Below are 114,048 nucleotides of genomic sequence, written 5' to 3' on the forward strand. Positions count from 1 at the left end.
TACATCGCTGACATGGCAATCGCCTCTTCAACGTTATCGAACTGGATATCCAGACGATGTTTGGAGACGTTGAGGCTTGGGATTTTTTCGGCGCCCAGACAGACGCGCGCCATAGCGGCCACGGTTTCTGACGGATACTGACCGGCGGCGGTTTCCGCTGAGAGCATCACGGCATCGGTACCGTCGAGGACGGCGTTAGCGACGTCCATGACTTCCGCGCGGGTTGGCATCGGGTTAGTAATCATCGACTCCATCATCTGAGTCGCGGTGATGACCGAACGGTTCAGCTGACGAGCGCGGCGAATCAGGGCTTTCTGGATCCCCACCAGCTCCGGGTCGCCGATTTCAACGCCAAGGTCGCCACGGGCAACCATCACCACGTCAGAGGCCAGAATTACGTCGTCCATTGCGTCCTGATCGCAAACCGCTTCCGCACGCTCAACTTTCGCGACGATCTTCGCATCGCAGCCGGCTTCGCGCGCCAGGCGGCGGGCATAGTTCAGGTCTTCGCCACAGCGTGGGAAGGAGACGGCCAGGTAATCAACGCCGATTTTCGCCGCGGTGACGATGTCAGCCTTGTCTTTCTCAGTCAGCGCTTCGGCGGACAGGCCGCCACCCAGTTTGTTGATACCTTTATTGTTTGACAGCGGTCCGCCGACGGTGACTTCGGTGAACACTTTCAGACCCTTAACTTCGATGACTTTCAGCTGTACGCGGCCATCGTCCAGCAGCAGGATATCGCCTGGCACGACATCCGCCGGCAGGCCTTTATAATCAATACCGACTTTCTCTTTGTCGCCTTCGCCTTTGCCCAGCTCTGCATCAAGCAGGAATTTGTCGCCGATATTAAGGAAAATTTTGCCTTCTTTGAAGGTGGATACGCGAATTTTGGGGCCTTGCAGATCGCCGAGGATGGCCACATGACGGCCCAGTTTTGCCGCGATCTGACGGACTTTATCCGCGCGAATCTGATGATCTTCCGGGGTACCGTGAGAGAAGTTCATACGTACCACGTTAGCGCCTGCGGCGATCACCTTTTCAAGGTTGTTATCACGATCGGTTGCCGGGCCTAAGGTCGTTACGATTTTGGTTCTGCGAAGCCTTCTGGACATGTAATACTCCGTTGACTAAAACAACTTTGGTGTTGCGTGAACATGGAATCGGCGGTGCCGGTCAGCAATGTCGCTCTGCCGGAACGTTACCGAAGGTGTAATGGGTCACTACCTAATTATCAAGTTTTATGGGTTGTCGCTGTGTACAGGCAGCTCTTTATCAAAACGCGATTCCTTCAATGCTTCCTTGACCCTCTTCAAGTTATCTCTGAATTTCGCTCCTCGACGGAGGGTAAAACCGGTGGCCAGCACATCTATTACCGTCAGCTGAGCAAGACGTGAAACCATGGGCATATAGATATCCGTATCTTCGGGGACATCAAGCGTAATCGACAAGGTTGCCTCTCGCGCCAGCGGGGTACCCGCCGACGTGATGGCGATGACCATGGCATCGTTTTCACGCGCCAGCTGCGCCAGTTCGACCTGGCTTTTCGTCCGGCCAGTATGTGAGATAATCACGACAACGTCATCATCATTGCAATTCATACAGCTCATGCGTTGCAGGACAATGTCGTCGGAGTAGATAACCGGAACGTTAAAACGGAAAAATTTGTTCATGGCGTCATGCGCGACGGCTGCCGAGGAGCCGAGGCCAAAGAAGGCAATTTTCTTGGCCTGGGTCAGAAGGTCGACGGCACGATTAACCGCTGACATATCGAGAGAGTGGTGGACCTGATCTAAACTGGCCATGGCTGACTCGAAAATCTTCCCCGTATAGGACTCTACGCTGTCGTCTTCATCGACATTGCGGTTAACATAGAGAGTACCGTGTGCCAGGCTTTGTGCCAGGTGAAGTTTAAAATCAGGAAAGCCGCGGGTTTCCAGACTCCGGCAAAAACGGTTAACGGTCGGTTCGCTGACGCCAGCTTCCAGCGCCAGGGCCGCAATGCTTGAATGAATTGCCTGAGCAGGCGTAGCAAGAATGACTTCCGCCACTTTGCGTTCGGATTTGCTAAGGTGTTCCAGCCGGGACTGGATTTTTTCCAGCATGTTCATGGGTAACGGAGCGCTCATCAGTGGAAGCGATTTCATTAATGGATGAAATCATCAGGCGTTTTAGCAAGAATATACCCCTCCGTTACGCTAAGCGGGGAGGAATGACGTTAAAAAATGTTGTTTTTTTTCATTACATGATCAGAGTCGTATTTTATTAACTTAAAACCGGTCGAAAGAACGAACAAGTTTAGCCGTTTGCCCAAATAGTCGCCGGAACTTTTCTCCGCGTGCGGTTTAGCGTCGGGAATGGCGGCCTGAGGGTTTCGGGAAGTTCGTAAACACAGTACAGTGCAGTGTAAGAAAATTACAAATATAGCCTGGCATAAGCACCAGACTATCAACTGAGGAGAATGACATGGCGGTAACGCAAACGGCCCAGGCATGCGATCTGGTCATTTTCGGCGCGAAGGGTGACCTGGCGCGTCGTAAATTGTTGCCTTCCCTGTATCAGCTCGAAAAAGCTGGCCAGATCAACCCTGAGACCCGGATCATCGGGGTCGGACGTGCTGACTGGGATAAAGATGCTTACACCAAAGTCGTCCGTGAAGCGCTTGAAACCTTCATGAAGGAAAAGATTGATGAAGGTTTGTGGGAAACCCTGAGCGGACGTCTGGATTTTTGTAACCTCGATGTGAACGATACCAAAGCGTTTTCCCGTTTGGGCAAAATGCTGGATCAGGAAAACCGCGTCACCATCAACTACTTTGCCATGCCGCCGAGCACTTTTGGCGCCATTTGCAAAGGCCTCGGCCAGGCGAAACTGAACGCCAAACCTGCGCGCGTGGTGATGGAGAAACCGCTGGGTACCTCTCTGGATACCTCCCGCGAGATCAACGATCAGGTCGGCGAATTCTTCGAAGAGTGCCAGGTTTACCGTATCGACCATTACCTCGGCAAAGAAACGGTGCTCAACCTGCTGGCGCTGCGCTTTGCGAACTCCCTGTTTGTCAATAACTGGGACTGCCGCACGATCGACCACGTTGAAATCACCGTAGCGGAAGAAGTGGGTATCGAAGGTCGCTGGGGTTACTTCGATCAGGCCGGGCAAATGCGCGACATGATCCAGAACCATCTGCTGCAGATCCTGTGCATGATCGCGATGTCGCCGCCGTCAGACCTCAGTGCCGACAGTATTCGTGACGAAAAAGTAAAAGTGCTGAAGTCGCTGCGCCGTATCGACCGCTCCAACGTGCGTGAGAAAACGGTCCGCGGCCAGTACACCGCCGGCTTCGCCCAGGGTAAAAAAGTCCCGGGCTACCTCGAAGAAGAGGGGGCGAACAAATCCAGCAATACCGAGACCTTTGTGGCTATCCGCGTCGATATCGATAACTGGCGCTGGGCCGGCGTGCCGTTCTACCTGCGTACCGGTAAACGCCTGCCGACCAAATGTTCTGAAGTGGTGGTGTATTTCAAAACCCCGGAGCTGAACCTGTTTAAAGAGAACTGGCAGGAGCTGCCGCAGAACAAGCTGACGATTCGTCTGCAGCCGGATGAGGGCGTGGATATTCAGGTCCTCAACAAAGTGCCGGGCCTTGACCACAAACACAATCTGCAGATAACCAAGCTGGATCTGAGCTATTCGGAGACCTTCAACCAGACTCACCTGGCGGATGCCTATGAACGTCTGCTGCTGGAAACCATGCGCGGTATCCAGGCGCTGTTCGTGCGTCGTGATGAAGTCGAAGAGGCGTGGAAGTGGGTTGACTCCATTACTGAAGCCTGGGCTGCCGACCGCGATGCGCCGAAGCCCTATCAGGCAGGTACCTGGGGGCCGGTCGCCTCTGTGGCGATGATCACCCGCGACGGTCGTTCCTGGAACGAATTTGAATAGTTTGCGGGTTATCCGGAGGAGTTATTTTACCGGTAACATGATCTGACGCAGCAAGTCGCATAATTTTTGCTCTTTTAAGCCCCGGGAGGATTCACCCCCGGGGCTTTTTTTATTACACTGCGGATAGATATTTTGCCGCTGAGCTGCAGTGTTGGTGCCTTTCACCTTCTAAGAAGTTGCTAAAATGCTGTGGCCGGACAGATAAAAATTCAGGAGCCTTTATGAATTCGACAATGTTACGGGTAACAAATCGCATTATCGAACGGTCGCGCGATACCCGCACCGCCTACCTCGCACGGATTAACCAGGCGAAGACCGATACCGTCCATCGCGCGCAGCTGGCGTGCGGTAATCTCGCCCACGGCTTTGCTGCCTGTCAGTCGGACGATAAAGCCTCGCTGAAAAGCATGTTGCGTAACAATATCGCCATTATTACCTCTTACAACGACATGCTGTCCGCCCACCAGCCCTATGAGTATTACCCGGATATCATTCGCAAAGCGCTGCATTCGGTAAATGCGGTAGGCCAGGTCGCGGGGGGCGTTCCGGCGATGTGCGATGGTGTCACCCAAGGTCAGGACGGGATGGAACTCTCCCTCCTGAGCCGCGAAGTGATTGCAATGTCGGCCGCTATCGGCCTGTCGCATAACATGTTCGACGGCGCGCTGTATCTGGGCGTATGTGACAAAATCGTCCCCGGACTGACGATGGCCGCGCTCTCCTTTGGCCACCTGCCGTCAGTCTTCGTACCGTCTGGCCCGATGGCCAGCGGCCTGCCAAATAAAGAAAAAGTGCGCATCCGCCAGCTGTATGCTGAGGGTAAAGTCGATCGTATGGCGCTGCTGGAGTCTGAAGCGGCGTCCTACCACGCCCCGGGTACCTGCACATTTTACGGTACGGCGAACACCAACCAGATGGTGGTGGAGTTTATGGGCATGCAGCTTCCGGGCTCGTCGTTTGTGCATCCGGATGCCGAACTGCGCCAGGCGCTGACCGCCGCCGCCGCACGCCAGGTGACGCGCATGACCGGTAACGGTAATGAATGGATGCCGTTAGGCAAAATGTTTGATGAGAAAGTGGTGGTCAACGGGATCGTGGCGCTGCTGGCAACCGGTGGTTCGACCAACCATACGATGCACCTGGTGGCGATGGCTCGCGCGGCGGGCATTATCATTAACTGGGATGATTTCTCCGATCTCTCCGACGTTGTGCCGCTGCTGGCGCGCCTTTACCCGAACGGTCCGGCGGATATAAACCACTTCCAGGCCGCGGGCGGCGTACCGGTGCTGGTCCGTGAGCTGCTGAAAGGCGGCCTGCTGCACGAAGAGGTCAACACCGTAGCCGGTTTTGGTCTCTCGCGTTACACCATGGAACCCTGGCTGAATAACGGCGAACTGGACTGGCGTGAAGGGGCGACGGCGCCATTAGACGATCAGGTTATTGCAACTTTCGACAAGCCATTCTCTCGCCATGGCGGGACGAAAGTGCTGAGCGGCAACCTCGGGCGTGCGGTGATGAAAACCTCGGCCGTACCGGTTGAGAACCAGATCATTGAAGCGCCGGCGGTGGTGTTTGAAAGCCAGCACGACGTTTTGCCTGCTTTCGAGGCCGGAATGCTGGACAAGGATTGCGTGGTAGTTGTTCGCCACCAGGGGCCAAAAGCGAACGGCATGCCAGAATTACATAAACTTATGCCGCCACTTGGTGTATTATTGGACCGCCGTTTCAAAATTGCGCTGGTTACCGATGGTCGACTCTCTGGCGCATCCGGCAAGGTTCCGTCAGCAATCCACGTTACGCCGGAAGCGTATGATGGCGGGCTGCTGGCAAAAGTACGTGATGGCGATATCATCCGCGTCAACGGGCAGACGGGCGAACTGACGCTGCTGGTGGATGACGCTGAACTGGCTGCACGCCAGCCGCATGTTCCTGACCTCAGCAGTTCGCGCGTCGGGAGCGGCCGGGAAATGTTCGCAGCGCTGCGTGAAAAACTCTCCGGAGCCGAACAGGGCGCAACCTGCATCACTTTTTAAGACGATACAATTTGTAGATCTGGCGAGAGAGAAACTCTGATGAAAAACTGGAAAACAACTGCAGAAGCAATCCTCACCAACGGCCCGGTTGTCCCGGTGATCGTGGTGAAAAAGCTGGAACACGCTGTGCCGATGGCCAAAGCGCTGGTTGCCGGCGGCGTACGCGTACTGGAAGTCACGCTGCGTACCGCATGCGCGCTTGATGCGATTCGCGCGATTGCGAAAGAAGTGCCGGAGGCGATTGTCGGCGCAGGTACCGTAACAAACGTTGAGCAGCTGAAAGCCGTCACCGAAGCTGGCGCGCAGTTCGCTATCAGCCCGGGTCTGACCGAGTCCCTGCTGAAAGCGGCGACTGAAGAAGGGACCATCCCGCTGATCCCGGGGATCAGCACCGTGTCCGAACTGATGCTGGGCATGCAGTATGGCCTGAAAGAGTTCAAATTCTTCCCGGCAGAAGCTAACGGCGGCGTGAAAGCGCTGCAGGCGATTGGCGGTCCGTTCGCCCATATCCGTTTCTGCCCGACTGGCGGCATCTCTCCGGCGAACTACCGCGACTACCTGGCACTGAACAGCGTGCTGTGCATCGGTGGTTCCTGGCTGGTTCCGGCGGATGCGCTGGAAGCGGGCGATTACGACCGTATTACCAAAATTGCTCGCGAAGCGGTGGAAGGCGCGAAGTAATTTTCACGCCCTGATAACGAGCGAAATCCAGACCCGGTAGCGCTGAGGCGACCGGGTTTTTTTATCCCTGAACCAGCACGGCCGACGCGGCGGCTTTCGCGCGCGCCACCGCCTCCTCGACGCTATCGGCGACGGCCAGCGTGACGCCCAGTCGACGAGAACCGTCAATCTCCGGCTTACCGAACAGGCGCAGCTGCAGTCCCGCCCCTACCGCGCCCTGGATATTGCTAAAGGTGACGTTCTGGCTGGTGAGCTGTGGCAGAATGACCGCGGAGGCCGCCGGGCCATACTGGCGAATCGCGCCAACCGGCAGACCGAGGAAGGCGCGAACGTGCAGAGCAAATTCCGAGAGGTCCTGGGAAATCAGCGTCACCATCCCGGTGTCGTGTGGGCGAGGGGAGACTTCACTGAAAATCACCTCATCGCCGCAGACGAACAGCTCTACGCCAAACAGACCGTAGCCGCCAAGCGCCAGCACGACTTTGCTGGCAATTTCCTGGGCGCGGGCCAACGCCAGCTCGCTCATCTGCTGCGGCTGCCAGGATTCGCGATAATCGCCATCCTCCTGGCGATGGCCGACCGGGGCGCAGAAATGGACGCCATCGACCGCGCTGACGGTAAGCAGGGTAATTTCAAAATCGAAATTCACCACCCCCTCGACGATAACCCGACCGGCGCCCGCGCGGCCACCTTGTTGCGCATAGCGCCAGGCCTCAGCCAGCTGATCAGCGTGACGAATAAAGCTCTGACCTTTGCCAGAAGAGCTCATGACCGGCTTCACAATGCAGGGAAGGCCAATCTCCGCGACGGCTTCGCGAAAGGCCGCTTCGCTGTCGGCAAAGCGGTATGCCGAGGTGGGAAGCTGCAGCTCCTCCGCAGCCAGGCGGCGAATACCTTCGCGATTCATGGTCAGTTTCGCCGCGCGAGCGGTGGGAACGACTTTCTGCCCGGCCTGCTCCAGCTCCACCAGCGTATCCGTAGCGATAGCTTCAATTTCCGGTACGATAAAGTCAGGTTTTTCTTCCGCAATCAGCGCGCGCAGCGTTTCACCATGCAGCATGTTGATGACGTGCGAACGGTGCGCCACTTGCATTGCCGGCGCGTCGGGGTAGCGGTCGACTGCGATGGTCTCAATACCCAGCCGTTGGCACTCAATGGCGACTTCTTTACCCAGTTCGCCGGAACCTAACAACATCACCCGTGTCGCTGCCGGACGCAGCGCTGTGCCTAATAACGTCATGACTCTTTTCCACAGTAAAAAAACATGCGCCACATTATAAACGAAAACGTTTGCGTCTGTCTTTATGACCGTTGGTTGAGTCCTGGGTGAAAATTTGCTATACTGTATAAAAATACAGTATAAAGAGGCTGCACAATGGCGGTTGAAATTAAATATGTGGTGATCCGCGAAGGTGAGGAAAAGATGTCGTTTACCAGCAAAAAAGAGGCCGATGCTTACGACAAAATGCTCGATCTTGCCGAGGTCCTCAACGACTGGCTGGTAGAGTGCCCGCTGACGCTGGATGAAACCCAGCGTGATGAAATGGCAATGTGGCTGGCGGAACGCAAAGAGACATTGCACCACATTCTGAGGTCAGGAAAACGCCCGGAAGCAGAAGACGGGGCAACCGGACAGGCTTCTCAGGATGAGAGCTCCGCGGCTGAAATCTCAGAGGCCGTAGCCGAGGGGGCAAGCGAACAACCCGCGGCAACCGCGCCGGCAAAATCGCGCAAGGTAAAGGCCGCCTGAGTCCGGCCGAATTTGCGCATCTTTAGCTGCTCATAACATTTCCTGACATCTCGTCGTTTAGGCTGATGACATCGCTTAATAAGCAACGAGGGAAATCATGGCTAACTGGCTTAATCAACTCCAGTCCCTGCTGGGCCAGCAGGGACCGTCTTCCTCATCAGGCGAGCGGCCGGATGGTAAAAGCTTCCTTCTGCCCGGGGCGCTGGGCGGCCTGGCGGGGCTGCTGGTGGCCAGTAAATCATCGCGCAAGCTGCTGGCCAAATATGGCACCAGCGCACTGCTGGTTGGCGGCGGGGCGGTGGCGGGAAGCGTGCTGTGGAACAAGTATCAGCAGAAAATGCGGGAAAATTCTCCTGCGCAATCTGTCGCTTCACCGGGGCAAGCCACCGGGGCGTCAACCTCGCCAGCCTCCGGGCTTGATGCCCGCAGCGAACGGCTCATTCTGGCGCTGGTGTTTGCCGCTAAAAGCGACGGGCACATTGATGACAGCGAGCGGGCAAACATTGAAGAGCAGCTGCGCGCGGCCGGTATTGCCGTGCAGGGGCGCGTTCTGATCGATCGCGCGCTGTCCCAGCCTCTCGATCCGCAGTGTCTGGCGCAGGGCCTCAACAGCGAGCAAGAGGCGCTGGAGATCTATTACATCAGCTGTGCGGCGATCGATATCGACCATTTTATGGAGCGTAGCTATCTCAACGCTCTGGGCGAAGCCTTAGGCCTCCCGCCAGAAGTGCGTGCCGACATCGAACAGGATATTCAGGCACAAAAACAGGCGCTTTCTACCTAAATCAGCAGGTTTTGCTTGCAACGTGGGCCACTTTTGCCACCCTTATACACACGCCATCCTTCAAGCCGCTTCTTGAATGATTTTGTGTATGAAATACAGGATGCAGAAGACCAAAAGATGCCACCAAAAGCAAAACGAATCCCCCACGCCATGACCCTTCATGGCGATACCCGTATCGATAATTACTTCTGGCTGCGCGACGATGAGCGTTCGCGGCCGGAAGTGCTTGATTATCTTCGCGAGGAAAATGAGTACGGCCGGCAGGTCATGGCGACTCAACGTAGCCTGCAGGAGCGGGTGCTAAAAGAGATTATTGACCGTATCCCGCCGCGCGAAGTCTCCGCGCCCTACAGCAAAAATGGCTACCGCTATCGTCAGGTATATGAGCCGGGCTGTGAATACGCTATTTATCAGCGTCAGTCGGTGCTGAAAGAGGAGTGGGATGAATGGGAGGTGCTGCTCGATAGCAACCAGCGCGCGGCGCAGAGTGAATTCTATACTCTCGGTGGGCTGGGCATTTCGCCGGATAACATGATCATGGCGCTGGCGGAGGATTATCTCTCCCGTCGGCAGTATGGCCTGCGTTTGTGCAATCTGCAAAATGGCGAATGGTATCCTGAAGTGCTGGAAAACGTCTCCCCGGAATTTGCCTGGAGCAATGATTCGCAAACGCTGTGGTATGTCCGCAAGCACCCGACTACGCTGCTGCCTTACCAGGTCTGGCGGCATACCGTGGGCGCTTCGCCGCGTTCCGATGTGCTGGTCTACGAGGAGAAGGATGAAACCTTCTACGTCAGCCTCCATACGACCACCTCCCGGCAATTCGCCGTGATCTATCTTGCCAGCGCGACAACCAGTGAAGTGCGGCTGCTGAATACCGAAATGCCGGATGCGGAACCGGTGTGTTTCCTGCCGCGACGTAAAGATCACGAGTACAGTCTCGATCATTACCAGCATGCTTTTTATCTTCGCTCCAACCGCGAGGGGAAAAACTTTGGTCTCTATCGTACCCATGAACGCGACGAACAGCAGTGGGAGACGCTGATTGCGCCACGCCAGGATGTGATGCTCGAGGGATTCACCCTGTTTACAGACTGGTTGGTGGTTGAAGAGCGCCAGCGCGGGTTAACCAGCCTGCGCCAGATTAACCGCAAGACCCGGGAAGCGGTTGGCATTGCCTTTGATGACCCGGCCTACGTGACCTGGCTTGCCTATAATCCGGAGCCGGAAACTTCGCGCTTACGCTACGGATACTCATCCATGACCACGCCGGATACGCTCTTTGAGCTGGATATGGATACCGGTGAGCGGCGGGTACTGAAACAGCAGGAAGTGAAAGGGTTTGAGGCCAGCCATTATCGCAGTGAACATCTGTGGATTAAGGCTCGGGATGGTGTGGAGGTTCCTGTTTCGCTGGTTTATCGGCGTGAGCATTTCCGCAAGGGCGTCAGCCCGCTGCTGGTCTATGCCTACGGGTCGTACGGCGCCAGCGAAGATGCTGATTTCAGCGCCAGCCGGTTGAGCCTGCTCGATCGTGGTTTCGTGTTTGCGATCGCCCACGTTCGCGGCGGCGGTGAATTAGGGCAGCAGTGGTACGAAGACGGCAAGTTCCTGTGTAAAAAGAATACCTTTAATGATTATCTTGATGTCTGCGATGCGCTGCTGGCGCAGGGATATGGCGATCCTCGCCTGTGCTACGGCATGGGCGGCAGCGCGGGCGGCATGTTAATGGGCGTCGCTATTAATGAGCGGCCGGAGCTGTTTCACGGCGTAGTGGCTCAGGTTCCGTTTGTCGATGTCCTGACCACCATGCTCGACGAGTCGATTCCGCTGACGACCGGGGAATTTGAAGAGTGGGGAAATCCGCAGGACGAAGAGTACTATCGCTATATGAAGAGCTACAGTCCTTACGATGGCGTCACGGCGCAGGCCTATCCCCATCTGCTGGTTACCACCGGGCTGCACGATTCCCAGGTGCAATACTGGGAACCGGCAAAATGGGTGGCCAGGCTGCGCGAGCTGAAAACGGACGATAACCTGTTACTGCTGTGCACCGATATGGATTCAGGGCACGGCGGTAAGTCGGGGCGTTTTAAAAGCTATGAAGGGGTTGCGCTGGAGTATGCCTTTCTGATTGGCCTGGCGCAGGGGACGTTACCCGGCCAGGCGGACGTTTAGCGTCGCTACTCCCCGAGATAGTGCTTGAGCGTTAAGCGCAGCTCGGGGCTCATCCGATCCAGGTTATTGAACAGCCAGCGTAAATAGCCCGGGTCGTTTTCTGCGATTTCGGCCACCGCCTTGCCGCGATATTTACCGAAGGTAAAGGTGGTCAGCAGCGCCGGACGACCGGTAATGGTCGCCATCTCCTCAGGCTGCCAGCCGGAAACGTTGATAATATCGAGAAGCAGCGCGGCGGTGATATAGCAGTCGTACAGCGCGCGGTGTTGATGCAGTCCGGCAGGCGTTGCGACACTGAGCTTACGCGATTTATACAGCCCCATATTGCTGTATTTAATGCCTGGCCACAGACGGCGGGCCATCTTCATGGTGCAGATCCACTCCCCGTGCATTTCCGGTAACACCCGGCGATCGAAGCTGGCGTTGTGGGCGACATACCACCGGCTGCCGATGTAATGCGGCAGAACCTCTTCAATCCACGGCTTGTCGGCGACCATCTCTTCGGTGATACGGTGAATTGCCATGGCCTGGGGGCTGATAGGTCGGTCGGGACGAACCAGATGACTCATGGGATTGGTTATCTGACCATCGACAATATCAACAGAGGCGATTTCCACAATGCCTCCCTGCAGTCCGCAGGTTTCCGTATCGATTACGCGTAGCATGGCTCACTCCGGCCCAAAGAAACCAGCGTAAATGAATGCGCAGCGCTTGCCAACCGGGACGTCCGTAAGGGACGAGAATTATTTCGCTTTGGGTTCATAGGGCAGGCGCGACAGCGAAACAGACGCCAGTCGATGGGCTATCAGGCGTTCACGGAACCAGTCACGCAGGTGTGACGGTTGCTCCCGCTCCACTAAATCGGCGACAACGGGCATATTGTAGCGTTCTTTAAAGGCGACACCGGCCGCGGCAAGGTCGACGTTCACTTTGTCCATCTCGTCCTGCGAAATTTTGGCCAGATTTTTTTCCATATGGTTTCTCCTTCATGATGCTGAAAACCGATCGGGCGCGACGTCGGACCGGGACGCATCGCTCGACTATGCCATTATACAGGGTTATTCTCTGTGCTACATACATAACGAAAAGGAATGACGATGATGCGTACCATCGCCGGGCGCGCGCTGCGCGCCTCTGCTTTTTTCGCCGGTTTCCTCGTCAGCACCGCGGCCTTTGCCCATGCGCATCTTCAACAGCAAACGCCAGCCGCAGATTCGACTGTCGCCGCCTCTCCCGAATCACTGACCTTGAGCTTTTCTGAAGGCATCGAAACGGCCTTTAGCGCCGTGACCCTGACCGGCCCGCAGCAGAAAGCCGTTGCGACCGGTAAGCTTACCCGCAGCGACAGCAATAAAGCCCAGCTGATTGTTCCGCTGACGCAGCCGCTGGCGGCGGGGGAGTATACCGTTGACTGGCACGTGGTCTCCGTTGATGGCCACAAAACCAAAGGGCAATATCACTTTACCGTGAAATAACGCATGCTCACGGGAATCTATATCGGTCTGCGCTTCGTCCACTTTCTCTCGCTGATGGTGGCGTTTGGCTGCGTGCTGTACGGCGCGTGGTGGGCGCCGCTGACGCTGCGGCGTTTGCTGATGCAGCGTTTCTTCCCGCTACTGCGCCACCTTCTGCTGCTCAGCGCGGTTTCTGCGCTGCTGATGCTGATGGTACAGGGCGGTCTGATGGGGAATGGTTGGGCGGATCTCTGGCAGCCTGCTATCTGGCAAGCCGTTGCCGGTACTCGCTTTGGCAGCGTCTGGGTCTGGCAGATTCTGCTGGCGTGGATTGCGCTGGCGATCGCGTGGCTCAAACCTCGTCGTCCGGCGCGTCTGCTGCTGGTGCTGCTGTGCGCGCAGATCTTGCTGATGGCGGGCGTTGGCCATGCGGCAATGAGCGAGGGGGGACGGGGCGTGGTGCAGCGGACTAACCATGCTGTGCATCTGTTCTGTGTCGCCGGCTGGTTTGGCGGGCTGCTGCCGTTCATCTACTGCCTGCGCCTCGCGCGCGGGCGCTGGCGTCAGGCCGCTATCGGCACCATGATGCGCTTTTCTCGCTACGGACATCTGGCGGTTGCGGGCGCGATCGCCAGCGGCGTGATAAATGCGCTGCTGATCCAGGGCGGATTATTCCGTGATTCGCTGTGGGGAGAGATGCTATTGATCAAATGTGCCCTGGTCGCAGGGATGGTAGCAATTGCGCTGGTGAACAGGTATGTTCTGGTGCCACGTATGTCGGTGAACGGAACGCGAGCGGAGCAGCTCATTTTGCGCACCACGCAGGTTGAAATGGCGCTCGGAGCATTGGCGCTGCTGGCCGTCAGCCTGTTTGCGACCTGGGAACCTTACTGAATTAACTGGCTAAATCATGAAAAAAACTCTTTTAACTATGTTGTTACTGGCAAGCTCTGGCGTCGCGCTGGCAGCACCGCAGATTATCACCGTTAGCCGCTTCGAAGTGGGGAAAGATAATTGGGCGTTCAATCGCGAAGAGGTGATGTTGACCTGTCGCCCGGGGAATGCGCTGTTTGCCATTAACCCCAGCACGCTGGTGCAGTATCCGTTGAATGATGTTGCTGAGCAGCAGGTGAAAGCGGGGAAAACCAGCGCTCAGCCGATCTCAGTGATCCTGGTCGACGATCCGCAACATCCGGGACAAAAAATGAGCCTCGCGCCATTTATTGAGCGCGCGCAGAAGCTTTGTTGATACCCGAACCTATCTTACTGTATTAACATATAAAAAACCGCCTGCATTCCTTTCAGGAAGCGGCGGTTTTTTGTTGGCACCGGCCATTTTGTCAGGAATTATTCGACCACTTTTGTTGCGGACTGGAAAACCTGACGCGGTAAACTATTCTTATAAGGCAAGGCGACTTAGCCTGCATTAATGCCAACTTTTAGCGCACGGCTCTCTCCCAAGAGCCATTTCCCTGGACCGAATACAGGAATCGTGTTCGGTCTCTTTTTATCTGAAGCTTATCAACTCGTTACATAAAAAGACCGGAAATCATCCCTCATTTCCCGTTACGGTCTTTTTCCCTTATACCACAACAAAAAACGCCTTAACATTCTCTTTACAGAAAATCTGAGCCGGATACTGCGGGTCAAGGTCAGGGCGATGGCGCGCCGCGCGCCCGCAGACAAGGTCCTCATCGCCGCGGGATATCCATGCCCTGAAGATACGCGGGCATATTATTTTAGTGCGATCTATTTGGCCGCGCGTTGCCAGGAAATGAAGGGCTGCCGGGATGAAGATGGAGTAATAAAAACAACGTATTATTCAGGCGCGACGATTGACGGATACAGCTGGGATTCAAGGTAGCAGACCAGGGTCCAAATCTCACCGCTGAAAATAAACCAAAGCGCACCGAGCAGAATTATTATCACGATAACCAGAAGGGCAATTTCACTCTTACTCATAACTTCACTGGCTACCAGAAAGGAAACGATGAAGAGATGATAGTAACGAAACCACAGGATAAGATGCAAACGCCGTGATTTAAAAACGGCGTTTGTTTGATATGGACAGGCGTTAATCTGTCAGGGTTGGGGAGTCAGCTGCGCGACCTGCGCGATCAGGTCGTCCAGCAGCTGGAAGCGGCGGCGGTATTCCGCCCGCTTTTTACTGGCGATGGCATCCAGCGATTTCCTTTCCATCTGTCGCGGCAAGCGCCAGCGCCAGGCGCCATCGGCTACGCCATCAATAGACTGCCAGAACTCATCATAGCTGGCGTGGAAATGGCGCCCCTTGCTGAGACGATAGCGCAGCGCGCGGAAAACGTGGCCATTATCGCTTACGCCATAAATGGCCTGAATGTGGCTTCTGGCGGCCAACGCCCAGATAAACTCGATCAGCAGGCGTTTAGGAAACAGACCATGGCAGGCGCGGGTAGCGAGTTTAATCACTTCATGCGGCACGTTACGTCGCGGCCCCTGCAGCCCGCCGATAACCAGCTGCCATTGCTCCTGCTGGCGCACGACGCTGAAGGTGGCGCTGGCCAGCAGCGTCTGGTTACCATCGCGCAACCACAATGTGGTTTCGCCTTCGCGCTCGGCTTTACCCGCGGAGGAGGCCGAGAGAGTGAAGCGGGCTTCATCTTTACCCTGCAATTCCAGCAGGATCGTCTCTTTAGCGGCGGTCATGGCAGCAGCCAGCTGCGTGCCTGACAGTGAGTCGATGAACTGATAGTGGCTGATAATCGCCTGGGCGCGTTGGCTGGCGTTTAACCCACGCGTCAGATACTGGCGGTGAACTTTACCCGGCAGGGTAACCTGTGCGGCAAGCAACTGATTAAAGTCAGGACGCACGGAAAGATTATCCAGCATTGCGCGAGTGGGCGTATAAAATAAGGCCGTACGCAATAAAAATTTCAGCCGGTAATTACGCTTTTGCCAAATCGGAGCGGGAATAAGTCTGCCCATCACCAGATCGGCAATAAGATTTGTGCGGGGCTGTTGTGCGAAGGCTGAGTGCAGGCTATTGTCCGTCACGATAAAATACCTCGTTGTTATTTAGCCTCTATTTTAAGGGCTTGGTGAGGCGAGATTAATATCCTGGCGGACTATATTTCTGTTTCGTTTATATTTGATTGAGGTGGGTATCTTTGGGGTGGTGAAGAGAGAATTAACTATAATTGTATCAGGGGGGCAAAATATGTATCAGCGTATTGAGGGTTCGGCCTGGCGCAATATCTGGCTGGTTGGCGATCTCCACGGCTGCTTTGCCGTATTGATGAGCCATCTCCGGCAGATAAAATTCGACCCATACCAGGATCTTCTCATCTCCGTGGGCGATTTGATCGATCGCGGGCCGCAAAGCGCGAAATGTCTCGCGCTTCTCGACTGCCGCTGGTTCTGTGCGGTGCGAGGTAACCATGAACAGATGGCGCTGGATGCGCAAGAGAGCGGGGCGTTGACGCTATGGGTCATGAACGGAGGCCACTGGTATCAGGAGAGCACGCGCGGCGAGCGGCTGCAGATTGACGAACGCCTGGATCGCTGTCGCCAGCTGCCGCTGATTGTGGAGCTCAGCGCCGGATCGCTGCGCCATATTGTGGCCCATGCCGACTACCCGGCGGCGACCTATCGTTGGCAGCAGCCGGTGGATGAACAGCAGGTGCTCTGGAGCAGACAGCGCCTGATGGACCATCTGGCTGGTCGACATGGCGCGATAGGCGGAGCGGACCACTTCTGGTTTGGCCACACGCCGTTGAAGCAACGTTATGATAGCGATAATCAACATTATATTGATACGGGGGCGGTATTCGGCGGTGCACTCACCCTGGTGCAACTGCAGTAAGCCGCTTAAAAATCGCTGTATTCGCTGGCAGGCTGCCAGAAACCATCAATAAAATCTTCAACCGGAAAACAGCCGCCCTGGCGTATCCGCTGATCGTTCATCGCCACAAGGCACCGTCGTTCGTTATCGTAAACGTCGACGACAATATCTTCGCAACCACCGTCCAGGTAACAAATAAACAAAACTAAGGCGAACATCCTGGCCTCATGTTTGGGTTTGTTAATCAGTATAGGGTAGCTCATAAACGGGGGGAATAAATAACCCGTCTCAGGCGACGGGTTCTTTTTGAATCAGGCAACGCGCATGATCCAGGCATCGGATTGTTGATCGTAGTGCTTACGGTAGAGGACGGAATGTTGACCATCAAGAATGGCAGGGACGCTGGTTTCCGCATCCCAGCCATCCAGCTGCATGCATAAGTCCGGATCGGATTTGCAAGGAATGCTTAACGTTCGCTCTCCCTGCTGTTCACCGTGCAGCTCGGCGTCGTCTATCTCAAACGCGCCGATTCGAATGCTGGTTTTACTCATAAATTCACCCCGTTGGTCTGCTGAGTTGTGGTACGACCAGTTAGGCCGTCATTTTTCAGCGTAGACAACGGGGGACAAACCGCCAGTAAAAAAATGCGGTTTTTTTGCAGTCGATCACGCCTTACCGGCAAATAGTTTACCGTCGCGAACCAGCTCACGCGGGTAGCTGTTTTTCAAACGGGAGCCGACTTTTTTCGCCAGGCCCAGCGTTGCCCCCTGGAACGTGACGATAACTTCATCCTGCTGCGGCGTCGTTTCAGGGTAGACGTCGCGGCCACGATACCACTCTTCCGCTTCATCCTGCGTCAGTTCAAAAGGAGCATCCGGGACGGCGAGCGCAATGACCGCTTCGTGCTGCCAGCGAAAGCCTTTGTTATGGGTTTCCGCCAGGCGAATGCCAATCCGCGAAAAACGGACCTGGCCGATAAATGATTCCAGCGCTTGCGGGAACAGCCAAATCTCTTTATCACGCTGCCAGAGCGTATGATGGTCATCCCAGTGCAGTCCGACGGCGGCCGCGGCGGCGGAAATCGCTGCGGCTTCCCGGCTTTTAAGCGGCGTAAAAGGAAATTTTCCGACTTTGTAACCCGGCGCCGGTCGCGCCTCGATCGCTGCGGTTTTCTTGAGGCGGGCAACAAAAAAACCTTCGCAGTCAAAAATCTGCGGAAAGACGTGGAGAAATCCCTCTGCGGTTAAGGCCTCCGTAGCCTGCGGGAACAGCGTGCCGAGCGGTAGCACCTCGACCGCCTGCGGATAGCGGGCTAACAGCCACTGCACGACCTCTTCGTTCTCTTCCCGGTTCAGGGTGCAGGTCGAGTACACCAGCGTGCCGCCGGGGCGCAGCGCGTGAAATGCGCTGTCGATGAGCTCCCGCTGAGTTTCGGCGATCTGCTGATTACTCTCAGGCGACCAGTTTTTCAACGCATCGGGATCTTTGCGCACCACCCCCTCGCCGGAGCAGGGGGCATCCAGCAGGATGGCGTCAAAGCGTTCCGGCAGCGCGGCGCCAAACACCCGACCATCGAAGTGGGTCAAGGCGACGTTGCTGATGCCGCAACGGCTGATATTGGCATGCAGGACTTTAACCCGACTGGCGGAAAACTCGTTGGCGAGAATCCCGCCCTTATTTCCCATGCGCGCAGCAATCTGTGTGGTTTTGGAACCAGGGGCGGCGGCCACATCCATGACCCGCTGCGGCATGTCGCCATCGGCAAACAGCGCCGCAACCGGCAGCATAGAACTGGCTTCCTGGATGTAAAACAGGCCGCTGAGATGTTCGGCGGTGCTGCCCAGCGGCAGGGAGTCCTCATCATCGCGTTCGATCCAAAAGCCCTCTTCGCACCACGGGATCGGCGTCAGCTGCCAGCCATAGGGCGCCACCTGCTGCAGAAAGTCGGCGACGGAAATTTTCAGCGTATTCACGCGCAGGCTGCGGCGTAACGGGCGCTGGCAGGCCGCGATAAAGGCATCGAAAGAGAGATGCGTGGGCATCGCGTCACGCATTTGAGCGAGGAATTGGTCAGGAAAATAGACTGCGTTTTGAGCCACTGGTGCGCACCACAAGAAAAAAGGGTGCGCAGTTTATCATAAACGCTCCGGCGGGGGACACCGGAGCGTTTTGCTTACTGTGGCAGGGCCGTGCCCCATTCCCGCCACTCTTTCGGTTCGCTTTCCAGCAGCAGGAAGTGTTTACCATCCTGTGCCTTCGGCGCCAGCGGCGTGCCCGGCGGCGTGGCAAAGGAGATACCGCCGCGAATGAACTGGTTAAAGGTCCCGGTTTTCACGACGCCGCCAATCAGGCCAAAGTCGAGGTTATAGCCGGAAGAGAGCCAGAAGACCGAATTGTTACGCACCAGATACTGATAGCGTTTGCTGATACGCAATTTGACCATCACGCGATCCGACATCGAGCCCAGCGTCAAGCCGGTCACCGTACCGACTTCCAGGCCGCGGAACAGTACCGGCGTTCCGATATCCAGCGAACCGGCTTCCGGCACTTCGACAACGATGCTCAGACCGTCAATGTAGCGGGAGTCGCTAATTGTCGTTTCCTGAATTTCGAAATCACGGCGTGGCGTGCCGCGGCCGGGTTCAACGTTGATGTAGGGCTGGAAAATGGTATCCAGGTGTTCGACGCCCGCCGCAGAAATCTGCGGGGTGATCACCGAGAAACGGGTCCCGCTGCGGGCGAAGGTCTCGACGTACTCCGGGTAAAGCACGGCTTTCGCCTGGACTTCGTTTTTTGCGGTAATCAGATTCAGGGACTGGATCTGGCCGATATTAATGCCCAGGTAGCGAATCGGCATCCCTTCGGAAATTTTACCGGCATCAAAGGCATGCAGCGTAATCTGGCCACCGACTGCCCGGGCAGCGGTTTCAGAAGCATAGAGAATGCGTTTGTTGCCAATTCGCGCGCCGGCGCTACTGCCGCTGAGATCGTCAAAGCTGATTGCGCCTTTCAATGCCCGTGACAGCGGTGATGCCTGCACGGTCAGACCATTGCCATCGAGCTGGACTTTGGCGCCGCCCTCGGCCCAGAAGACGCTATTGTTGGTCAACAGATTGCGATATTCCGGCTTAATATGCAGATCGATATCAAATGCGTTGCGGCGGGGTTTAACCGAAATGATCTCGCCGACGGCAAACTTACGATACAGCACCACCGAGCCTTCCTGAACATCCGGCAGGGTCTCTGCCGTCAGGCTCAGAGTGGTGGTGGGCACTTCGCTGAGGCTGTTTTCTTCCGCCTTCTCCATATTGGCATACAGCGGATAGCTGGCCTGTATTGCCCCTTTCTCGCCAGGGATAATACGAATACCGCCTTCGACCCACTCGCTGGCGCTGGCGCCCAGCACTTTGATGCCATCAAAACCCACTTTCACGTCAAGACGGCTGTTAACGACAAATTTGCTGTCGCCGCGCACCAGGTCGCGATACTCAGGGGTAATGGCCACCTGGAAGGTGACGCCTTTAGCGGTCAGCTTGCGCTCCAGAACCTGACCCACTTTCACGCCGTGCAGCACCAGCGGCTGCCCGGCATCAATGCCGTAACTCTCCGCTGCCGTGAGCGTCACCGTCGCCACATCCGGTTCATCGAGCAGGGATTTGTCAGCCGGGAGCACCACAAAGTGATTTCGCGTCTCCCCCTCTCCGGGCACCAGTTCGAACGTATTCCCGGTCAACAGGGCGCTGAGGCTGGGGTTATCCAGCGAGATTTTCGGCTTTTTCATCTGAATAAGCGTCTTATCTCTGAGCAGGGTGACCACGCTTGGGTCAACCGTCATCTCACCGGTCACTTTACTGCCGGGATTGAGGTTGAGTTTGGTCAGCTGCCCGACTTCCAGCCCCTGGTACATCAGCGGGGTGGAGCCGGCTTTCAGGCCTTCGCCGTCAGGCAGCTCCAGCGTGACCAGAACCCCGCGCTGGCTATGAGCCAAATCTTCGTACAGACCAAACTCATCGTTTTGTTGCGCGGCCTGAGAATCGGCAGGGGAGTCAAAGGCAATAGCGCCATTGACCAGCGCGGAGAGGCTTTCCAGCTGGACTTTCGCGCCGCCGAGGCCGACATCGGCCTTAACGCCTGATACATTCCAGAAGCGGCTGCCTTTTTTCACCAGGTTTGTAAAGCGGCGTTCAATCAGCACATCGATAGTGACGCCCTGATTGTTATCATTGAGCGCAAAATCGTAAACCCGACCCACCGGAATTTTGCGGAAGTAGACCAGCGATCCGCTGGTGAGCGAACCGAGGTCCGGCGCCTGCAGATGAATCATCAGCTCGCCGTTGTTGATATGGTATTTCGGCTGGGTATCGAGAGCGACGAAATGGTCCTGCGGCTCCCCTTTACCCGGCATCATGCCGATGTAGTTACCGCCAACCAGCGCATCAAGACCGGATACGCCGGCCAGCGAGGCTTTCGGAGTAACCAGCCAGAACTGGGTATCTTTGCGCAGAGCGTCTTTCATATCGCCCTTCACACTGGCAGAGACTTCGATTTTGCTCAGGTCTTTGCTCAGCGAGATATTCTCGACGGTGCCCACCTCGACCCCTTGATAGCGGATAGGCGTGCGCCCCGGGACAATCCCGTTGGCCGACTGGAAGTCGATGGTGATGGTCGTCCCGCGATCGTTATAGCTGGTCCAGATCAGCCAGCTGGCGATCAGCAGGGCTATTACCGGCAGCAGCCAGAATGGCGAGATGCGACGTTTAGTTTTAATTCTGGCTTCAGTCGGTGAAGCGGGCGTTTCCTGACTCATGTGCGTCCCAAAGTAAGCGGCTGTCCAGCCATTCAACAGCAAGGATAGTTAATATTACCGCGGCGCCGAAATATACCGCAGCAGGCCCCATCGTGAAAGCGAGGAGTTGGTCGCGATTAATCAGTGACATGGTTAATGAGATAACAAAAAGATCCAACATTGACCAACGGCCGATCCAGGTAATCAGCCGCAGCAGGATGATGCGGGTACGCAGCCCCTGTTCGCACTTGAATTGTATGCTCACTAATAGCGTAAACAAGACAATAACTTTGGTAAATGGCACCAGAATACTGGCGATAAACACCACGCCGGCAATCGCCACATTGCTATTGGCCAACGACATAATCCCCGACAGAATCGTATCATCCTGTCGTGCGCCGTTGACGTAAATAATGGAGATCGGCAGCAGGTTTGCGGGAAGCAGGAACACCACCGACGCAATCAGCCCGGCCCAGCTTCGCTGCAGACTCTGCGGCCGTCGATGGTGGAGCGGCGTATGGCAGCGTCGGCAGCGTCCGCGGGCATCGCGAAAGCCGGTGTAATGACAGCCGGTGCAAACCTGTAGCGCCGGGTCGGCCCGAAACGCTGGACGCTGGGGATAAAATCGCTCCCATAGCTCTTCAACGTTCATATGAATGATCGTCAGAATGCTGAGCAGGGTGAGCGAGATAAAGGCCACAAGCCCGACGCCCGGCTGCAGGAAGGCGTAATCCTGTACTTTGATGGAGGCCACGCCGATACCGACCAGATAGATATCCAGCATCACCCACTCTTTGAGTTTTTCCAGCATCAGCAGCACCGGGCGTAAATTCATCCCCAGAACGTTCCCCAGCCAGAGATAGGCGATCGAGATGACCAGCAGCGCCGGTGCGCCAATCGCACAAAACAGCACCATCGCGGCAGTAAGCGGATCGCCCTGACCGGTCATTTGCCAGATCCCTTGGATTACGTTCGCATCGATACGTACGCCGAGCAGATGCAGACGCAGTAAGGGTTCGGTCCACGCAAAGGGCATCAGGAGCATCATGGTAATGGCCATACTACCCAGTCGCGAAAGAGACCAGTCGCGGCCATCACGCACTTTCGCATTGCAGCGCGGGCACCAGGCACTTTGATAACGCTTAAGCACCGGCAAACGAAAAAGAACGTCACACTGCGGGCAGCGGTGATAATGTGCCTGAGGGAGCGGACGGCTGACCGCATGCACGACCATCTTTTTTGCCGGTGTTATCGGTTGTGTTTTTAGTGGCATTTATTACGTACAGGAATGAATGTATCTCACTATCTTAACCCAGGATTGAATTCATCTTGAGCCTGAACGCATTTAATGCTTATTTTATTAGGCAATGCGTGTTTCGCAGTAAGACAACTAAGTGACCAGATAATGAACAAAACAGAATTTTACGCGGATTTGAACCGTGATTTTCAGGCTTTAATGGCAGGTGAAACCAGTTTTTTGGCGATGATCTCTAATACCAGCGCGCTGCTGTTTGAGCGCCTGACCGAGGTTAACTGGGCAGGTTTCTATCTGCTTGAAGGGGACACGCTGGTTTTAGGACCATTCCAGGGCAAACTGGCCTGCGTACGGATTCCGGTTGGGCGAGGCGTATGCGGTGCGGCCGTTGCGCAAAATCGCGTTCAGCGGGTGGAAGATGTTCATGCCTTCGATGGACATATCGCGTGTGATGCCGCCAGCAATTCGGAAATCGTCTTTCCGCTGCAGGTGAACAATCAGATTATTGGCGTTCTGGATATCGACAGCACCGCCTTCTCCCGCTTCACCGCTGAGGATGAGCAGGGGCTGGCTGAACTGGTCGCGCATCTGGAAAAACTCATTTCTGCGACTGACTATCAAAAAATATTCGCCCACGTCGCAGGATAATCAACGGATAACGTAGCATTTAGCGATGGCGTCATTATAATGACGCCTGTTCATGCCTGCGGCTTGTTGGCTACGTCCGTTGTAATCAGGAAATTTCATGGAAAATCAACCTAAGTTGAATAGCAGTAAAGAAGTTATCGCGTTTCTGGCCGAACGTTTCCCTCAGTGCTTCAGCGCTGAAGGTGAAGCTCGCCCCCTGAAAGTCGGTATTTTTCAGGATCTCGTGGAGCGTGTTGGGGGGGAGATGAATCTCAGCAAAACCCAACTTCGTGCCGCTTTACGTCTTTATACTTCGAGCTGGCGCTATCTGTACGGCGTTAAGCCAGGCGCAGTTCGCGTTGACCTTGACGGCAACCCGTGCGGCGAACTGGAAGAGCAGCATGTTGCTCACGCTCGTCAGCAGCTCGAAGAAGCAAAAGCTCGCGTTCAGGCGCAGCGCGCAAGCCAGCAGGCTAAAAAGCGCGAAGCCGCCGCCGCTGCGGGTCAGCAGGAAGACGGTGCTCGTCGTGAGCGTAAGCCACGTCCTCAGGTTCGTCGCAAAGAAGGCACCGAACAGCGTAAGCCGCGTCCAGCCGTTGCAAAAGCACCGCGTGAAGAGCGTCATACCCCTGTATCAGATCTGACCGCGTTAAGCGTTGGCCAGGCTCTGAAGGTGAAAGCAGGCAACAACGCAATGGACGCCACCGTTCTGGAAATCACCAAAGATGGCGTTCGTGTACAGCTGACTTCTGGTATGTCAATGATTGTACGCGCAGAACACCTGGTGTTCTGAAACGGAGGCCGGGCCAGGCATGAACACATTCTTTAAGCTCACCGCGCTTGCGGGCCTGCTAGCAATAGCAGGCCATGCGTTCGCCGTGGACGATATTACTCGAGTCGATCAAATTCCCGTGCTGAAAGAAGAGCCGCAGCACGCGACGGTGAGTGAGCGCGTTACCTCGCGCTTTACCCGTTCTCACTACCGGCAATTTGATCTCGACAACGCCTTCTCGGCAAAAATTTTCGACCGCTATCTGAATCTGCTGGACTACAGCCACAATGTGCTGTTGGCCAGCGATATCGCTCAGTTCTCGGCGAAGAAGAATCAAATCGGCGATGAGCTGCGTACCGGAAAGCTGGACGTTTTTTACGACCTGTATAACCTGGCACAGAAGCGTCGTTTTGAGCGCTATCAGTATGCATTGAAGGTGCTGGAACGTCCGATGGACTTTACCGGCAACGACAACTTCAACCTTGACCGCAGCAAAGCCCCCTGGCCGAAAGACGAAGCCGAGCTCAACGCGCTGTGGGATGCCAAGGTTAAGTTTGACCAGCTGAGCCTCAAGCTTACTGGCAAAGATGACAAAGAAATTCGCGATACCTTAACGCGTCGCTACAAATTCGCCATTCGTCGCCTGGCGCAGTCCAACAGCGAAGATGTGTTCTCGATGGTGATGACCGCTTTTGCTCGCGAGATTGACCCGCACACCAACTATCTGTCCCCGCGCAATACCGAACAGTTCAATACCGAAATGAGCCTGTCGTTAGAGGGCATCGGCGCGGTACTGCAGATGGATGACGACTATACGGTCATCAATTCGCTGGTAGCCGGTGGTCCGGCGGCGAAGAGCAAATCGATCGCCGTCGGCGATCGTATCGTCGGCGTCGGCCAGTCCGGTAAAGGCATGGTTGACGTTATCGGCTGGCGTCTGGATGACGTTGTTGCGCTGATTAAAGGGCCGAAGGGCAGCAAAGTGCGCCTCGAAGTTCTGCCTGCTGGTAAGGGCGCGAAAACCCGCATCGTCACGCTAACCCGAGAGCGTATTCGTCTCGAAGACCGCGCGGTGAAGATGTCGGTGAAAACCGTCGGCAAAGAGAAAGTCGGCGTGCTGGATATCCCGGGCTTCTACGTTGGCCTGACGGACGACGTCAAGGTGCAGCTGCAGAAGCTGGAGAAACAGAACGTCAGCAGCATTGTTATCGACCTGCGCAGCAATGGCGGCGGGGCGCTGACCGAAGCAGTTTCACTCTCCGGTCTGTTTATCCCGTCTGGCCCGGTGGTTCAGGTCCGTGACAACAACGGCAAAGTGCGTGAAGACAGCGATACCGATGGCGTGGTGTACTATAAAGGCCCGCTGGTGGTGTTGGTCGATCGTTTCAGTGCTTCGGCCTCTGAAATCTTCGCTGCCGCCATGCAGGATTACGGTCGCGGCTTAATTGTTGGCGAGCCGACCTTTGGTAAAGGCACCGTTCAGCAGTATCGCTCGCTGAACCGGATTTACGATCAGATGCTGCGCCCTGACTGGCCGGCGCTGGGCTCTGTACAGTACACCATTCAGAAGTTCTACCGCATTAACGGCGGCAGTACCCAACGTAAAGGTGTCACGCCGGATATCATGATGCCGACCGGTAGCGAAGATCGTGAAACCGGTGAGCAGTATGAAGATAACGCGCTGCCGTGGGATAGCGTCAATGCGGCGACCTACGTGAAATCCGGTGATTTGAAACCGTTCGATCCGCAGCTGCTGAAGCTGCATAATGAGCGCATCGCCAAAGATCCCGAGTTCCAGTACATCATGAAGGACATCGCTCGCTATAACGCAATGAAAGATAAGCGTTATATCGTTTCTCTCAACTACGCTCAGCGTGAAAAAGAGAACGAAGAAGACGATGCGACGCGCCTGGCACGGATTAACGATCGTCTGAAGCGCGAAGGTAAACCGCCGCTGAAGAAACTGGACGATCTGCCGAAGGACTACCAGGAGCCGGATCCGTATCTTGATGAGACGGTCCACATTGCGGTAGACCTTGCGCATCTTGAGAAAGAGATGCCCGCGGTAGAACCGCCGGTCAGCAAATAAGCACCCAACGGGCACAATGATTGTGCCCGTTTTTCTTTCCGTCATCTTCCCGACCGTCCTCTCTTAGACATACAAAATGTCAACAACTTACGCAGATGTCAGTTCGCTGTGACAAAATGTAAAGTTGTGTTTTTCTCGTGACTTAGCGGGGCCTGATCGTTGAAAATTGGCGTTCTACCCATACGATATGGGTAATCGCATAGTGCGTTTTGTTAAATCGAGGTTAAAAGAAAATTATGATGCGAATCGCGCTTTTCCTGTTGACCAACCTGGCGGTGATGGTGGTATTCGGGCTGGTGTTAAGCCTGACGGGAATTCAGTCAAGCAGCATGACCGGGTTACTGATCATGGCGCTGCTTTTTGGTTTTGGTGGATCGATCGTTTCGCTGATGATGTCGAAATGGATGGCACTGAAATCCGTGGGTGGGGAAGTGATTGAGCAGCCGCGCAATGAAACAGAACGCTGGCTGATGAACACCGTCGCACAGCAGGCGCAGCAGGCGGGTATTGGCATGCCGCAGGTCGCCATCTACCATGCGCCGGATATCAACGCGTTTGCCACCGGCGCCCGCCGCGATGCTTCTCTGGTCGCCGTGAGCACCGGGCTGCTGCAAAACATGAGTCGTGACGAAGCCGAAGCGGTCATCGCCCACGAAATCAGCCACATCGCCAACGGTGACATGGTCACTATGACGCTGATTCAGGGGGTGGTGAACACCTTCGTTATCTTTATCTCGCGTGTTATCGCGCAGATTGCCGCCGGCTTCCTGGGCGGAAACCGGGATGACAGTGAAAGCAGCAACGGTAACCCGCTGATTTACTTTGCCGTAGCGACCGTGCTGGAACTGGTGTTCGGTATTCTGGCCAGCATTATTACCATGTGGTTCTCGCGCTATCGTGAATTCCACGCCGATGCCGGGTCTGCCAGACTGGTTGGGCGTGAGAAAATGATTGCCGCGCTGCAGCGCCTGAAAACCAGCTATGAACCGCAGGAAGCCAGCAGCATGATGGCGTTCTGCATTAACGGTAAGGCGAAGTCAATGAGCGAACTGTTCATGACTCACCCGCCGCTGGATAAGCGTATTGAAGCGCTGCGCAGTGGCGAATACCTGAAGTAACGTTGTTGCAGAATAGCTAAAAAATCCGCGGCCCCCGGGCTGCGGATTTTTTTTGGGCTGAAGCCTGAGGAGAGCGGCTATTGTCCCGGACGGGGCTGGGTTACGCGAAGCCCGCTGACGGTTGCGGCAATCACCGCCAGCCCACCGGCCAGCAGCAGTGCGCTGTGGGTGCCGCCGTTGCCCTGCAGGTTAAGTAGCAGGGCAACCAGCGCCGCACCGGTACTTTGACCGAGCAGTCGCGCGGTCCCCAGCATTCCGCTGGCGCCGCCGCTGCGCTGGGCCGGTGCGGAAGAGACAATGGTATGGTTGTTCGGCGACTGGAACAGGCCAAAACCGGCGCCGCACAGCGCCATGCGCCAGATAATATCCAGATCGGAAGGCGAGGAGGGCAACAGCGCGAGGCCAAACAGGCCGCAGGCCATCACCAGCAGACCGATTGCCCCCAGTAATCCCGCGTGCACTTTCTCAATCATATAACCCGCCAGCGGCGCCATCACCATGGTAGCCAGAGGCCACGGCGTCAGCAGTAAGCCGGTTTCGACTTCGCTACGGCCCATCACCGACTGCAGGAAGAAGGGCAGGGAAACCAGCGCCAGCATTTGCGCGCAGAACGAGCAAACAGAGGTACAGATAGACAGGGAAAACAGCGGGATGCGCAGCAGGTCAATCGGCAACAGCGGTACCGGCATCTGCAGCTGGCGGCGCACAAAGAAGAAACCGATAACCAGCATCGCGGCCACTTCTGCAAGCACGAGTCGTCCCGACTGACCCTGGGCAAAACCGCCGAGAGCGGTGATCAACAGGCCAAACGTCAGCGCATTCATTATGGCGCTGGGAAGATCGAAACGGGTGATTTTGCTCCGGCCAACGTTCGCCGGCAGGTAACGCATGGCGAGGATAAGCGAAACAATCCCGAGCGGAATATTAATAAAAAACAGCCATTGCCAGGAGGCCACCGAGAGAATCGCTGCCGCAATAGTGGGGCCAGCGGCCGATGAAACCGCCACCACGAAGGAGTTAATCCCCATCCCGCGTCCGAGAAAACGCTGCGGGAAAATAAGCCGGATCAGCGCCGTATTGACGCTCATCAGGGCGGCGCCGCCAAGGCCCTGCGCGACGCGGGCAAGGGTCAGCATCTCCAGACTATGGGAAAGTGCGCAGGCGAGCGAGGTCAGAGTAAACAGCGCAAGGCCGATTTTATAGATACGCCGATAGCCAAACATATCGCCGAGAAAAGAGAGCGGCAGAAGGGCAATCACGATAGCTATCTGGTAGGCGTTGACAATCCAGATTGACGCCGCCGGCGAGGCGTTTAAATCGGTGGCAATAGTCGGCAGGGCCACGTTAGCGATTGCGCCGTCGAGTACCGCCATGGCTAACCCTAAAACGATGGTCAGAATTGCGCCGTAGCGCTGCGGCAAAGGCAGGCCATCGGAAATGTTTTTATCCATGTTGAATGTATGTCTTTAGGGTAATTATTCTCTGAGTAATGATTTTAGCATTGATTATTCGGCTGTATGTCGCAGATTTGTAACGAATGAGCAGAAGAACGATTGCGGGGGGCGCGATGCGAATTTATAATAAAAACCGGTTCTGATTTTTATAAAACAGTTACGATGAGGTGATAAATGGCAGTTGCAGATTTGGATAAGCAGCCAGATTCTGTCTCTTCGGTATTGAAAGTTTTTGGCATTCTGCAGGCGCTTGGTGAAGAGCGTGAAATTGGCATAACCGAACTGTCCCAGCGCGTCATGATGTCAAAAAGCACCGTTTATCGCTTTTTGCAAACCATGAAATCGCTGGGCTATGTGGCGCAGGAAGGTGAATCCGAGAAATACTCCCTGACGCTCAAGCTGTTCGAACTGGGCGCGCGTGCGCTACAGAATGTCGATCTGGTCCGCAGTGCCGATATCCAGATGCGTGAACTTTCGCGGCTGACGAAAGAGACGATCCACCTGGGGGCGCTGGATGAAGACAGCATCGTCTATATCCACAAAATCGACTCGATGTACAACCTGCGGATGTACTCACGAATCGGTCGCCGCAACCCGTTGTACAGTACCGCTATCGGTAAAGTGCTGCTGGCGTGGCGCGATCGCGCTGAAGTTGAGCAAATTCTTGAAGGCGTCGAATACAAACGTAGCACCGAGCGGACCATTACCAGTACGGAAGCGCTGCTTGGCGTCCTGGATCAGGTTCGTCAGCAGGGCTACGGTGAAGATAATGAAGAACAGGAAGAGGGACTGCGCTGCATCGGCGTACCGGTTTTCGACCGCTTTGGCGTGGTGATTGCAGGTCTGAGTATCTCTTTCCCGACTCTGCGTTTCTCGGAAGAGCGTCTGAGTGAATACGTGGAGATGCTGCACACGGCGGCGCGTAAGATTTCTGAACAGATGGGCTATAACGACTATCCATTCTGATCCGAAGGGCAGCCTGGTCAGTTAAGCGACAGCGGGAATACGTTTCCCGCTGTCGCTTTTACGCATTAACCTTTGTCGATAACGGTTTCGCTTTTGCGTAAAATCGGGCAGTCGGTAACACCGATAATACCGCTATCAGAATGAACGTATTGTGCGGTACTGGTGCCGCGAGCGGTCAGATATTTACACTGAAGCCCCAGTCCCGCAGCATTCTCATTGCTGCCAATAAGAATGCCATAGCCGCTCAATAATATCCCAATCCATACGATAGCCAGTACTACAATGGAACGAATGATTAATCGCATTGTTGCCTCATGGTTTACATTATCCCTGCGCCTATTTTGACAGCTACACGTATTGAAACAAGTCTATGATTCCTAAACTTGTCTTTCGTATTACAGTTAGCCACGGTTTAAGATGCTCATGTTATCCTGGAAACATCTGATACTGATGCGGAGAATGGAGTGAAAAAAGTACGCTGGGTTTTGCTGATAGTCATCATAGCGGGCTGTTTGTTGCTGTGGACTCAGATGCTTAACGTAATGTGCGATCAAGATGTACAGTTTTTCAGCGGCATCTGCACAATCAACAAGTTTATCCCCTGGTAAGACATTTTTATGACGACCGATTTCCTTCTGCTGCGCGAGTGGTAGAATGGACGCCTTCTCTTTGAGGTGGTGAAATGAGTGAGTTACTGAATCCTGGGATCTTAAATCTGGCATCGCTGGCACTGTCCGTTGTGCTGCTGCTTGTCGGTTTGTTGTTATGGTTTTTTGTTAATCGCGCAAGTTCGCGCACCAATCAGCAGATTGAACTGCTGCAGGCGTTACTGGACCAGCAAAAGCGGCAAAATGCGCTGCTGCGCCGTCTCTGTGAAGCCAATGAGCCTGAGAAAGAAGAGGTTACTAAGACTTCGGCGGGAGAGAAAGACGATGACGACTTTATCCGTCTCGTCGCCGAACGGTAACTGACTGACAGGTGTGCACCGCGTCGGTGTGCACCTGGATCACGGAGAGGCTATAACTTTTTCTTATCCTTCCCGATCGTTTTGTTACACTTCCTCGCGCCCTGAGTGTGTTCCCGCTCCCAATTCTGGCTATTGACGCCATTGATTTTTTAGTTAATCAAATTAAATAATAACAATCTGTTTTAATTGTCTGATGAAAAAATATCGTCATTAATGCTTCATGTTTAAATTGTATTATAAATAATATTTATAACGTGAGCGGGTGACGATTTTATATCTTTACCTCCGCAGAATTTAAGCGAAATTTCAACTATAGATATGACCTTTTATACGCATCATTATGCACCGCTCCTGACGGTGCTTGCTGAAAATGTGGTGTTTGAATAGCCAGGTACCTGGACGAACCGAAGTTGTTGAGCTATGGTAAAAAAGTTGCAATCATGGGGTTGGCTATATTGCGAATCCTGCGGTAGCAGCGAGGGCAACCCTGGGCGGCAAAGACGCATAAATGTGCAGGCGATCAAATGATTACCTTATAATTTGTGCGAAGGATCGAGACACGTTTAAAAATGGCTTGCCATTATTTACGTTGTATGTGATAACACCTTTCGGGTTAAACGAGGTACAGTTCTGTTTATGTGTGGCATTTTCAGTAAAGAAGTCCTGAGTAAACACGTTGTCGTTGAATACCGCTTCTCTGCCGAACCTTATATTAGTGCCTCATGCAGTAATGTGTCAGTTTTATCTATGTAAGCGCCTGTGGGCGAAGAAAACAGTCTAAGGAATTTTGCAAATGGCAAAGATTAAAGGTCAAGTTAAGTGGTTCAACGAGTCTAAAGGTTTTGGTTTCATTACTCCGGCTGATGGCAGCAAAGATGTGTTCGTACACTTCTCCGCTATCCAGGGTAATGGCTTCAAAACTCTGGCTGAAGGCCAGAACGTTGAGTTCGAAATTCAGGACGGCCAGAAAGGTCCGGCAGCAGTTAACGTTACTGCTATCTGATTTAAGACCACTCATCTTGTAAGAAAAGCCTCGCCTCTGCGGGGCTTTTTAGTCTTTATTGCAAAACATTTCCATTTTTCCCCCTCCGTCGCGCTTTGTTGCAAAACAACATCCTTATTCGCATAGTTTCGCATCCTGTTGTGCCGATTTTCTGTTAAATCAGAGGGTTGCAATATAATGCTGGAGCTACGGTGCTAAAGTACAAAAATAAGTCAGTTGCTCATTTCACCCCTCTTCGTTTTGGGCTGTTGTGCGTGGCAATTCTCGGGTGTCTCGGAATACTGTTGGGGCGGGTAGCCTGGCTGCAAATCGTTTCTCCAGATAACCTGGTGAAACAAGAAGATATGCGTTCGTTGCGCGAAGAACCCATCGATGTACAGCGTGGAACCATCAGCGACCGCGAGAACCGCCCGCTGGCGGTCAGCGTGCCGGTGAGCGCTATCTGGGCCGACCCGCAAACCATTATGCAAAAGGGCGGCGTCGGCTATGGCCCGCGCTGGCAGGCGATGGCGGAGGCGCTGCACCTCAATCTGAGCGAACTGGCCAAACGCGTTGAGAGCCATCCGCATATGCGGTTCATCTATCTGGCCCGTCAGGTTAACCCGGAGCAGGCCGAATGGATCGACAAACTGCACCTGCCAGGGATCAACCTGCGCGATGAGTCGCGCCGCTTCTATCCCGCGGGGCACGTGGCGGCTAACCTGTTGGGGTTTACTAATATCGATAACCAGGGCATTGAGGGGATTGAGAAAAGCTTTAATGCCCAGCTTACCGGAAAGCCGGGGCGCCGGCTGGTGCGTAAAGATCGTCATGGCCACGTGATTGAAAATATCACCGAGATGCCGGCGGTGCCTGCGCATAATATTCAGCTGAGTATCGACGAACGTCTGCAGACGGTGACTGAAGATGCGCTGGATAACGCCGTGAACTGGAATAAGGCGGAATCAGGGGCGGCGGTACTGATTAAGATTGATACCGGCGAGATACTGGCGATGGCCAGCTATCCGGACTTCAATCCCAATAATCGTGACAACGCCAGGCTCGATGATTTTCGCAACCGCGCCATCAGTGACACCTTTGAGCCAGGCTCGACGGTAAAACCGCTGGTAGTGATGACGGCGTTACAGCAGGGGATTGTGCAGCCGGACAGCGTAGTGGATACCCATCCCTTTGTGCTTGATGGTCACCGCATTCGTGACGTTGGCTATTATCCCGAACTGTCATTGACCGGCATTTTGCAAAAATCCAGCGATACCGGCGTTTCGCATCTGTCGCTGGCCATGCCGGTTCAACACCTGATCGATACCTATAAAGCGTTCGGTTTTGGCGACCCGACCGGGCTGGGGCTGACCGGTGAAAGCGCCGGACTGATGCCGCAACGGCGCTATTGGGGTCAGCTGGACCGCGCGACCTTTGCCTTCGGATATGGTCTGATGGTGACTCCGCTGCAGCTGGCGCACGTTTATGCCACTATCGGCGGCTTCGGTATCGAACGACCGCTCTCGATTACCCGTATCGACCCGCCGGTTATCGGCACGCGGGTTATGCCAGAACCGATAGTGCATGAAGTGGAGCATATGATGGAGAGCGTGGCGTTGCCGGGCGGCGGCGGAACCAAAGCGGCGGTGCGCGATTATCGCATTGCGGTGAAAACCGGGACCGCGAAAAAAATCGGTCCTGACGGTAAATATATCGATAAATATGTGGCGTATACCGCAGGCGTGGCGCCCGCCAGTCGTCCGCAGTTTGCGCTGGTGGTGGTGATTAACGATCCCAGCAATGGTGCCTATTATGGTGGGGCGGTTTCTGCACCGGTCTTTAGCCAGATCATGGGAGATGTGCTGCGGCTGGAAAATGTGATGCCGGACGGTATGCCACAAGGTTCGGAAAATCTGATTGTGATGCATAGCAGGGATGCCGTTCCGCCGGCGTTGTAACAGTGGTCTGAAAGGGCGAATAGCGCTACACTTTCGCCCTTTCAGCGACACCGGAGTTGTCATGTCATACAGTTGCCCACTTTGCCACGCGCCGCTTTCCCGCCGCGATAATAGCTATATCTGCCCGCAGCGGCACCAGTTCGATCTGGCGAAAGAGGGGTATGTCAATTTACTGCCGGTGCAGTTTAAGCGGTCTCGCGATCCGGGCGATAGCGCGGAGATGATGCAGGCGCGGCGGGCGTTTCTCGACGCGGGCCACTATCAACCTCTGCGTGATGCCATTAGCGACTTTCTGTCCGTCGCTGCCCCTGAGCGCCTGCTTGATATCGGCTGCGGGGAAGGGTATTACACCCATGCGTTTGCCGCCATCGCCGCTCATTGTTGGGGGCTGGACGTCTCAAAGTCGGCCATTCGCGCGGCGGCCAGACGCTATCCGCAGGTTAACTTTTGCGTCGCATCGAGCCAGCGTCTGCCGTTCGACGACGCCAGCCTGGATGCGGTGGTGCGAATTTATGCCCCTTGTAATGCGCAGGAGCTGGCGCGGGTGGTCAGACCCGGCGGCTGGGTCATTACCGCCACGCCGGGGCCGCGTCATTTGCTGGAGCTGAAAGGGTTGATTTACGATGAGGTGCGTCTGCATGAGCAAAATCATGAACAGATGGCCGGTTTTACATTAAGCCAGCAGCAGCAGCTGGCCTATCCGATGCAGCTGACCGGGGCCGAGGCTGAAGCGCTGCTGCAGATGACGCCATTCGCGTGGCGGGCGAAGCCAGCGGTGCGTGAAACGCTGCGCGCGCAGGCGACTTTCCGCTGCCAGACCGATTTTATGATTCACTGCTGGCAGCGTGAGGCCTGAGAACTAACCGGCGAAATGGCTCCAGAGAATCTGGGCGCCGATACCCATCAGGACAATACCACCAAGAATTTCGGCTCGTTTGCCCAGCAGCGGGCCGATAAACCGTCCGACCATTATCCCCAGCGTCGACATCACCAGCGTTGCGCAGCCGATAGCCAGCGCGGTGGCGATAATATTTACCTGCAGGAATGCCAGGCCGACGCCGACGGCCATCGCATCGAGACTGGTGGCGAAAGCGGTGGTGACCAGCAGCCAGAAACCATGGCGACGAGGCGCTTCACACGCCTCATCTTCGGTTGTACGAAAACCTTCGATGACCATACGTCCGCCGAGAAAGACCAGCAGCACGAACGCGATCCAGTGATTCCACTCCAGCACGAACTGGCTGGCGAGCATCCCCATCCCCCAGCCGACAAGCGGGGTGAGCGTTTCGATGGCGCCGAAAATTAACCCGGTGCGCAGCGCTTCGGAGAACTTAGGTTTGTGTAAGGTGGCGCCTTTACCGATAGAGGCCGCGAAGGCGTCCATGGACATGCCAAAGGCAAGAAGAATCGTAGCGGAGATGTTCATGATTGCGTCCTGACCGGGGAAAATCCATATGACACATCACAGCCCCCAGTAGATATACGCAGCCCGCGATTCAGGTATGCGTACAGCGGTGATGTGTCTATGGTCTCGCCTGATTGAACACCTTCTTCAACCCGTACGTGCCACGTTTTGCAACGAGTATGTTGACACGCACATTTCCTGGCAGGCAGGAAACCGGCTACTCCCCAACGACGGGCGCAACCTTAACATATTTTTAGAATATAAAACAATAACAGGATTTATTTATTTCGATAACCAAATGATAACGATTTTCATTTGAATTTATGGGTAAATAATTCGTTAATAAATATAAGTAAAGTGCGCAGACGGAATATAGCCATGGCTATATATCCATCTGCCAGAAATCGCTGAAATATAGCGTTGGCTATATTAGTAACTTACTGAGTTGAAACGAGAAGTTTGTATATCTTTTCCAGATCGTCGATGTTTCGTACACGAATAAGCAGGCGCCGCTGTTCTAATTGCATCACCAGTACGCCATCTTCCGATAAATTCATCGCTTTAATTCGCTTATATTCAATCCAGATATTGGCGAAGAAAAAACCAGTTGGTTTGAAGATGATTTTCGGCGTCCGGATCCAGAACAGAAACAACCCCATTAACGCCAGCGCAGATAATAACCATGTGGTGATTAGCGCACCGTGACTGATGATATTGTTATAAATCAGAATGGCGATCAGGCCGACGAAGATGATCCCGTCAACGCGACTGCGGCGGAGCAGGGGGATGGCCAGGAGTAACGGGCCGTTGCGACGGGGCATAATAAACTGGTCATAAATGGCAAACGCCAGCAGAACAACAATAAACAGAATCAGCACCAGATCCGTGATTGTCATCTATCCTCCAGTGAAAAAAAAGCCGGGGGCAAGCCCCCGGCGGACAACAGGATTATTACAGGCCCAGCAGGCCGATAGCGTAGCCGACGATACCGATGACGAAGAAGCCGACGATAATCCACAGGGCGTTAACTTTCTTACGCAGCAGCCACATACAGGCGAAAGTCAGCAGCAGAGGCACCAGGCCCGGCATCAGCTGGTCAAGGATAGTCTGTACGGTCGTTACGTGAACCTGACCATCTGAACCGGTGATTTTTGACACCACCAGCGGAATGTTCACATGCGTCCACTTGTTAACCAACGCCCCCATGACAAACAGGCCGAGAATTGACGCCCCCTCGGTCAGTTTCTGCAGGAAGCCGCCGCCCATATCCTTAACGATATCGACACCTTTGCTGTAACCGTATGCCACGCCGTAGTAACGGGTCAGCAGACGGACGGCGTTGAACAGAATAAAGAACAACAGCGGGCCTAACAGGCTGCCGCTCATCGCGATACCGGCGCCCAATGCCGCAAATACCGGACGCACGGTACCCCAGAAGATCGGGTCGCCGACGCCAGCCAGCGGCCCCATCAGACCGACTTTGATACCGTTGATGGCACCATCATCGATCTCGGCACCGTTTGCACGCTGCTCTTCCATCGCCAGCGTTACGCCCAGAACGGGCGCTGCGACGTACGGGTGAGTGTTAAAGAACTCCAGGTGACGCTTAATTGCCTGCTTACGCGCATCGTTGTTCTCCGGATACAGGCGACGAATAGCCGGTACCATAGAGAAGCAGAAGCCCAGCGCCTGCATACGTTCGAAGTTCCATGACCCCTGGAACAGGTTAGAACGAATGAACACGCCACGAATGTCACTCGGAGTGAGTTTTTTCTCGGTGGTATTTTTAGTCATATCAACCATTTCGCTCACCTGTTAGTCCAGTTCGTTATCGAGATCGTTATTACCAGCAGCCTGCGCTGGCGCACCCGCTACGCGGTTGTATTTCGGGCTCAGCTGGATGTAGAGGATAGCCATTACCGCGCCAATCACCCCCAGCGCAACCAGGTTGAAGTTAGTGAACGCAGCGGTGACGAAGCCAAGGTAGAAGAACGGCATCAGGTAGCCTGCGCGCATCATGTTGATGACCATCGCGTAACCAACGACCACGATCATGCCGCCGGCGATGTTCAGACCGCTGGTGACCACTTCAGGAATCGCATTCAGCATGCCCTGAACTTCGCTGGTTCCGACGGAGATAGCCACGATGACCGCCGGGATAGCGATACGCATAGCCTGCAGGAACAACGAAGAGACGTGGAGCCACGAAATCGCCGTCAGGTTGCCATTTTCCGCCGCTTTATCCGCCGCGTGCTGGAAGGCTACGGTAATGGTACGCACGATGATGGTCAGAACCTGGCCTGCTGCTGCCAGCGGGATAGCCAGTGCGATACCGGCGCCGATACCCTGATGACCGGCAATAACCAGAACGGTAGAAATGATGGATGCCAGCGCGGCATCCGGCGCAACCGCCGCACCGATGTTCATCCAGCCCAGGGCGATCATTTCCAGGGTACCACCGATGATGATACCGGTTTTCATATCGCCGAGAACGGCACCGATCAACGTACACGCGACCAGAGGACGGTGGAACTGAAATTCATCAAGTACCGACTCCATACCCGCAATACACGCGACGATGAACACCAGCACAATCTGAAGAAGGGTAATCTCCATTGTACTTCTCCTGTTGATTAAGTCTTAAGTTGAAAACTGGGGCGCGACCCGCAAGGTTATTTCGTTACCTTGCCAATCAGGTCCATCATTTTCAGTTTCTGGTCGGTGGAAACTTTGCGGACTTCCAGCTCGATACCGCGGGCATTTAGCTTTTTAAATGCTTCAATATCTTTTTCATCGACCGAAACGGCGTTGTTCACCTGCGTTTTACCCTGACGGAAAGCCATACCACCAATATTGACGGTGGTGATTTTCACGCCGCCTTCAACGACACGTTCGACGTCGGTAGGGTTGGTAAACAGCAGCATGACGCGATCGCCTGCGTATTTCGGGTTGTTGTAGACGCGAATCATCTTCGCAACGTCGACAACGTGGGCCGTCACGCCCGGAGGAGCAACCTGAGTCAGTAACGTTTTGCGCACGGTATCCGCCGCCACTTCATCACTCACGACAATAATACGGGTAACGTTGGTTTCTTTGGTCCAGCGGGTGGCCACCTGACCATGAATGAGACGGTCATCAATACGCGCCAGGCCGATGACCATGTAGTCGTTCGGACCCATTGGTTTTGCCGGGGCTGCCGCTTTGGCTGCTGCCTTAACCGGCGCCGGAGCGACTTTTTCCACCGCTTTCGCTTTCAGCGCCTTCACGCCTTCGCGACCGGTTTCTACCGCCAGAGCCACCAGCTCGTCGAACGACGGATCGTCGTCGCGCGCCATCAGCGTTTCGACCAGCATCGGAATGTTGACGCCAGCAATCACTTCGTAATGTTCTTTATCGACGACAATGCGGCTGGCGGCATTAAATGGACTACCTCCCCACGTATCGACGAGAAATAACACGCCCTTAGTTGTGTCCAGCTTTGCCAGCTGTGCGTTGTATTTCTCAATTAGCGTTTCGGCATTTTCACCGGGAACGAAATCGATCCAGCCAACGTTTTCCTGCTCGCCCAACAGCATTTCTGCGGTTTTCAGCAGTTGTTCTGCAGCCCAACCATGTGTGCCTATTACAATAGCAATCGTCACTTGCTACCTCCTTTATTATCGTGAATGCATCATCTGTGGTGATACATCCTGAATCACTCTTGCGAACAAAATCGATTCAGTGAGGGTGTAAGATCTAAAATAATTACTACCGCGAATTATTTTAGATAGTGAAAAAATAATTAATGTGATGAAGATCCGTTAATCACGCATCTGCGATTAATAATTTCGCAGCGCAAAAAATAGGCTTACCTATTGCAAAGACTGGTAAAATTTTTTCCAATCTTCCTCCATTTTTTGCTATGTTTAGCTTCCGTTTAATTACTCAGGAGTATAGGGCATAGCCCGCTGTATGGACCCTCATCGACGTCTTTTCACCTTCTGGCATTTTTCTGCCACCGCTACCTGCTACGCTTTTTTACCAGCAACGATTGTCTCTGCCGTGCGTGACATCGCGATGACTCCGTCTGTCGTGAACTGGAGCAACTCATGGAATTCTTAATGGATCCCTCTATCTGGGTCGGTTTATTGACGCTGGTCGTCCTTGAAATCGTCCTCGGTATCGACAACCTGGTCTTTATCGCTATCCTCGCGGATAAACTGCCGCCGAAACAGCGTGACAAAGCGCGGCTGATCGGTCTGTCGCTGGCGCTGTTTATGCGTCTGGGGCTGCTGTCAGTCATCTCGTGGATGGTGACCTTAACCAAACCGCTGTTCAGCATTGCGGATTTCTCTTTTTCCGGGCGCGATCTCATCATGCTGCTCGGGGGGATATTCCTGCTGTTTAAAGCGACGACGGAACTGCATGAACGGCTGGAGAACCGCCAGCACGATGCCGGTCATGGTAAAGGTTATGCCAGTTTCTGGGTGGTGGTGTTACAAATCGTCGTGCTGGATGCGGTCTTCTCGCTGGATGCAGTCATTACCGCCGTCGGGATGGTCAACCATCTGCCGGTGATGATGGCCGCGGTGGTCATTGCGATGATGGTGATGCTGCTGGCCTCGAAGCCGCTGACCCGCTTCGTGAACCAGCATCCGACGGTCGTGGTGCTCTGTCTGAGCTTCCTGCTGATGATCGGCCTGAGCCTGGTGGCTGAAGGCTTCGGTTTCCATATTCCGAAAGGGTACCTGTACGCCGCTATCGGCTTCTCGATCACCATTGAGTTCTTCAACCAGGTGGCACGACGCAACTTTATTCGTCACCAGTCGACGCTGCCGTTACGCGCACGCACGGCTGACGCTATCCTGCGCATGATGGGCGGGCGCAAACAGCACGCCGTGAGCCACGATGGCGAGAGCCCGGCGCCGGTTCCGGTGCCGGAAGGGGCGTTTGCGGAAGAAGAGCGCTATATGATTAACGGCGTCCTGACCCTGGCACAGCGTTCATTGCGCAGCATCATGACGCCGCGCGGTGAAATCAGCTGGGTGAATGCGGAACAAAGCGAAGAAGAAATTCGCCGTCAGCTGCTCTCTTCGCCGCACAGTCTGTTCCCGGTATGCCGGGGCGAACTGGATGAAATCATTGGTATCGTACGGGCCAAAGAGATGCTGGTGGCGCTGGAGGCCGGTGAGAACGTCGCCGCATTAGCCTCGGCTTCGCCGGCGATTGTGGTCCCGGAAACGCTGGATCCTATCAATCTGCTGGGGGTGCTGCGTCGCGCTCGCGGTAGCTTCGTCATCGTGACCAACGAGTTTGGCGTGGTGCAGGGGCTGGTGACGCCGCTGGATGTCCTTGAAGCCATCGCCGGGGAGTTCCCAGATGCCGATGAGACGCCGGAAATCGTCGCGGATGGCGACGGTTGGCTGATTAAAGGATCAACCGATCTGCATGCCTTACAGCAGGCGGTCGGGCTCGATGACATCGTCGATGAAGATGAGGATATTGCGACGGTAGCCGGACTGGTCATTGCCGTGAACGGCCATATACCGCGTACCGGCGATATTGTTGAGCGGGCGCCGCTGCAGTTTACCGTCCTCGAAGCGAACGACTATCGTGTCGATCTGGTGCGCGTAGTCAAAACGGTGCATGACAGCCAGGAAGAAGAATAATCCTCCGGTGTCGTCAAACTGATCGGCCGGTCTCCGCTGGAGGCCGGCCGGTTTTATTATCTGCCATCGCCTCGACCTGACGTCGGGCCGCCAGCCACTGCGGAAAGTCTTCAACCGGCATCGGCCTGGCATAGTAAAATCCCTGCAGGATATCAACGCCGTGGCGCCGCAAATCTTCGTCCTGCTGCCGGGTCTCCACACCTTCTGCCACCGTCACAATATTCAGCCGGTGCGCCAGCGCAATAATAATATCCGTTACCGTCGCATTCACGCTGTCGATACCGATAGCGCTGGTAAAGGATTTATCAATTTTCAGCACGTCAGGCCGCAGTTTTTCCAGCCAGGAGAGCGAGCTGTTGCCGGTGCCAAAGTCATCGATAGCCAGGTGCACGCCTCTGAAATGCAGATGTTCCGCCATGTGGTGATCGCCGTCCTGAAGCACGTCCCGCTCGGTGAGTTCAACCACCAGCTGCTGCACCGGGTAGGCGCTGAACCAGAGTTTATGCAGATCGCGCAGCAGTTCACCCTCGGCAAAATGGCGAGCGGCGACATTAATCGAAATGTGAAAATGTTTATCGTGGGGGAATAGCGAAAGCTGGCGTGCGGTTTCCGCAATGACATAGCGGGTGAGGGGAATGATCAGGTTGTAGCCTTCGGCGATAGGAATGAACACATCCGGCGATATGTTTCCCCGTCGCGGATTGTTCCAGCGGAGTAAAATCTCGACGCCGGTACATTTTCCCGAATGCAGATCCTTCAACGGTTGGCACCACAGCTTGAATTCGCGGGCGGCGATGCCGAGGCTGATTTCCCGGGAAAAACTCATCCTGCCTGCGGTAGCCAGCCAGGCTATTCCGGTCATCAGTAGACTCAGGATCAGCGCCAGCGGCAGTTCGCCCGGCAGTTCGTGGAGGGCGATAGCGGAAGCGCCGGGACCGCTGACGTTGATGGCAAACGGGAACTGGGTCGAATGTTGACGGTATATCACAGACTCGCCGGGAAGCACCGGATGAGCAACCACCCCGGTCCCGCTGATAAAGTTGCGGGGGCCGACGCTCAGTCCAATACCGGTAATCAACGATGATTTTGCGTTGAGAATTAACTCTCCCAGCAGCTCAATATTGATGATCATCATCACGCCGTCGGCGCTATTGAACGCCGAGGGATACCATTGAATTAAGATGGGCGAGCCGACCAGCAGCGTGTTATCGGTTGAAAAAGCCAGCAGCTCCCGCTGGACTGGCAGGTCGGGTTGCAGCTGATGAATAGAGACGTTGCGATCGCCAAAGATGCTGGAGCAGTAGAGAATATTCGACTTAACCAGCACGATCGAACGCACGGTCTGTAGCGAGGCCGCCAGTTTGCGCAGCGGCAGACGCACATCCTCGCAGGGTTTCCCCACCAGCTGAAGCAGCGAAAGGTGTTGTTCCGATAACGGGCGTAAAATTTTATCCATCGCCACCACCATTTTATTGGTGGTCATCTGGACACGCTGCTGATTTAAACTACGCTGCGAAATAAATCGGATCGCCAACGTGGTCGTCAACGTCAGGAGCGCAACAATCAAACAAATGACAATCCGCTTACGACGGTATGTCGAAATGACCTTTTGTGCATTTTGCATGCGCGACACCCTGTCGACTCTTTGTGTGGAGTAGAATAACAACCGCCATTCAGCAAGTGTAGTGGGTGTAAATAAATAACCGAGAAAAATGCGCCCGGAAGGGCGCATTTGATGGGGAGAGTTTAGTCACACTGAACTTTGATTGCCAGACCACCGCGAGAGGTTTCGCGATACTTGGCGTTCATGTCTTTACCGGTCTCATACATGGTCTCAATAACTTTATCGAGAGAGACGCGCGGTTCGCTGGTGCGACGCATGGCCATACGCGCGGCGTTGATCGCCTTCACGGATGCAATCGCGTTACGTTCGATGCACGGAACCTGTACCTGGCCGGCAACCGGGTCGCAGGTGAGGCCCAGGTTATGCTCCATCCCGATTTCTGCCGCGACACAAACCTGTTCCGGGCTGGCGCCAAGAAGTTCGGCAAGACCGGCTGCCGCCATGGAGCAGGCCACGCCAACTTCACCCTGACAGCCGACTTCCGCGCCAGAAATAGAGGCGTTCATCTTGTACAGGGTGCCAACGGCGCCGGAGGCCATAAAGTAGCGAATATAAATATCCGGGCTGACCGATTCGATAAAATGATCGTAGTAGGCGAGTACCGCCGGTACGATTCCGCAGGCGCCGTTTGTGGGGGCCGTCACCACGCGTCCGCCGGCAGCGTTCTCTTCGTTTACGGCCAGGGCGAACATATTCACCCAGTCAACGACGTTCATCGGGTCGTTTGACAGCTTATCGCTGGCTACCAGCAGACGACGCAGCGCAGAGGCGCGACGAGGAACTCGCAGCGGGCCAGGCAGCACGCCTTCGGTATTCATCCCGCGATCGATACAGGCGCGCATGGTCTGCCAGACGTGAGCAAAATAGTCTTCAATCTCTTTTTTGCTGTGGAGAGCCAGTTCGTTTTGCATCACCATGCCGGAGAGCGACAGCCCGGTCTCTTTGCAATAGGCCAGCATCTCCTGCGCCGATTTGTACGGGTAAGGCACGCACAGTTCGTTGGCACTTTCTTTACCGAAGTGCTCTTCGTCGACGATAAAACCGCCGCCAATAGAGTAGTACGTTTTGCTGTAGATCTCTTTGTCGCCCGCCCAGGCATGAATCGTCATGCCGTTCTCGTGCAGCGGCAGGTTGTCGCTACGAAAGCGCATGCCGTCATCCGCCGGGAAGTCAACTTCATGCTGCCCTTGTGCCAGCAGCAGACGCCCGCGGGTTTCAACGTCGCGGATAAATGCCGGTATCGCGTCAATATCGACCGTATCGGGCTGATTACCCGCCAGTCCCATAATGATGGCGATATCCGTATGGTGGCCTTTGCCGGTTAATGAAAGTGAGCCGTAGACATCGACTGCCACGCGGGTCACTTCATTAAGCAATCCCTTTTCGACCAGGTCATCGACGAACTGTTTACCGGCCTTCATCGGGCCTACAGTATGGGAAGATGAGGGACCAATCCCCACCTTGAACATGTCGAATATACTAATCACGATAATACTCCTGACAGGGTTACCGCAGCGGCGGTAACGATGTGATAACTGCGCATAGTGTAAGAGGGAACCGCACCATCAGCTTAACTATTCACATGAATTAAACTAATGGATAACGGTGAATTTACTAATGGTGAGAGCGCATTCTCATTTTGAGTATATACCCGAAACAGATACCCCGACGACGGGGATCGCGACGGGTCCGAAGCGAGGAAGGCGGCCGGAATTTCAGCCGCGTCAGGCATGATGAAGAAAACTAAGGTTTAGTCCCGATTTGCAGCGCCAGTTCGCGAATAATACCGGCGGTCATTCCCCAGACGAAATAGTGCTGATACCACGACAGCCAGACGCGATGCGAGTTACCGCGGCGGTGAATATCCAGCGGGTGGTAGCGTCCCAGACGCAGCGCTTCAGCGAGCGGCATCTCGAACACCGCAGCGACCTCATCCTGACTGGCGTGATAGTGGAGATTCGGCGGAATGATGCCGACCACCGGCGTGACCTGGAAACCGGTCACGCTGTCTACCGGCGGCAGCACGCCGATAATCTCGACCGACCCGGGGGGAATGGCGACCTCTTCCTGCGCTTCGCGCAGCGCGGCGGCAATCAGCGTGGCATCGGTGGCATCCACGGCGCCGCCGGGGAAGGCAACCTGACCGGCGTGTTTACGTAGCCGCGGCGAGCGTTGGGTTAACAGCAGTCCCGGCTGCGGACGACGAACGATAGGCACCAGCACCGCAGCCTGGCGCTGATTCAGCGCATTGCGCGAGGGCTGCGGGCGCAGTAATTGAAAACGCGAAAGAAAGTCGTCCAGCTCAAGGGCGCCATCCGCCATGTTCTAGCTCTCCAGTTGTTGCAAAATACGATTAACTTTATCAAACGTTTCCTGATATTCGGCCGCTTCTTCGCTGTCCGCCACGATGCCGCCGCCGGCGGAACAGTACAGTTGACCGTGCCAGGCCGTCAGCGTACGAATAGTAATACTGGTATCCATATTGCCACACAGGCTCAGATAGCCGATACTGCCGCACCACGCATTGCGGCGCTGCGGTTCGAGCTCATCGATGATCTGCATCGCCCGCACTTTGGGCGCGCCGGTAATCGACCCGCCGGGGAAGGCCGCACGCAGCAGGTCGCTGGCATGCAGATGAGCCGGCAACCGGGCGGTAATGGTGCTCACCAGGTGGTGCACCGCCGGGAACGGCTCAACCACAAACAGCTCCGGAACCCGTACGCTACCGGCTTCGGCAACCCGACCGATGTCATTACGCATCAGATCGACAATCATCAAATTCTCCGCCCGATCTTTAGGCGAGCTGGCCAGCTTCTCCGCCTGACGGGCGTCCTGCTGCGGATCGGCCAGACGCGGCAGCGTACCCTTAATCGGGCGGGTCTGAATTTCGCCCTGGCGAAGCTGGATAAAGCGTTCCGGCGAAAGGCTGAGTACGGCGCCGTCCTGCAGACGAATAAAGGCGCTGAACGGCGCGCGATTGACGCGGTTCAACTGGCAAAATGCCTGCCACTCATCGCCGCGATAGCTGGCCTGAAAGCGCTGAGCCAGGTTGACCTGATAGCAGTCGCCGCTGTGCAGCCAGGTCTGAATCTGACGAAATTTTTCTCCGTACTGTTCGCGGCTCATATTGGAGCGCCAGGCGGACGTCAGCGCAAACGGGGTCGTTGGCGCGGCGGACTGCGCCTCCAGCCAACGCAGGCGGGCGTGCGGATCGCCATAGCTGAGCAGCGACACTTCGCGGCGCTGGTGATCGACAATCAGCGCCCAGTCATAAATACCGACGGCCATATCCGGCAGCGCGATATCCGCGACGGCGTGCGCGGGCAGAGATTCAAAACGGCGTCCTAAATCATAGCCGAATAACCCCAGCGCGCCGCCGAGGAACGGCAGATGAGGATGCGCCTGGGGCTTTAATCCGCAGCGATCCAGCTGCGTCTGCAGCAGCGTCAGGGGATCGGCCGTTGAGCTGCTCTGCGTCTGACCGTCATCCACCGCGGTTATTTCACCGCGGGTCAGCAGCGTCGTGAGCGGATCGGCGACGATAATGTCAAAACGGTTATGCGGATGGTCAGCAAAACCAGAATGCAGCAGCATCGCCCACGGGGTTGTGCTTAAAGGAGTAAAGTAACGCTCGGCAGCATCCGGGTGCCATGGCAGGGTAATAATAGCGGGGGACAACATCTTCCTCGATCCTAATCGTCACCGTCCTCTGGAAAATCAGGCGGGCGGCATGAAATAATTACGCCACACAATGTAGCAGGAGTGAGTCATGTTTGCAGGTTTACCTTCGCTGAGCCACGAGCAGCAGCAAAAAGCGGTAGAACGTATTCAGGAGCTGATGGCTAACGGGATGAGTAGCGGTGAAGCCATTGCGCTGGTGGCGAGCGAACTGCGCGCCACGCATACCGGCGACCGGATCGTAGCGCGCTTTGAAGATGAAGACGAAGACGAGTAATTACACCGCGGCGATAATTTTAATTTCGACTTTGTATTCAGGCTTCATTAACGCGGCCTGAACGGTGCAGCGTACCGGGGCGTGACCGGCAACCACCCAGGCGTCCCAGGCTTTATTCATGGCGGCAAAATCGCTTTTGTCCGCCAGGAAAATGGTGGCATCAAGAATACGTGACTTGTTGCTGCCCTGTTTTTCCAGCACCGCGTCAATCTGCGCCAGGGTGTTCGCGGTTTGCTCACAGGCGTCCGCGTCAAGGTTGGCCGGTACGCCGGTGTAGTAAAGGGTCTGGTTGTGGATGACGACATCAGACCAGCGGGCTTCCGCATCGATACGCGTAATTGTCATTTTCATTTCCTTCGGTTTTATTCCATCAGACAGCGGCAAGACTGCCATAATGTTCTGCCCACGTCACTACCCGGGCTGGTGAAACGACGCCCTCCCTGACATAATCACTGTCCAAATAACCAGGGGGCAATGTGATCGACGATTTTGCAGCAGACGGCCAGCTGGCCAGCGCCATTCCGGGATTTAAACCGCGCGAACCGCAGCGCCAGATGGCGGTGGCGGTGGCCCACGCCATAAAAGAGGCGCGGCCGCTGGTGGTTGAAGCCGGGACCGGGACCGGGAAGACCTATGCCTATCTGGCGCCGGCACTGCGGGCCAACAAAAAGGTGATCATCTCCACCGGTTCGAAAGCGCTGCAGGATCAGCTCTACAGTCGCGACCTGCCAACGGTGGCAAAAGCGTTGAACTTCACCGGCAGGCTGGCGCTGCTGAAGGGGCGGTCAAATTACCTGTGCCTTGAGCGTCTTGAGCAGCAGACTCTGGCCGGCGGCGATCTGCCGGTGCAAACCCTGAGCGACGTCATTTTGCTGCGATCCTGGTCTAATCAAACCATAGATGGCGATATCAGCACCTGCGTCAGCGTCGCCGAAGACTCTCAGGCCTGGCCGCTGGTGACCAGTACCAATGACAACTGTCTCGGCAGCGACTGCCCGCTGTACAAAGATTGCTTCGTCGTTAAAGCGCGTAAAAAGGCGATGGATGCCGATGTGGTGGTGGTTAACCACCACCTTTTCCTTGCCGATATGGTGGTGAAGGAGAGCGGTTTCGCCGAGCTCATCCCCGAAGCGGAGGTGATGATCTTCGATGAAGCTCATCAGCTTCCGGATATCGCCAGCCAGTATTTTGGCCAGTCGCTCTCCAGTCGTCAGCTGCTGGATCTGGCGAAAGATATCACCATTGCCTACCGCACCGAGCTGAAAGATACCCAGCAGCTGCAAAAGTGCGCCGACCGGCTGGCCCAGAGCGCGCAGGATTTCCGCCTGCAGCTCGGCGAGCCCGGCTATCGCGGCAATTTGCGCGACCTGCTGGCGGACAGCAACATTCAGCGGGCGCTGCTGCTGCTCGATGATGCGCTGGAGCTGTGCTATGACGTGGCAAAACTGTCTCTGGGGCGTTCGGCGCTGCTGGATGCCGCCTTTGAACGCGCGACGATCTATCGTGCGCGGCTCAAGCGACTGAAAGAGATCAACCAGCCGGGCTTCAGCTACTGGTACGAATGCACTTCCCGCCATTTTACCCTGGCGTTGACGCCGTTGACCGTGGCCGAAAAATTTAAAGAGGTGATGGCGCAGAAAGCGGGGAGCTGGATTTTTACCTCCGCGACGCTGTCGGTTAACGACGATCTTCGTCATTTCACCGCGCGGCTTGGCATCGAAGAGGCGGAATCGCTGCTGCTGCCCAGCCCGTTTGATTACGCGCATCAGACGCTGCTCTGCGTGCCGCGCAACCTTCCTCTGCCAAATCAGCCCGGTGCCGCGCGACATCTCGCCGCGATGCTCAAGCCGTTGATTGAAGCTAACGACGGTCGCTGCTTTATGCTGTGCACCTCGCACGCGATGATGCGCGATCTGGCGGAGCAGTTCCGCGCCACCATGACGTTACCGGTTTTGTTACAGGGTGAAACCAGTAAAGGGCAGCTGTTGCAGCAGTTTGTCAGCGCCGGCAATGCTCTGCTGGTGGCGACCAGCAGCTTTTGGGAAGGGGTGGATGTGCGCGGCGACACGCTATCGCTGGTGATTATCGATAAGCTGCCGTTTACCTCACCGGACGATCCGCTGCTGAAAGCGCGAATGGAAGACTGTCGCCTGCGCGGCGGCGATCCGTTTGACGAAGTCCAGCTGCCGGATGCGGTCATTACGCTGAAACAAGGGGTCGGGCGTCTGATCCGCGATATCGACGATCGCGGGGTGCTGGTCATTTGCGACAACCGACTGGTGATGCGCCCCTATGGCGCCGTCTTCCTCGCCAGCCTGCCGCCAGCGCCGCGAACCCGCGATATCCGCCGGGCGGTGCGTTTCCTCGCCGTGCCGCCGGCGAGGTAATCTGTCGCAAAATGTGGTAAGCTGCGCGCCATTTTGTCAATCTGCTAGAGCGAGAGCGCGACAACTCATGCGAATTTTGGCTATCGATACCGCCACGGAGGCCTGCTCCGCGGCGCTGTGGAATGATGGCACCCTTTGTGCTCATTTCGAAATTTGTCCCCGTGAACATACCCAACGTATTCTGCCGCTGGTGCAGGATGTCCTGAATGAAAGCAATGTCTCACTGACCGAGCTGGACGCTCTGGCCTTTGGCCGCGGGCCAGGCAGCTTTACCGGCGTGCGCATTGGTATAGGCATTGCTCAGGGGCTGGCGCTGGGGGCTGAACTGCCGATGATTGGCGTATCGACCCTGGCGACCATGGCGCAGGGCGCATGGCGTAAAACCGGGGCCACCCGCGTTCTGGCGGCCATCGATGCCCGAATGGGTGAAGTGTACTGGGCTGAATATCAGCGCGATGAGCAGGGCGTCTGGCACGGCGAAGAGAGCGAAGCGGTGCTGAAACCTGATGCCGTTCGCGAACGTCTGCAACAGCTGGACGGTAGCTGGGCGACGGTAGGGACCGGCTGGCAGGCCTGGCCCGATCTGGCGAAGGAGACTTCGCTGGTCTTAACCGACGGTGATATGACGCTACCGGCGGCGGAAGATATGCTGCCGCTGGCCTGCTACCTGCTCGCTGCCGGGAAAACCGTTGCTGTAGACAAAGCCGAACCGGTTTATTTGCGTAACGACGTGGCGTGGAAGAAACTTCCTGGCCGAGGATGAATCTCAGTAGGTATAAGACTGAGAGAAGGAGTCGCATCATGGCGGGTCAAAACAAAGCAGTACGTTGGTTATTAGCGGGCGCCGTTGCCGTCGCGTTAAGTGGATGCGTGTCGGTGCCGGACGTGATTAAAGGCTCCAGCCCGACGCCACAGCAAGATTTAGTCCGGGTCATGGCCGCGCCACAGCTCTACGTTGGTCAGGAAGCCCGTTTTGGCGGTAAAGTCGTCAACGTCCAGAATCAACAGGGTAAAACCCGTCTGGAAATTGCCACGGTTCCGCTGGACAGCGGTGCCCGGCCTGAGCTGAACGAAGCATCACGCGGGCGCATTTTCGCCGATGTGAACGGTTTCCTTGATCCGGTTGATTTCCGCGGCCAGCTGGTGACCGTCGTTGGCCCGATTACCGGCGTCGTTGACGGAAAAGTCGGCGGCACACCGTACAAATTTATGCTGATGAATGCGACCGGCTATAAGCGCTGGAACGTGGTGCAGCAGGTGGTGATGCCGCCGCAGCCCATCGATCCGTGGATGATCGGTCCGCGCCCCTGGGCTTACGGTTATGGCGGCTGGGGCTGGTACAATCCGGGCCCTGCAGAAGTCAGAAATGTTGTAACTGAATGATTTTGTGGTTTTTGTAAGCTAAAAGAAACAGCGGCTTGTCCGCTGTTTCTTTATTTTTGGACTAATAAGAAAAATAAATAGTGACGCGCTTCGCAACCTGTAAAACGCCTAATTAATAAACTGGTACGCTGAGTTAATATAATGTTAACAGAATGTTTGTTGATCAGGGGCTGTGATGACGACGAATAACTATTTCAGAGGTGATGCAGTGAAAAAGGTTTGGCTAAACCGCTATCCCGCCGATGTTCCGGCGGAGATAAATCCTGACCGCTACCAATCCCTGGTTGAATTATTTGAACATGCCGCCACGCGCTACGCCGACCAACCGGCGTTTATCAACATGGGCGAGGTGATGACCTACCGTAAGCTGGAGGAGCGCAGCCGGGCGTTCGCCGCTTATCTTCAGCAGGGGCTGGGGCTGCAAAAGGGCGATCGCGTCGCGCTGATGATGCCTAACCTGTTGCAATACCCCATTGCGCTCTTCGGTATTCTGCGCGCGGGGATGATTGTGGTGAACGTCAATCCGCTGTATACGCCGCGTGAGCTTGAACATCAGCTGAATGACAGCGGAGCGGCGGCGATTGTGATCGTCTCCAACTTTGCCCATACCCTGGAGAAAGTGGTCGAGAAAACTCAGGTTAAACATGTGATCCTGACCCGGATGGGCGATCAGCTCTCGACAGCGAAAGGCACCCTGGTGAATTTCGTGGTGAAGTACATCAAGCGCCTGGTGCCGAAGTATCACCTCCCCGATGCGATCTCTTTCCGCAGCGCGCTGCATGCCGGTTATCGCATGCAGTACGTTAAACCCGACATTGTCTGTGCCGATCTGGCTTTCCTGCAGTACACCGGTGGCACTACCGGCGTGGCGAAAGGGGCAATGCTCACCCACCGCAATATGCTGGCTAACCTCGAGCAGGTGAATGCGACTTACGGGCCGCTGCTACATCGTGGGAAAGAGTTTGTCGTGACGGCGCTGCCGCTGTACCACATTTTTGCGCTGACCATGAACTGCCTGCTGTTCATTGAGCTCGGCGGCCAGAACCTGCTGATTACCAACCCGCGTGATATCCCGGGGCTGGTCAAAGAGCTGGCAAAATACCCGTTCACCGCAATGACCGGGGTCAATACGCTGTTCAACGCCTTGCTTAACAACAAAGAGTTTCAGCAGCTTGATTTCTCTTCTCTGCATCTTTCCGCCGGCGGCGGAATGCCGGTGCAGCAGGTGGTGGCCGAGCGGTGGGTTAAGCTCACCGGTCAGTATCTGCTGGAGGGCTATGGCCTGACGGAGTGCGCGCCGCTGGTCAGCGTGAACCCGCACGATATTGACTACCACAGTGGCAGTATCGGGCTGCCGGTTCCGTCGACCGAAGCGAAGCTGGTGGACGATGACGATAATGAGGTCGCGCCGGGCCAACCGGGCGAGCTGTGCGTGAAAGGCCCGCAGGTGATGCTGGGCTACTGGCAGCGCCCCGATGCGACCGCTGAAATCATCAAAAACGGCTGGCTGCATACCGGTGATATTGCGGTGATGGACGATGAAGGCTTTTTGCGCATCGTCGATCGCAAAAAAGATATGATTCTGGTCTCCGGGTTTAACGTCTATCCGAACGAAATCGAAGATGTGGTGATGCAGCATTCGGGCGTTCAGGAGGTAGCTGCCGTTGGCGTACCGTCGGGCAGCAGCGGTGAAGCGGTGAAGATTTTCGTCGTCAAGAAAGACGCGTCGCTGACTGAAGAGGCGCTGATCACCTTCTGCCGCCGCCAGCTGACCGGATACAAAGTACCGAAACTGGTTGAATTCCGTGATGAACTGCCGAAATCCAATGTTGGAAAAATTTTACGGCGAGAACTGCGTGACGAAGCCCGCGCTAAAGTAGACAATAAAGCCTAAGGTATACGAGAGTCGCCAGACGCCGGCTAAGCCGGCGTTTTTTATGGGCGCAAGTTAAGAGAGCATGATTTGAACTATCAGATGATCACCACCGACGATGGTCTTCGCGCCATCTGTGAAGCGGCAAACGCGGCACCCGCGATTGCGCTGGATACAGAATTTGTCCGCACCCGCACCTACTATCCGCAGCTGGGCCTGCTGCAGCTGTTTGACGGGGAACAGGTTTCGCTGATTGACCCGCTGGAGATAACCGACTGGGCGCCGATGCGTGAGCTGCTGCTGAACAAAGACGTCACCAAGTACCTGCACGCTGGCAGTGAAGATCTGGAAGTGTTCCTCAACACCTTTAACCTGATGCCGCAGCCGTTGATTGATACCCAGATTCTGGCCGCTTTTTGCGGGCGCCCGATGTCCTGGGGATTTGCGTCAATGGTGGAAGAGTATACCGGCATTGCGCTGGATAAGAGCGAGTCGCGCACCGACTGGCTGGCTCGTCCGCTGACCCAGCGTCAGTGCGACTATGCGGCGGCAGATGTCTGGTATCTTCTGCCGATCGCCAGCAAGCTGATGGCGGAAACCGAGGCCGCTGGCTGGCTGGATGCCGCGCTGGACGAGTGCCGTCTGATGCAGCAACGCCGTCAGGAAGTGCAGGACCCGGCGCAGGCGTGGCGTGATATCGGCAACGCCTGGCAGCTGCGCACCCGTCAACTGGGCTGTCTGCAGCTGCTGGCGGAGTGGCGTTTACGTAAGGCGCGCGATCGCGATATGGCGGTCAATTTTGTCGTTCGTGAAGAGCATCTGTGGAACGTGGCGCGCTATATGCCGGGGAGTCTCGGTGAACTTGATAGCCTCGGCCTGTCCGGCAGCGAAATTCGTTTTCACGGTAAGACGCTGATCAGTCTGGTGGCGAAAGCCCAGGAGTTGCCTGAAGAGGCGCTGCCGGAGCCGCTGCAAAACCTGATCGATATGCCGGGCTACCGCAAAGTCTTTAAAGAGATTAAAGCGCTGGTGCAGGAAGTGAGTACCGAGAAGGGGCTGAGCGCTGAGCTGCTGGCGTCAAGACGACAGATTAATCAGCTGCTGAACTGGCACTGGCAGTTGAAAAGCGGAAACGGGCGACCTGAGCTGATTTCCGGCTGGCGAAGCGAGCTGATGGCCGATCGTCTGCAGGCGTTGTTAAGCGAATACCCGCGCTAAGCCACAGCAAAAAGCCCGGACAGACTCTCCGGGCCACTAAGTCGACCAACCCGATAGCGCAAGGCTGTCGGGTTTATTTGGCTCAGGACTTCGACTCTTCCGTTTCTGGCAAAGTCACGTTCAACTCCAGAATCGAAATATCGCCATCCCGTTGTTCCAGCTGAACGCTGACCATTTCCGGGTCGATCTGTACATACTTACAAATCACTTCCAGAATATCTTTGCGTAACTGCGGCAGATAATGCGGTTCAGCGTCGCCGCGACGACGCTCCGCGACGATGATTTGCAGGCGCTCTTTCGCAATGTTGGCCGTGTTCTTTTTCCGCGAGAGAAAAAAGTCGAGTAATGCCATAATTTATCCTCCGAACAGGCGTTTGAGGAAACCTTTCTTCTCTTCTTCAATGAAGCGGAAAGGACGTTCTTCTCCGAGCAGACGTTCAACCGTATCGGCATAGGCCTTGCCTGCGTCTGACGCGTCATCCAGGATAACCGGCTCACCCTGGTTTGATGCCCGCAGCACGGACTGATCTTCCGGGATTACGCCTACCAGATTGATACGCAGGATTTCCAGAACATCTTCCATGCTCAGCATGTCGCCTTTGTTGACACGACCTGGGTTGTAGCGGGTCAGCAGCAGGTGTTCTTTGATCGGCTCATCGCCATTTTCCGCGCGGCGGGATTTGGAGGCGAGGATACCGAGGATACGGTCGGAGTCACGAACGGAGGAGACTTCCGGGTTGGTGGTGATGATGGCTTCATCGGCAAAATAGAGCGCCATCAGCGCACCGGTTTCGATGCCTGCAGGGGAGTCGCAGACCACAAAATCGAAGTTCATCTTTTTCAGTTCTTCGAGAACTTTATCTACACCTTCGCGGGTCAGCGCATCTTTATCACGCGTCTGGGAGGCGGGGAGGATATAGAGATTGTCGGTGCGTTTATCTTTGATTAACGCCTGATTCAGCGTGGCATCGCCCTGAATCACGTTGACGAAGTCATAAACGACCCGACGCTCGCAGCCCATAATCAGGTCGAGGTTACGCAGACCGATATCAAAGTCGATAACGACAGTTTTCTTTCCCTTCTGGGCCAAACCGGTAGCGATGGCCGCGCTGGAGGTGGTCTTGCCAACGCCCCCTTTACCCGAAGTCACAACAATAATGCGTGCCATAGAAATTCCTTGTTAAAAAGGGACTAACTCAACGGTTGAATAGTCAAAGCGGTATCACCCAGACGCAGGCGGGCCGCTTTGCCATAAAATTCGGCCGGGATATTATCACTCAGCCAGTATTCCCCTGCGATGGAAACCAGTTCCGCCGTGAGGTGTGAACAAAATATTTGCGCTTCTCTGTCGCCGCCTGCGCCCGCGAGTGCGCGTCCCCGCATCATGCCATAAACATGGATGTTACCATCGGCAATAAGTTCCGCACCGGCACTCACATGATTTGTAACAATCAGATCACAGTTTGGTGCATAAATGCGCTGACCGGAACGTACCGGCAGATCAATTAAACGCGTTTTTGTGATCGGATTAACAACTGGCGGCGGCACGACCGGCTCTGGCGTCGCCTGGCGGGGGATTTTCTCTTTCCCTTCCGTCAGTAAAGGAATCCCGGTGCGGTCGATTTCCGTTTTCAGCCGCGGGATTTTGCAACCACTCACGCCCATAATCCGTAAACCGGTGCTCGCAATGGCTTCATGCATAGGGCGCCAGTCAACGTCGTTTTCGACATTGCTGATATTCACAACGACCGGAGCGTGACGTAAAAAAGCGGGAGCCTGGGCGATCTTGTCTTCTAACGCCTGACGAATAACCTCGGGATTTGCGTCGTGCAAATGAACGACAGATAAGGTGAAGCTACTGCCCTTAAGTTCGATTGGCGTATTTGACATCCTGGCCTTACTCAATTTGCTGTTTATCACCCGCCGAAGTGCGGTGATATTCCGAAGACTAAAAGGCATGTTATAGTCACTCATATATTGAGGCAAGTGACCACGGGTCTAATTCCGAGTAAAACTATGTTTTGTGTGATCTATCGAAGTACTAAACGTGAACAAACCTATTTATATGTCGAAAAAAGGGACGATTTCTCACGCGTTCCTGTCGAACTGATGGCAAGCTTCGGCACGCCGCAGATGACCATGCTTTTACCGCTCGACGGACGGAAAAAGCTTGCCGGTGCCGATCTGGAAAAAGTCAAACAGTCGCTGATTGATCAGGGCTATTATCTCCAACTTCCTCCTCCGACTGAGAATCTACTTAAGAAACACCTGGCGGAACAGGGGAATAAATCTGATTAACCCACCGAGGGGAAATAATGTACCAACATCATAACTGGCAGGGAGCATTACTGGATTATCCGGTAAGTAAAGTCGTTTGCGTGGGCAGCAATTATGCAAACCACATTAAGGAAATGGGCAGTGCAATGCCGGAAGAACCGGTGCTGTTTATTAAACCTGAGACGGCGCTATGCGATATCCGCCAGCCGTTGGTGCTCCCCGAAGGATTGGGTTCGGTGCATCACGAAGTTGAACTGGCGGTGCTGATTGGCAGCACGCTGCGTCAGGCGACGGAAGAGCACGTGCTAAAAGCGATTGCGGGCTACGGCGTGGCGCTGGATCTTACCCTGCGCGATCTGCAGGGTAAGATGAAAAAAGCCGGCCAGCCGTGGGAAAAAGCCAAGGGCTTTGATAATTCTTGCCCGGTTTCCGGTTTTATTCCGGCGGCAGAATTTCATAGCGACCCGCAAAATACGCCGCTGAGCCTGAAAGTGAACGGCGATGTTCGCCAGCAGGGAACGACGGCCGATATGATCCATAAAATCGTTCCGCTGATTGCCTATATGTCGCGTTTCTTTACGCTCAAAGCCGGCGATATCATCCTGACCGGCACGCCTGAAGGCGTCGGGCCGCTGAGTAGCGGCGATGAGCTGGCAGTCGGCTTTAATGGTCTGACGCTCTCCACCCGCGTACTGTAACGTCCTTTTGCCGCCTTTGCGGGCGGCAAAACTTGCATCAGCGTGCCAGACTGGTTATAAGGTGCACCCTGAATGGCAATGACGGACATCCCCTATGAGCGAACAACTTTTCTGGCAGCAAAAAACACTTGATGAAATGACCGACGCGGAGTGGGAATCACTGTGCGACGGCTGCGGACAGTGCTGCCTGCATAAGCTGATGGATGAGGATACGGATGAGATCTATTTCACCAACGTCGCCTGTCGTCAGTTAAATATTAAAACCTGCCAGTGCCGGAACTATGAGCGACGTTTCGAGTATGAGCCGGACTGCATCAAGCTGACCCGCGATAATCTGCCAACGTTCGAATGGCTGCCGCCGACCTGCGCCTATCGCCTGCTGGCGGAAGGGAAGCCTCTGCCGCACTGGCACCCGCTGCTCAGCGGCTCGAAAGCGGCGATGCATGGCGAACGCATCTCCGTACGCCATATTGCGGTTAAAGAAGAGACGGTGCGCGACTGGCAGGATCATATCCTCAATAAGCCCGACTGGGCGCAGTAAAGCGTTACCGCTTGCTAACGTTTGCTAAAACCCGCCGCGAGGCGGGTTTTGTGTTTCAGGCTCTCTGAGCGGCGGGGTCAGGCTTTCTTAGCATGAAACAGGCCGTTTTCGCCATGGCTCTCTTCTTCAACCCAGAAGTTGATATTGAACTGGGCATCATCGCTCATCTCGATGCGGTGCCAGTACTGCGGCGGGCTGGTGGCAAACTGGCCGGCGTTAATCACCACTTTGACTTCCGGTTCGCTTGCCTGTTCGTCAGCAAAGCCATAATAGGTGACGGTTCCTTCCATCACGCACAGCTGGCCGAAAACGCCGGCGGCGGTATTGTGGTGGCTGAGCAGGGCGGCGGGGACGTTCTGTTTGGTGAAAAATGGCGTGGAGCGTTTAACTTTCCAGTGAGCAGGAATACGCAGGTGTGACATCGTCGGCTCCTTAGTGGATACTTAAAAGATGTATTTAATATGCATCTTTTAAGGTGGCGTCGTCAATCGACAGGCAAAAAAAAACGCCCCTGAAGGAGCGTTTTTACTACCACGAACTTAGCGGCCGAAGAGATCGCGTTTTTTCGGTTTGAAAGGCTGGGCAATCAGCACCAGCAGCGCCACGATCAGATAGGCGGCGAAGATCCCCACCAGCCACTGCGGCATCTCCAGCGTCAGAAACTCCCACTGACGAACGGAGCAGTCGCCGCTGGCGACGAACATCTGCGGGATCCATTTATCCAGCGGGAGCCACGTCGGAAAACGGGCGGCGAAATCGCAGGTCTGGAACGGGGAAGGGTGCAGCTGAATCATGGTGTGTTCCCACGCCAGCTGCAGACCGCGCAGCGCGCTGTATAGCCAGATGACCAGCGCCACATAGCGTAACGGCGTTTTTGGCGCGATGGCTCCGACAATACCGGCGCCCATGATGCCTAATAATGCACAACGTTCATAAATACACATCACACAGGGTTGCAGCAACATCACGTGCTGGAACCACAGTGCGACTAATTCAAGGATAAAAGCGGTTAACGCCATCAGGAGCCAGGCTCCGCGTCCCCTCGAGCACTGGTTTAAATATCGCAACATAGTCATTTCCCTGGAACATGCTAAATCATGGCAGTGTAAACGAAAACCGAACCGACGCCAGCAGCAAGCCCGAAAATATTACGTAAAAGAATTTTGACCTTCCGCCGATCGGCGGCGGAAGGTCGCTTTCGTATTCAGGGGAGCAGCGGCGTTACGATCCACTGATGATCGAGCATCCACTGGGTAACAGGCATCAATGTGAATTCAACGCACAGCAGCCCCACCAGGGTCATGACGATGGTGTAGGGCAGCGCCATCCACACCATGCGGCCATAGGAAAGGCGAATCAGCGGCGCCAGCGCGGAGGTCAGCAGGAAAAGAAACGCTGCCTGGCCGTTAGGCGTGGCGACGGAAGGCAGGTTGGTGCCGGTATTGATCGCCACCGCCAGCAGTTCAAACTGCGGCAGGCTGATAACGCCGTTGTGCAGCGCCGTGCGGGCTTCGTTGATATACACCGTGCCGACGAAGACGTTGTCGGAAATCGACGACAGCAACCCGTTAAACAGATAGAACAACGACAGCTGGGCGTGCGGTGAGGCCTGGAGGACAAACTGAATCACCGGCGTAAACAGGTGCTGGTCGATGATCACCGCAACCACGGCGAAAAATACGGTCAGCAGGGCCGTGAACGGCAGCGCTTCGGTAAAGGCTTTACCAATGGCGTGTTCATCGGTGACGCCGGAAAAGGTGGTGGCCAGAATAATCACCGACAGGCCAATCAGCCCGACTTCAGCGAGGTGCATCGCCAGCGCGGTCACCAGCCAGATGCCGATAATCCCCTGAGCAATCAGCCGCAGGCGATCCTGACGGCTGCGCTGCTGGCGGCTGCGATCGTCGAACTCTTGTAACACTTTACGTACGGCTGGCGGCAACGGCTCGCCGTAGCCGAACCGTTTGGTTTTCTCCAGCAGCAGGCAGGTCAGCAGGCCGCAGATCATGACCGGTAGCGTCACCGGCGCCATCCGCAAAAAGAACTCGCCGAAGTGCCAGCCCGCCGCCTTGGCAATAATCAGGTTTTGCGGCTCGCCCACCATGGTCATCACGCCGCCCAGCGCCGTCCCGACGCCCGCATGCATCATCAGGCTGCGCAGAAAGCCGCGGAACTGTTCCAGCACTTCACGATAATGCTGGTCGATGTGGCTATCGTCGAGGATATCGTTATCATCCGGGCGCGCGGAGGCGACGCGGTGATAAATGCCGTAGAAGCCAACGGCGACGCTGATCACGACCGCCACAACGGTCAGCGCATCGAGGAAGGCGGAGAGGAAGGCCGCGGCGAGACAAAAAGAGAGCGACAGCAGCATCTTACTGCGAATCCCCAGCAGCAGGCGGGTAAAGATAAACAGCAGCAGCTGCTTCATAAAATAGATCCCCGCCACCATGAACATCAGCAGCAGGAGCACTTCCAGATTGCTGGCAATCTCTTCACGGACATGTTCCGGGCTGGTCATGCCGATCATCACCGCCTCAATCGCCAGCAGGCCTCCCGGCAGGAGCGGATAACACTTGAGCGCCATGGCGAGGGTAAAGATAAATTCCACCACCAGCATCCAGCCGGCAATAAACGGATTGAGGTGAAAAACCAGAGGGTTAACGATTAAAACAATGATGAGAGTGAGTTTATACCAGTCAGGGGACTGGCCAAGAAAATTGCGCCACAGAGCGCGGCCATAAGACATTTCCACGACAGACTTCCTTCCCGTCAAATTAATGACATAATTTTACGTGTAACTATTCACAAGATTACCAGTTGAGCAAAACGGGAAGCAACTTACTTCGCCCCGCGTTCGCGCAATGACGGAGAGAACGAAAAGTTGAAAATGAAACGCCGATCCCCTTTTAATTACTTCCTGACGCTATCTGCTCTATAGCGGCTCTGGTATGATGAGTGGAATATGCAACGCTGTGTAATGGAAATCTAATTATGGTCATTAAGGCGCAAAGCCCTGCGGGTTTCGCGGAAGAGTACATCATCGAGAGTATCTGGAATAATCGTTTTCCCCCAGGCACCATCCTCCCCGCCGAACGTGAACTTTCTGAACTCATTGGTGTAACCCGCACCACCTTACGCGAAGTGTTGCAACGTCTGGCCCGCGATGGTTGGTTGACGATTCAGCACGGCAAGCCGACGAAGGTGAATAATTTCTGGGAAACCTCCGGGCTGAATATTCTCGAAACTCTGGCGCGTCTTGATCATGACAGCGTTCCGCAGCTGATCGATAACCTGCTGTCGGTACGTACCAATATCTCGACCATCTTCATCCGCACCGCGTTCCGCCAGCATCCCGACAATGCGCTGGAAGTACTTGCCAGCGCGCGGGAAGTCGAAGATCACGCCGACGCGTTTGCCGAGCTGGATTACAACATTTTCCGCGGCCTGGCGTTCGCCTCCGGGAACCCGATTTACGGCCTGATCCTCAACGGAATGAAAGGGCTGTACACCCGCATCGGTCGTCACTATTTCGCCAACCCGGAAGCGCGCAGCCTGGCGCTGGGCTTCTATCATCAGCTGGCAAAAGTGTGCGAAGAGGGGCTGCACGAGAAGGTTTACGAGATTGTCCGTCGCTACGGCCACGACAGCGGCGAGATCTGGCACCGGATGCAGAAAACCATGTCGGGTGATTTAGTCATCGGCATGCGTTAAGGTATGTTGAGGTTATAAAAAATGCCCGGCAAGTGGACTGTCGGGCATTTTTTTATCGTTTTACAGCGCGTTCTGGCGCGGCGGGCTGCGCTCCAGCAGCTCGATACTGCCATCGGCATTTTGTTGTTCCAGCAGGATATCAAACCCCCACAGACGATGGACGTGCTTGAGCACTTCGCGACGCCCTTTATCCAGCGGGACGCGGTTGTGCGGCACATAGCGCAGCGTCAACGAGCGGTCACCGCGTAGATCGACGCTCCACACCTGAATATTCGGCTCAAGGTTGCTGAGGTTGTATTGGGCCGACAGCTTCGAGCGGATCTCCCGATACCCCTCCTCGTTATGGATAGCGGAAATCTCCAGGTAGTTGTTATGATCGTCATCCAGCACCGTAAAGAAGCGGAAATCGCGCATGACCTTCGGTGACAAGAACTGACTGATAAAACTCTCGTCTTTGAAATCACGCATCGCGAAATGCAGCGTTTCCAGCCAGTCAGAGCCGGCGATATCCGGGAACCAGTAGCGGTCTTCTTCGGTCGGCGACTGGCAAATACGCTTAATGTCCTGGAACATGGCGAAGCCCAGGGCGTACGGGTTAATCCCGTTATACCACTGGCTGTTATAGGGCGGCTGGAATACCACGTTGGTGTGGCTGTGCAGAAACTCCAGCATAAAGCGCTCCGTCACTTTCCCTTCGTCATAAAGGTGATTGAGGATCGTGTAATGCCAGAAGGTGGCCCACCCTTCGTTCATCACCTGGGTCTGCTTCTGCGGATAAAAATACTGGCTGACCTTGCGCACGATCCGCAGGATTTCGCGCTGCCACGGTTCCAGCAGCGGCGCGTTCTTCTCCATAAAGTACAGCAGGTTCTCCTGCGGCTCTGAAGGGTAGCGGCGGGCCGACTCAATGGTCTTCTCTTCTTCCCGCTTCGGCAGGGTGCGCCATAGCATATTCACCTGGCTTTGCAGATACTCTTCCCGGCTTTTCTGCCGCGCTTTCTCCTCCTGCAACGAGATTTTTTGCGGGCGTTTGTAGCGATCGACGCCGTAGTTCATCAGGGCATGACAGGAATCGAGGAGCTTCTCAACCTCATCAACGCCGTAGCGCTCTTCGCAGTCGGTAATGTATTTCCGGGCGAAAATCAGATAATCAATGATCGAGCTGGCGTCGGTCCAGCTGCGGAACAGATAGTTGTTTTTGAAAAAAGAGTTGTGACCGTAGCAGGCATGCGCCATGACCAGCGCCTGCATGGTGATCGTGTTCTCCTCCATCAGGTAGGCGATGCAGGGATTGGAGTTAATCACAATCTCATAGGCCAGCCCCTGCTGACCGTGCTTATACGCCTGCTCGGTTTCGATAAACTTTTTACCGAACGACCAGTGCGGGTAGTTGATGGGCATGCCGACGCTGGAGTAGGCATCCATCATCTGCTCGGAAGTAATGACTTCGATCTGGTGTGGATAGGTGTCGAGACGGTACAGCTTCGCTACCCGGTCAACCTCGGCAAGGTAGGTTTCCAGCAGTTCAAAAGTCCAGTCGGGTCCATCGCTTAAACGAGTGGTGTCCCTGTTCATGGAATCAATCGTAGCCATTAGCGCGCCCTCGTTGTAGGTGGCTCTCTCTGTACGGAAAGCCTCTCATCAAGCATAGAACAGGGGATGACAAACTGCGCCTCCCGACAATTTCTTTTCTTCGCGATTTCGCAATCTTAAAGGCCTTATTTACCCAATGATGCAGAATATTATTCTGAGTAAAAATGAAGCGCAGCAGGAGATAGTAAATCTATAGGGGCAGTGCTGGTGCGGTTTGCTGTGAGTTAAGTCACCATAAATAAAGCGTATGTTGAATAATATTTTCAGCTGAGTTATCAATTTGTAATCAGATGATTGTTCTTTAACTATTACGGAGTCGCTATGCGAGTCGTCATACTGGGAAGTGGGGTAGTTGGGGTTGCGAGTGCATGGTATTTAAGCCAGGCGGGTCACGAAGTGACGGTTATCGACCGTCAACCCGGGGCGGCGGAAGAGACCAGTGCCGCTAACGCCGGGCAGATTTCCCCGGGCTATGCTGCGCCGTGGGCGGCGCCAGGCGTGCCGCTGAAGGCCATCAAATGGATGTTCCAGCGCCACGCGCCGCTGGCTATCGGTCTTGACGGGACTCAGTTCCAGTTGAAGTGGATGTGGCAAATGCTGCGCAACTGCGATACCCGCCATTATATGGAGAACAAAGGGCGGATGGTGCGTCTGGCGGAATACAGCCGCGACTGCCTGAAAGCGCTGCGTGAAAGCACCGGAATCCAGTATGAGGGCCGTCAGGGCGGCACATTGCAGCTGTTCCGTACTGAAAAACAGTATGAAAACGCCACCCGCGACATCGCCGTGCTGGAAGATGCCGGCGTTCCGTACCAGCTTCTGGAAGCGAAGCGTCTGCTGGAAGTGGAGCCCGCGCTGGCCGAGGTCAGCCATAAGCTGACCGGCGGTCTGCGTCTGCCCAACGATGAAACCGGCGATTGCCAGCTGTTTACCACGCGCCTGGCGGCGATGGCGGCGCAGGCGGGCGTCACCTTCCGCTTTAATACGCCGGTGGACGCGCTGCTGTATGAAGGCGAACAGATTGCCGGCGTGAAATGCGGCGCGGAAATCATCAAAGGCGATGCCTATGTGATGGCCTTTGGTTCTTACTCGACCGCGATGCTGAAAGGGCTGGTGGACATTCCGGTCTATCCGCTGAAGGGCTATTCGCTGACCATTCCGATTGCCGAAGAGGACGGCGCGCCGGTTTCGACTATTCTTGATGAAACCTACAAAATCGCCATTACCCGCTTTGACCAGCGCATCCGCGTGGGGGGGATGGCGGAAATCGTCGGCTTTAATAAAGATCTGCTGAAGCCACGCCGGGAAACCCTGGAGATGGTGGTCCGCGATCTGTTCCCGCGCGGCGGCCACGTCGAGCAGGCCACCTTCTGGACCGGGCTGCGCCCGATGACCCCGGACGGTACGCCGGTGGTGGGCCGTACAGCGTATAAGAATTTGTGGCTGAACACCGGGCACGGCACGCTGGGCTGGACCATGGCCTGCGGTTCCGGGCAGTTGCTCAGTGATTTGATCTCAGGCCGTACACCGGCCATTCCGTATGATGATCTGGCCGTCGCGCGCTATAGCCCCGGCTTTACTCCGGCACGCGCTCAGCATCTGCACGGCGTTCATAACTAAGGAGTCTTCATGTCCCGTCCTGTATTGGCCAGCATTGATTTGCCGGCCTTGCGGCAGAATTTGCAGATTGTCCGGCGTGCGGCCCCCGCCTCGCGCCTGTGGGCGGTGGTGAAAGCCAACGCCTATGGTCATGGCCTGTCGCGCGTCTGGAGCGCGCTGAGCGGCGCTGATGGCTTCGCGATGCTCAACCTTGAAGAGGCGATCCTGCTGCGTGAGCACGGCTGGAAAGGGCCAATTTTGATGCTGGAGGGTTTCTTCCACGCCGATGAGCTGGCGCTTTTCGATAAGTATCGCCTGACCACCAGCGTGCACAGTAACTGGCAGATTAAGGCGCTTCAGCAGGCAAAACTCCACGCGCCGCTGGATATCTACGTCAAGGTCAACAGCGGGATGAATCGCCTCGGCTTTATGCCGGATCGCATTCATACCGTCTGGCAGCAGCTGCGGGCGCTGAACAACGTCAGCGAAATGACGCTAATGTCGCATTTTGCCGATGCGGAAAATCCGCAGGGCATCATTGAGCCGATGCGCCGTATCGAGCAGGCGGCGGAAGGACTGGACTGCCGGCGCTCGCTCGCTAACTCGGCGGCGACGCTGTGGCATCCTGAAGCCCATTTTGACTGGGTGAGGCCGGGTATTGTGCTGTATGGCGCATCGCCTTCCGGCCAATGGCAGGATATCGCCAATAGCGGCCTCAAGCCGGTAATGACGCTCAGCAGCGAAATCATCGCCGTGCAGAACCTGAGGGCGGGAGAGGCGGTGGGCTACGGCGGCCTGTATCGGGCATCCGGCGAACAGCGCATTGGGATTGTGGCCTGCGGTTACGCCGACGGCTATCCGCGCGTGGCGCCGGACGGTACGCCGGTGTTGGTTGACGGTGTTCGGACCCGCACGGTGGGCCGGGTTTCGATGGATATGCTGGCGGTCGATTTAACGCCTTGCCCGCAGGCCGGGATCGGTGCGCCGGTGGAGCTGTGGGGCAAAGAGATCAAAATTGACGATGTCGCCAGCGTCTGCGGCACCGTCGGCTATGAGCTGATGTGCGCGCTGGCGCCCCGCGTTCCGGTGGTGACCGGGTAACGTGCCTGAACGGCGCCATTCGCCGCTCTTATGAGCCAGAATTTCAGTAAGTTACTGGGATTCTGGTTTTCCGCTTACGCTCGTCAGGAAAACCGACGCCGTCGTAAGCCGGGGAAATACCCGCGTCAGCCGTGCGTTGGCGGCGCGGGCCCGCTGCTCATCCTCATCCTGCACGCCCCGGCCCGACCGCCGCAGGCCTGCCCGCAATACAACGTGCCGCTTGATAGCCACCTGGCGCCTTGATTCGATGTTGTTGCCTGCTACGATCTGCTTAGCGCAGGCTGGCATCGCCATAAGCACGGATAGCCCGGGCGGTCGGATAACATGACGCACTGCAAACCCGGAGATACGGTGTTCGACGGGACGGGGCCTCCCAGCGTGTCCGACAGATTTGGCAATATCAATACCGCCCCTCCCGAAGGTTGCGCGGTCATCGACGGTCGTCATAAGCGCAGACAATAAAAATCAGCAACCGACTACTTCTGGAAACAACGTCCATCACATGACTACAATGCCCCGGCGAGCCAACGGTCGTTATGTACAGAACACAACACGGACAGCGATATGCCAATGATGAGATTTACCCGCCCCCTGATTAACGCTGGTTTAAAAATGGCCTCGCTGGGGAAAAAAATAGCGATTGGCCTGCTTATCGTTATTACCGTTTTTATTGCCGGGCGTATTTACGAAACGCAGCGAGGGCCTGCACTGCATCCGTGGCATACCTGGTCTGCCGATGAAATGTCGGCAGCAGAGATAGACCGCACAACCTTCGCTGGCTATCTGGGGCGAGAAGAGGCGATTTTTCGCGAGATGAAACTTGAGCTGATCGATACGCTTCCTGACGATCAAAAAACGCCGCTTAATCGTTTTTATGCCCAAAGTCAGGTCTACCCGCAACAGTTTCAGCCTGACTGGAATCGCTCCTTTGTGCTACTGCCGGAGGGAACGCCGCGCGGCGCCGCGGTGTTGCTTCATGGCTTGACGGACTCGCCGTACAGCGTGCGCTATCTGGCAAAAGCCTACCAGCAGGAGGGGTTCGTTGCCGTGGTACCGAGGCTGCCGGGGCACGGTACAGCGCCGGGTTCGCTGACCGCCGTTGACTGGCAGCAGTGGATGGCGACCACGCGACTGGCGGTACGCGAAGCGACCCGACTGGCCGGGGCGAACGTCCCGCTGCATGTTATCGGCTATTCCAACGGCGGCGCGCTGGCGCTGAAATATGCGCTCGACGCGCTGGATGATAAGGCCTTGCCTCCGCCGCAGCAGATAGTCCTGCTGTCGCCGATGATTGGGGTGACCGCGTTTGCCCGCTTTGCCGGACTGACGGGATTACCGGCGGTGTTTCCTGCTTTTGCCCGGGCGGCATGGCTGAACGTGGTACCCGAGTTTAATCCTTATAAATACAACTCATTTCCGGTGAAGGCGGCCCGACAGTCGTGGTTGTTAACCCAGGCGCTGCAGGAGAAAATTGTCCAGGATTCCCGCAGCCAGCGGCTTGCTGCGCTTGCTCCGGTGCTGACTTTTCAGTCGGTGATGGACTCCACGGTCAGCACCCGGGCCGTGGTGGATTCGCTGTATCGCTATTTGCCGGACAACGGCAGTGAGCTGGTGATTTTTGATATCAACCAGGCGGCGAATTTACGCGCGCTGTTTCGGCCTGCGGTCTACTCTGCGCTCAGCACGCTATTGCCGCCAGCGCCGCGCCGCTATCGCACAACGGTGATTACTAATGCTTCGCCTACCACCTACGAGACCGTCGCACGTACCACGCCAGCAGGCGCGCAAGAGGAGCAGGTGACGCGGCTGAACATTGCATGGCCGCAGGATATGTATTCGCTCTCGCACGTCGCGGTGCCATTCCCGATGAACGACTCCCTGTACGGTCGCGAGCCGACGGAGAAGAACCGTTACGGTATTAGTATCGGCACCATTTCGCTACGCGGAGAGACTTCAACCCTCAGCGTAGGGCTGGATACGCTGATGCGCGTCACCTCCAACCCGTTCTTCCCGTTTATGATGGACCGTATTCAGCAACATATTCGCGGCGCTTTCCCGCCTTCCCCCGAATCGGGATTATAATGCAGAGGACATTCTGTTATTTCCCGGCCGGCAACGATATACCTGTCATAAGGGACGCCTGTTAGCCGCAAAAATGGCGGCGGTGATATTTGCAAAGGGTGTTTATTCTTCCCGGACGAAATCGTTACCGGTGATTTTTTAAGGAAAAATCTATGCAACATTGTCGGCTGATAGTGTGGGCAACCCTGGTGATTTTCGCCACTGCGGTACAGGCTGAAGACCATGTTTACGGCGAACAGCGCATCAGCGGCTGGTGGAACTGGCTCAAAAACGATGTTTCGCAAACCTGGAATCAGCCGCAAAATTATGACCTGTATCTGCCGTTTCTTAGCTGGCACAACCGTTTAACCTACGATAAAGAGAAAACGGATAACTACAACGAGATGCCCTGGGGCGGCGGCTTCGGTCTCTCTCGCTATCACGATGACGGCGACTGGAGCTCGCTGTACGCCATGATGTTTAAGGATTCGCATAACAAGTGGCAGCCGATCGTTGGCTACGGCTGGGAGAAGGGCTGGTATCTGGATAGCCGCCAGGATTTCCGCCTTGGCCTTGGCGTGACCGCCGGGATCACCGCCCGCGATGATTTCGCCAATTACGTGCCCTTACCGATTATTCTTCCCTTGTTTTCCGCGAGCTATCGGCGACTTAGCGTACAGTTCACCTATATTCCTGGCACCTACAATAACGGTAACGTCCTGTTTGCCTGGCTGCGCTATGGTTTTTAAACCCGGCGTCAGGCCGGGCGCCGGTGATTTAAAGGGTGATCACTTTTTTAGCGACGGAGTTGGATAACGCCAGCATTGAAATCAATACCGAGACGATAAACGTCAGGGCAATCAGCATTAATTTTGTGCTCAGCGAACCGATTGGGATAAGGGTGCTCAGGAGATGAAAAATGGAGTAATGGAGGATATAAACCCCGGTCATCGTTTTGCTGATTGCCGCCAGAATACTCTCTTTAAACTCGCTGTTTTTTCGGAAACGGACGCCGTTGGCCGCAATAACCAGCGCGACCACCAGAATATAAATTTGCGAACCGGTGAGAATGAATGCATTTCTGTCGGCCTTGAACAGAGCGAAAAAGAAATGGCGCTCGTAAAACCAGGTGAAAAGATAAATAAAGGGTATCGCAAACATCGCGGCTTTGACCACCTTATCGCGATTAAGCCAGCGCACCACCAGCGGGTCGCTAAACAGCTGACCGGTTAGATAGAACAACAGCCAGGTCCACAGGCGATACTGCGGCGCCAGCGTCAGCGCATGCACGTTGGGATAGAGGGCTGCCAGCAGGTCGTAACCATAGGAGAAAAGCAGCAATACAAACACCACGCCAAAGAAGATCCTTCTGCGCTGGCTTAGCCACTCGATCAGCGGGTGGAAGGTATAGATCACAATAAAGGCGAAGACAAACCACGGCTGGATAAGATAGCCGCGCTGGTAAGGTTCCCAGAGATAGTAAATCGTCATCCAGAAAAGAAAGACGATCACCACGCTTTTAATTTTCCCCATCTGCCAGCTCGTGCTATGCCGGGACTGGGCATCGAGATAGCCGGCCACCACAAAAAACAGCGGCGTGGCGATGGTCGAGATAAACGTCAGAAAGCCGAGGATCCAGTGGTAATCGTAATCATACCGATCCCAGGTGTTATAGATGGTAAAGAACGTTACCGCCGTCATGCATCCCAGCGTTTTAATAATATTTAACCCGGTGGTGTTCATTGTGGTTGCTGCATATCCTTAGGGTGGAAACAGGCGTAAATAACCGGAAGAACCAGTAGCGTCAGAATGGTCGCAAAACCCAGCCCGAACATGATAACCACCGCCATACTCTGGAAGAAGACGTCCAGCAGCAGCGGCGCCAGCCCGAGCACGGTGGTGAAGGCCGTGAGCAGTATAGGGCGTAAGCGCGAGGTTGCCGCATAGATAATCGCCTCGTGCTGCGGTTTTTCCTGTTTTTGTTGTTCAATCTCTTCGACCAGCACGATGCCGTTACGGATAAGCATGCCGCTCAGGCTGAGTAAACCGATAAGCGCCATAAAGCCGAAGGGGATGCCGGTAATTAAAAAGCCCGGGGTCACGCCAATCAGCGCCAGCGGCACGGTCAGCCAGATGGCGACCGCATTTTTCAGCGAGCTAAACATCAGGACGGTGATGACGAACATCACCAGATAGCCCAATGGCAGGGTGGTGAACAGCCCCTGCTGCGCTTCGCTGGAGTTCTCCGCGTCGCCTCCCCACTCAATGCTGTAGCCGTGCGGCAGGCTGAGCGCGTTAATCTGCGGCTGGACCCGCGCCAGAATATCGCCCGGGGTTTGATTGCTCAGCGGGTCGGGGTCGGTCATCACCGTGAGCACGCGACTGCGGTCGCGGCGCAGAATTAACGGGTCTTCCCATTCGAGGTTAAACCCGCTGACCACGTTGCTCAGCGGAATGTACTGCTGACGGCTTTGGCTCCACACCAGCACGTTTTTCAGATGGTTGGCATCCTGACGTTCGGCGGCCGGCGGGCGCACCACCACCGGCAGCAGATCGGCGCCTTCGCGGTACAACCCGGCGCGGCTACCGTTGAAATTCATCTGCAGCGCACTGTCGATATCTTGCTTATCCACCCCCAGCTCGCGCCCCAGGGTCGGGGAATACTGCGGGCGGATCGTTTTACTACGGTTTTGCCAGTCGTTGCGCACGCTACCGACGGCCGGATCCGCCGTGAGGATAGTGCTTACCTGGCTGGCTATCAGCCGTAATCTGTCGGGATCGGGGCCTTTAATTCGCACCTCGATGGCGCTGTCGCCGGATGGACCAAACATCACCCGCTTGCTGCTGGCATTCACCTGCGGATAGTGGCGCGCAATATAGGCATCCACGTGGCGAGTGAGGGCGTCAATACTACGCTGGTCGTCCATGCGCACCATGATCTGCGCATAGTTGCTGTACTGGCGCTGGCCGCTATAGGTGAGGATAAAGCGCATGCTGCCCTGACCGACGGTCGCCACGGTGGTGACGACGCCGGGCTGGCCGTTAATCGCGGTTTCGATATCGCTGGCCATTTTTTCCGTGGAGGCAATGTCGGTGCCGTAGGGCAGCCACAGATCAACAAAGAAGATCGGCGTATTGGATGACGGGAAAAAGTTCTGCCGCACCGAGCCAAATCCCCAGACTGCACCGGCCAGTAGCGCGGCCATCACCACGAGGGTGACGGTTTTTTGCCGCAACAGAGCGTTGAGGATCCGCTGATAGCTGCGGTAAAAGCGTCCGCGGTAAGGATCGGCCTCAGCGGCCGGCGGCGGGGAGGCGGCGCCTTTAAACAGCCACCATTTGATCAGCACCGGGGTAATGGTGAGCGCCGAGAACCAGCTGAGCATCAGGGAGATTAACAGCACCTGGAACAGCGATTTACAATACTCCCCCGTCGAGTCCTGCGACAGGCCGATGGGCGCGAAGGCGAGGATCGCAATCACCGTTGCCCCCAGCAGGGGCAGGGCGGAACGGCGGATAACGTAGTTGATGGCGGTCAGCAGCGTTGACCCCTGCTGACGGGCAATCAGCACCCCTTCGACAATCACGATGGCATTATCGACCAGCATGCTAAGGGCGATAATGAGCGCCCCCAGCGAGATCCGCTGTAGCTCAATACCCCACAGATACATAATCAGCAGCGTGCCCAGCACGTTGAGGGCCAGCGAGAACGCGATAATAATGCCGCTGCGCACGCCCATAAAGATCAGCAGCACGCCGACAACAATGGCCAGCGCCATTAAAAAATTAGTGATAAAGCCGTTAACCGAGTGGCCAACTTCAGCCGCCTGATCGTAGAACAGATCGAGGTGAATCCCGGCGGGTTTTTCCGCCGACATTTGTTCCAGCTTTGCCTCCAGCGCATGGCCAACATCGATGACGTTGACGCCGGGAATGAACGAGACGCCCATCGTCACCGCCTGGCGGCCGTTGGCGTGGTAGATGCTGGACGGGGATTCGCTCAGCCCGCGCGAGATGGTGGCAATATCCCGCAGCCGGGTCGCCGCTCCCGTACCGTGCGGGTTGATCGGCAGGTCGCCCAGTTCGTCGATATTCTCAAACTCCCCGGTCGGATGCAGGCGAATGGACTCGCTGCCGGATGTTATCTCTCCGGCGCTGGAAACGACGTTCAGGCGGCTGAGAAGAGCGGAAAGCTGGTTAAGCGTGATGCCGCGGGCCGCCATTTTAGGCAGCGAGATATCAATGTTAATTTGCTGCGGGATCGCTCCGCCGATGGCTACCTTGCCGACGCCGGGCACCAGCACCAGCTCCCGGCGCAGCTGCTCGGCATAGCGGACCAGCTCAGGATTGGTAAAACTGTCGCCGGAAATGGCAAAGAAGAAGCCAAACACGTCGCCGAAATCATCGTTCACGAAGGGGGAAACCACGCCCGGCGGAAAGAGGCGGGCCGCATCACCCACCCGGCGCCGCAGCTCGTCCCAGATTTGCGGCAGCTCGTTGGAGTGGTAATTCGAGGCGATATTCACCGTAATCTGCGACAGCCCGTTGGACGAAATAGAGCTGACGTTATCCAGGTAGGGCAGCTGTTGCAGGGCGTTTTCCAGCGGCAGGGTGACCTCTTCCTCGACCTGTTGCGCCGATGCGCCAGGGTAGTGGGTAATGACCACCGCCGTTTTAATGGTAAAGGCCGGATCTTCCAGACGGCCGATATTGAGCAGGGCGAAAATACCGCCAATGCCCAGCAGCAGAATAGTGAGCCAGACGCGCACGGGATTATTAATAAACTGGCGAGAGATATCCATTACAGGCCTCGTTCACGCGTCCAGATTCGAACCGGCTGTTGGGCATGCAGTTCGCTGACGCCAGCCGCCACAACGCGCTCGCCGGCGCTGAGACCGTCGGTAATAACCACCCCCTGGGTTGTCACCTGCCCGACGCTCACTTTGCGATCCTCAAGATGCAGCTGCTCGCCATCGCCTTTAATCACCCACACGTGCGGCTCGTTGCGCGGATGATTATCGGGATTGAACACCGCCTCAACCGGCACCACCAGCGCTTCACGACCGGCGTTAGCGGGCAGATTTGCCAGATTCACCGTCACGGTGCCGCTGACGCCGCCCACCGCAGGGAAATCAGCCGGGCGCGGCATGGTCAAAATCACCTGCCAGGTGAGCGTGCTATTGTCGCTGCTGCCGGAATGCTCTTTGTACTGGGCGGTGAACTGGCGGTCTGGCAGGGCGTTGATTTTCACTATCGGGCGGTACTGCGCGTTGCGAATATCAAAGGCGCTAAACAGGTTTTCCGGAATACTGAAGACCACATCGAGGAGATCGGTACGCGTCAGGGTCACAATGGTCTGGCCGGCGGCGACCACCTGGTGATTGCGAACCGGCACGCTGGCCGCTACCCCGCTGAACGGCGCGTTGAGCGTCATCTGGTCGAGTTCTTCGCGGGCAATTTTCAACGCCGCATTTGCCGAGTCGCGGCTGGCGCGCTGGATGTCCATTTCGGCTTTCGAAATAGCCTGGCGGCCGGCCAGGGTCTGGAAGCGATCGAACTGCCGCTGCGCGAGCGTGGCGGCAGTTTGTCGTTCATTGACGCGCTGTTGGGCTTCACGGGCGTTAAGGCGGGCGAGGACCTGTCCTTGCGTAATGTTCGCACCCTGACGAACGTCGAGCGATTCAACCTGGCCACCGCGTTTAAAAGACAGATCCGTCGAATCCCCGGATTCGATGCGTGCAGGAAAAATACGTTGCTGTGAATCACCGACGGCGGTCACCTCCACCGCTTTAACCATCCGCGGCAGCGGCGTGACCTGAGGTGCTTTCTGATCGCAAGCTGTTGTTATTAAAATAACAACAGGAATGAGAGAAAAATAACGCTTCACTGTATTCCCCTCAGAGTGAATAGATTTATTTTACATGTTTGTTACAAGCGCCATGATTATTCAGCCAACGCGGAGACAACGACATAAGTGAATAAACCTGTCGCCGTACAGGCAATGATTGCCAGGGCGATAAACAGGCTCAGACGAACCAGACTATAGCCAAACATCGCTCCTCCTTTAGTACTGGATATATAGTAAGTAAATTCTCATATGCCTAATTATGGAGTGGTTTTTGGAAGTGCTATAGCTCCTGATTATGAGCATAGTCGTAGAAAGGCGGAAATGTTAAAAAGAGTAAAAATTTTCCTTATGTCGACGTTTTAGCGTGGTTTCCAGCCGTTTTGTCTGAGGGGGGCGGGCTCTGTGATATTTTTCAATATAATAATTGGTGGTTGAATAATGTTAACCGTCCTGTGCTACGTTTAATTATAGCGACTTCTGTGCCAGCTTTTGTTTCTGAGATTCTTTCCTCAATACGACACGTCAGGCGTTAATCGCCAACTATTCTATTGGTAATAAAAGGATTGTCTGTATGTATAAAAATATCCTGGTCCCGGTTGATGTCTTTGAAATCGGCCTCGCCGACAAAGCGTTATCCCATGCTCAGTTTCTCGCGCAAAGCGCTTCCGGGCAAATTCATTTAGTGCACGTAAACCCGCTGTTTTCCCCACAGCTGACGCGCGGATTTATTTCTGATGCGCGAAAAATGGAAGACTATCTGGTTAAAAACTCAGAGGAAAAACTTGCTGAGCTGGCCAAAAAGTCCAGTCTGCCGGAAAGCGACATCCATATTCATGTCCGCAGCGGCAATATTCGTGATGAAGTGATCAAACTGGCCGACGAACTGCAGGCAGATGTGGTGATTATTGGCTCGCGTAACCCCAATATTCAGACCCATTTGCTGGGTTCCGAGGCGGCAAGCATCGTTCGTTATGCTCACGTTCCGGTTTTCGTTGTGCGTTAGGGGCGGCCTGATGCTGTTCTGATTTCCGTTACAGGAGTGAGGAGATAACCATGAGTACAGACAAACCGGCTGGCCCGTTCTACAAGCTCTCCGTCGATGAAACCCTGACCAGCACCAACAGCTCCTCCGAAGGTATTAGCAGCGCAGAAGCCGCCTCGCGGCTCCAGCAGTACGGTGAGAATGCGCTCCCCCAAAAGCCGGGCAAGCCCGCATGGCTCCGTTTCCTGGCCCATTTCAACGATGTCCTGATTTACGTCCTGCTGGCGGCCGCGGTGCTGACTGCGGTGATGGGGCACTGGGTCGATACCCTGGTGATTCTGGGCGTCGCGGTGATTAATGCCCTGATTGGCCATATCCAGGAAAGTAACGCGGAAAAATCGCTGCAGAGCATTCGCAATATGCTTTCCAGCGAAGCGGTGGTGATCCGCCAGGGGAACCATGAAACGGTGCCGACCACCGCGCTGGTGCCGGGTGATATTGTGGTGATCCGTGCGGGCGACCGAATCCCTGCCGACCTGCGGGTTATTGAAGCCCACAATCTGCGGGTGGAAGAGGCGATTCTTACCGGCGAGTCGACGGTCGTGGAAAAAAACACCGAGGCGCTGAGCGGCGATCTTCCTCTCGGCGATCGCACGAACCTGCTGTTTTCGGGGACCACGGTCAGTTCCGGCGGCGGTAAAGGCCTGGTGGTGGCGACTGGCGGAGATACCGAACTGGGCCATATCAACCAGATGATGGCGGATATTGAAAAGCACCGTACGCCGCTGCTGGTACAGATGGATAAGCTCGGCAAAGCCATCTTTATTATCATTCTGGTGATGATGGCCGCGCTGTTCGTCTTCAGCCTGCTGTTCCGCGATATGCCGGTTTCAGAGCTGATGCTCTCGCTGATAAGTCTTGCGGTGGCCTCGGTGCCGGAAGGTTTGCCGGCGATCATCTCGATCATTCTCTCTTTGGGCGTGCAGACCATGGCGCGGCAGAAGGCGATTATCCGCAAGCTGCCGACGGTTGAGACCCTCGGGGCGATGACGGTGATCTGCTCGGATAAAACCGGGACGCTGACCATGAACGAGATGACGGTAAAAGCCGTCATTACGGCGGATACCGTCTATCGGGTAGAAGGCGATAGCTATGAACCGATCGGGAATATTCACCCGGTAGATGGGGCCGGGCCGGTTGTGGTGGCGCCCGGTACGCTGCTTGAGCGCTATTTGAGGACCATTGATTTATGTAATGACAGCCAGCTTATTAAGGATGAAAGCGGGTTATGGAAAATTACCGGCGGTCCAACGGAAGGGGCGCTGAAAGTGCTGGCGGCGAAAGTCGCGCTGCCGGTGGTGGCAACCGAATTGCGCAGCAAGATCCCTTTTGATTCGCAATATAAATATATGTCGACGCTCTATCGGATCGGTAATGAAGAGATGATCTTAATCACCGGTGCCCCGGATGTGCTGTTCCGGCTTTGCCAGCAGCAGCAGACCGAGGACGGCCTGCAGCCGCTGAATCAGCCTTACTGGGAAGCAAAAATTGAAGAGTACGCGCGGGAAGGGTTGCGCATGGTCGCGGCGGCGTGGAAACCGGCGGCCAGCGGGCAAAGCGAGCTGACCCATCAGGATCTGCAGCAGGGGGTTATCCTCCTCGGTATTGCCGGAATGATGGATCCGCCGCGTCCGGAAGCGATTACGGCGATTGGCGACTGCCTGCAGGCGGGCATTCGCGTGAAAATGATCACCGGCGATCACCCGCAAACCGCGATGAGTATCGGCAAAATGCTGGGCATTGGCAATGCCGGCAATGCCATCACCGGGCGTGAACTGGAGGTGATGGACGACCTGCAGCTCAGCGAAGCCGCGCAGAAATTTGATATTTTCGCCCGTACCAGTCCGGAAGATAAATTCCGTCTGGTGCAGGCGCTGCAGAGTAAAAAAGAGGTGGTGGGGATGACCGGCGACGGGGTGAACGATGCCCCGGCGCTGAAGCAGGCCGACGTTGGCATCGCCATGGGCATCAAGGGGACCGAAGTGACCAAGGAAGCGGCCGATATGGTGCTGACTGATGACAACTTCGCCACCATCGCCAGCGCGGTCAGGGAAGGGCGGCGGGTGTACGATAACCTTAAGAAAACCATCCTCTTTATTATGCCGACTAACCTGGCGCAGGGGCTGTTGATTATTATTGCCCTGCTGGCGGGGAATTTAATTCCGCTGACCCCGGTGCTGATCCTGTGGATGAACATGGCGACCTCGGCCACGCTGTCGTTTGGCCTGGCGTTTGAGGCCGGCGAAAAGAACATTATGAAGCGCCCGCCGCGCGATCCTAAGCTGCATGTTATGGACGGTTTCGCTATCTGGCGGGTGATTTTTGTTGGTTCGATGATCGCCGTGAGCGCCTTTGTGCTGGAAGCCTGGCTCCAGCCACGCGGCTATTCGCCAGAGTTTATTCGTACCGTCCTGCTGCAAACGCTGGTGACCGCTCAGTGGTTCTATATGCTCAACTGTCGCGTCGCCGACGGATTTTCTCTGAGTAAAGGGCTGCTGGCAAACAGAGGCATCTGGATCGTCAGCGCCGTCCTGCTGGCGTTGCAGCTGCTGATTATCTACGCGCCGTTTATGCAAATGCTGTTTGGTACCACCGCGCTGCCGTTCCGCTATTGGGTAATCACTTTTGTCATCGGATTTGTGATGTTCCTGATTGTGGAAATCGAAAAACCGTTAACCCGGAAATGGCGTACCGCCTGATGTACGTCGACATGAGGATGCCTGCTGTGAAAACGTTCAGGTAAAAGGTAGGCGGGCATCGGGGAGGGGTCTTTCCCGCAGCGACCGTGGCCTTGAAGGCCACGGTCGCGCGTTTGCGGAGATGATACCGGGGGGCTTTATACGGCTCTGTAATGAGCAAAAGCATGCAAGATTAATATCTTAACCAGGATGATGAGGCGGTTCATTCCGCCTCGTCTTCCGCCACGCGTACCCCGACCCTCAGCACGTGGTCTTCCTCTTTCTCCGCCACCGTCCACAGCATCCCGGCGAACTCCACCTGGTCACCGACGACCGGCGCGGCCCCGAGCAGGTCCTGAATCACGTCCCCCAGCGACTGCTGGCGTTCGCGAAACTCTTCCCCGCCGTCAAGACCGTAAATTTGCGCCACATCGGCGAATTTTGCGCTGGCGTCGAGAATAAAGTCGCCGAAGAAGCGCTGGTCGAGCGCCACCGGCGGCGACTGGCTGAACATTTTACCCAGCGCCGGCAGATCGTGCTCGCGGCCGATCACGCAGAGAATATCGCCTTCGAGCAGGCGGGTGCTGCCGGTCGGGTGCAGCAGAACATTGTCGCGGAACAGGGCGGCAATGCGGGTTTCCGGCGGCATATGCAGATCGCGCAGCGCCGCGCCGACGCACCATTTATCGGCGCTCAGCTGGTACACAAACTGCTCCCAGGGGTTTTCCGGGTGAATATCCAGCCCGACGCGGGAAATAGGCCAGCCCACCGGCGGAACCACCACTTTGGCTTTTTTCGCCGCCCAGGAGAGGGAGGTTCCCTGCAGCAGCAGCGAGACCAGCACCACGAAGAAGGCGACGTTAAAGAACAGGCGGGCGTTATCAAGACCGGCCATCATCGGGAAGACGGCGAGAATAATTGGCACCGCGCCGCGCAGGCCAACCCAGCTGATAAACACCCGCTCGCGCAGGTTAAAGCCGCGAAACGGCAGCAGGCCGGCAAAGACCGACAGCGGGCGGGCGACGAAAATCATCCACATCGACAGCAGCAGCGCCGGGATGGCGATAGGCCACAGATCCGACGGCGTGAGCAGCAGACCGAGCACGAGGAACATGGCGATTTGCGCCAGCCATGCCAGTCCGTCAAAGTTCTGCAGGATCCCGTGGCGGTTGCGAATCGGCCGGTTGCCGAGCAGGAAGCCGCACAGATATACCGCCAGAATACCGCTGCCGTCCAGCGACGTGGTGACGGCAAAAATCATAATTCCGCCGCTCAGCGCCAGCAGCGGATAGAGTCCCGTTGGGAGCACGATGCGGTTAATCATCTGCAACAGCAGATAACCGCCGCCGAGACCAATCGCAATACCGAGGCCGAACTGCTGCACGATATGCACGGCAAACATCCAGCTCAGGCCGGTTTCATGCTGCTGAATCATCTCGATAAGGGTAATGGTCAGGAACACCGCCATCGGATCATTGCTACCGGATTCAATCTCCAGGGTGGAGCCCACGCGTTCGTTCAGTCCTTTGCCGCCGAGCAACGAGAAGACCGCCGCGGCGTCGGTGGAGCCGACAATCGCGCCGATCAACATCCCCTCGATCAGATCGAGATGGAACAGCCACGCGGCCATCATCCCGGTCAGACAGGAGGTGATCAGCACGCCCACGGTCGCCAGCGAGAGGGCGGGCCAGAGCGCGACGCGAAATGAGCTCGCCTGGGTGCGCATGCCGCCGTCCAGCAGGATCACCGCCAGCGCCAGGTTACTCACCATGTAGGCGAAAGGGTAGTTGTCAAAAGGGATGCCGCCGATACCATCGACGCCGGCCAGCATACCGATGGCAAGGAAAATAACCAGAATCGGGATGCCAAGGCGTGAGGAAAAGGAACTCAATAAAATGCTACAGGTTACTAATACAGAACCCAGAATAAACAGACTAATGACCGCACCGGCGTCCAAAGTTGACGTACTCCTTACTGGCGTGAAGGTTTTATGAAAGTGACATCATTTTAACAACCTGCAGAGTATCCGAAAATGTGTAACAGAAGTTTTTATTCTGTCAGTACCGGATGTCCGCTGAGCGTTAAGGTGGTGGTGGCCGCGTTGTTCACCAGCAGCGCCTCCGCGCCGAGGGGCAGAGTCACGGTCTGCTGCTCGTGGCCGAAGTCCAGGCCGCTGATGAGCGGAACATCGAGCTGGGTGCGAAGATAGTCACAGACCTGCGGTAAATCATAGCCCGCGTCGTAATCGTTAGGCCGGGCACCGGTAAAGCTGCCGAGGACAATGGCGCGCTGATTCGCGAGGATACCACTATTGAGCAGCTGCAACAGCATTCGTTCGACGCGGAACGGATGTTCATTAATATCTTCCAGCACCAGAATACCGTTGGCGATTTGCGGTAGCCACGGCGTGCCAATCAGCGAGGTTATCATCGCCAGATTGCCGCCCCACAGGGTTCCCTGGGCCCGACAATCCGGGCCTTCGCCCTGCCACTCGAGGGTAAATTCCGGGCTGCGCAGCGCTTGCCAGAAGTGGCGTTCAGTAAACGGATCCATCGCTTCGGCGCCAAAGTTACCGGCCAGCATCGGACCGCTGAAGGTGATTATGCTACCCTTTGCCAGCAGGCCCATCTGAATCGCTGTAAAATCGCTGTGTCCGCAAATGATTAGCGGGTTCTGCCGCTGGCGTGCAACGAGGGCCTGCCAGTCGATGTGCGCCAGCAGGCGGCTGGCGCCGTAGCCGCCGCGTACCGCCAGCACGATACGATTAGCGCCTTCGAGGGTAGCCAGCTGGTTGATGTCGTTCAGGCGCTGATGCTCAGTTCCGGCAAACCGCTGCTGGCGGCGAGGGATGACCTCCTGGTGCAGGACCTGATGCCCGGCTTCCTGCAGACGTTGAACGCCGCGGTACGCTGCCTCCTGGTTGAGGCAGTAACCTGAAGGGGCGACCAGATAAAACTGAGACATGACAATTCCTTGCTAAGAATGAAAGGGTTATCATGCCGCCTGGAGCGATTATTGTCATCTCCAGGCGGCAAACTTCAGCCAATAAGGATAGATGTGTGAAATTGAGATGGTTTGTTTTTATCGTTGTATTGTTGGCCGGTTGTAGCTCAAAACAGGATTATCGTAACCCGCCGTGGAACGCTGAAGTTCCGGTTAAGCGGGCGATGCAGTGGATGCCGATCAGTGAAAAAGCCGGCGCGGCGTGGGGCGTTGATCCGCAGCTGGTGACGGCGATTATCGCCATTGAATCCGGCGGCAACCCGACGGTTATCAGCAAATCCGGTGCAGTAGGCCTGATGCAGCTGAAGCCTTCCACATCCGGGCGCGATGTCTACCGGCGCATGGGCTGGCGCGGCGAGCCGTCGGTCAGCGAGCTGAAAAACCCCGAACGTAATATTTCGATGGGCGCGGCCTATCTGAGTATCCTTGAGAATGGCCCGCTTGCCGGGATTAAAGATCCGCAGGTGATGCGCTATGCGGTGGTGGTCTCCTACGCCAACGGCGCCGGGGCGCTCCTGCGCACCTTCTCCTCGAATCGTCAGGATGCGATTGACGAGATTAACGATATGGATGCCGATGAGTTCTTTGAGCACGTGGTGAAAAAACATCCGGCTCCGCAGGCTCCGCGCTATATCTGGAAGCTGCAGCAGGCGCTGGACGCCATGTAGCCGCTTCCGCTCGCGCTGCGCTTCACGGTGACACATCGGGTGTCATTCGCAGAGCCCGGCGCGAGCGGAACGTTTTTCAGACAATCCTTAGAAGTCGTAGCCGACGGTGGCGGTCACGCTGCGTTCGGCTCCCCAGTAGCAGTTGCCGGTTCCGTAGCAGCCGGAGAGATACTCCCGGTCGCTGAGGTTATTGGCATTAACCTGCACAAAAGCTCCTTTCAACGACGGCGACCAGACGCCGAGATCGGCGCGCACCATCGCATCCAGTAAGGTGACCGACGGCAGGCGCTCGGTATTCGCATCATCCGCCCACTGTTTCCCGATATAGCGTACGCCGGCCCCGGCGCTGATCCCTGCCGGGAACTGATAGCGCGCCCAGAAAGAGGCCATCTGATCCGGCGTCAGCTGCGGCGTGTTGTCGTTAGTCCCATCTTTAGTGTCCTGGAAGCGCAGGCGGTTCCAGGTGTAGGAGGCGAGGGTGCTCAGCTCAGGCGTAATCTGGTTGTGCATCTCCAGCTCCACGCCCTGAGAGTGAACTTTTCCTGCGGGAATAAAGGTCGCGGTGGCGATGTTTGGATCGCGCGTCGCCACATCTTTTTGCGTTAAATCGTAGATAGCGATGCTGTACATATCGGCGGAGCCCGGCGGCTGGAACTTCAGGCCCGCCTCCAGCTGCTCTGCCGTGGTCGGTTTCAGCAGGGTGCCATCGGCGCCCGGCAGCATCGCTGGGGTAATCGCCTGGCTGTAGCTCAGATACGGCGAGAGGCCGTTTTCCAGCGCATACAGCAGCGATGCCCGGCCGCTGATATGGTCATCGGAGCGGCGGCTGGAGGTGCCGAAGGTATCGCTGACCTGTTGCGAAACAATGCGATCGTAACGGCCGGAGACATCCAGATGCCAGCGCGCCCAGACCATTTCGTCCTGCAGATAGAGCCCGGTCTGGTAGTAGCGGCGGTTGTTGTTATCGCTGTAGGTCACGGTATGCCCGGTCTGCGCGGTATAGCCGCTGAACGGATCGAGAGGCGACGCGCTGCCGGCGCCGGTCCACAGATCGTTGCGGAAACGGTGATATTCCCCGCCGAGGATCAGCGTATGGGCCAGTTCGCCGGTGGTGAAATCGGCGCGCAGGCGGTTGTCGGTTGACCAGGCATCCAGCGAGCCGCGCGAGCCGCTGTAACCGCGCGCCAGACTATCGCTGTCATTAATCCAGCCGACCTGATACACCTGATCCAGCGATACGTTGGTGTGGGTATAGCTTCCGGCGGAGTAGGCGGACCAGACGTCATCGAACTGATGAGTGAACTCGTAGCTGTAGATCTGCTCGCGGCGCTGATACCCGTCTGACGGATCGCCTTCGTTGGTGCTGGTGGAGAGCTTACGTCCGTTGTGAGCATAGCGGGTGCCGTCCAGCGGCAGCGAGCCGTGATAGCCGCCCGACGGATCTTTTTGCAGGTAGGCGCGCAGCAGCAGCGAGGTGTCGGTATCCGGCTGCCAGAGCAGGGAAGGTGAAATGGCGTAGCGCTCTTCGCGGGTATTATCGTACTGGGTATCGCTGGTGCGCGTCATGCCGATAATCCGGTAAGCCCATTGATCGTTGAGGGCATCGGTATAATCGAAGGCGGCCCCTTTGGTGTTCTGCGTCCCGCCGCTGAGGCGGAAATGGCCTTCCGAGGTAAACTGCGGGCGTTTCGAGGTCAGATTCACCACCCCGCCCGGCACGCTCTGACCGTACAGCGCCGAAGAGGGGCCCCGGATGACGTCAACCCGTTCAACAAACCAGGGATCGATTTGCAGGACGTTGTGGCTGCCGCCGTCGCTCATCAAGCGCATGCCGTCGAGAAACAGGTTATCAACATCACCGCCGTGGTAGCCGCGTAGCGATACCGTATCAAAGCGGGTCGCGCCGCCGCCGAAGCTGGAGTAAACCCCCGGGGTGTATTCCAGCGCCTGGCTGATGGTATTGGCTCCCTGATCATTCATCTGTTGACGGGTGATGACGGAGACCGATTGCGCGGTGGTAATCAACGGCTGATCGGTTTTCGTCGCGCCAGCGGAGGTTTTGGCACTATAGCCCTGCGTTGGCGAGATGGCTGAGTCGATGGGTTGTGCGGTGACGATAACCGTCTCTTCCGCCAGGCTGGCAAACGGGAAGACGGTGGCCAGCGCGTACAGCAGCGCCGGGCGTTTGAAAATGACGCGAGCGGTCATGACATAATCCTGAGTTGACGTAGCCTGGTACTCCTGTACGCCACCACGCATAAAAAACGAAAGTGTCATCTCTCGTAAAAAAGTAATGCGAATTATTATCGTTCTGTTTTTGATTATCAAGGCGGGATTGGTAAATATGAAAATGAAAACCCATGAAAAACATAATGTTTATTTGACAGGACGGTGATAAACAGCGGATTAAGCGGCGATGGAAACCTGCACTGGCTACCTGATTTGGTAGCCAGTGGTTGAGGGGGGAGGGGATCAGCGGCGACTGTCTAAGCGCATCATGGCAATGGCTCTCCAGGGGGTGGCAAGGAACGGCATCGCAGAAAGAGCCTGCAGCTCCTCTTCCGTCCCTCCATCACTGAAGATAATCGCCTGCACCCGGCTGAGTGGCCAGTCTACGGCAGGGCGGTCGAGCAGTCGGAATGTATCGCCGCAGCGGGCTTCGCCAGGCGCTATCACCCGATAAAACCAGCCGTTGCGCGACTGTTGATGCATCAGTTCTGGAGCATCAGGATCCTGCAAACGGGTCGCCATCGTTTGACAGGCAACGCGCCCCCAGGAGACCTGTACTTCGACAGCGCCAAGACGAAAGACATCGCCCGGACATACGTTCGCTTCCGTCATGCCATAAGTGGACAAGTTTTCCCCAAACAGGCCGGCGCAGAGGCGCTGCCCGGCCTGCGCGGGATATCGCTCACGCCAGAAATCGTAATGTTCCCGGGCATAATGCATGAGCGCGCAATCGGGATCCTGAAAATGTTCCCGGATGCCGTTCTCGGCTTCCAGTCCATGCGTATTGAAATACACGCTGCCGCTTAACGGCACTTTGTGTACTGACCCGTCCGTCCGACGTTGATTGCCGAGGATTGTATGCAGTATCACTTTAAAATCTACGATCATAAGGATCTCCTTCATTTTTCCACCGAGTGGAGAAATGAATCAGAATTTGTATTCCACGCCGGCCCAGAAATTACGACCTTCTTCGATAAAACCTTCGCTGTAGTAATAGCGCGTATCGAAGAGGTTATTGACCGATGCATTGACGCTAAAGCCGTGGCCTATTGCGTAATCGGCGCGCAGGTGGGTGATGGCAAACCCTGGCGCTTTTTGCGAACCATTGCTGTTGCTGTAGCTAGAGGAGCGCGCTTCTTCAGAGAGGGTGAGCTGCAGCGGCGCAATCGGTTTTAGTGTCAACCAGGCGCTGAGCGTCTGGTTTGGCAGGTCGGTGACTTTGCCCGCCTCTTGCCTTTTGCTATCGGCATGAATCAGGCCATAGCTCAGACCGACATCGAGCATTTCAAACGGCGCCCCTTTGATCCCAAGATCCAGACCGGTATAGTCGACCCGGCCGCTGTTCTGGTTCTGGACCGTATCAGCATCGATATTAATCGACAAAATGGCGTCACTGACGCGGTTATAGTACGTGCTTATCTCATAGGCCCAACTGTCGGTGATATGGCCATTCCAGGTCAGGTCGATGCTGCGGGCCCGCTCTGGTTTCAGGTAAGGATTCACAAGGGCAATCTGGTCTTTCGCGGGTTTTGAGGTCGTGTAGCGCTCTTTGAGCGTCGGGAAACGGGTACGGTCGGACCAGGACAGGGCCAGCGTATCTTCGTTGGCGAAATGATAGCGGGCCATCGTTTCCCAGTTGAATGCGTTCTGCCTGTTTTCGTCGTAGCGGGTCACGCTGCCGTTCTTCTCGTGTTTCATTCCTTCGAGACTGTTGCGCCAGTCATAACTCATACCGGCGACGATATCGAGATTATCTGCGGCTTCCCATTGATATTCACTGGCGAGAGACCAGGTCCGATCTTGATAGCGATCGTAAGGGCCGTCGGTGCTGCTTTTTTCTCTGTGGACATCATCTTTCCAGTTCACGCCGAAAGAGAGCTGGTCGCGATGACGTACGTCTGCTGAAAGCTGTAAACCTGCGCCAGTGCTGTAGTCGCTATAGTGGCTATAGTTGCCGTTTTTGCTGTGCAGATCGGCCAGCGAGTTATACATCATCAGGGTGTTTTTGAAGGTATCGCGATACAGGCGACTTTTCAGCGTGAAGCGGTCGCCGAGGTGAGTTGTCCCTTGATAGTAATAGCTTTCTTTATCGTACTCTGGCCACTGCCAGTAGCGTGATTTTTGCGAGCTGTTCCCGGCATAAGGTGGATTCTGCTTTTCGCCATCCTGCTTGATCCAGGTAAAAGCATATTCATCGTTTCCCCGAGGGGTAAAACCGAGTTTGAAGATCCCGCGCTTATCATCGCTCGCCGAGTTGGTCATCTTGCCATCTTCACCGGCGAGAGGATTTGTTGTCCCGTGAGGTAGAGCAAGGAAATCCCGTTTCAGGCGGCTACCGCTGAGCTGGATATAGCCCAGTTCGTTGCTTGCCCCGAGAGAAGCATGCGTATCATAGGCGCTATCCTCGCTACGGCTCCAGCCCTGGCGATAACCGATACTGGCCTCCAGCGGTTTGCTCGGGCGCGGCGTGGTAATATTGATGGCGCCGCCCATCTGGTTTGGCCCCTGCAGCAGCGAGGAGTAACCCTTCGACACTTCCACTGACCCGATGTCCGATGTGAGAAAACGCCCGAGGTCGAGATTACCGTCGTAGGGGACATAGATTGGCACGCCGTCGAAAAATACCGGGACCTGGCGACCGTCAAACCCGCGAACTTTGACCTGGAGTTCATTCCGCCCACCTGATTTTTGTAAAACAACACCGGGCATGACGGACAACGCGTGCGCCACATCCTGCTTATCCAGACTCTGGATGGTGTCTGTCCCGAGGATATTCGTTGTCGCAGCGGGTACGGAACTGGACCATACGGTCATCGATTCTTCCGGCCGATCCCCCCACGCGACCTGACTTAAGCTCAAACTTATCAATGTGCAAAGATAACGTTTCCTGACTCTCATTTTTATTATTCCTGTTTTGGTTATTTTTATTTTGAATTGTCTGGCCTCAGTCGAACCTGAATATCAGCCGGTGGCGCATACCACGGCGCCGAAGTAATAAACAATTCAATTCCACAATCGAGGTACTGACAAAGGCTGGCGAGGGTCATTCCGCCGGTCAGTGCCAGCGTGCAAAGCGGGGCGATATGGCGGGCTTGATCTGAGACCTCGCGGGCCTGCTGAGGCGTAAATTTATCAAGTTGCAAAATGTCGGGTTGTGCTCGCAGCGCAGCCAGCGCTTCTTCCGGCGTATCGGCTTCCACGGCCACTTTTTTTTCGGGTGAGCGTCGACGCAGCAGATCTATGGCGTGGGCCCAGTCGCCGTCGTCGGTAAGGAAGCGACGATGGTTCGCGAACAGCAGCAGCGTTTCGGCGCAGCCAGCACGATGGATTAAGCCGCCTGCGGCGACGATCGCCTGGGTGCCTAGCAGCCGCGTGCCGGGGATGGCCTTGCGGGTACAGGCAATATGCGCGTTGGGAAGTCGGGTATGCAGCAGGGCCAGCATCTGCGCAACGTAGGCCGATACGCCGCAGCTCCACTCCAGCACATTTTGCACGGCTTTCCAGCCCTGTTGCAGCGCACATGCGCGACCGGTCGCGCGCAGTAGCACCTCGCCTGGCCTTGCCTGGGCGCCATCTTCCAAACGTGCGGTGACCGTTAACCCGAGGCTTCGCAGCATCTGCTCCGCCGGCGCAATGCCGCTCACGCAGCCGCCCTGACGATGGCGAAACTCCATTATTCCCGCCTGGTTTCCCGTTCCCAGCGCGCGGGTCGTCAGGTCTCCGCCTTGAATATCTTCCATCAACCATGCATCGGTTAGCGCCTGAGGTATGTAGATCATGCTCTTTCTCCGCAATCCCAGGAGATCAGCGCCCAGTTACGGGTAGCGGGCGCGATGGCCTGCGGGGCCTGCTGTTGGTACCAATGGTGAAGCCGTGCTCGCTCTTCATCACTGAGTACGCCGAGCGTCCACTTAACATTTTCTTCGAAGCGTTCGTAGGTGCTGTTATCGCGCTGACAGTTGCGGCCACGGATAAAATCGACCCGCGCCTGAATCCCCATCTGATAGAGGATGTTCAGCGCGTAAATGTAATTTGGCAGTTCGATAACCGCGCGACCCAGCGCGCGTTGGATGGCCGGCGACATAAATGTCGGGCTGACGAGATGTGTGGTATAGACGCGTAGTCGTGCCTGTTGGTGGAGTTTAGTCATCGCTTCCTGCATATCGCCAACTAGCGTTGAGCGGGAGGCGACGGCAATGTCGCAGCGGGGAATATCGTGCCACGATGATTCCCATGCGCGGCAGTGCCAGTGAGCATGGGTGATGCCCATTTGCGAGGCACGCCTTGCGGCAACGTCGAGCATCTTCGGGCTGTAATCGACGCCGTGCACGGCGTGAAGTTTATCAGCCAGCGCCAGCGACACGGTTCCCGGCCCGCAGCCCATATCGAATAAGGTCTCTGCGCCGGTGAGATCGATTTTTGCCAGCAGCTGTACAAGGTAGCTGTCCGCTGGATCGCTGCAACTGATGGACATTTTCTCCGCCCGGGCGTCCCAGTGGGCAGGGGATTTTTCCGTGCGACCGGCAAATCTGAGCTGTTGTCGGTATAGTTCTGCAAAATCAATATCATCAATAAGCATAATCATTCCTGAAAGTGAGGGTTGCCAAGGTGGTGACGAATCTGGGCGGGGGTAACGCCATAGAGCCCGGCGAGGTTATCTGGCTGAAGCTGGGTTGACGGTGGTCCGTGGCTGACAAGCCCATCCGCTTCAACCCGGATAACCGTGTCGGCAACGGCGAGAGCGTGCAGCGGATGATGGGTTGCCATCAGCAGGGTCATGCCGTTTTGGCGAAGTTCACGTAGCGTGTCGAGCAGGCGAATCTGATGGCCAAAGTCGAGGCTTGAGGCGGGTTCATCCAACAGCAACAGCCGCGGCCGCTGCGCCAGTGCGCGGGCGATAAGCGCCAACTGGCGTTCGCCACCGCTCAGCGTGGCCCAGTTCCTGGTTGCGAGATGGGCAATGCCGAGCGTCTCCAGCTGGGCTAAGGCGATATGGTGTTCGCTCTTGATTGGTTGGGAAAAGGTGCCGATGTAGGGGCTTCGTCCCATCAGGACCATCTCCAGCACGCTAAAAGCGAAGGCTCCGTCGTGGGCCTGTGGCACCCAGGCGACGGCGCGCGCACGGTCACGAGGGGTCATTTGTGCGATGGCGATGCTGTCTATCAGAATCTGACCAGAGAGCAGGGGAAGGAGCCCGAGAATACTGCGCATCAGCGTGGTTTTGCCGCTGCCATTGGCGCCCAGCAGACAGCATACCGAGCCAGACGTCAGAGAAAATGACACTTCGCGAAGAACCGGGCGTCCCGGGTAACCCACGCTGGCATGCTGAATCGTAAGCCGTGTCATGGGCGGTTTCCTCGCAGCAGCAGCGCCAGAAAGAACGGCGCGCCGACAAATGAGGTCAGAATTCCCAGCGGGATCTCGGTTGCACTCAGCCCGCGAGCCAGGGTATCGGTGAAGAGCAGCAAGATTGCGCCGATCCCCATTGCCACCGGCAGCAAACGCTGGTGATTACTGCCGGTCAGCAGGCGTCCGGTATGCGGAACAATCAGTCCAATCCAGCCAATAATACCGGCAATGGCTACCGCGCTGGCGGTGGCCAGAGTCGCGCAGACCACCACAATCAACCGTAAGCGTGCGACATCAATGCCCAGAGAACGAGCTTCGTCATCGGACAGCGTCAGCAGGTTAAGGCGCCAGCGTAGCAGCCATAGAGGCAGGCAACCGATAATCATCAGCGGAGCGGCAAAGGCCAGATCGCGCAGGGTAATATCCGCTAAGCCGCCCAACAGCCAGAACGTAATAGAGGGAAGCTGAGTATAAGGATCGGCCAGGGTTTTAATCAGTGAAATGCCCGCCCCGCATAGCGTGCCGAGCGCAATGCCTACCAATACCAGCGTCAGCGCCGGATCGTGGCGCGTGATGGCGCGGGCCAGTATGCCGGCACTCAGAACGACCAGCAGACCACCGCAAAAGGCCAACAGCTGGATATAGAATATCGACAAGCCCAGCCAGATGGCGAGACAGGCGCCCAGACCGGCTCCGGCGGCCACGCCCAGAATATCCGGCGAGACCAGGGGGTTACGAAACATGCCCTGATAGGCCGCTCCCGCAGCGGAGAGCGACGCGCCGATGGCAAGGGCGGCGATAATTCGCGGCAGGCGGATTTGCCAGAAGACGATAGTTGCCTGGGGAGGAAGCGACGCGCTATGGGGAGTGAATAAGAGCTCGAACAAACGCCCGACGGTGAGATTCCACGGGCCAGTCAACAAGGCGCCAGAGATAGTCAGTAGCGCAGCCAGCAGCAGTATGAGACTTAGCGTAGATAGTTTCATGCTGAATGCATCAATGTAGCATAGCGGGCAGGCGTTAACGCTGCATGCCAGAAGAGCGAGCTATAGCGAGTTAAATCATCCTGCAGCGAAGTCTGGATCCGTGGGTCGAGCCAGGCATGAAGCCGGCGCATCCCGGCAAGACGGTTAATGCCCGGTGGCGCATCCAGCCAGCCAAACGGCAAACCATCAAGCAGTAGCACCTGCCGTTTCGCAGCGGCGCTGACTCCCTTCCATGCAGGATCCTGCAGAATGTAGTTTCGCGTCGTCACATTTTGGGTCAGGATGATATCCGGTTGCCAGGCCAGCAGATTTTCCAGAGAGACCTGGGTGAGCCCGCTGCGTCCGGCGACGCGGGCAACGTTTTCCAGCCCCAGCAGCTCTGCCGCCTCGGTATGCAGCGATCCCGCTAACCCTGTCTCCAGTCCCTTCGCCCCGCGGGCGGCATAAAAGCGCGTCCGTGCTCTGGAACCGCTTGAAAAGGCCTGAGCGTCGGCGATGAATCTCTGCGCCAGCGCCGCCTGCCGCCGCGTACGGGCTTCGGTCCCAACGATATCGCCAATCGTAAGCAGCTGCTGGGCTGATGAGGCCAGGTTTCCGCCGATCAGTACCCACGGAATCTTGCTACGTTCGCTGACCCGTTGTGCCTGAGAGACCCAGCTGTCGTCTACATTGCCGCAGTCCACCACCAGATCGGGTTCAAGCGCGAGCAGCGTCTCCAGCGATAGCGTGCTGGCGTGTCCGGCAAGTCTCCCCAGTCTGGGAAGTCGGGCGATGTCCGCCGGGACGGGGGCATCCGGGAACTGAGAAAAATCAAAAGAGGAAAATCCCAGCAGCTTCTCCGGCGCTGCCGCAAGCAGCAACATGTCGGCAGGAGCCCCGGCGCTGATAATCCGACGAATATGAGCGGGAGCGGGGCGTTCACCTACGTGCAAAGCCAGCGGCGTAGCCGCCGTCCCCTCCAGGGTGGGGAGACACAGGAGCAGGCTTAGCGCCTGGATAAAGGTGCGGCGGGATAGAGGCATAAGTTTCTTTCCTGAAACAATAAGATGAAAAAATCGTTATATATTTACATATATAACGATGCTGGAATTGCTTGAGATCAAGGAGAGCTGGATTTGTGTACGAACTACCCCGTAAGGGTAGGAATGAGAACAAGGGCCGGAGTGGGGGAACGCAGGAGAGTCTGGACAAAAAACGCGGCGGTGAGCCCGCCGCGTACGAAGTTTACGGCGCCGATTTTTTAGCGGGTTCGGCGACAGCATCGTTGGCGGCCGGCTGGGTGCTGACGGCGGCAACGGGTTTTTCCACATTCTCGACCGGGCGCGAGGCCGGCAGTGAATCGCACGGTTTCTCTTGCGGACAGATCAGATCCAGCATTTTCAGCGTGACGCCGTTGGTCCAGCCGAAACCGTCCTGCAGCGGATATTCACCGCCGCCACCGCCGGTGCCCGTCGAGCTGACATCATACTTTTCGACCAGCTTTTGTTGACTGTCGTAGGTATGCTGGACATTGCTGAGGAAACGCCAGCTCACCTCCATCGCTATTTTCTGCTGACCGTAGTTTTGTAGCCCCTGGGCGGCAACCCACTGCAGCGGCGCCCAGCCGTTCGGTGCATCCCACTGCTGACCGCTGTTCACGTTAGTCGTGGTTAAGCCACCGGGTTTCAGTAGCTGCGATTCTGCCGCCGCAGCAACCTTCGCCGCGCGCTCGCGGGAAGCGGCGTTGACGTACAGTGGGAACAGGGCCGCGGCGGTGAGCTGATTACGTACTTTATGAGTCTTGAGGTCATAATCGGCGTACCAGCCCGCTTTATCATTCCACAGATATTTCTCCAGCGCCTTCTGGCGGTCGTTGGCCAGGGCATCGTACTGCGCCGCTTTGGCGCTGTCGCCCGCGGCCTTGCTGGCGCGGGCGAGGGTTTTCTCCATGTGGAACATCAGCGCGTTGAGATCGACCGGCACGATGCTGGTGGTGCGGATGGTGCCCAGTTTTTTCGGGTCATCCATCCAGCGTGAGCTGAAATCCCAGCCCGAGGCGGCGGCAGAACGCAGGTCGCGATAGATCTCGGTCGCCGGACGATTCGGGTTGTTCTTCGCGGTGGTGACATCATCGAGCCACGATTCCGGACGCGGCGTATCGTTATCATCCCAGTAGCGGTTCAGCAGCGCGCCATCCTCCATACGCACCACCCGCTGGTTGGCTTTTCCCGGCTCCAGCGCATCGGCGCCTTGCATCCAGTACTGGTACTCTTTTTCCATCTGCGGCAGCCAGGTTTTCAGCACCCGATCGCCATCATGGGTCGCGAGGAGCTCCACCATAAATGAGAAAAACGGCGGCTGTGAGCGGCTTAAATAGTAGCTACGATTACCGTTGGGGATGTGGCCCCAGGCATCGATCTCCGCCGCGAAGTTGGTCACCATATCCTCAACTTTATCCCAGTGTCCGCTCTCGGCCAGGCCCAGCATGGTGAAGTAGCTATCCCAGTAATACACTTCCCGGAAGCGGCCGCCGGGCACCACGTAGGGTTTAGGCAGCGGCAGCAAAGAGTCCCACTTTTCGACTTCAACGGTGCTGCGGGTGAGCACTGGCCACAGGCCGTCGATATGCTGACGCAGCGTCTGACCCTTCGGCGGAACGTAGCGGTCATTGTCTTTCGGCAGGGTGAAGTTCAGCTCGACGAAATGGCGCAGGTCGAAGCTGGTCTGGTTTTTTTGCATGCGATAGTCGGCCAGGATCATCAGCGGATCGCTATTGGGGATCGCATCGGCAAAGGTTTTCTGGTCGGGGAAGAGTCTGGCATTTTGTACATCATTAAACAGCGGGCCGAGCATCACATCCGGAGATGGCGGCACGGGTTTGGTTTCCACGGCCTGGGCGGCCAGCGTCGATAAAGCGAAAATCGCGCCTCCGAGCGCCAGAGATAAAGCGTAAGGCAACGTTGCGGGACGACGTGAAACCGATCTCGTCATGGGGAATTCTCCTTATCATTTCAGACGGTCTTGCCACTGCATTTGACCATCAGAAAACCTTAGACGAATATCCGCCATCCGGGGTGTTGCAGGTAACATTTTGCGTGAAAACAGACAATTTACCTGCCCGTCCGGGCAGAGAAACGAGAATAAAAGACCGGGGGAGAGCGGCGGTGTGCTGTTATCGGTCGATTAAAGTCTGAGGAGAACTGTGGGTGAATCGACGTCATTTTCTACTGTTAAGCGCCGTGTCGCTGTGGGCTGCGGCACGCGCCGGGGCCAGCGATCGCCGGGATGAGGCGCTCTGCTTATGGCCTGGCCAACCGCCGGGCGGCGGCGGGCCATCCGGGGCGCCGCGGCTCTCTGCGCGCGGCGCGCTCACTCATATTGCCCGGCCGCAGCTGACGGTGTGGCGACCGGCGCTATCCCGCGGTCATGGTGTACTGATTGCCGCCGGAGGCGGCTACCGGCGCATCGAAATGACGAAAGAAGCCTGGCCTGCCGCGCGCTGGCTGACCGCACGCGGTTATACCGCCTATATCCTGAGCTACCGCTTGCCCGGCGAAGGGTGGGGCGCCGGCGCGCTGGCGCCGTTGCAGGACGCCCAGCGGGCGCTGCGGCTGATTCGCGCGCGGGAAGAACAGGTCAGCCTGCTGGGGTTTTCCGCCGGCGGGCATTTGCTGGGTATGGCGGCCTGCCGGGCCGATTTTGCCGCTTATTCGCCGCAGGATGCCCTCGATGATCGCCCGGCTCGTGCCGATAAAGCCGCGCTGATTTATCCGATTATTTCGCTGATGTCGCCCTATAGCCATACCGCGACGCACCGGATGCTGGCAGGAGCCCATGCCTCAGAGGCGGTTGACCGCGCCTGGTCGGTCCAGACCTACGTCAATGCACAGACGCCGCCCTGCTTTTTGGCCCAGGCGGAGGACGATTCGGTGTCCGATCCGCATAACACCCTGATCATGGCCGCCGCCTGTCGGCAGCATCAGATACCGGTCAGCCTCTATCGCTATGCCCGCGGCGGACATGGTTTTGCCATGGGCCGTCCCGGTACGCCGACCGTCGAATGGCCGGAGCATTACGCGCGCTGGCTGAACGGGGGCTAACCCTGATGGCGCAGGCGCACGATATTTGCCTCATGGTGGTGCACAACCGGCGTGGCATCGGCTATCGGGGTGATGGTTTTTTGCACAATAAAGCGGCGCGCTGCGGGGAATTGCACTCGTCTCATGCCGTCTGCTACCTGGCATAATAAATGCTTATCTCTTTGCGGGGTTACCCCAACGTGAGTATAACCGGAGGAGACGGCCATGATAAAAATAACGCTTCCTGACGGGCATTATTATGATGAGATGCTTACCGCGCAGGGACAGCAGCGTCACCACTATAACGCCTGGTGGCAATGGTTTCACAACACCGATCAATTCTCTATCCGGCAAAAGAAAGAGCAGGCGGAGCTGCTTTTTCACCGCATCGGCATCACTTTTAATGTGTATGGGGAAGATGAAGGTACCGAGCGTTTGATTCCGTTTGATAGCGTCCCGCGCATCATTCCCGGCGGAGAGTGGAAAAAGATCGATCGCGGTATTCGTCAGCGGGTCAAAGCGCTGAACGCCTTTTTGTACGATATCTACCACGAGCAAAATATCCTGCGCGCGGGCCTTATTCCGGCGGAGCAGGTACTGGCCAATGAGCAATATCAGCCCTGCATGCAGGGGATAAATCTGCCCAATAATACCTATGCCCACATTACCGGCATCGATATGGTGCGCAACAGCGACGGCCAGTATTACGTGCTGGAGGATAACCTGCGGACCCCTTCTGGGGTCTCGTATATGCTGGAAAACCGCAAAATGATGATGCGTCTCTACCCGGAGATGTTTGAAAATCACCATATTGCGCCGGTCGAGCGCTATCCGGGCTACCTGCTGCAAACCCTGCGTGAAAGTTCCCCGGTGGACGATCCCTGTGTGGTCGTGATGACGCCCGGGCGTTTTAACAGCGCCTATTTCGAACACAGTTTCCTCGCCCAGCAGATGGGGGTTGAGCTGGTAGAAAGCGCCGATCTGTTTATTAAATCGGGCGCGGTCTATATGCGCACCACCGAAGGGCCGCGGCGGGTGGACGTGATTTACCGGCGTGTTGATGATGCCTATCTCGACCCGCTGGCGTTTCGCGCCGACTCAATGCTCGGCGTGCCCGGCCTGCTGTCGGTATATCGCGCGGGCGGCGTGGTGCTGGCTAATGCGATTGGCACCGGTGTGGCGGACGATAAGTCGATCTACCCCTTTGTGCCGGAGATGATCCGGTTCTATCTTGGCGAGCAGCCGATTCTGAACAACATTCCCACCTGGCAGTGTCGTAAGCCGGAGGATCTGCAGTACGTGCTGGGCAATCTCGAGAGGATGGTGGTCAAGGAAGTTCATGGCGCCGGGGGATACGGCATGCTGGTGGGGCCGCGTTCAACCAAAGAAGAGCGGGAGATGTTTCGTCAGCGTCTGTTGGCCAATCCGGCTAACTATATCGGACAGGAGACCCTGGCGCTGTCAACCTGTCCGACCTTCGTGGAAGGGGGGCTGTCGCCGAGGCATATCGATTTGCGTCCTTTTGTCCTCTCCGGCCAGGAGATTCGTCTGGTGCCAGGCGGTCTGACGCGGGTGGCGCTTACCGAAGGCTCGCTGGTGGTGAACTCATCGCAGGGCGGGGGCACCAAAGATACCTGGGTGATGGAGGATGGTGAATCATGCTGAGTCGGACTGCGAGTGAACTATTCTGGATGGCGCGCTACCTGGAGCGCGCGGAAAGCTATGCCCGGGTGCTCGATGTGACGTGGAAGCTGTCGATGATCCCGCGTCACAGCCAGCAGTCGCGGGACCTGGCCCTGCCGCTGAATTTGTCCTTAACCCATGAACTGTTTCAGGCGCGACATGCGCGCTTCACCATGAGCAATTTGCTCAACTTCTTCGCCCTCGACGGCAACAACCCCTGCAGCATTTACAGCTGCGTGGAGATGGCCTGGAACAACGCGCACGCGGTTCGCGGCAGCCTGTCCGCCGAGGTGTGGGAGTGCATCAACGCGACGCGCATTGAACTGCGCCAGCTCCGCCAGCGAGGGATTAGCGAACTGGGCACCGATGGTTTTTTCGAGTGGGTAAAGGAGCGGGTGCACCTGTTTCGCGGCGCGGTGCTGGGTACGCTGCTGCGCAATGACGCGCTGAGTTTTATCGGTATCGGCACCTTGATTGAACGGGCCTACGCCACCACGCAACTGCTGCTGATCAAGGATCAGCAGCTGAGCAGCGATCCGGATTCGGTACGCGAATACTACCGGCTGGATACTCTGCTTAACGCGGTCAGCGCCCGGGAAGCCTACAACAGTATCTTTCGCCAGCCGGTCACCCGGGAGACGGTGATGGAGCTACTGATTTTGCGCAACGACGTGCCGCGATCCCTGCGGGCCTGTATCTCCGATCTGATTGGTCAGCTGGAACATATCGCCAACGACCGCTCGCACCTGCCGCTGCGCCTGGCGCATCAGCTGAATGTCGATCTGCGCTTCAGCACCCGCGACGATCTGGCGGGCGCCGATTTACAAAGTTACCTCAACGGACTGCTGGCGCGTATTAATGCTCTGTCCGACAGCATCAGACAAACTTATCTGGAGGCGCTATGAAACTGGTCATCGATCACCTGACCCGCTACGGCTACGATGAAGAAGTGAAGTTTTCGACCCAGTATCTGCGCCTGACGCCGCGCAGCACCGGGCGGCAAACCATTACCGCCTGGACGCTGACCTTGCCGGAAGGCGCGGCGGTGACGACCACCGACGCGTGGGGAAATGTCCTGCATGTGTTAACGCTCGACAATCCTCACAAAGAGATTGCCATCCGCGCCAGCGGGATCGTGGATATTGCCGAGGACAGCGAACAGAGCGATGTGGCGGAAGAGGAGCTGCTCTCTCCGCTGGTCTATTTACGCTGTACGCCGTTGACCCGTGCCGACGATCGGATCCGCGAGTTTGCCCGGCGCCTGTATCGCCACGACGAGCCGGAGGAGAGCCTGAATCAACTGATGGCGGACCTGCTGCTGAGAATGCCATACTCACCGGGAGCCACGCAGGTACAGGACTCTGCCGCGGATGCCTTTGCCAGGGCAAAAGGCGTCTGCCAGGATCACACGCACGTCTTCCTCGCCTGTTGTCGCGCGCTGGAGATTCCGGCGCGCTACGTCAGCGGCTACGTTTACAGCGATAATGCCCAGCATGTCGCGATGCACGCATGGGCAGAGGTGTGGCTCAACGGACGCTGGCAATCTTTTGATATCACCAATAATACCCGTCACCTCAACCAGCATCTGCGGCTGGCGACCGGGCTGGACTATCTTGACGCCTGCCCGGTGCGCGGTACCCGGCTGGGCGGCGGCGGGGAAATAATGCTAACCAACGCTGAAGTGCGCGAGCATTCGCAACAGGCACAGCAGCAATAAAAGCAGGAACAATTAACGATGACCTACTGTGTGGCCATGTGTTTAGCGGATGGACTGGTTTTCGCCTCAGATTCCCGTACCAACGCGGGAGTGGATCATATTGCGACCTTTAAAAAGCTCCATGTCTTCGCCGAGGACGGTGAACGCGTCATGGTGCTACAGTCCGCCGGCAATCTGGCCACCACCCAGAGCGTCATAAGCCTGCTGAGTACGCGGATTGCGACTCAGCAGGAGCCTAATTTGATGCAGGTGAGTTCGCTGTATGATGCGGCGATGCTGATCGGCAAAACGCTGCAGGAGGTGATTCAGCGCGACAGCAGCAATCAGCAGCACTGTGGCAACACCAATTTCAACTGTAATCTGCTGCTGGGCGGGCAGATTGCCGGGGAAACGCATCGCCTTTTCCATATCTACCCGGAAGGCAATTTTATTGAAGCCTCGTACGACACCCCTTATTTCCAGATTGGCGAGAGCAAATACGGCAAGCCGATTATCGACCGGGTGCTCAGCCGGGAGACATCGCTGGAGCAGGCGATGTGCTGTGCGCTGATCTCGATTGACTCCACCTTGCGCAGCAATCTCTCCGTGGGCCTGCCGCTGGACACGCTGCTGTACCGCAGCGGCAGTTTGAGCAGCGCCGGCCAGCATCGCATCACCGAAAGCGACCCGTACTTCAACACCATTCGCAAGGCGTGGTCGGAAGGACTGCAAAACACGTTCCTGACCTTGCCGCCCTTTGCGCCGGGCGGCGATCGTTAACGCGTGGTCTGCGGTGAGAAATAGCGTCCCGGCGTCATGCCGGTGATGGTGCGGAAAAAGTAGATAAAGGCGCTGTCGCTGGCGAAATCCAGCGCCTGCGCGGTATCGGTAATACGCGCCCCGGTGGCCAGCAGCTCCACCGCTTTCATCAGGCGCCACTGCTGGCGCCACTGCTGATAAGTCATCCCGGTATCGCGACGGAAAATCCGGCTGATGGTCTTTTCGCTGGCTCCGCAGCGGATCGCCAGCTGCTGCAGCGGCGGCGGCAGGGCGTCGCCGGCGAGCAGCGCCAGACGCTTATCCTGAGGCAGGGCGAGCATCATCGGCTCCTGCGCCGCGCTGCACATTTCCGCCTCGCAAAGCGCGGCGAGGTGCCAGCCGATGCCGTTCTGCCAGTCACTATCCCACGGGCTGGCGGCGATTCGCTCCAGCAGTTCGCGCAGCAGCGGGCCGACGTTAAGGATCGCCGGATGACGTGGGAGAGCAGGATAGTGGGTCGGATGAAACCAGATCGAGCGATAGTCGACAATGCTTTTCATCTCCGCACGATGGTCTATACCGGCCGGTATCCAGGCCGCCCGGGTGGGCGGCAGCAGGCACAGCAGCGCGCCGTTGTTGAGGGTCAGGCGTACGCAGCCCTGACGGGTAAACAGCAGCTGTCCCATCCGGTGCAGGTGGCTACCGGAATCATGCTGGCCCAGCGCCGAGCAGACGCCAATCACCCTGTTATGCAGATCGTCCGGATTAAATAGCGCATTCGCCTCGAGCCATGCCATGATGTCTTATTTCCGATATAAAAAGTCATTATGTTTATAATGTGCGATTTATGGTCCGCCTACAATAGCGCCTCTTAATGGTTCAGGAGGTGATGATGTTCGGGCGTTCGGCCATGGTGCTGGTCACCGCATTATTGATGTTCCCGCAGATCGTGGAGACGATTTACAGTCCGGCGCTGACCGATATCAGCCGCTATTTTTCCATCAGCGCGGCAGAGGCGGCGCAGACTCTGTCGGTTTACTTTATCGGCTTCGCCGTCGGCGTTCTGTACTGGGGCCGATTCAGCGACCGCTATGGCCGGCGTCCGGCGCTACTGGCGGGTCTCGCGACCTATGCCCTGGGCTGCGTGCTGGCGCTGGCGGCGCGTGATTTCACTTTACTGCTGGTCGCCCGGATACTGTCGGCGTTCGGTGCGGCAACGGGGTCTGTGGTGAGCCAGACTATCCTTCGCGACCGCTTTAACGGCCGCCAGCTTGCCGCTCTCTTCTCGATGATGGGCCTCGTGCTGGCGGTCAGCCCGGCGGCAGGCGTCTACCTCGGCGGCGCCATTGTTGCCGGCTGGGGAATGCACGGTGTGTTGACGGCCCTCGCGCTGCTGGCCGCGGTTTTGCTGCTGCTGTGCTGCTGGCTGCTGCCGGAAACTCGTCCGCCGCAGCATGTTCACACCGCGTTTTTACCGCTGTTACGCCAGATGGCGACGGATAAGTCGCTGGCGCTGGCGGTCCTGCTGGTGGCGGCCTTCAACGTCAGTCTGTTCAGCTATTACAGCCTGGCGCCGTTCATTTTCGCGCAGCTGCGTCAGGGGAGCGTGGCTTTTGGCTACAGCGGCATCGCCTTGGCCGTCGGGTCGTTGGCCGGGGCGCTGTTCAATCGTTGGCTGCTCCGCAAAGCCGTTGCGGAAGCGGGAATATTGCTGCTCGCCTGTCTGATACAGCTGATCAGCAGCGTAGCGGTGTTCTGCCTGGCGGATACGCTGCTGTTCCTGCTGCCGATGATGGGGATCACCTGCGCCTACGCCATGGCGATCCCGCTACTACTCGGCACGGCGCTGGGCGCTTATGGCCACTGTCGGGGAACCGCCGGGGCTATCTTCGGCCTGGCCTATTATGTGCTGATTGGCCTCGGGCTTGCGGCGGTGGGATGGGGGCAATCGCTGGGTGGAACGCTGATCGTGAGCGCCAGCGTAAGCTGCATCGCCGGGCTACGCTATGGCTGCTGTTTGCGCGACATGCGGGCGGGGGCGACCTGACCCGCCCGCGAGGTTCAGCGTGCGGATACCAGCCGTTCGCCGCTGGCGGCGTCGAAAAGATGGATTTTCTCGCGCCGTACCGCCAGCGATAAGGGCTGACGGATAGTCGCTTCGAGACGCCCGGTGACCTGGACATGGATTGGGAAGCCCTGCCAGTCGAGATGCAGCAGCGTGGACTCGCCGGTGATCTCGACAATATTGACGACCCCCGGCAGCCCTTCGTCAGCCGGCTGAATATCCTGCGGACGCAGACCGACAATCACCGGCGCCTGACCCTGCCGTGCCGCCGCCGGATACCAGCGTTCAGGTAGAGCCAGCCACAGTTCGCCGCACTGCACGCCGGGCTGGCCATCGCGCTGCTGAATCTGCCCCTCCAGCAGATTCATCGGCGGGGAGCCGATAAAGCGCGCCACGAAGGTGTTGCAGGGGCGATCGTAAATCTCCAGCGGCGCTCCCTGCTGCACGATCACGCCATCGCGCATCACCACGATCTGGTCGGCAAGCGTCATGGCTTCAACCTGATCGTGGGTGACGTAAATCATGGTGGTGTTGAAGCGCTGGTGCAGGGATTTGATCTCGGCCCGCAGCTCCATGCGCAGCTGGGCATCGAGGTTGGAGAGCGGCTCATCGAACAGAAAAACCTGCGGGTTGCGTACCATCGCCCGGCCCATGGCCACGCGCTGACGCTGGCCGCCGGAGAGCGCTCGCGGATAGCGGCCGAGCAGCTTATCGATACCCAGCATGCTGGCGATGTGCTGAACCTTGTTTTTCTGTGTCGCCTTGTCGACTTTTTTGACCTGCATATGAAAGGCGAGGTTTTCCGCCACCGTCAGATGGGGGTAGAGCGCGTAGCTCTGAAAAACCATGGCGACATCGCGGTCCGCGGGATCGAGATCGTTGATTGGGCGGCTGTTCATCAATATCGTTCCCGCCGACAGGCTTTCCAGCCCGGCCAGCAGGCGCAGCAGCGTTGACTTTCCGCAGCCGGATGGCCCGACCAGCACCGTAAAGCTGCCGTCCGGAATGGTCAGATCCAGCGGATGCAGCACCGTCTGTTTACCGTACTGCTTGGCGACGTTTACCAGTTCAACGCTGGCCATAGTCGACCTCCTCGATATGGTGTTGCAAGGTTCGCCAGTCGGGATAGCGACGCGGGGATGAACCGATCGCGTATGCGGCCACGGCGTTGCCCCAACGTAACGCCTGTGAGGCCGACTGGCCGTTTAACAAACCGGCAAGAAACCCGGCATTAAAACTGTCTCCGGCGCCGATGGTGTCGATGACCTCGACCGGTTTCGCCGGCGCGTGATGCCCCTGGTCTGCCGTCCACCACCAGGCGCCATCGGCGCCGCATTTGACAATGCAGCCGCCCCGGCCGCTGAGACGCGTCGCCAGCGTGCGGGCCGCCGCCGGGAGTACGTCCATATCTGCAAGGCCGAGCGTTTCAACCTCATTGAGCAGCAGCCAGTCGCAATCGCCCAGCCAGCGGTGGGTCGCCTCACGCAGCGCGCTGTCCCAGCTGTGCGGCGGCCAGCCGGTATCGACCGCCACCTGAAAACCGCGGTCGCGCAGGGTCGTCAGCAGACGCGGATAGTCTGGCAACAGCGCGGTGCATAAGAAGGTGCCGCAGAGCAGCACAATATCGCCGGGCGTCGCCCGGGTCGGGAGCTGGGTCAGAATGTCGTCGGCGGACAGGCGGGTGATATGTCCATAGTTGCTGAGAAACGAGCGTTCTTTGTCGGGATGCGTCACCGCCACCGTCAGCGAGGTCTCGCAGGGATACTGCGGCCAGCGTTCGGCGCTGCCGGGGAACTGCGCCGCCAGCCAGGCGGTAAAGGCGTCGTCTCCCTGGCAGCCGACGGTGCAGTGGGGGATCTGCATGGCCGCCGCCGCCAGTGCGCAGTTGCCCGCGGAGCCGCCGGGGCGCAGCGCGCTGTGTTCCAGCATCACCTCGGTGCCGGGGAGCGGCCAGTGCGCGAGGGTCCCCATAATTAAGTCAATATTGTAATTACCTGCGATATAGAGCACAGGCGCGGTGAGCGTTTGCATAGTTATCCTTTACTTCCACCGTGAGTGAGACCGCTGACCAACGTTTTTTGTAACCAGATGGCGATAAACAGCGGCGGGACCGAGGCGAGGATACCGACCGCCGCCACCAGTCCATCGTCGGTGGCGCGCCCGGCGGTGAATCCGGCAATGGTGACCGGCAGCGTCTGGGCGGTAATGTTGCTGGTAAACAGCAGCGCATAGAAAAACTCGTCCCAGGCCAGCAGCCAGCCGAACAGCGCCGACGCCCCCAGCATCGGTTTTGCCAGGGGAAGGGTGATGCGCAGCAGTACCTGCCAGACCCGCAGACCGTCGAGTCTGGCGGCCTGCTCAATATCCTGCGGCAGCGCGTCGAACTGATTTTTCACCATCCAGGTGAGAAACGGCATAATCAGCGAACAGTAGACCAGCACCAGCCCGCTGCGGGTATTCAGCAGCCCGAAATGTTCGAGAATAAAATAGAGCGGCAGCACGAAGGCCACCGGCGGCACCATATAGATGCCGAGTCCGGCGTACAGCCAGCCGTCGCGTCCGGGGTAGCGCGAGAAGCTGAAGGCAGCGGGCACCGCCAGCAGCAGCGACACCAGCGTCGCCCCCGCGGCAACCAGCAGGCTGTTGCGCAGAGCGGGGAGAAACAGCGCGCCGGGCTCGCCGGGCTGCAGTGACAGCAGACGGGCGTAGCGGCTGAAGTCCCACTGGCGCGGCAGCCACTCCAGCGGTACCCGGGTCAGATCGGCCGTGGCGCTGACGCTCATCAAAAAGAGCCACGTCATCGGGGCAAGTATCGACAGCGCGACCAGCAGGGCCGCCAGGTAGCGCAGCAGAATACGCAGTTTACGCTTCATAATCAGTGCTCCGGCGACGCTGACGAAGCAGCATAAACAGATACAGGACGATCAGCAGGGCGCACATCAGGGTCATCAGGATGGCGTACGCCGCGCCGCTGCCCGCCCGCAGATAGCTAAAGGACTCCTGGTAGACGAAGAAACTCAGCGTGCGGGTACTGTCCAGCGGCCCGCCGCGGGTCATCACGTAGATGATATCGAAGACTTTAAACGCGTCGATGGTGCGCAGGACCAGGGCCACGCCGAGCGGGGCGACGATCGCCGGGAAAGTAATGGCGCGAAAACGCCGCCATGACGAGGCGCCGTCAAGGCGGGCTGCTTCGTATAAATCCTCCGGAATGGATTGCAGCGCGGCCAGCACTAGCAGGGTGACCAGCGGATAGTTTTTCCAGATATCCGCCAGCATCACCGCGTTGAGCGCCGAGTCCGGCGACCCCAGCCAGCTGCGGTAACCGTCGATAATGCCCCATTGACTGAGCAAGGCGTTAATACTGCCGTAGTCCGGGTTGAAGTTGAGCCGCCACATCATCGCGTTAACGATAGTCGGCAGCGCCCAGGGCAAAATGACCAACACCCGCAGGATATTGCGTCCGACAAATTTCTGATTGAGCAACAGCGCCACCAGCACGCCGATAACCCCTTCAATAGCGACGGAGACCACGGTGAAATAGAGCGTGCGGGCGAAGGCGGCGCGAAAATCCGGATCGGTTAACGCATACAGATAGTTATCCAGCCAGAGGTAATTGGTCGCATCGCCATTGCCCACCAGCGCGGTATCGGTAAAGCTCAGCCATAGCGTGCGCGCCAGCGGCCAGGCCGTCAGCAGAAACATCACGATGAGCATGGGTGCCAGAAGCACCCATGCCTGACGCCGCTCGCGTTGTTGCAAACTCAGCATCAAATGTCCTTAACGCAGGCGCGCCGCGCTTTTGTCGACGGCTTGCATCGCGGCATCCGGGGCGGCCTTGTCCTGCAGGACGGCCTGAAGCTGCTGCTGTAACGCGTTGGAGAGGCGCGAGTAGTCCGCGGTTTCCGGACGCGACAGCATCACGTTCAGCGATTTATCCGCTGCGGCGATCAGGCTCTCCTGACCTTTCGCCACGGCCGGGTCCTGGTAGGAGGATTTCCATACCGGCAGGCTCAGCTTCGCATACTTATCCTGCACCGGTTGGGAGGTCAGATAATGGATATACTGCCACGCCTGTTCCGGATGCTGGCTGGCTTTGGCAATGCCCAGCCCCATTGACCCGTTCACCGCGCCGGGTTTGTCCGGCGTATCACCGGGCGCCGGCATAATGCCGACATCGCCCGCGACCTTACTTTGTTTCGGGTCGTTGGCCATGTTGTACATATAGGTCCAGTTCAGGGCGAATGCCGCGTCGCCGTTGGAGAAGGCCTTGCGCACATCCTCTTCGAGATATTCGCGGGAGGCCGGATTGCTCAACCCGTCATCCAGCGATTTCTTCATCAGCGTGACCGCTTTCAACGACGCCGGAGTGGAGAAATCCAGTTTACCGTTCTGATAAAACTGCCCGCCAAACCCGGAGACGAGGGTGGTGTAGTCGCACACCAGCGCTTCTGCCTGCGACCAGCTCCACACCAGCGGGTATTTAACGATACCTTTATCCTTGATGATTTTGGCGTCATCCATTACCTGTTGCCAGGTGGTCGGCAGCTGCTTGATCCCGGCTTTGTCCAGCATCGCTTTGTTGTAGTAAAGATACTTGGTGTCGAGGATCCACGGCATGCCCAGCGTTTTGCCTTTGTAAACCACGGTATTCATGGCGCCGGGGAAGACCTTCTCCCGTTCGGCGGCGGGAATACGTGCCGAGACATCCTGCAGGAGATCGAAGTGGCTAAATTCGGCAGGCCAGATGGCATCGAAGAGCACCACGTCGTAGCCGTTGCCGCCGGCCCCGCGTGCGGCCACGATTTTGTCATGCAACGCTTCGTAGGGGACGAACTCAAGGTTGATTTTGATATCCGGGTTTTGTTTTTCGAAGTCGGCGGTCATGGCACGAATGTCATTTTCGCTGTACGCCGCCTGGGTCATAAACAGGGCGTTAACCTGGGTGGCTGCCGCCGCCGCACTCCCGCTGATGACCAGCATAGCCAGCAGACCGGCTTTAACCCGAAATGCACTGTAGTCGTTCATGTTGCTCTCCGCGGTACTGAAAAGAGGGATATGATTTATTAAATCAATTTGATTGATTTAATCGGGGCGACAATACGGCCCAAACGTCATTCGTGGCCCTTAGCATAAGCGTAGCAAAGCTTATGCCACCCGAAAGGCGGGCGGAGAATGTCGTTGCGCGAATTGTGACGCTGGCTAAAATTGCAGCATGATGCGACCAGGAAGGGACGGAATGAAAACCTCGGGAACGAACCTTGAACATGCGCGAGTACACAACCGGCGGGTGGTGATTGAGGCCGTGCGTCTGCACGGTACCCTGACCCGGGCGGAGCTGGCGCGAATGACCGCGCTGACGCCGCAAACGGTCTCCAATATTGTCGCCGAGCTACAGCAGATGGCGCTGCTCACCAGCCATGAACCGCGCCGCGCCGCAGGGCGTGGCCAGCCGGCGGTGCCGGTGAGTCTCAACCCCGCCAGCGCGTGGTCCATCGGGATCCATCTCGACCATCAAACCTTGATCATCGTGCTGGTGGATCTCACCGGCGAGATCCATTTCCGCCGGCTCATTCTGGTGCAAAAGCCCCAACCTGGTGCCACCTTTGCCCGCATTGCCGAGGTGGTGCAGGAGATCAAAGCGCTACCGGGGCTCGACTGGAGCCGGGTGCTGGGCATTGGCGTGGTGATGCCGGGGCCGTTTGGCGTGGAGGGCATTTCATCGACCGGGCCGACCACCCTCAACGGCTGGGAAGGGGTGGATGTGGCGTCGGAGCTGGGGCGGATAAGCGGTCTGCCGGTCACCCTCGAAAATGACGCGACGGTGGCGGCTATCGGCGAGCGCTTCCACGGGGTGGCGCGCCAGCTGAATTCGTTTGTTTATCTGTATATCGGCACCGGGCTTGGCGCCGGGATCTTCACCGACGGTCATATTTATACCGGCCACGCCCATAACGCCGGAGAGGTCGGGCATATCGTGGTGCAACCGGGAGGACGCGCCTGCTACTGCGGCAACCAGGGTTGCCTTGAGCGCTACGTTTCCCTGCAGGCGGCCTATGAGTTTTGCGGCCTCGACCCCTACCGGGCGCTGCCCGAGGATCTGCTGGCGGTGGAGGCGTCGCTGTTCGATCGGTGGGTGGAGACGGCGTTACCCTCGCTGCGCCAGGCCATTAATTTGCTGGAGTGCGTTTTCGATGCGGAAACGGTGGTGGTCGGCGGCATGATGCCCGCGCCGCTACTGGAGAAAGTGCTGGCCCGTCTGCCGCCGCTGTATCAGTCGGTGCGCGGGCGCTATCTCCCGGCCATGCGGGTGAAAATGGGGATGACGGGCACCGACACCGCCGCCCTCGGCGCTGCCGCACTGCCGATCTTCGATGAGTTTAATCCGCAGTTTCAGGCCTTGATGAAGTAGGCCCGCCGCGGTTCAGTACAGCAACGGTCGGGCCGCGCGTCGCGGATGAGCCCGCGAAAGGACCGCCGGCGGGGACTCATCGCGAGCGGACCACGCGGTTAAAGGCGTTGATTCACGCTTTCGCCAGCGGCAAGTTGTGGATCTGCAGTACCGCTCTGGCGGCTTCCTGACCTTTTTTGATGAAATGCTGGCTGTAAAAATCGATGAACTCGTCGGCAGGCTGGAAGTTGTGCGGCGTCAGAGATACCGAGAACATCGGGACTTCGGTAGCCAGCTGGGCCTGCATCAGACCGCTGACCACGGCCTGGGCGACAAAGTCATGGCGATAGATACCGCCATCGACCACCAGCGCGGCGCACACGATGGCATCATAGCGTCCGCTTTTTGCCAGCTTCTGGGCCAGAAGCGGCATTTCAAATGCGCCAGGGACATCCCAGCTGTCGAGCGAATAATCAACCTGCTGACGTTCCAGCTCCTGCTGAAAACCGGTCTGCGCCTGGCTGACGATGTCACTGTGCCAGTTGGCTTTGATAAAGGCGACGTTTAACGATGGCATGGCATACTCCTGTAAAATGACCGCATCAGGCGAGTCAAAGAATGTTGATCTTCAGGTCTTATACTCCGCGAGCCGTTTCAGGCGACCACCGGGCGATGCTGTCAATTGCTCGGTTCACGCGCGTTCACACGGAGCTCAGGTCCGATCTCATTATCCCAACGCGCTAGCGCATTCAGCCGCGGTTCGGACGTGATCCGGGCGTTAACATTATACTGTTATGTCAAGAGACGATAGCCGTTTTTATCCGCCGCGCGCCGCGCAATACCGGGTTCCGGTTCGGCGGGCGGCGCGGCCGTCGCCTGGGGGCAGGGCGGGCTGTCCCGCCGGACAGAAAAGTGCGCGCATCACCATTTTCTGGCAAAGCTAAGTGATTTAAATTCTTTGTTATTTTCCGCATTTTCTCACATCTTCTGGAGGCAAAAAGTAACGCGGAGAGAGTACCGGTAGTGATGACACAGCACTCGTCGAAGTACCTGCATCAGCAGCAGCGCGATCTGATTCGCCAGCTTTCCCGCCGCTGGCTGTGGCGCAGTGAATTACCCACCTGGATATTAATTATTGTGGTCTACAGCGGCTGGTTTATGACCCTCGCCTACTGGCAGACGCTGGGGCTTTTCCCGGCGACCGTGCTGCTCATCTGGTTTACCGCCTGGTATATGTCGTTGCAGCATGAGCTGATCCACGGCCATCCGACGCCCTGGCGGTGGTGTAATCAGCTGCTGGGTACGCTACCGCTGGCGGTGTGGTATCCCTACGGGCTTTATCGCGACTCGCATCTGGCGCACCACAATAACGACCGGCTGACGCTGCCGGTGGATGACCCCGAATCCTACTATTTTAGTGCCGAAAGCTGGCGCCGTTTCTCGCCCTGGCAGCGTAAAGTGATACATCTGCGCAATACGTTTTTCGGCCGACTGTTGCTGGCCCCGCTGCTGGATATTGTGCAGACGCTGGTCAGCGCGGCGAACGCCTTTCGCTATCGGCAGGGGAAAGCGATGCTAATGTGGCTGGTGCACGGCGGATTGCTGGCCGCGCTCCTGACGTGGATGGCGCGCTGTGATTTTTCACCGCTCTATTTCGTGGTGGTCATCAGCTATCCGGCGCTGGCGCTGACCAAAATTCGCTCCTTCCTCGAACATCGGGCCGCTGACGATCCGCTGGCGCGCTCGGTCATCAATGAGGCCGGGCTGTTGTGGCGGGTGCTGTTTCTGAATCTGAACTACCACTCCGTGCATCATGACCTGCCCGGCGTACCGTGGTACGGGCTGAGAAAAATCTATCTGCTGGAGCGAGATCGCTACCAGCAGCGTAACCACGGGTTCGTGGTGCGCGGCTATGGCGAGTGGCTGCGCGCCTTTTTCTTCCGCGCGGTGGCGGTTAACGCCCATCCGGGTATCGGAAAAGCCTCCCGGGCAGGAGAGCAGACAGGTGAGCGCGATGAGTCATAACGTGAATTTGCCGATGTATGCGGTGCGTCCGCCTGAGAACCAGGCGTTAGAAGCTGCGGTGCGGGAACTGCTGCTCGCCCGAGGCATTGCCGTGAGTTCGCCAACGCCGCCGCCGGCGGACCTACTTTCGCACTGGCGTCAGCCGGACCTGCTGCTGAGCCAGACCTGCGGCTACCCGCTGGTGACTCTGTTGCCGGAGGTTCAGACGGTGGGCTGTTTTCACTATTCGGCGCCCGGCTGTGAAGGCATTGATTATCGCAGCCTGCTGGTGGCCCGTGCGGCGGATAACGCGCGGTCGCTCGCCGATTTCCGTGGGCGGCGGGCTATCTGCAATTCGCCCGATTCGCAGTCAGGTTACAACGTGTTACTGAAAATGGTGGCTCCGCTCGCCCGCGAGGGGCGTTTTTTTGCCGGGGTTAATTTCAGCGGCAGCCACCGGCAGTCGCTGCTCGGCTTACAGCAGGGGACGGGCGATATGGCCGCCATCGACTGCGTTAGCTGGGCGCTGCTGGCGCGTCACGAGCCTGCCGTACTGGAGGGCTTGTGCGTTATCGGCCAAACGCCGTCGGCGCCAGGGCTACCGCTGATTACCGGGCCACAAACGTCAGCGCAAACCCTCGCCGGTTTGCGATCGGCGCTGCGGCAGCTGGTCAGCGATGCGCGATATCGGGAGCGCTGCGAGGCGCAGTTTATCTGCGGTTTCAGCCCGCTGACCCGGGAACCCTATTCCCGATTGCTGGCGTGGCGCGAAGAGGCGCGACAACAGGGCGTGACGCAACTCTGAAAGACCGGAGAAGGGCTGACCTCCTCCGGGTAAGGCGTCGCATGCGTTGCCGCCTGCTATCGGGTAAAGCGGTTATCTACCTGCGGTAAGCCCAGTTTTTCCCGCAGGGTACCCGGCAGATAGCGCTTTTTCATGGCGCCGCTGCGTTGAAGGATCGGCACCACCTGCTCGACAAAACGATCGAAATCGCCCGGCAAGAGCGGGAACATCAAGTTAAACCCATCGGCCGCGCCGGCGCGCCAGATCGCGGTAAGCTCGTTGGCGACCTCTTCTGCGCTGCCAATCAGCAGCCAGCTATCGGAGCTTTGCAGCAGCAAACGGCCCAGTTCCAGTATGGTCAGCGCCGGGTCGTAGTCGCGGATCAGCCGCAGCGCGGTGCGAATGCCGTCAAACGTCTCTTCATCCGGCAGCGGCGGCAGCGGCTGGTCGACAGCACAGGTCGAGAGGTCCATACGCAGGTAGGAAGAGAGCAGGTCGATAGCCATCCGATCGCTCATCAACCGGTTGTTTAGCTGCTGGCGCTGCTCTTTTTCATCACTGGAGTTCACCACCACCGGCAGCACGCCGGCGATGATTTTAAAGTGTGCCGGGTCGCGTCCGTTCGCCAGCAGCCGCTGGTTCATCTCCTGGCGATAGCGCAGCCCCTCTTCAATGGATTTAATAAACACGAAGTGCATATCTGACCAGGTGGCCGCCAGCGCTTTCCCTGCCTCCGACGATCCGGCCTGTACCAGCAGCGGATGGCCCTGCGGCGGGCGCGGCACGTTCAGCGGTCCGCGAACGTTAAAGAATTCGCCGTGATGGTCGAGGTGATGGACTTTCTGTTTGTCGGCAAACAGGCCGCTCGCCTTGTCGTACAGGACGGCATCCTCTTCCCAGGAGTCCCAAAGCCGGGTGACTACGTCAATAAATTCACCGGCGCGCTGATAGCGGTTGCCGTGTTGGGGCAGCTGTCGGAGGCCGAAGTTTGCCGCCTCTTCCTCCAGCCACGAGGTGACGATATTCCAGCTTGCCCGGCCGTTGCTCAGAAAATCGAGTGAGGCAAAGTAGCGTGCAAGGTTGTAGGGCTCGTTATACGACGTCGATGCCGTCCCCATCAGGCCAATATGCTCGGTGACGGCCGCCAGCGCGGCGAGCAGGGTAATGGGTTCCAGCCGGGCGTTGGCGTAGTGGGTCAGACCGCTGGGCACCGTATCCCAGATAGCGATATGATCGGCAATAAAAATAGCATCGAGCGTGGCCGCCTCGGCTTTCCTGGCCAGTTCGGCATAATAACTGAGGGTAAAAATTTCTTTTCCCGGCGCCTGCGGGTGGCGCCAGGAGAAGCGATAATCTCCCTGGGGATTGAAGAAGAACAGATTCAGAATCATCGGGTTTTTAGACATCGTCGCACTCATTCAACTGATGGCCACTCCCTGGCCGGATGATTAAGGGGTCGTCAGGTTGGCATTAACCCATTGTTCGGCCACGGCCGCCGGGTCTTTATGCTGAAGATCCACCTGCTGGTTCAGCGCAATCAGCGAGGCATTGTCGAGTCTGGCGGAGACCGCATTGAGCACGCTGCTGACGTTCGGCGACAGGCTGGCCTTGCGCACCAGCGGCACGACGTTCTGGCTGGGCTGTTCATGCTTATCGTCGGCTAAGACCACCCAATCCTCTTTCGCCAGATTGCCCTGGGTAGAGACCACCGTAGCGACGTCGATTTTGCCGGAATTTAGCGCCAGACGGGTCAGCGGCCCGCCCATATCCAGCGATTTCACCGCTTTAAACTCAAGGCCGTAGACGCGCTTGAGCCCCGGTAACCCCAGCGCGCGCACCGCCAGCTCCGGCGGCCCGCCGATGGTCAGTTGATGGGCGATGGGTTGAAGATCGGAGAGTTTCGTCAACTGGTATTTTTTCGCCGTCTCCGCGCGTACCGCCCAGGCGGTAATCGACGTGGCTGGTGAAGGGTCAAGCAGTGTAAAATCGGTGGGCAGTACTTTCGCCAGTTCTGCGCTCACGTCGCTCTGGCGAGTCGCCTGGGTTTTCCCGTCATAATAGTTAAGCAGGGCGCCAAGATATTCCGGCACAATATCGATCTCGCCGCTCTTTAGCGCCGGCAGAATAATCTCGCGGTTGCCGAGATTAAGCCGGGTTTTGACCTCAATATTCTTTTTCTTCAGTGCGCTGGCGTAAATATTGGCGAGAATAGAGCTCTCGGTAAAATTGGCTCCGCCGATAGTCACGCTTTCTGCCAGTACGCTAAAACTCAAACTGAATAATCCGGCGGCGAGGAGAGATAAACGGAACCGTCGGGCGTTAACAGGAAACCCCAAAATATGCTTCATAGTGCCTCTTTATATGCAGGTGATTTATGGTTGTGGTCGTTGTTTAATACTCTGGTGCGATAGCGGTATGACGCCATCTGCGGCTACAACAGCTGAACAGCAGTTCACTGCCGATAGCCAGTAGCGAGACCACCAGCGACCCGGCAATAACCTGTGGAATATCGCGCTGGCCAAGACCGTCAATCAGGAAACGCCCCAGCCCACCCAGGCCGGCGTAGGCGGCGACCACGGCGGTGGCGATCAGCTGGACCAGCGCGGTGCGCAGCCCGGCGATAATCAGCGGCGCCGCCAGCGGAATACGCAGTTGCCACAGGCTTTGCCATGGCGTCATTCCCAGCGCGGTAGCGGCGTCGCAAAGCGGGCGATCGGCATGATAAATCCCGACCCAGGTATTGGTCAGCACGGGGGGGATCGACATGGCCACCAGCGCGGCAAACACCGGCAGATCATTAAAACCAAATAAAATAATGCACAGCAAAATAAGCCCTAATGAGGGAATAGCGCGGCCAATATTAAACAGATTAATAATAAGGAAGGCGCCTTTCCGCCAGTAGCCGAGGGCAATGCCCAGCGGCAAAGCGATTGCCGATGCGATAGCGATGCTGATCAGCACATAATAAATATGCTCGCGCAGGCGCAGTAAAATACCCGCATCGCCGAACCAGTGTTCGGATTGTGAAAACCAGTGGACGGTAGCCAGTAATATATCCATTAGCGTGCCCAGGGCGTTAGCCAATAGCCGATGTGGGCAATCAGCGAATCCAGTAAAAACGACAGCACGAGGCTTAATGCCAGGCTGACAACAATCGGGGTGAGAAAATCCTGATTAAAGCCCGCCAGCAGCAATTGCCCCAGACCGCCCTGGCCAATCAGCGCGGTGACGGTCACCAGCCCCACCAGCGTCACGGAGGCAATCCGCAGACCGGCAAACAGAGAGGGCGCCAGCAGAGGTAACTCAATATCCATAAACCGGTATCGGCGTGTGTAGCCGAGCGCGCGCGCCGACTCCAGCACGGCGGCAGGCAGCTTTTCGATTCCGGCGATAACGTTACGCAGCAGGATCAACAGTGAATAGATGGTTAACCCGATGACCGAGGTCGTCAGCGACAGGCCGGTAAAGGGCAGTAACAGAATAAATAACGCCAGCGACGGGATAGTAAAGATGACCCCGCAAAGATAAATCAACGGCTGAGCGGTGGCGGGCCAGCGTAGCGTTACGACCAGCAGCGCGCCCGTTAACAGCGTACCAAAAAACAGCGAGATGCAGACCAGCTGCGTATGCTGCCACAGCAGGTCGCCAATCAGGATTTTATTGTCAACCATCCACTGCCAGTCAATCATAGCGGCGAATTTCCACGTGGCCATCCAGCACATGCTGGAGCAGGGAATGAGAAATGGTGCCCTGATACTGGCCATTGCTGTCCACGTGCACCAGCACGCCCCCCGGCGCATCCAACAGCGCGCTGTAGGCAAAACGCAGCGTATTCAGGGCCTGCAGCGGCTGAACAATCGGCAGCGTGACGCGTTTATCCGGGTCGAACCAGTGAACGGGACGTTGTTCTTTATCCAGCACCAGCCGCAGCGGGCTGGCGACCGTCGGATGCGCGGTGGCTATCGGGGATAAACCTTCGTCAACCAGCGTGACATCATGTCGCGGTAGCTGGCCGACCTGAATCATCCCCAGCCGTTTCAGGTTGGGTTCGGGACCGATAAAGCGTTGGACAAACTCGCTCGCCGGGTGGGTGAGAAGCCGGTCCGGCGTATCACACTGCGCCAGCACGCCCCCTTCCTGGAAGATGGCGATCTTATCTCCCAGCCGGATGGCCTCATTAATGTCATGTGTTACCAGCACGATGGTTTTATGCAGGCGCTGCTGAATAAGCAATAGCTCATCCTGCAGACGCTCGCGGACTACCGGGTCAATGGCGGCGAAGGGTTCGTCCATCAGCAGAATCGGCGGATCGGCGGCTAACGCCCGGGCAATCGCGACGCGTCCCTGCTGCCCGCCGGAGAGCTGGTGCGGGTAGCGCGTCAGCAGGTGACGGTCCAGTGACATTAAGTCCACCAGTTCATCGATACGGGTGCGAATCTGCGCTTTACGCCAGCCCAGCAGACGAGGGACGGTGGCGATATTTTGCGCCACCGTGCGATGGGGAAACAGCGCGGCGCTTTGCATGACAAAGCCAATTTTGCGTCGCACCTGAATGATATCGACCTGCGCGATGTTAACGCCCTGGACATAGACGCTGCCGGAGTCCGGTTTATCGAGCTGATTAATCATGCGCAGGATTGTGGTTTTGCCGCATCCGCTGGGACCGACAAACGTGCAGAATTCACCGTCATTAATTATCAGGTTCAGGCCGCGTATTGCCGCATGCGCGCTGCCGGGGTAGGTCTTATTGATGTTTTCTAATCTGATCATCGGGAATTGTAGCACTCTGAATATATTGAGAATTTATGGCTTTTACGGCGGCACGAATAAAATACAAATTACAGAGCGGCCATGGGGAGGGCAAATACGTTATTCGCAATTGCATAGTTGGAATCTGTTCAACTCTGTCCCGCCCAAAACGCAGTTTTTATCTGATCCGGCCGCGCAGAGCGCGTTTTTGTTCTGCAGGCGTGGCGAAAACGACGATTCTGCTGCCGTTTTGCGCGCGGAAAGGGGGAGACGCAGAATATTGATTTCAGAATTTGTGATGTATGGCACAAACGTCTGGATGGTAAAGTTTTTGTCGTATGAAAAGTTACATTTGATTTTAATCAAGAAATTACGTGCTGAAAATTGTGAAAAATGCAGAGTTAAAATTGTATGGGAAATGATAATGTATTGTATCTGGTATTTTGCGCAATAATGAATAAAACATACTTTTACAAACAACCGGGGCGGAAAAGTGTGACCCCATACGATTTTTAATAAAAGAAAAACCTGATTTCTCATTATATTTTATTGTTTCAACTAACAGTTGAATAACAATATCGCTGAATAATTGCACGGCGAAGGTTGAAATATCATGTTTAACCCCCCTTAAAATAGCTCAAAAAATAGCCTTTGTTATCCCCATAAAATATTGTTATCCCCGCATCTTTTTTTGACAAAAGTCATGCAAAAAATCGACTTTTAATTTGTATTACATTGATATTGTTGGTTTTATTTACATATTAAACGGTGGGGAAAATAGCTGTCAGAGGTGTTTGTGAGTGGTCTCACATAACCCTGCGATCGCCATTTGGTACACTTCACCGCGTCGAAAAGATAATTAAAGCAGGTTGCTATGAATACCATTCCTCTGCCAAAAACACAGCACCTGGTCGTTTTCCAGGAAGTTATCAGAAGCGGTTCGATCGGCTCGGCAGCAAAAGAATTAGGATTAACTCAACCGGCAGTGAGTAAGATCATTAATGACATTGAAGCCTATTTTGGCACCGAACTGGTGGTCCGTAAAAATACCGGCGTCACCTTGACCAATACCGGTCAGGTACTGCTGTCCTGGTCGGAATCGATTACCCGTGAAATGAAGAATATGGTCAATGAAATGCACAGCATGACCTGTAACACGGTCGTCGATGTCTCGTTCGGTTTTCCTTCGCTGATTGGCTTCACCTTTATGTCTGACATGATTCACAAGTTCAAGAAGGTGTTTCCTAAAGCCCAGGTATCGATGTACGAAGCGCAGCTCTCCTCGTTCCTGCCGGCCATTCGCGACGGGCGTCTCGACTTCGCCATTGGCACGCTGAGTGATGAAATGAAGCTCCACGATCTGCAC

The 114,048-nt window shown here is 56.6% G+C and carries 107 protein-coding genes and 1 pseudogene (2 of these 108 only partly in view); 50 read left to right on the top strand and 58 right to left on the bottom strand.

Features of this window, described 5'->3' with window-relative positions; translation table 11 throughout:
* A protein-coding gene (pyk, locus tag Q1L34_RS09070) for a pyruvate kinase (protein ID WP_004864005.1) crosses the window boundary here: on the bottom strand, positions 1-1,112 show its 5' portion. It extends 331 nt beyond the left edge of the window; only the first 1,112 of its 1,443 coding nucleotides appear in the window; its start codon is at positions 1,110-1,112; the stop codon falls past the left edge of the window.
* 126 nt (positions 1,113-1,238) lie between these two features.
* Entirely contained in the window at positions 1,239-2,144 is a 906-nt protein-coding gene (locus Q1L34_RS09075) for a MurR/RpiR family transcriptional regulator (protein WP_160873290.1), read from the bottom strand.
* A 319-nt stretch (positions 2,145-2,463) separates the two neighbouring features.
* Here Q1L34_RS09075 and zwf point away from each other — a divergent pair, with 319 nt between their 5' ends.
* The 3 genes from zwf (at position 2,464) to Q1L34_RS09090 (ending at position 6,653) form a co-directional block, all read left to right on the top strand.
* Positions 2,464-3,939: a glucose-6-phosphate dehydrogenase gene (zwf, locus tag Q1L34_RS09080; RefSeq protein WP_004863999.1), complete on the top strand. Its 1,476-nt coding sequence runs from the start codon at positions 2,464-2,466 to the stop codon at positions 3,937-3,939.
* Positions 3,940-4,160: 221 nt separating this feature from the next.
* Positions 4,161-5,972 (top strand): phosphogluconate dehydratase, encoded by a 1,812-nt coding sequence (gene edd, locus Q1L34_RS09085; RefSeq protein WP_015584007.1) that lies wholly within the window; start codon positions 4,161-4,163, stop codon positions 5,970-5,972.
* Between the two features lie 39 nt (positions 5,973-6,011).
* Positions 6,012-6,653, top strand: a complete 642-nt coding sequence (locus Q1L34_RS09090) for a bifunctional 4-hydroxy-2-oxoglutarate aldolase/2-dehydro-3-deoxy-phosphogluconate aldolase (protein ID WP_004863992.1) — start codon at positions 6,012-6,014, stop codon at positions 6,651-6,653.
* Between the two features lie 61 nt (positions 6,654-6,714).
* Here Q1L34_RS09090 and purT read toward each other — a convergent pair whose 3' ends face one another.
* Entirely contained in the window at positions 6,715-7,893 is a 1,179-nt protein-coding gene (gene purT / locus Q1L34_RS09095; RefSeq protein ID WP_015584008.1) for a formate-dependent phosphoribosylglycinamide formyltransferase, read from the bottom strand.
* Between the two features lie 135 nt (positions 7,894-8,028).
* Here purT and Q1L34_RS09100 point away from each other — a divergent pair, with 135 nt between their 5' ends.
* The 3 genes from Q1L34_RS09100 to ptrB all read left to right on the top strand — a co-directional run bounded on the left by Q1L34_RS09100 (position 8,029) and on the right by ptrB (position 11,365).
* Positions 8,029-8,403 carry a YebG family protein gene (locus Q1L34_RS09100; RefSeq protein WP_015584009.1) on the top strand — a complete coding sequence of 125 codons (375 nt, stop codon included), beginning with the start codon at positions 8,029-8,031 and terminating at the stop codon, positions 8,401-8,403.
* A gap of 97 nt (positions 8,404-8,500) precedes the next feature.
* Complete coding sequence (locus Q1L34_RS09105) at positions 8,501-9,187, top strand: tellurite resistance TerB family protein (RefSeq protein WP_327204466.1); 687 nt, start codon at positions 8,501-8,503, stop codon at positions 9,185-9,187.
* Positions 9,188-9,304: 117 nt separating this feature from the next.
* The gene (ptrB, locus tag Q1L34_RS09110) at positions 9,305-11,365 is read left to right on the top strand and encodes an oligopeptidase B (protein ID WP_032724251.1); all 2,061 of its coding nucleotides are present in this window, start codon (positions 9,305-9,307) and stop codon (positions 11,363-11,365) included.
* Between the two features lie 5 nt (positions 11,366-11,370).
* On the opposite strand, the gene exoX is transcribed toward ptrB, so the two are convergent.
* Together exoX and Q1L34_RS09120 are read right to left on the bottom strand one after the other, a co-directional pair.
* Positions 11,371-12,030: an exodeoxyribonuclease X gene (gene exoX, locus Q1L34_RS09115; protein ID WP_004863981.1), complete on the bottom strand. Its 660-nt coding sequence runs from the start codon at positions 12,028-12,030 to the stop codon at positions 11,371-11,373.
* Positions 12,031-12,108: 78 nt separating this feature from the next.
* Positions 12,109-12,339: a DNA polymerase III subunit theta gene (locus Q1L34_RS09120; RefSeq protein WP_004863978.1), complete on the bottom strand. Its 231-nt coding sequence runs from the start codon at positions 12,337-12,339 to the stop codon at positions 12,109-12,111.
* 126 nt (positions 12,340-12,465) lie between these two features.
* On the opposite strand from Q1L34_RS09120, the gene yobA reads away from it, so the two are divergent.
* The 3 genes from yobA to Q1L34_RS09135 are packed head-to-tail and all read left to right on the top strand — an operon-like array spanning position 12,466 to position 14,068.
* Positions 12,466-12,840 (top strand): CopC domain-containing protein YobA, encoded by a 375-nt coding sequence (gene yobA, locus Q1L34_RS09125; RefSeq protein WP_004863975.1) that lies wholly within the window; start codon positions 12,466-12,468, stop codon positions 12,838-12,840.
* A gap of 3 nt (positions 12,841-12,843) precedes the next feature.
* Complete coding sequence (gene copD / locus Q1L34_RS09130) at positions 12,844-13,713, top strand: copper homeostasis membrane protein CopD (protein WP_004863974.1); 870 nt, start codon at positions 12,844-12,846, stop codon at positions 13,711-13,713.
* Between the two features lie 16 nt (positions 13,714-13,729).
* Complete coding sequence (locus Q1L34_RS09135; protein ID WP_015584012.1) at positions 13,730-14,068, top strand: YebY family protein; 339 nt, start codon at positions 13,730-13,732, stop codon at positions 14,066-14,068.
* 569 nt (positions 14,069-14,637) lie between these two features.
* Here Q1L34_RS09135 and Q1L34_RS09140 read toward each other — a convergent pair.
* Both Q1L34_RS09140 and Q1L34_RS09145 read right to left on the bottom strand, forming a co-directional pair.
* Entirely contained in the window at positions 14,638-14,781 is a 144-nt protein-coding gene (locus Q1L34_RS09140; RefSeq protein ID WP_054828791.1) for an Ecr family regulatory small membrane protein, read from the bottom strand.
* A gap of 120 nt (positions 14,782-14,901) precedes the next feature.
* A complete protein-coding gene (locus Q1L34_RS09145) occupies positions 14,902-15,873 on the bottom strand; it encodes a VirK/YbjX family protein (RefSeq protein WP_172412537.1) in 972 nt (323 codons plus the stop codon).
* Between the two features lie 142 nt (positions 15,874-16,015).
* Here Q1L34_RS09145 and pphA point away from each other — a divergent pair, with 142 nt between their 5' ends.
* Positions 16,016-16,660 carry a protein-serine/threonine phosphatase gene (gene pphA / locus Q1L34_RS09150; RefSeq protein WP_004863967.1) on the top strand — a complete coding sequence of 215 codons (645 nt, stop codon included), beginning with the start codon at positions 16,016-16,018 and terminating at the stop codon, positions 16,658-16,660.
* A 5-nt stretch (positions 16,661-16,665) separates the two neighbouring features.
* Here the strand turns inward: pphA and Q1L34_RS09155 are convergent, their stop codons facing one another.
* From Q1L34_RS09155 to yebS, 5 genes are all read right to left on the bottom strand, one after another.
* A complete protein-coding gene (locus tag Q1L34_RS09155) occupies positions 16,666-16,857 on the bottom strand; it encodes a YdfD/YebW family protein (protein WP_004863962.1) in 192 nt (63 codons plus the stop codon).
* A 93-nt stretch (positions 16,858-16,950) separates the two neighbouring features.
* The gene (locus tag Q1L34_RS09160; protein ID WP_004863958.1) at positions 16,951-17,190 is read right to left on the bottom strand and encodes a YebV family protein; all 240 of its coding nucleotides are present in this window, start codon (positions 17,188-17,190) and stop codon (positions 16,951-16,953) included.
* Between the two features lie 114 nt (positions 17,191-17,304).
* A complete protein-coding gene (gene rsmF, locus Q1L34_RS09165; protein ID WP_072046549.1) occupies positions 17,305-18,738 on the bottom strand; it encodes a 16S rRNA (cytosine(1407)-C(5))-methyltransferase RsmF in 1,434 nt (477 codons plus the stop codon).
* A 74-nt stretch (positions 18,739-18,812) separates the two neighbouring features.
* Positions 18,813-21,446, bottom strand: coding sequence for a PqiB family protein (locus tag Q1L34_RS09170; RefSeq protein WP_015584016.1), 2,634 nt, complete (start codon positions 21,444-21,446; stop codon positions 18,813-18,815).
* Complete coding sequence (gene yebS, locus Q1L34_RS09175) at positions 21,415-22,698, bottom strand: membrane integrity lipid transport subunit YebS (RefSeq protein ID WP_015584017.1); 1,284 nt, start codon at positions 22,696-22,698, stop codon at positions 21,415-21,417. The genes Q1L34_RS09170 and yebS overlap by 32 nt, the downstream gene beginning before the upstream one ends.
* A gap of 132 nt (positions 22,699-22,830) precedes the next feature.
* Here yebS and Q1L34_RS09180 point away from each other — a divergent pair, with 132 nt between their 5' ends.
* The 4 genes from Q1L34_RS09180 (at position 22,831) to htpX (ending at position 27,286) form a co-directional block, all read left to right on the top strand.
* Positions 22,831-23,328 (top strand): GAF domain-containing protein, encoded by a 498-nt coding sequence (locus Q1L34_RS09180; protein ID WP_015584018.1) that lies wholly within the window; start codon positions 22,831-22,833, stop codon positions 23,326-23,328.
* Positions 23,329-23,425: 97 nt separating this feature from the next.
* Positions 23,426-24,100 (top strand): RNA chaperone ProQ, encoded by a 675-nt coding sequence (gene proQ / locus Q1L34_RS09185; protein ID WP_004863942.1) that lies wholly within the window; start codon positions 23,426-23,428, stop codon positions 24,098-24,100.
* 19 nt (positions 24,101-24,119) lie between these two features.
* Positions 24,120-26,168 (top strand): carboxy terminal-processing peptidase, encoded by a 2,049-nt coding sequence (gene prc / locus Q1L34_RS09190; protein WP_004863939.1) that lies wholly within the window; start codon positions 24,120-24,122, stop codon positions 26,166-26,168.
* Positions 26,169-26,404: 236 nt separating this feature from the next.
* Positions 26,405-27,286, top strand: a complete 882-nt coding sequence (htpX, locus tag Q1L34_RS09195) for a protease HtpX (RefSeq protein ID WP_004863936.1) — start codon at positions 26,405-26,407, stop codon at positions 27,284-27,286.
* A gap of 77 nt (positions 27,287-27,363) precedes the next feature.
* On the opposite strand, the gene Q1L34_RS09200 is transcribed toward htpX, so the two are convergent.
* A complete protein-coding gene (locus Q1L34_RS09200; RefSeq protein ID WP_015584019.1) occupies positions 27,364-28,737 on the bottom strand; it encodes an MFS transporter in 1,374 nt (457 codons plus the stop codon).
* Between the two features lie 177 nt (positions 28,738-28,914).
* Between Q1L34_RS09200 and kdgR the strand changes: the two genes are divergently transcribed.
* Positions 28,915-29,706 carry a DNA-binding transcriptional regulator KdgR gene (kdgR, locus tag Q1L34_RS09205; protein ID WP_004863930.1) on the top strand — a complete coding sequence of 264 codons (792 nt, stop codon included), beginning with the start codon at positions 28,915-28,917 and terminating at the stop codon, positions 29,704-29,706.
* A 65-nt stretch (positions 29,707-29,771) separates the two neighbouring features.
* Here the strand turns inward: kdgR and Q1L34_RS09210 are convergent, their stop codons facing one another.
* Positions 29,772-30,011: a YobH family protein gene (locus Q1L34_RS09210; protein WP_004863927.1), complete on the bottom strand. Its 240-nt coding sequence runs from the start codon at positions 30,009-30,011 to the stop codon at positions 29,772-29,774.
* Between the two features lie 159 nt (positions 30,012-30,170).
* On the opposite strand from Q1L34_RS09210, the gene mgrB reads away from it, so the two are divergent.
* The 6 genes from mgrB (at position 30,171) to rlmA (ending at position 34,469) form a co-directional block, all read left to right on the top strand.
* A complete protein-coding gene (mgrB, locus tag Q1L34_RS09215) occupies positions 30,171-30,314 on the top strand; it encodes a PhoP/PhoQ regulatory lipoprotein MgrB (RefSeq protein WP_015584020.1) in 144 nt (47 codons plus the stop codon).
* Positions 30,315-30,388: 74 nt separating this feature from the next.
* Positions 30,389-30,673: a YebO family protein gene (locus tag Q1L34_RS09220; RefSeq protein ID WP_004863926.1), complete on the top strand. Its 285-nt coding sequence runs from the start codon at positions 30,389-30,391 to the stop codon at positions 30,671-30,673.
* Between the two features lie 636 nt (positions 30,674-31,309).
* A complete protein-coding gene (locus Q1L34_RS09225) occupies positions 31,310-31,426 on the top strand; it encodes a DUF2627 domain-containing protein (RefSeq protein WP_049267871.1) in 117 nt (38 codons plus the stop codon).
* Positions 31,427-31,466: 40 nt separating this feature from the next.
* Entirely contained in the window at positions 31,467-31,676 is a 210-nt protein-coding gene (gene cspE, locus Q1L34_RS09230) for a transcription antiterminator/RNA stability regulator CspE (RefSeq protein WP_001062678.1), read from the top strand.
* Positions 31,677-31,867: 191 nt separating this feature from the next.
* Positions 31,868-33,613 (top strand): peptidoglycan glycosyltransferase FtsI, encoded by a 1,746-nt coding sequence (gene ftsI, locus Q1L34_RS09235; protein WP_004863922.1) that lies wholly within the window; start codon positions 31,868-31,870, stop codon positions 33,611-33,613.
* Positions 33,614-33,674: 61 nt separating this feature from the next.
* On the top strand, positions 33,675-34,469 hold the full coding sequence (gene rlmA / locus Q1L34_RS09240) for a 23S rRNA (guanine(745)-N(1))-methyltransferase (protein ID WP_032717106.1): 795 nt from the start codon (positions 33,675-33,677) through the stop codon (positions 34,467-34,469).
* 3 nt (positions 34,470-34,472) lie between these two features.
* On the opposite strand, the gene mntP is transcribed toward rlmA, so the two are convergent.
* From mntP to manX, 5 genes are all read right to left on the bottom strand, one after another.
* A complete protein-coding gene (mntP, locus tag Q1L34_RS09245; RefSeq protein ID WP_004863916.1) occupies positions 34,473-35,039 on the bottom strand; it encodes a manganese efflux pump MntP in 567 nt (188 codons plus the stop codon).
* Positions 35,040-35,455: 416 nt separating this feature from the next.
* The gene (locus Q1L34_RS09250; protein ID WP_004863915.1) at positions 35,456-35,914 is read right to left on the bottom strand and encodes a DUF986 family protein; all 459 of its coding nucleotides are present in this window, start codon (positions 35,912-35,914) and stop codon (positions 35,456-35,458) included.
* A 55-nt stretch (positions 35,915-35,969) separates the two neighbouring features.
* Entirely contained in the window at positions 35,970-36,821 is an 852-nt protein-coding gene (locus Q1L34_RS09255; protein ID WP_004863911.1) for a PTS mannose transporter subunit IID, read from the bottom strand.
* 12 nt (positions 36,822-36,833) lie between these two features.
* Positions 36,834-37,634, bottom strand: a complete 801-nt coding sequence (locus Q1L34_RS09260; RefSeq protein WP_004863908.1) for a PTS mannose/fructose/sorbose transporter subunit IIC — start codon at positions 37,632-37,634, stop codon at positions 36,834-36,836.
* Positions 37,635-37,690: 56 nt separating this feature from the next.
* Entirely contained in the window at positions 37,691-38,659 is a 969-nt protein-coding gene (manX, locus tag Q1L34_RS09265; RefSeq protein ID WP_004863905.1) for a PTS mannose transporter subunit IIAB, read from the bottom strand.
* A gap of 447 nt (positions 38,660-39,106) precedes the next feature.
* Between manX and yoaE the strand changes: the two genes are divergently transcribed.
* The gene (gene yoaE, locus Q1L34_RS09270; RefSeq protein WP_004863902.1) at positions 39,107-40,666 is read left to right on the top strand and encodes a CNNM family cation transport protein YoaE; all 1,560 of its coding nucleotides are present in this window, start codon (positions 39,107-39,109) and stop codon (positions 40,664-40,666) included.
* A gap of 13 nt (positions 40,667-40,679) precedes the next feature.
* On the opposite strand, the gene Q1L34_RS09275 is transcribed toward yoaE, so the two are convergent.
* The 4 genes from Q1L34_RS09275 to pabB all read right to left on the bottom strand — a co-directional run bounded on the left by Q1L34_RS09275 (position 40,680) and on the right by pabB (position 45,971).
* Positions 40,680-42,290: an EAL domain-containing protein gene (locus Q1L34_RS09275; RefSeq protein ID WP_327204467.1), complete on the bottom strand. Its 1,611-nt coding sequence runs from the start codon at positions 42,288-42,290 to the stop codon at positions 40,680-40,682.
* 122 nt (positions 42,291-42,412) lie between these two features.
* A complete protein-coding gene (gene sdaA / locus Q1L34_RS09280) occupies positions 42,413-43,777 on the bottom strand; it encodes an L-serine ammonia-lyase (RefSeq protein ID WP_004863895.1) in 1,365 nt (454 codons plus the stop codon).
* A gap of 256 nt (positions 43,778-44,033) precedes the next feature.
* Positions 44,034-44,612: a CoA pyrophosphatase gene (locus Q1L34_RS09285; protein WP_004863892.1), complete on the bottom strand. Its 579-nt coding sequence runs from the start codon at positions 44,610-44,612 to the stop codon at positions 44,034-44,036.
* Positions 44,613-44,615: 3 nt separating this feature from the next.
* A complete protein-coding gene (pabB, locus tag Q1L34_RS09290) occupies positions 44,616-45,971 on the bottom strand; it encodes an aminodeoxychorismate synthase component 1 (protein WP_004863889.1) in 1,356 nt (451 codons plus the stop codon).
* Positions 45,972-46,059: 88 nt separating this feature from the next.
* On the opposite strand from pabB, the gene Q1L34_RS09295 reads away from it, so the two are divergent.
* Entirely contained in the window at positions 46,060-46,245 is a 186-nt protein-coding gene (locus Q1L34_RS09295; RefSeq protein ID WP_004863886.1) for a YoaH family protein, read from the top strand.
* Here the strand turns inward: Q1L34_RS09295 and Q1L34_RS09300 are convergent, their stop codons facing one another.
* Positions 46,246-46,590 carry a RidA family protein gene (locus tag Q1L34_RS09300; RefSeq protein ID WP_004863882.1) on the bottom strand — a complete coding sequence of 115 codons (345 nt, stop codon included), beginning with the start codon at positions 46,588-46,590 and terminating at the stop codon, positions 46,246-46,248. It abuts the gene before it with no gap.
* Positions 46,591-46,721: 131 nt separating this feature from the next.
* Between Q1L34_RS09300 and yoaA the strand changes: the two genes are divergently transcribed.
* From yoaA to rnd, 5 genes are all read left to right on the top strand, one after another.
* Positions 46,722-48,632 (top strand): DNA repair helicase YoaA, encoded by a 1,911-nt coding sequence (yoaA, locus tag Q1L34_RS09305; protein ID WP_069475827.1) that lies wholly within the window; start codon positions 46,722-46,724, stop codon positions 48,630-48,632.
* Positions 48,633-48,699: 67 nt separating this feature from the next.
* Complete coding sequence (gene tsaB, locus Q1L34_RS09310) at positions 48,700-49,395, top strand: tRNA (adenosine(37)-N6)-threonylcarbamoyltransferase complex dimerization subunit type 1 TsaB (protein WP_004863876.1); 696 nt, start codon at positions 48,700-48,702, stop codon at positions 49,393-49,395.
* A gap of 38 nt (positions 49,396-49,433) precedes the next feature.
* The gene (locus Q1L34_RS09315) at positions 49,434-50,015 is read left to right on the top strand and encodes a Slp family lipoprotein (RefSeq protein ID WP_032724646.1); all 582 of its coding nucleotides are present in this window, start codon (positions 49,434-49,436) and stop codon (positions 50,013-50,015) included.
* Positions 50,016-50,223: 208 nt separating this feature from the next.
* On the top strand, positions 50,224-51,909 hold the full coding sequence (gene fadD, locus Q1L34_RS09320) for a long-chain-fatty-acid--CoA ligase FadD (protein WP_086816208.1): 1,686 nt from the start codon (positions 50,224-50,226) through the stop codon (positions 51,907-51,909).
* Between the two features lie 81 nt (positions 51,910-51,990).
* Positions 51,991-53,106, top strand: a complete 1,116-nt coding sequence (gene rnd / locus Q1L34_RS09325) for a ribonuclease D (protein WP_004863868.1) — start codon at positions 51,991-51,993, stop codon at positions 53,104-53,106.
* A gap of 82 nt (positions 53,107-53,188) precedes the next feature.
* Here rnd and minE read toward each other — a convergent pair whose 3' ends face one another.
* Genes minE through minC form a run of 3 tightly spaced genes read right to left on the bottom strand, consistent with a single transcriptional unit; the run spans position 53,189 to position 54,996 of the window.
* The gene (gene minE / locus Q1L34_RS09330; protein ID WP_002910902.1) at positions 53,189-53,458 is read right to left on the bottom strand and encodes a cell division topological specificity factor MinE; all 270 of its coding nucleotides are present in this window, start codon (positions 53,456-53,458) and stop codon (positions 53,189-53,191) included.
* A gap of 3 nt (positions 53,459-53,461) precedes the next feature.
* The gene (minD, locus tag Q1L34_RS09335) at positions 53,462-54,274 is read right to left on the bottom strand and encodes a septum site-determining protein MinD (protein WP_004863866.1); all 813 of its coding nucleotides are present in this window, start codon (positions 54,272-54,274) and stop codon (positions 53,462-53,464) included.
* Positions 54,275-54,297: 23 nt separating this feature from the next.
* Positions 54,298-54,996 carry a septum site-determining protein MinC gene (minC, locus tag Q1L34_RS09340; protein WP_032717110.1) on the bottom strand — a complete coding sequence of 233 codons (699 nt, stop codon included), beginning with the start codon at positions 54,994-54,996 and terminating at the stop codon, positions 54,298-54,300.
* A gap of 126 nt (positions 54,997-55,122) precedes the next feature.
* On the opposite strand from minC, the gene Q1L34_RS09345 reads away from it, so the two are divergent.
* The 3 genes from Q1L34_RS09345 to ycgN all read left to right on the top strand — a co-directional run bounded on the left by Q1L34_RS09345 (position 55,123) and on the right by ycgN (position 56,622).
* Positions 55,123-55,404, top strand: coding sequence for a YcgL domain-containing protein (locus tag Q1L34_RS09345; RefSeq protein WP_004863862.1), 282 nt, complete (start codon positions 55,123-55,125; stop codon positions 55,402-55,404).
* 17 nt (positions 55,405-55,421) lie between these two features.
* A complete protein-coding gene (locus tag Q1L34_RS09350; RefSeq protein WP_088911365.1) occupies positions 55,422-56,081 on the top strand; it encodes a fumarylacetoacetate hydrolase family protein in 660 nt (219 codons plus the stop codon).
* Positions 56,082-56,175: 94 nt separating this feature from the next.
* Positions 56,176-56,622 carry a cysteine cluster protein YcgN gene (gene ycgN, locus Q1L34_RS09355; RefSeq protein WP_004863857.1) on the top strand — a complete coding sequence of 149 codons (447 nt, stop codon included), beginning with the start codon at positions 56,176-56,178 and terminating at the stop codon, positions 56,620-56,622.
* Positions 56,623-56,699: 77 nt separating this feature from the next.
* Here the strand turns inward: ycgN and Q1L34_RS09360 are convergent, their stop codons facing one another.
* The 3 genes from Q1L34_RS09360 to nhaB form a co-directional block, all read right to left on the bottom strand.
* Positions 56,700-57,044 carry a TehB family protein gene (locus Q1L34_RS09360; protein WP_004863851.1) on the bottom strand — a complete coding sequence of 115 codons (345 nt, stop codon included), beginning with the start codon at positions 57,042-57,044 and terminating at the stop codon, positions 56,700-56,702.
* 117 nt (positions 57,045-57,161) lie between these two features.
* Positions 57,162-57,692, bottom strand: a complete 531-nt coding sequence (gene dsbB / locus Q1L34_RS09365; protein ID WP_004863849.1) for a disulfide bond formation protein DsbB — start codon at positions 57,690-57,692, stop codon at positions 57,162-57,164.
* A 134-nt stretch (positions 57,693-57,826) separates the two neighbouring features.
* Complete coding sequence (nhaB, locus tag Q1L34_RS09370) at positions 57,827-59,377, bottom strand: sodium/proton antiporter NhaB (protein WP_004863846.1); 1,551 nt, start codon at positions 59,375-59,377, stop codon at positions 57,827-57,829.
* A gap of 239 nt (positions 59,378-59,616) precedes the next feature.
* On the opposite strand from nhaB, the gene fadR reads away from it, so the two are divergent.
* Entirely contained in the window at positions 59,617-60,336 is a 720-nt protein-coding gene (gene fadR, locus Q1L34_RS09375; protein ID WP_004863845.1) for a fatty acid metabolism transcriptional regulator FadR, read from the top strand.
* 60 nt (positions 60,337-60,396) lie between these two features.
* On the opposite strand, the gene Q1L34_RS09380 is transcribed toward fadR, so the two are convergent.
* Positions 60,397-61,929: a SpoVR family protein gene (locus Q1L34_RS09380; protein ID WP_004863842.1), complete on the bottom strand. Its 1,533-nt coding sequence runs from the start codon at positions 61,927-61,929 to the stop codon at positions 60,397-60,399.
* A gap of 321 nt (positions 61,930-62,250) precedes the next feature.
* Here Q1L34_RS09380 and Q1L34_RS09385 point away from each other — a divergent pair, with 321 nt between their 5' ends.
* The 5 genes from Q1L34_RS09385 (at position 62,251) to pagP (ending at position 67,439) form a co-directional block, all read left to right on the top strand.
* Entirely contained in the window at positions 62,251-63,549 is a 1,299-nt protein-coding gene (locus tag Q1L34_RS09385) for a D-amino acid dehydrogenase (protein ID WP_004863841.1), read from the top strand.
* A 9-nt stretch (positions 63,550-63,558) separates the two neighbouring features.
* Entirely contained in the window at positions 63,559-64,629 is a 1,071-nt protein-coding gene (gene dadX, locus Q1L34_RS09390) for a catabolic alanine racemase DadX (protein ID WP_004863837.1), read from the top strand.
* A 30-nt stretch (positions 64,630-64,659) separates the two neighbouring features.
* Positions 64,660-64,872 (top strand): hypothetical protein, encoded by a 213-nt coding sequence (locus Q1L34_RS09395; protein ID WP_015584029.1) that lies wholly within the window; start codon positions 64,660-64,662, stop codon positions 64,870-64,872.
* A 321-nt stretch (positions 64,873-65,193) separates the two neighbouring features.
* Entirely contained in the window at positions 65,194-66,711 is a 1,518-nt protein-coding gene (locus tag Q1L34_RS09400; RefSeq protein WP_064358992.1) for an alpha/beta hydrolase, read from the top strand.
* A 152-nt stretch (positions 66,712-66,863) separates the two neighbouring features.
* Positions 66,864-67,439 carry a lipid IV(A) palmitoyltransferase PagP gene (gene pagP, locus Q1L34_RS09405; protein ID WP_004863830.1) on the top strand — a complete coding sequence of 192 codons (576 nt, stop codon included), beginning with the start codon at positions 66,864-66,866 and terminating at the stop codon, positions 67,437-67,439.
* Positions 67,440-67,467: 28 nt separating this feature from the next.
* Here pagP and Q1L34_RS09410 read toward each other — a convergent pair whose 3' ends face one another.
* Genes Q1L34_RS09410 through Q1L34_RS09420 form a run of 3 tightly spaced genes read right to left on the bottom strand, consistent with a single transcriptional unit; the run spans position 67,468 to position 72,577 of the window.
* On the bottom strand, positions 67,468-68,391 hold the full coding sequence (locus Q1L34_RS09410; RefSeq protein WP_162098183.1) for an acyltransferase: 924 nt from the start codon (positions 68,389-68,391) through the stop codon (positions 67,468-67,470).
* 38 nt (positions 68,392-68,429) lie between these two features.
* The gene (locus Q1L34_RS09415; RefSeq protein ID WP_088883855.1) at positions 68,430-71,492 is read right to left on the bottom strand and encodes an efflux RND transporter permease subunit; all 3,063 of its coding nucleotides are present in this window, start codon (positions 71,490-71,492) and stop codon (positions 68,430-68,432) included.
* Positions 71,492-72,577, bottom strand: a complete 1,086-nt coding sequence (locus Q1L34_RS09420) for an efflux RND transporter periplasmic adaptor subunit (RefSeq protein WP_015584034.1) — start codon at positions 72,575-72,577, stop codon at positions 71,492-71,494. The genes Q1L34_RS09415 and Q1L34_RS09420 overlap by 1 nt, the downstream gene beginning before the upstream one ends.
* Positions 72,578-73,109: 532 nt before the next feature.
* On the opposite strand from Q1L34_RS09420, the gene Q1L34_RS09425 reads away from it, so the two are divergent.
* Complete coding sequence (locus tag Q1L34_RS09425) at positions 73,110-73,541, top strand: universal stress protein (RefSeq protein ID WP_004863814.1); 432 nt, start codon at positions 73,110-73,112, stop codon at positions 73,539-73,541.
* A 50-nt stretch (positions 73,542-73,591) separates the two neighbouring features.
* Positions 73,592-76,279: a cation-transporting P-type ATPase gene (locus tag Q1L34_RS09430; RefSeq protein WP_327204468.1), complete on the top strand. Its 2,688-nt coding sequence runs from the start codon at positions 73,592-73,594 to the stop codon at positions 76,277-76,279.
* 268 nt (positions 76,280-76,547) lie between these two features.
* On the opposite strand, the pseudogene Q1L34_RS09435 reads toward Q1L34_RS09430, so the two are convergent.
* Positions 76,548-78,215: pseudogene (locus Q1L34_RS09435) on the bottom strand (potassium/proton antiporter); the annotation flags it as partial.
* Between the two features lie 92 nt (positions 78,216-78,307).
* The gene (gene ldcA / locus Q1L34_RS09440; RefSeq protein ID WP_004863802.1) at positions 78,308-79,222 is read right to left on the bottom strand and encodes a muramoyltetrapeptide carboxypeptidase; all 915 of its coding nucleotides are present in this window, start codon (positions 79,220-79,222) and stop codon (positions 78,308-78,310) included.
* A gap of 95 nt (positions 79,223-79,317) precedes the next feature.
* Here ldcA and emtA point away from each other — a divergent pair, with 95 nt between their 5' ends.
* Positions 79,318-79,929 (top strand): membrane-bound lytic murein transglycosylase EmtA, encoded by a 612-nt coding sequence (gene emtA / locus Q1L34_RS09445; RefSeq protein WP_015584038.1) that lies wholly within the window; start codon positions 79,318-79,320, stop codon positions 79,927-79,929.
* An 87-nt stretch (positions 79,930-80,016) separates the two neighbouring features.
* Here the strand turns inward: emtA and Q1L34_RS09450 are convergent, their stop codons facing one another.
* From Q1L34_RS09450 to Q1L34_RS09490, 9 genes are all read right to left on the bottom strand, one after another.
* Positions 80,017-82,137, bottom strand: coding sequence for a TonB-dependent siderophore receptor (locus tag Q1L34_RS09450; protein ID WP_064356931.1), 2,121 nt, complete (start codon positions 82,135-82,137; stop codon positions 80,017-80,019).
* Between the two features lie 264 nt (positions 82,138-82,401).
* The gene (locus tag Q1L34_RS09455) at positions 82,402-83,046 is read right to left on the bottom strand and encodes an MOSC domain-containing protein (protein ID WP_327204469.1); all 645 of its coding nucleotides are present in this window, start codon (positions 83,044-83,046) and stop codon (positions 82,402-82,404) included.
* 39 nt (positions 83,047-83,085) lie between these two features.
* Positions 83,086-85,056, bottom strand: a complete 1,971-nt coding sequence (locus Q1L34_RS09460; protein WP_327204470.1) for a TonB-dependent receptor plug domain-containing protein — start codon at positions 85,054-85,056, stop codon at positions 83,086-83,088.
* A gap of 26 nt (positions 85,057-85,082) precedes the next feature.
* On the bottom strand, positions 85,083-85,937 hold the full coding sequence (gene modD / locus Q1L34_RS09465; RefSeq protein ID WP_004863789.1) for a ModD protein: 855 nt from the start codon (positions 85,935-85,937) through the stop codon (positions 85,083-85,085).
* Entirely contained in the window at positions 85,934-86,737 is an 804-nt protein-coding gene (locus Q1L34_RS09470; protein ID WP_327204471.1) for a class I SAM-dependent methyltransferase, read from the bottom strand. Before Q1L34_RS09470 ends, modD begins: the two co-directional genes overlap by 4 nt.
* 2 nt (positions 86,738-86,739) lie before the next feature.
* A complete protein-coding gene (locus Q1L34_RS09475) occupies positions 86,740-87,504 on the bottom strand; it encodes an ABC transporter ATP-binding protein (RefSeq protein ID WP_004863782.1) in 765 nt (254 codons plus the stop codon).
* Entirely contained in the window at positions 87,501-88,493 is a 993-nt protein-coding gene (locus Q1L34_RS09480; RefSeq protein WP_015584042.1) for a FecCD family ABC transporter permease, read from the bottom strand. Before Q1L34_RS09480 ends, Q1L34_RS09475 begins: the two co-directional genes overlap by 4 nt.
* Positions 88,490-89,515, bottom strand: coding sequence for an ABC transporter substrate-binding protein (locus tag Q1L34_RS09485; RefSeq protein WP_048024015.1), 1,026 nt, complete (start codon positions 89,513-89,515; stop codon positions 88,490-88,492). Before Q1L34_RS09485 ends, Q1L34_RS09480 begins: the two co-directional genes overlap by 4 nt.
* Before the next feature lie 202 nt (positions 89,516-89,717).
* Positions 89,718-91,463 (bottom strand): alpha,alpha-trehalase, encoded by a 1,746-nt coding sequence (locus Q1L34_RS09490; protein ID WP_004863774.1) that lies wholly within the window; start codon positions 91,461-91,463, stop codon positions 89,718-89,720.
* Between the two features lie 215 nt (positions 91,464-91,678).
* Here Q1L34_RS09490 and Q1L34_RS09495 point away from each other — a divergent pair, with 215 nt between their 5' ends.
* Positions 91,679-92,572: an alpha/beta hydrolase gene (locus Q1L34_RS09495; RefSeq protein ID WP_327204472.1), complete on the top strand. Its 894-nt coding sequence runs from the start codon at positions 91,679-91,681 to the stop codon at positions 92,570-92,572.
* Here the strand turns inward: Q1L34_RS09495 and Q1L34_RS09500 are convergent.
* Positions 92,569-92,697, bottom strand: coding sequence for a hypothetical protein (locus Q1L34_RS09500; protein ID WP_255265535.1), 129 nt, complete (start codon positions 92,695-92,697; stop codon positions 92,569-92,571). The genes Q1L34_RS09495 and Q1L34_RS09500 overlap by 4 nt on opposite strands.
* Positions 92,698-92,776: 79 nt before the next feature.
* On the opposite strand from Q1L34_RS09500, the gene Q1L34_RS09505 reads away from it, so the two are divergent.
* The 4 genes from Q1L34_RS09505 to Q1L34_RS09520 are packed head-to-tail and all read left to right on the top strand — an operon-like array spanning position 92,777 to position 96,710.
* The gene (locus tag Q1L34_RS09505) at positions 92,777-94,216 is read left to right on the top strand and encodes a circularly permuted type 2 ATP-grasp protein (protein WP_327204473.1); all 1,440 of its coding nucleotides are present in this window, start codon (positions 92,777-92,779) and stop codon (positions 94,214-94,216) included.
* Complete coding sequence (locus Q1L34_RS09510; protein ID WP_048024019.1) at positions 94,210-95,139, top strand: alpha-E domain-containing protein; 930 nt, start codon at positions 94,210-94,212, stop codon at positions 95,137-95,139. The genes Q1L34_RS09505 and Q1L34_RS09510 overlap by 7 nt, the downstream gene beginning before the upstream one ends.
* Positions 95,136-95,951: a transglutaminase family protein gene (locus Q1L34_RS09515; protein ID WP_004863760.1), complete on the top strand. Its 816-nt coding sequence runs from the start codon at positions 95,136-95,138 to the stop codon at positions 95,949-95,951. Before Q1L34_RS09510 ends, Q1L34_RS09515 begins: the two co-directional genes overlap by 4 nt.
* Before the next feature lie 18 nt (positions 95,952-95,969).
* Positions 95,970-96,710, top strand: a complete 741-nt coding sequence (locus tag Q1L34_RS09520; protein WP_327204474.1) for a proteasome-type protease — start codon at positions 95,970-95,972, stop codon at positions 96,708-96,710.
* Here the strand turns inward: Q1L34_RS09520 and Q1L34_RS09525 are convergent.
* Complete coding sequence (locus Q1L34_RS09525; RefSeq protein WP_327204475.1) at positions 96,707-97,486, bottom strand: AraC family transcriptional regulator; 780 nt, start codon at positions 97,484-97,486, stop codon at positions 96,707-96,709. The genes Q1L34_RS09520 and Q1L34_RS09525 overlap by 4 nt on opposite strands.
* Positions 97,487-97,581: 95 nt before the next feature.
* Between Q1L34_RS09525 and Q1L34_RS09530 the strand changes: the two genes are divergently transcribed.
* Positions 97,582-98,736, top strand: a complete 1,155-nt coding sequence (locus Q1L34_RS09530) for a Bcr/CflA family efflux MFS transporter (RefSeq protein WP_064356936.1) — start codon at positions 97,582-97,584, stop codon at positions 98,734-98,736.
* A gap of 14 nt (positions 98,737-98,750) precedes the next feature.
* Here Q1L34_RS09530 and Q1L34_RS09535 read toward each other — a convergent pair whose 3' ends face one another.
* Genes Q1L34_RS09535 through Q1L34_RS09555 form a run of 5 tightly spaced genes read right to left on the bottom strand, consistent with a single transcriptional unit; the run spans position 98,751 to position 103,782 of the window.
* Positions 98,751-99,836 (bottom strand): ABC transporter ATP-binding protein, encoded by a 1,086-nt coding sequence (locus Q1L34_RS09535; protein WP_032717125.1) that lies wholly within the window; start codon positions 99,834-99,836, stop codon positions 98,751-98,753.
* A complete protein-coding gene (locus Q1L34_RS09540) occupies positions 99,823-100,785 on the bottom strand; it encodes a carbohydrate kinase family protein (protein WP_004863745.1) in 963 nt (320 codons plus the stop codon). The genes Q1L34_RS09535 and Q1L34_RS09540 overlap by 14 nt, the downstream gene beginning before the upstream one ends.
* 2 nt (positions 100,786-100,787) lie before the next feature.
* The gene (locus tag Q1L34_RS09545) at positions 100,788-101,627 is read right to left on the bottom strand and encodes a carbohydrate ABC transporter permease (protein WP_004863742.1); all 840 of its coding nucleotides are present in this window, start codon (positions 101,625-101,627) and stop codon (positions 100,788-100,790) included.
* The gene (locus tag Q1L34_RS09550; protein WP_004863739.1) at positions 101,617-102,525 is read right to left on the bottom strand and encodes a carbohydrate ABC transporter permease; all 909 of its coding nucleotides are present in this window, start codon (positions 102,523-102,525) and stop codon (positions 101,617-101,619) included. The genes Q1L34_RS09545 and Q1L34_RS09550 overlap by 11 nt, the downstream gene beginning before the upstream one ends.
* 9 nt (positions 102,526-102,534) lie before the next feature.
* Positions 102,535-103,782, bottom strand: a complete 1,248-nt coding sequence (locus tag Q1L34_RS09555; RefSeq protein WP_004863736.1) for an extracellular solute-binding protein — start codon at positions 103,780-103,782, stop codon at positions 102,535-102,537.
* A 211-nt stretch (positions 103,783-103,993) separates the two neighbouring features.
* Between Q1L34_RS09555 and Q1L34_RS09560 the strand changes: the two genes are divergently transcribed.
* On the top strand, positions 103,994-105,166 hold the full coding sequence (locus Q1L34_RS09560; protein ID WP_004863733.1) for an ROK family transcriptional regulator: 1,173 nt from the start codon (positions 103,994-103,996) through the stop codon (positions 105,164-105,166).
* A 112-nt stretch (positions 105,167-105,278) separates the two neighbouring features.
* Here Q1L34_RS09560 and Q1L34_RS09565 read toward each other — a convergent pair whose 3' ends face one another.
* Positions 105,279-105,722, bottom strand: coding sequence for a 6,7-dimethyl-8-ribityllumazine synthase (locus tag Q1L34_RS09565; protein ID WP_015584050.1), 444 nt, complete (start codon positions 105,720-105,722; stop codon positions 105,279-105,281).
* Positions 105,723-106,171: 449 nt separating this feature from the next.
* Here Q1L34_RS09565 and Q1L34_RS09570 point away from each other — a divergent pair, with 449 nt between their 5' ends.
* Complete coding sequence (locus Q1L34_RS09570; protein ID WP_004863727.1) at positions 106,172-107,170, top strand: fatty acid desaturase; 999 nt, start codon at positions 106,172-106,174, stop codon at positions 107,168-107,170.
* Positions 107,160-107,954, top strand: coding sequence for a phosphate/phosphite/phosphonate ABC transporter substrate-binding protein (locus tag Q1L34_RS09575; RefSeq protein WP_015584052.1), 795 nt, complete (start codon positions 107,160-107,162; stop codon positions 107,952-107,954). The genes Q1L34_RS09570 and Q1L34_RS09575 overlap by 11 nt, the downstream gene beginning before the upstream one ends.
* 56 nt (positions 107,955-108,010) lie before the next feature.
* On the opposite strand, the gene Q1L34_RS09580 is transcribed toward Q1L34_RS09575, so the two are convergent.
* The 5 genes from Q1L34_RS09580 to Q1L34_RS09600 are packed head-to-tail and all read right to left on the bottom strand — an operon-like array spanning position 108,011 to position 112,703.
* Complete coding sequence (locus tag Q1L34_RS09580; RefSeq protein ID WP_004863724.1) at positions 108,011-109,339, bottom strand: LLM class flavin-dependent oxidoreductase; 1,329 nt, start codon at positions 109,337-109,339, stop codon at positions 108,011-108,013.
* A gap of 42 nt (positions 109,340-109,381) precedes the next feature.
* On the bottom strand, positions 109,382-110,281 hold the full coding sequence (locus tag Q1L34_RS09585; RefSeq protein WP_064356941.1) for an ABC transporter substrate-binding protein: 900 nt from the start codon (positions 110,279-110,281) through the stop codon (positions 109,382-109,384).
* Between the two features lie 43 nt (positions 110,282-110,324).
* A complete protein-coding gene (locus Q1L34_RS09590) occupies positions 110,325-110,993 on the bottom strand; it encodes an ABC transporter permease (RefSeq protein WP_327204476.1) in 669 nt (222 codons plus the stop codon).
* Positions 110,993-111,622, bottom strand: coding sequence for an ABC transporter permease (locus Q1L34_RS09595; protein WP_015584055.1), 630 nt, complete (start codon positions 111,620-111,622; stop codon positions 110,993-110,995). The genes Q1L34_RS09590 and Q1L34_RS09595 overlap by 1 nt, the downstream gene beginning before the upstream one ends.
* Complete coding sequence (locus tag Q1L34_RS09600; protein WP_327204477.1) at positions 111,615-112,703, bottom strand: ABC transporter ATP-binding protein; 1,089 nt, start codon at positions 112,701-112,703, stop codon at positions 111,615-111,617. Before Q1L34_RS09600 ends, Q1L34_RS09595 begins: the two co-directional genes overlap by 8 nt.
* 853 nt (positions 112,704-113,556) lie before the next feature.
* On the opposite strand from Q1L34_RS09600, the gene tdcA reads away from it, so the two are divergent.
* Positions 113,557-114,048, top strand: partial view of a transcriptional regulator TdcA gene (gene tdcA / locus Q1L34_RS09605; protein ID WP_004863710.1) — the 5' portion only. It continues 447 nt past the right edge of the window; only the first 492 of its 939 coding nucleotides appear in the window; the start codon lies at positions 113,557-113,559; its stop codon lies off the right edge, out of view.

The organism is Klebsiella ornithinolytica (assembly GCF_030505655.1).
GTDB classification, from domain to species: Bacteria; Pseudomonadota; Gammaproteobacteria; order Enterobacterales; family Enterobacteriaceae; genus Klebsiella; species Klebsiella ornithinolytica.

What these genes read in the sequence shown, in the direction of transcription:
- Q1L34_RS09075 (WP_160873290.1), bottom strand. Translation starts at nt 2,144, where the DNA reads ATGAAATCGCTTCCACTGATGAGCGCTCCGTTACCCATGAACATGCTG.
- zwf (WP_004863999.1), top strand. Translation starts at nt 2,464, where the DNA reads ATGGCGGTAACGCAAACGGCCCAGGCATGCGATCTGGTCATTTTCGGC.
- edd (WP_015584007.1), top strand. Translation starts at nt 4,161, where the DNA reads ATGAATTCGACAATGTTACGGGTAACAAATCGCATTATCGAACGGTCG.
- Q1L34_RS09090 (WP_004863992.1), top strand. Translation starts at nt 6,012, where the DNA reads ATGAAAAACTGGAAAACAACTGCAGAAGCAATCCTCACCAACGGCCCG.
- purT (WP_015584008.1), bottom strand. Translation starts at nt 7,893, where the DNA reads ATGACGTTATTAGGCACAGCGCTGCGTCCGGCAGCGACACGGGTGATG.
- Q1L34_RS09100 (WP_015584009.1), top strand. Translation starts at nt 8,029, where the DNA reads ATGGCGGTTGAAATTAAATATGTGGTGATCCGCGAAGGTGAGGAAAAG.
- Q1L34_RS09105 (WP_327204466.1), top strand. Translation starts at nt 8,501, where the DNA reads ATGGCTAACTGGCTTAATCAACTCCAGTCCCTGCTGGGCCAGCAGGGA.
- ptrB (WP_032724251.1), top strand. Translation starts at nt 9,305, where the DNA reads ATGCCACCAAAAGCAAAACGAATCCCCCACGCCATGACCCTTCATGGC.
- exoX (WP_004863981.1), bottom strand. Translation starts at nt 12,030, where the DNA reads ATGCTACGCGTAATCGATACGGAAACCTGCGGACTGCAGGGAGGCATT.
- Q1L34_RS09120 (WP_004863978.1), bottom strand. Translation starts at nt 12,339, where the DNA reads ATGGAAAAAAATCTGGCCAAAATTTCGCAGGACGAGATGGACAAAGTG.
- yobA (WP_004863975.1), top strand. Translation starts at nt 12,466, where the DNA reads ATGCGTACCATCGCCGGGCGCGCGCTGCGCGCCTCTGCTTTTTTCGCC.
- copD (WP_004863974.1), top strand. Translation starts at nt 12,844, where the DNA reads ATGCTCACGGGAATCTATATCGGTCTGCGCTTCGTCCACTTTCTCTCG.
- Q1L34_RS09135 (WP_015584012.1), top strand. Translation starts at nt 13,730, where the DNA reads ATGAAAAAAACTCTTTTAACTATGTTGTTACTGGCAAGCTCTGGCGTC.
- Q1L34_RS09140 (WP_054828791.1), bottom strand. Translation starts at nt 14,781, where the DNA reads ATGAGTAAGAGTGAAATTGCCCTTCTGGTTATCGTGATAATAATTCTG.
- pphA (WP_004863967.1), top strand. Translation starts at nt 16,016, where the DNA reads ATGTATCAGCGTATTGAGGGTTCGGCCTGGCGCAATATCTGGCTGGTT.
- Q1L34_RS09155 (WP_004863962.1), bottom strand. Translation starts at nt 16,857, where the DNA reads ATGTTCGCCTTAGTTTTGTTTATTTGTTACCTGGACGGTGGTTGCGAA.
- Q1L34_RS09160 (WP_004863958.1), bottom strand. Translation starts at nt 17,190, where the DNA reads ATGAGTAAAACCAGCATTCGAATCGGCGCGTTTGAGATAGACGACGCC.
- Q1L34_RS09170 (WP_015584016.1), bottom strand. Translation starts at nt 21,446, where the DNA reads ATGAGTCAGGAAACGCCCGCTTCACCGACTGAAGCCAGAATTAAAACT.
- yebS (WP_015584017.1), bottom strand. Translation starts at nt 22,698, where the DNA reads ATGCCACTAAAAACACAACCGATAACACCGGCAAAAAAGATGGTCGTG.
- Q1L34_RS09180 (WP_015584018.1), top strand. Translation starts at nt 22,831, where the DNA reads ATGAACAAAACAGAATTTTACGCGGATTTGAACCGTGATTTTCAGGCT.
- proQ (WP_004863942.1), top strand. Translation starts at nt 23,426, where the DNA reads ATGGAAAATCAACCTAAGTTGAATAGCAGTAAAGAAGTTATCGCGTTT.
- prc (WP_004863939.1), top strand. Translation starts at nt 24,120, where the DNA reads ATGAACACATTCTTTAAGCTCACCGCGCTTGCGGGCCTGCTAGCAATA.
- htpX (WP_004863936.1), top strand. Translation starts at nt 26,405, where the DNA reads ATGATGCGAATCGCGCTTTTCCTGTTGACCAACCTGGCGGTGATGGTG.
- Q1L34_RS09200 (WP_015584019.1), bottom strand. Translation starts at nt 28,737, where the DNA reads ATGGATAAAAACATTTCCGATGGCCTGCCTTTGCCGCAGCGCTACGGC.
- kdgR (WP_004863930.1), top strand. Translation starts at nt 28,915, where the DNA reads ATGGCAGTTGCAGATTTGGATAAGCAGCCAGATTCTGTCTCTTCGGTA.
- Q1L34_RS09210 (WP_004863927.1), bottom strand. Translation starts at nt 30,011, where the DNA reads ATGCGATTAATCATTCGTTCCATTGTAGTACTGGCTATCGTATGGATT.
- Q1L34_RS09220 (WP_004863926.1), top strand. Translation starts at nt 30,389, where the DNA reads ATGAGTGAGTTACTGAATCCTGGGATCTTAAATCTGGCATCGCTGGCA.
- Q1L34_RS09225 (WP_049267871.1), top strand. Translation starts at nt 31,310, where the DNA reads ATGTGTGGCATTTTCAGTAAAGAAGTCCTGAGTAAACACGTTGTCGTT.
- cspE (WP_001062678.1), top strand. Translation starts at nt 31,467, where the DNA reads ATGGCAAAGATTAAAGGTCAAGTTAAGTGGTTCAACGAGTCTAAAGGT.
- rlmA (WP_032717106.1), top strand. Translation starts at nt 33,675, where the DNA reads ATGTCATACAGTTGCCCACTTTGCCACGCGCCGCTTTCCCGCCGCGAT.
- mntP (WP_004863916.1), bottom strand. Translation starts at nt 35,039, where the DNA reads ATGAACATCTCCGCTACGATTCTTCTTGCCTTTGGCATGTCCATGGAC.
- Q1L34_RS09250 (WP_004863915.1), bottom strand. Translation starts at nt 35,914, where the DNA reads ATGACAATCACGGATCTGGTGCTGATTCTGTTTATTGTTGTTCTGCTG.
- Q1L34_RS09255 (WP_004863911.1), bottom strand. Translation starts at nt 36,821, where the DNA reads ATGGTTGATATGACTAAAAATACCACCGAGAAAAAACTCACTCCGAGT.
- Q1L34_RS09260 (WP_004863908.1), bottom strand. Translation starts at nt 37,634, where the DNA reads ATGGAGATTACCCTTCTTCAGATTGTGCTGGTGTTCATCGTCGCGTGT.
- yoaE (WP_004863902.1), top strand. Translation starts at nt 39,107, where the DNA reads ATGGAATTCTTAATGGATCCCTCTATCTGGGTCGGTTTATTGACGCTG.
- Q1L34_RS09275 (WP_327204467.1), bottom strand. Translation starts at nt 42,290, where the DNA reads ATGCAAAATGCACAAAAGGTCATTTCGACATACCGTCGTAAGCGGATT.
- Q1L34_RS09285 (WP_004863892.1), bottom strand. Translation starts at nt 44,612, where the DNA reads ATGGCGGATGGCGCCCTTGAGCTGGACGACTTTCTTTCGCGTTTTCAA.
- pabB (WP_004863889.1), bottom strand. Translation starts at nt 45,971, where the DNA reads ATGTTGTCCCCCGCTATTATTACCCTGCCATGGCACCCGGATGCTGCC.
- Q1L34_RS09295 (WP_004863886.1), top strand. Translation starts at nt 46,060, where the DNA reads ATGTTTGCAGGTTTACCTTCGCTGAGCCACGAGCAGCAGCAAAAAGCG.
- Q1L34_RS09300 (WP_004863882.1), bottom strand. Translation starts at nt 46,590, where the DNA reads ATGACAATTACGCGTATCGATGCGGAAGCCCGCTGGTCTGATGTCGTC.
- tsaB (WP_004863876.1), top strand. Translation starts at nt 48,700, where the DNA reads ATGCGAATTTTGGCTATCGATACCGCCACGGAGGCCTGCTCCGCGGCG.
- Q1L34_RS09315 (WP_032724646.1), top strand. Translation starts at nt 49,434, where the DNA reads ATGGCGGGTCAAAACAAAGCAGTACGTTGGTTATTAGCGGGCGCCGTT.
- rnd (WP_004863868.1), top strand. Translation starts at nt 51,991, where the DNA reads ATGATCACCACCGACGATGGTCTTCGCGCCATCTGTGAAGCGGCAAAC.
- minE (WP_002910902.1), bottom strand. Translation starts at nt 53,458, where the DNA reads ATGGCATTACTCGACTTTTTTCTCTCGCGGAAAAAGAACACGGCCAAC.
- minD (WP_004863866.1), bottom strand. Translation starts at nt 54,274, where the DNA reads ATGGCACGCATTATTGTTGTGACTTCGGGTAAAGGGGGCGTTGGCAAG.
- minC (WP_032717110.1), bottom strand. Translation starts at nt 54,996, where the DNA reads ATGTCAAATACGCCAATCGAACTTAAGGGCAGTAGCTTCACCTTATCT.
- Q1L34_RS09345 (WP_004863862.1), top strand. Translation starts at nt 55,123, where the DNA reads ATGTTTTGTGTGATCTATCGAAGTACTAAACGTGAACAAACCTATTTA.
- Q1L34_RS09350 (WP_088911365.1), top strand. Translation starts at nt 55,422, where the DNA reads ATGTACCAACATCATAACTGGCAGGGAGCATTACTGGATTATCCGGTA.
- ycgN (WP_004863857.1), top strand. Translation starts at nt 56,176, where the DNA reads ATGAGCGAACAACTTTTCTGGCAGCAAAAAACACTTGATGAAATGACC.
- Q1L34_RS09360 (WP_004863851.1), bottom strand. Translation starts at nt 57,044, where the DNA reads ATGTCACACCTGCGTATTCCTGCTCACTGGAAAGTTAAACGCTCCACG.
- dsbB (WP_004863849.1), bottom strand. Translation starts at nt 57,692, where the DNA reads ATGTTGCGATATTTAAACCAGTGCTCGAGGGGACGCGGAGCCTGGCTC.
- fadR (WP_004863845.1), top strand. Translation starts at nt 59,617, where the DNA reads ATGGTCATTAAGGCGCAAAGCCCTGCGGGTTTCGCGGAAGAGTACATC.
- Q1L34_RS09380 (WP_004863842.1), bottom strand. Translation starts at nt 61,929, where the DNA reads ATGGCTACGATTGATTCCATGAACAGGGACACCACTCGTTTAAGCGAT.
- Q1L34_RS09385 (WP_004863841.1), top strand. Translation starts at nt 62,251, where the DNA reads ATGCGAGTCGTCATACTGGGAAGTGGGGTAGTTGGGGTTGCGAGTGCA.
- dadX (WP_004863837.1), top strand. Translation starts at nt 63,559, where the DNA reads ATGTCCCGTCCTGTATTGGCCAGCATTGATTTGCCGGCCTTGCGGCAG.
- Q1L34_RS09395 (WP_015584029.1), top strand. Translation starts at nt 64,660, where the DNA reads ATGAGCCAGAATTTCAGTAAGTTACTGGGATTCTGGTTTTCCGCTTAC.
- Q1L34_RS09400 (WP_064358992.1), top strand. Translation starts at nt 65,194, where the DNA reads ATGCCAATGATGAGATTTACCCGCCCCCTGATTAACGCTGGTTTAAAA.
- pagP (WP_004863830.1), top strand. Translation starts at nt 66,864, where the DNA reads ATGCAACATTGTCGGCTGATAGTGTGGGCAACCCTGGTGATTTTCGCC.
- Q1L34_RS09410 (WP_162098183.1), bottom strand. Translation starts at nt 68,391, where the DNA reads ATGACGGCGGTAACGTTCTTTACCATCTATAACACCTGGGATCGGTAT.
- Q1L34_RS09415 (WP_088883855.1), bottom strand. Translation starts at nt 71,492, where the DNA reads ATGGATATCTCTCGCCAGTTTATTAATAATCCCGTGCGCGTCTGGCTC.
- Q1L34_RS09425 (WP_004863814.1), top strand. Translation starts at nt 73,110, where the DNA reads ATGTATAAAAATATCCTGGTCCCGGTTGATGTCTTTGAAATCGGCCTC.
- Q1L34_RS09430 (WP_327204468.1), top strand. Translation starts at nt 73,592, where the DNA reads ATGAGTACAGACAAACCGGCTGGCCCGTTCTACAAGCTCTCCGTCGAT.
- ldcA (WP_004863802.1), bottom strand. Translation starts at nt 79,222, where the DNA reads ATGTCTCAGTTTTATCTGGTCGCCCCTTCAGGTTACTGCCTCAACCAG.
- Q1L34_RS09450 (WP_064356931.1), bottom strand. Translation starts at nt 82,137, where the DNA reads ATGACCGCTCGCGTCATTTTCAAACGCCCGGCGCTGCTGTACGCGCTG.
- Q1L34_RS09455 (WP_327204469.1), bottom strand. Translation starts at nt 83,046, where the DNA reads ATGATCGTAGATTTTAAAGTGATACTGCATACAATCCTCGGCAATCAA.
- Q1L34_RS09460 (WP_327204470.1), bottom strand. Translation starts at nt 85,056, where the DNA reads ATGAGAGTCAGGAAACGTTATCTTTGCACATTGATAAGTTTGAGCTTA.
- modD (WP_004863789.1), bottom strand. Translation starts at nt 85,937, where the DNA reads ATGATCTACATACCTCAGGCGCTAACCGATGCATGGTTGATGGAAGAT.
- Q1L34_RS09470 (WP_327204471.1), bottom strand. Translation starts at nt 86,737, where the DNA reads ATGCTTATTGATGATATTGATTTTGCAGAACTATACCGACAACAGCTC.
- Q1L34_RS09475 (WP_004863782.1), bottom strand. Translation starts at nt 87,504, where the DNA reads ATGACACGGCTTACGATTCAGCATGCCAGCGTGGGTTACCCGGGACGC.
- Q1L34_RS09480 (WP_015584042.1), bottom strand. Translation starts at nt 88,493, where the DNA reads ATGAAACTATCTACGCTAAGTCTCATACTGCTGCTGGCTGCGCTACTG.
- Q1L34_RS09485 (WP_048024015.1), bottom strand. Translation starts at nt 89,515, where the DNA reads ATGCCTCTATCCCGCCGCACCTTTATCCAGGCGCTAAGCCTGCTCCTG.
- Q1L34_RS09490 (WP_004863774.1), bottom strand. Translation starts at nt 91,463, where the DNA reads ATGACGAGATCGGTTTCACGTCGTCCCGCAACGTTGCCTTACGCTTTA.
- Q1L34_RS09500 (WP_255265535.1), bottom strand. Translation starts at nt 92,697, where the DNA reads ATGAGACGAGTGCAATTCCCCGCAGCGCGCCGCTTTATTGTGCAAAAA.
- Q1L34_RS09505 (WP_327204473.1), top strand. Translation starts at nt 92,777, where the DNA reads ATGATAAAAATAACGCTTCCTGACGGGCATTATTATGATGAGATGCTT.
- Q1L34_RS09510 (WP_048024019.1), top strand. Translation starts at nt 94,210, where the DNA reads ATGCTGAGTCGGACTGCGAGTGAACTATTCTGGATGGCGCGCTACCTG.
- Q1L34_RS09515 (WP_004863760.1), top strand. Translation starts at nt 95,136, where the DNA reads ATGAAACTGGTCATCGATCACCTGACCCGCTACGGCTACGATGAAGAA.
- Q1L34_RS09520 (WP_327204474.1), top strand. Translation starts at nt 95,970, where the DNA reads ATGACCTACTGTGTGGCCATGTGTTTAGCGGATGGACTGGTTTTCGCC.
- Q1L34_RS09525 (WP_327204475.1), bottom strand. Translation starts at nt 97,486, where the DNA reads ATGGCATGGCTCGAGGCGAATGCGCTATTTAATCCGGACGATCTGCAT.
- Q1L34_RS09530 (WP_064356936.1), top strand. Translation starts at nt 97,582, where the DNA reads ATGTTCGGGCGTTCGGCCATGGTGCTGGTCACCGCATTATTGATGTTC.
- Q1L34_RS09535 (WP_032717125.1), bottom strand. Translation starts at nt 99,836, where the DNA reads ATGGCCAGCGTTGAACTGGTAAACGTCGCCAAGCAGTACGGTAAACAG.
- Q1L34_RS09540 (WP_004863745.1), bottom strand. Translation starts at nt 100,785, where the DNA reads ATGCAAACGCTCACCGCGCCTGTGCTCTATATCGCAGGTAATTACAAT.
- Q1L34_RS09545 (WP_004863742.1), bottom strand. Translation starts at nt 101,627, where the DNA reads ATGAAGCGTAAACTGCGTATTCTGCTGCGCTACCTGGCGGCCCTGCTG.
- Q1L34_RS09550 (WP_004863739.1), bottom strand. Translation starts at nt 102,525, where the DNA reads ATGCTGAGTTTGCAACAACGCGAGCGGCGTCAGGCATGGGTGCTTCTG.
- Q1L34_RS09555 (WP_004863736.1), bottom strand. Translation starts at nt 103,782, where the DNA reads ATGAACGACTACAGTGCATTTCGGGTTAAAGCCGGTCTGCTGGCTATG.
- Q1L34_RS09560 (WP_004863733.1), top strand. Translation starts at nt 103,994, where the DNA reads ATGAAAACCTCGGGAACGAACCTTGAACATGCGCGAGTACACAACCGG.
- Q1L34_RS09565 (WP_015584050.1), bottom strand. Translation starts at nt 105,722, where the DNA reads ATGCCATCGTTAAACGTCGCCTTTATCAAAGCCAACTGGCACAGTGAC.
- Q1L34_RS09570 (WP_004863727.1), top strand. Translation starts at nt 106,172, where the DNA reads ATGACACAGCACTCGTCGAAGTACCTGCATCAGCAGCAGCGCGATCTG.
- Q1L34_RS09575 (WP_015584052.1), top strand. Translation starts at nt 107,160, where the DNA reads ATGAGTCATAACGTGAATTTGCCGATGTATGCGGTGCGTCCGCCTGAG.
- Q1L34_RS09580 (WP_004863724.1), bottom strand. Translation starts at nt 109,339, where the DNA reads ATGTCTAAAAACCCGATGATTCTGAATCTGTTCTTCTTCAATCCCCAG.
- Q1L34_RS09585 (WP_064356941.1), bottom strand. Translation starts at nt 110,281, where the DNA reads ATGAAGCATATTTTGGGGTTTCCTGTTAACGCCCGACGGTTCCGTTTA.
- Q1L34_RS09590 (WP_327204476.1), bottom strand. Translation starts at nt 110,993, where the DNA reads ATGGATATATTACTGGCTACCGTCCACTGGTTTTCACAATCCGAACAC.
- Q1L34_RS09595 (WP_015584055.1), bottom strand. Translation starts at nt 111,622, where the DNA reads ATGATTGACTGGCAGTGGATGGTTGACAATAAAATCCTGATTGGCGAC.
- Q1L34_RS09600 (WP_327204477.1), bottom strand. Translation starts at nt 112,703, where the DNA reads ATGATCAGATTAGAAAACATCAATAAGACCTACCCCGGCAGCGCGCAT.